Origin of the sequence: Actinomadura sp. K4S16 (genome assembly GCF_008327685.1) — a bacterium.
GTDB lineage: Bacteria > Actinomycetota > Actinomycetes > Streptosporangiales > Streptosporangiaceae > Spirillospora.
Genome location: NZ_BDDE01000010.1, coordinates 1,183,429 through 1,295,989, shown reverse-complemented (window position 1 = coordinate 1,295,989; position 112,561 = coordinate 1,183,429). Strand labels below are relative to the sequence as shown.

Annotated in this window: 113 protein-coding genes and 3 tRNA genes (2 of these 116 running past the window's edge); 74 read left to right on the top strand and 42 right to left on the bottom strand. The window is 72.6% G+C overall.

The features are described from left to right. The 6 genes from K4S16_RS06835 to K4S16_RS06810 form a co-directional block, all read left to right on the top strand. Positions 1–247, top strand: the end of a protein-coding gene (locus K4S16_RS06835; protein WP_149257861.1) for a complex I subunit 1 family protein. Its footprint begins 617 nt before the window's first position; the window shows 247 of its 864 coding nt (coding positions 618–864); the start codon falls outside the window, past its left edge; the stop codon is at positions 245–247. 62 nt (positions 248–309) lie between these two features. Further along, a complete protein-coding gene (locus tag K4S16_RS06830) occupies positions 310–834 on the top strand; it encodes an NADH-quinone oxidoreductase subunit J (RefSeq protein WP_149257860.1) in 525 nt (174 codons plus the stop codon). Next, complete coding sequence (nuoK, locus tag K4S16_RS06825) at positions 831–1,136, top strand: NADH-quinone oxidoreductase subunit NuoK (protein WP_149257859.1); 306 nt, start codon at positions 831–833, stop codon at positions 1,134–1,136. Before K4S16_RS06830 ends, nuoK begins: the two co-directional genes overlap by 4 nt. Continuing rightward, positions 1,133–2,866, top strand: a complete 1,734-nt coding sequence (locus K4S16_RS06820; RefSeq protein ID WP_149257858.1) for a proton-conducting transporter membrane subunit — start codon at positions 1,133–1,135, stop codon at positions 2,864–2,866. Before nuoK ends, K4S16_RS06820 begins: the two co-directional genes overlap by 4 nt. Positions 2,867–2,870: 4 nt before the next feature. After that, complete coding sequence (locus tag K4S16_RS06815; protein ID WP_149257857.1) at positions 2,871–4,358, top strand: NuoM family protein; 1,488 nt, start codon at positions 2,871–2,873, stop codon at positions 4,356–4,358. Then, positions 4,358–5,740, top strand: a complete 1,383-nt coding sequence (locus K4S16_RS06810; protein WP_149257856.1) for an NADH-quinone oxidoreductase subunit N — start codon at positions 4,358–4,360, stop codon at positions 5,738–5,740. Before K4S16_RS06815 ends, K4S16_RS06810 begins: the two co-directional genes overlap by 1 nt. A gap of 29 nt (positions 5,741–5,769) precedes the next feature. Here K4S16_RS06810 and K4S16_RS06805 read toward each other — a convergent pair whose 3' ends face one another. From K4S16_RS06805 to K4S16_RS06790, 4 genes are all read right to left on the bottom strand, one after another. After that, positions 5,770–6,489, bottom strand: coding sequence for an alternative oxidase (locus K4S16_RS06805; protein ID WP_160160859.1), 720 nt, complete (start codon positions 6,487–6,489; stop codon positions 5,770–5,772). 129 nt (positions 6,490–6,618) lie between these two features. After that, positions 6,619–7,761: a hypothetical protein gene (locus K4S16_RS06800; protein WP_200841701.1), complete on the bottom strand. Its 1,143-nt coding sequence runs from the start codon at positions 7,759–7,761 to the stop codon at positions 6,619–6,621. Between the two features lie 121 nt (positions 7,762–7,882). Beyond that, the gene (locus tag K4S16_RS06795; protein WP_149257854.1) at positions 7,883–8,281 is read right to left on the bottom strand and encodes an NUDIX domain-containing protein; all 399 of its coding nucleotides are present in this window, start codon (positions 8,279–8,281) and stop codon (positions 7,883–7,885) included. A gap of 5 nt (positions 8,282–8,286) precedes the next feature. Continuing rightward, the gene (locus tag K4S16_RS06790) at positions 8,287–9,123 is read right to left on the bottom strand and encodes an S-adenosyl-l-methionine hydroxide adenosyltransferase family protein (RefSeq protein ID WP_149257853.1); all 837 of its coding nucleotides are present in this window, start codon (positions 9,121–9,123) and stop codon (positions 8,287–8,289) included. A 187-nt stretch (positions 9,124–9,310) separates the two neighbouring features. Between K4S16_RS06790 and K4S16_RS06785 the strand changes: the two genes are divergently transcribed. Then, positions 9,311–10,249 carry a LysR family transcriptional regulator gene (locus K4S16_RS06785; protein ID WP_305790868.1) on the top strand — a complete coding sequence of 313 codons (939 nt, stop codon included), beginning with the start codon at positions 9,311–9,313 and terminating at the stop codon, positions 10,247–10,249. Here K4S16_RS06785 and K4S16_RS06780 read toward each other — a convergent pair. From K4S16_RS06780 to K4S16_RS06760, 5 genes are all read right to left on the bottom strand, one after another. Beyond that, positions 10,246–11,478 carry an NAD(P)-binding domain-containing protein gene (locus K4S16_RS06780; protein ID WP_149257851.1) on the bottom strand — a complete coding sequence of 411 codons (1,233 nt, stop codon included), beginning with the start codon at positions 11,476–11,478 and terminating at the stop codon, positions 10,246–10,248. The two genes, K4S16_RS06785 and K4S16_RS06780, sit on opposite strands and share 4 nt — an antisense overlap. 79 nt (positions 11,479–11,557) lie before the next feature. Beyond that, positions 11,558–11,857, bottom strand: coding sequence for a DUF202 domain-containing protein (locus K4S16_RS06775; RefSeq protein ID WP_149257850.1), 300 nt, complete (start codon positions 11,855–11,857; stop codon positions 11,558–11,560). After that, on the bottom strand, positions 11,854–12,240 hold the full coding sequence (locus tag K4S16_RS06770; protein ID WP_149257849.1) for a YidH family protein: 387 nt from the start codon (positions 12,238–12,240) through the stop codon (positions 11,854–11,856). The genes K4S16_RS06775 and K4S16_RS06770 overlap by 4 nt, the downstream gene beginning before the upstream one ends. A 109-nt stretch (positions 12,241–12,349) precedes the next feature. Beyond that, on the bottom strand, positions 12,350–12,988 hold the full coding sequence (locus K4S16_RS06765; protein ID WP_149257848.1) for a MerR family transcriptional regulator: 639 nt from the start codon (positions 12,986–12,988) through the stop codon (positions 12,350–12,352). A gap of 117 nt (positions 12,989–13,105) precedes the next feature. Further along, the gene (locus tag K4S16_RS06760) at positions 13,106–13,825 is read right to left on the bottom strand and encodes an IclR family transcriptional regulator (protein WP_141577631.1); all 720 of its coding nucleotides are present in this window, start codon (positions 13,823–13,825) and stop codon (positions 13,106–13,108) included. Positions 13,826–13,923: 98 nt separating this feature from the next. Here K4S16_RS06760 and leuC point away from each other — a divergent pair, with 98 nt between their 5' ends. The 4 genes from leuC to K4S16_RS06740 all read left to right on the top strand — a co-directional run bounded on the left by leuC (position 13,924) and on the right by K4S16_RS06740 (position 16,824). After that, on the top strand, positions 13,924–15,375 hold the full coding sequence (gene leuC, locus K4S16_RS06755) for a 3-isopropylmalate dehydratase large subunit (protein WP_149257847.1): 1,452 nt from the start codon (positions 13,924–13,926) through the stop codon (positions 15,373–15,375). A gap of 9 nt (positions 15,376–15,384) precedes the next feature. Then, a complete protein-coding gene (leuD, locus tag K4S16_RS06750) occupies positions 15,385–15,972 on the top strand; it encodes a 3-isopropylmalate dehydratase small subunit (protein WP_149257846.1) in 588 nt (195 codons plus the stop codon). A 226-nt stretch (positions 15,973–16,198) separates the two neighbouring features. After that, positions 16,199–16,387: a hypothetical protein gene (locus tag K4S16_RS06745; protein WP_235036613.1), complete on the top strand. Its 189-nt coding sequence runs from the start codon at positions 16,199–16,201 to the stop codon at positions 16,385–16,387. Between the two features lie 158 nt (positions 16,388–16,545). After that, positions 16,546–16,824, top strand: a complete 279-nt coding sequence (locus K4S16_RS06740; protein WP_026403810.1) for an HU family DNA-binding protein — start codon at positions 16,546–16,548, stop codon at positions 16,822–16,824. 88 nt (positions 16,825–16,912) lie between these two features. Here K4S16_RS06740 and K4S16_RS06735 read toward each other — a convergent pair whose 3' ends face one another. Then, positions 16,913–17,125 (bottom strand): cold-shock protein, encoded by a 213-nt coding sequence (locus tag K4S16_RS06735; protein ID WP_149257844.1) that lies wholly within the window; start codon positions 17,123–17,125, stop codon positions 16,913–16,915. 10 nt (positions 17,126–17,135) lie between these two features. Continuing rightward, the gene (cofC, locus tag K4S16_RS06730) at positions 17,136–17,813 is read right to left on the bottom strand and encodes a 2-phospho-L-lactate guanylyltransferase (RefSeq protein WP_149257843.1); all 678 of its coding nucleotides are present in this window, start codon (positions 17,811–17,813) and stop codon (positions 17,136–17,138) included. Between the two features lie 84 nt (positions 17,814–17,897). Between cofC and K4S16_RS06725 the strand changes: the two genes are divergently transcribed. The 3 genes from K4S16_RS06725 (at position 17,898) to K4S16_RS06715 (ending at position 21,063) form a co-directional block, all read left to right on the top strand. After that, positions 17,898–18,860, top strand: a complete 963-nt coding sequence (locus tag K4S16_RS06725) for a 1-acyl-sn-glycerol-3-phosphate acyltransferase (protein WP_149257842.1) — start codon at positions 17,898–17,900, stop codon at positions 18,858–18,860. A 17-nt stretch (positions 18,861–18,877) separates the two neighbouring features. Then, the gene (locus tag K4S16_RS06720) at positions 18,878–19,867 is read left to right on the top strand and encodes an NAD(P)H-dependent glycerol-3-phosphate dehydrogenase (RefSeq protein ID WP_149258085.1); all 990 of its coding nucleotides are present in this window, start codon (positions 18,878–18,880) and stop codon (positions 19,865–19,867) included. Positions 19,868–19,938: 71 nt separating this feature from the next. Next, a complete protein-coding gene (locus K4S16_RS06715; protein WP_149257841.1) occupies positions 19,939–21,063 on the top strand; it encodes a D-alanine--D-alanine ligase family protein in 1,125 nt (374 codons plus the stop codon). 70 nt (positions 21,064–21,133) lie between these two features. Here the strand turns inward: K4S16_RS06715 and K4S16_RS06710 are convergent, their stop codons facing one another. Further along, positions 21,134–22,996: a beta-propeller domain-containing protein gene (locus K4S16_RS06710; RefSeq protein ID WP_149257840.1), complete on the bottom strand. Its 1,863-nt coding sequence runs from the start codon at positions 22,994–22,996 to the stop codon at positions 21,134–21,136. 159 nt (positions 22,997–23,155) lie between these two features. Between K4S16_RS06710 and K4S16_RS06705 the strand changes: the two genes are divergently transcribed. After that, positions 23,156–23,728 carry an acetamidase/formamidase family protein gene (locus tag K4S16_RS06705; protein ID WP_149257839.1) on the top strand — a complete coding sequence of 191 codons (573 nt, stop codon included), beginning with the start codon at positions 23,156–23,158 and terminating at the stop codon, positions 23,726–23,728. Here the strand turns inward: K4S16_RS06705 and K4S16_RS06700 are convergent. From K4S16_RS06700 to K4S16_RS06685, 4 genes are all read right to left on the bottom strand, one after another. Further along, the gene (locus tag K4S16_RS06700) at positions 23,725–24,063 is read right to left on the bottom strand and encodes a carboxymuconolactone decarboxylase family protein (RefSeq protein ID WP_235036612.1); all 339 of its coding nucleotides are present in this window, start codon (positions 24,061–24,063) and stop codon (positions 23,725–23,727) included. The genes K4S16_RS06705 and K4S16_RS06700 overlap by 4 nt on opposite strands. A 151-nt stretch (positions 24,064–24,214) precedes the next feature. Next, a complete protein-coding gene (locus K4S16_RS06695; RefSeq protein WP_149257837.1) occupies positions 24,215–25,102 on the bottom strand; it encodes an NAD(P)-dependent oxidoreductase in 888 nt (295 codons plus the stop codon). Beyond that, the gene (locus K4S16_RS06690) at positions 25,099–25,833 is read right to left on the bottom strand and encodes an SDR family oxidoreductase (protein WP_149257836.1); all 735 of its coding nucleotides are present in this window, start codon (positions 25,831–25,833) and stop codon (positions 25,099–25,101) included. The genes K4S16_RS06695 and K4S16_RS06690 overlap by 4 nt, the downstream gene beginning before the upstream one ends. Then, positions 25,830–27,290 (bottom strand): aldehyde dehydrogenase, encoded by a 1,461-nt coding sequence (locus tag K4S16_RS06685; protein ID WP_149257835.1) that lies wholly within the window; start codon positions 27,288–27,290, stop codon positions 25,830–25,832. The genes K4S16_RS06690 and K4S16_RS06685 overlap by 4 nt, the downstream gene beginning before the upstream one ends. A 154-nt stretch (positions 27,291–27,444) precedes the next feature. Here K4S16_RS06685 and K4S16_RS06680 point away from each other — a divergent pair, with 154 nt between their 5' ends. Further along, positions 27,445–28,314 (top strand): hypothetical protein, encoded by an 870-nt coding sequence (locus K4S16_RS06680; RefSeq protein WP_149257834.1) that lies wholly within the window; start codon positions 27,445–27,447, stop codon positions 28,312–28,314. A 64-nt stretch (positions 28,315–28,378) separates the two neighbouring features. Here K4S16_RS06680 and K4S16_RS06675 read toward each other — a convergent pair whose 3' ends face one another. Then, positions 28,379–29,083: an enoyl-CoA hydratase-related protein gene (locus K4S16_RS06675; protein WP_149257833.1), complete on the bottom strand. Its 705-nt coding sequence runs from the start codon at positions 29,081–29,083 to the stop codon at positions 28,379–28,381. Positions 29,084–29,159: 76 nt separating this feature from the next. On the opposite strand from K4S16_RS06675, the gene K4S16_RS06670 reads away from it, so the two are divergent. The 8 genes from K4S16_RS06670 (at position 29,160) to K4S16_RS06635 (ending at position 34,484) form a co-directional block, all read left to right on the top strand. After that, a complete protein-coding gene (locus tag K4S16_RS06670) occupies positions 29,160–29,735 on the top strand; it encodes a TetR/AcrR family transcriptional regulator (RefSeq protein ID WP_149257832.1) in 576 nt (191 codons plus the stop codon). A gap of 93 nt (positions 29,736–29,828) precedes the next feature. After that, the gene (locus K4S16_RS06665) at positions 29,829–31,352 is read left to right on the top strand and encodes a protein kinase (protein WP_160160858.1); all 1,524 of its coding nucleotides are present in this window, start codon (positions 29,829–29,831) and stop codon (positions 31,350–31,352) included. A 224-nt stretch (positions 31,353–31,576) separates the two neighbouring features. Further along, positions 31,577–31,650, top strand: a tRNA-Leu gene (locus tag K4S16_RS06660). A 5-nt stretch (positions 31,651–31,655) separates the two neighbouring features. Further along, positions 31,656–31,728, top strand: a tRNA-Leu gene (locus tag K4S16_RS06655). Positions 31,729–31,755: 27 nt separating this feature from the next. After that, positions 31,756–31,839 (top strand) — tRNA-Tyr (locus tag K4S16_RS06650). Positions 31,840–31,931: 92 nt separating this feature from the next. Then, complete coding sequence (locus K4S16_RS06645; protein WP_200841699.1) at positions 31,932–32,498, top strand: TetR/AcrR family transcriptional regulator; 567 nt, start codon at positions 31,932–31,934, stop codon at positions 32,496–32,498. A 10-nt stretch (positions 32,499–32,508) separates the two neighbouring features. After that, the gene (locus tag K4S16_RS06640; RefSeq protein WP_200841698.1) at positions 32,509–33,705 is read left to right on the top strand and encodes a cytochrome P450; all 1,197 of its coding nucleotides are present in this window, start codon (positions 32,509–32,511) and stop codon (positions 33,703–33,705) included. Further along, positions 33,705–34,484, top strand: coding sequence for an SDR family oxidoreductase (locus K4S16_RS06635; RefSeq protein ID WP_149257828.1), 780 nt, complete (start codon positions 33,705–33,707; stop codon positions 34,482–34,484). Before K4S16_RS06640 ends, K4S16_RS06635 begins: the two co-directional genes overlap by 1 nt. Positions 34,485–34,506: 22 nt before the next feature. On the opposite strand, the gene K4S16_RS06630 is transcribed toward K4S16_RS06635, so the two are convergent. After that, positions 34,507–34,956, bottom strand: coding sequence for a DUF3515 domain-containing protein (locus K4S16_RS06630; protein WP_235036611.1), 450 nt, complete (start codon positions 34,954–34,956; stop codon positions 34,507–34,509). Between the two features lie 19 nt (positions 34,957–34,975). Next, positions 34,976–35,209, bottom strand: coding sequence for an Lrp/AsnC family transcriptional regulator (locus K4S16_RS06625; RefSeq protein WP_149257826.1), 234 nt, complete (start codon positions 35,207–35,209; stop codon positions 34,976–34,978). Between the two features lie 133 nt (positions 35,210–35,342). On the opposite strand from K4S16_RS06625, the gene K4S16_RS06620 reads away from it, so the two are divergent. From K4S16_RS06620 to thiD, 3 genes are all read left to right on the top strand, one after another. Then, positions 35,343–36,263: a thiamine-phosphate kinase gene (locus K4S16_RS06620; RefSeq protein ID WP_149257825.1), complete on the top strand. Its 921-nt coding sequence runs from the start codon at positions 35,343–35,345 to the stop codon at positions 36,261–36,263. 101 nt (positions 36,264–36,364) lie between these two features. Continuing rightward, the gene (locus K4S16_RS06615; RefSeq protein ID WP_149257824.1) at positions 36,365–37,255 is read left to right on the top strand and encodes a cellulose binding domain-containing protein; all 891 of its coding nucleotides are present in this window, start codon (positions 36,365–36,367) and stop codon (positions 37,253–37,255) included. Between the two features lie 38 nt (positions 37,256–37,293). Beyond that, positions 37,294–38,097 carry a bifunctional hydroxymethylpyrimidine kinase/phosphomethylpyrimidine kinase gene (thiD, locus tag K4S16_RS06610; RefSeq protein WP_149257823.1) on the top strand — a complete coding sequence of 268 codons (804 nt, stop codon included), beginning with the start codon at positions 37,294–37,296 and terminating at the stop codon, positions 38,095–38,097. A 123-nt stretch (positions 38,098–38,220) separates the two neighbouring features. Here thiD and rpmB read toward each other — a convergent pair whose 3' ends face one another. Then, entirely contained in the window at positions 38,221–38,415 is a 195-nt protein-coding gene (rpmB, locus tag K4S16_RS06605) for a 50S ribosomal protein L28 (protein ID WP_030164391.1), read from the bottom strand. Between the two features lie 185 nt (positions 38,416–38,600). Between rpmB and K4S16_RS06600 the strand changes: the two genes are divergently transcribed. The 3 genes from K4S16_RS06600 to K4S16_RS45570 all read left to right on the top strand — a co-directional run bounded on the left by K4S16_RS06600 (position 38,601) and on the right by K4S16_RS45570 (position 45,728). After that, positions 38,601–40,190: a DAK2 domain-containing protein gene (locus tag K4S16_RS06600; RefSeq protein ID WP_235036610.1), complete on the top strand. Its 1,590-nt coding sequence runs from the start codon at positions 38,601–38,603 to the stop codon at positions 40,188–40,190. 32 nt (positions 40,191–40,222) lie between these two features. Continuing rightward, on the top strand, positions 40,223–43,435 hold the full coding sequence (locus tag K4S16_RS46895; protein WP_149257822.1) for a helicase-related protein: 3,213 nt from the start codon (positions 40,223–40,225) through the stop codon (positions 43,433–43,435). A gap of 478 nt (positions 43,436–43,913) precedes the next feature. After that, positions 43,914–45,728 carry a serine/threonine-protein kinase gene (locus K4S16_RS45570; protein WP_375708318.1) on the top strand — a complete coding sequence of 605 codons (1,815 nt, stop codon included), beginning with the start codon at positions 43,914–43,916 and terminating at the stop codon, positions 45,726–45,728. A 63-nt stretch (positions 45,729–45,791) separates the two neighbouring features. Here K4S16_RS45570 and K4S16_RS06585 read toward each other — a convergent pair whose 3' ends face one another. Further along, positions 45,792–46,655, bottom strand: coding sequence for a hypothetical protein (locus K4S16_RS06585; protein WP_149257820.1), 864 nt, complete (start codon positions 46,653–46,655; stop codon positions 45,792–45,794). Positions 46,656–46,875: 220 nt separating this feature from the next. Between K4S16_RS06585 and rsmD the strand changes: the two genes are divergently transcribed. The 10 genes from rsmD (at position 46,876) to smc (ending at position 57,583) form a co-directional block, all read left to right on the top strand. Further along, positions 46,876–47,442, top strand: coding sequence for a 16S rRNA (guanine(966)-N(2))-methyltransferase RsmD (rsmD, locus tag K4S16_RS06580; RefSeq protein WP_149257819.1), 567 nt, complete (start codon positions 46,876–46,878; stop codon positions 47,440–47,442). A 39-nt stretch (positions 47,443–47,481) separates the two neighbouring features. Then, positions 47,482–48,933 (top strand): penicillin-binding protein 2, encoded by a 1,452-nt coding sequence (locus K4S16_RS06575; protein WP_149257818.1) that lies wholly within the window; start codon positions 47,482–47,484, stop codon positions 48,931–48,933. Positions 48,934–49,027: 94 nt separating this feature from the next. Next, the gene (coaD, locus tag K4S16_RS06570) at positions 49,028–49,510 is read left to right on the top strand and encodes a pantetheine-phosphate adenylyltransferase (RefSeq protein ID WP_149257817.1); all 483 of its coding nucleotides are present in this window, start codon (positions 49,028–49,030) and stop codon (positions 49,508–49,510) included. Positions 49,511–49,616: 106 nt separating this feature from the next. After that, positions 49,617–50,264: a DUF177 domain-containing protein gene (locus K4S16_RS06565; RefSeq protein WP_149257816.1), complete on the top strand. Its 648-nt coding sequence runs from the start codon at positions 49,617–49,619 to the stop codon at positions 50,262–50,264. 1 nt (position 50,265) lies between these two features. After that, positions 50,266–50,445 (top strand): 50S ribosomal protein L32, encoded by a 180-nt coding sequence (gene rpmF, locus K4S16_RS06560; RefSeq protein WP_149257815.1) that lies wholly within the window; start codon positions 50,266–50,268, stop codon positions 50,443–50,445. A gap of 274 nt (positions 50,446–50,719) precedes the next feature. Then, positions 50,720–51,547: a ribonuclease III gene (rnc, locus tag K4S16_RS06555; RefSeq protein WP_235036608.1), complete on the top strand. Its 828-nt coding sequence runs from the start codon at positions 50,720–50,722 to the stop codon at positions 51,545–51,547. Further along, entirely contained in the window at positions 51,540–52,433 is an 894-nt protein-coding gene (gene mutM / locus K4S16_RS06550; RefSeq protein WP_149257814.1) for a bifunctional DNA-formamidopyrimidine glycosylase/DNA-(apurinic or apyrimidinic site) lyase, read from the top strand. The genes rnc and mutM overlap by 8 nt, the downstream gene beginning before the upstream one ends. 19 nt (positions 52,434–52,452) lie before the next feature. After that, a complete protein-coding gene (locus K4S16_RS06545) occupies positions 52,453–52,767 on the top strand; it encodes an acylphosphatase (RefSeq protein WP_149257813.1) in 315 nt (104 codons plus the stop codon). A gap of 178 nt (positions 52,768–52,945) precedes the next feature. After that, a complete protein-coding gene (locus tag K4S16_RS06540) occupies positions 52,946–53,143 on the top strand; it encodes a hypothetical protein (protein WP_141577590.1) in 198 nt (65 codons plus the stop codon). A gap of 777 nt (positions 53,144–53,920) precedes the next feature. Next, positions 53,921–57,583: a chromosome segregation protein SMC gene (gene smc / locus K4S16_RS06535; protein WP_149257812.1), complete on the top strand. Its 3,663-nt coding sequence runs from the start codon at positions 53,921–53,923 to the stop codon at positions 57,581–57,583. A 16-nt stretch (positions 57,584–57,599) separates the two neighbouring features. Here smc and K4S16_RS06530 read toward each other — a convergent pair whose 3' ends face one another. Then, entirely contained in the window at positions 57,600–58,706 is a 1,107-nt protein-coding gene (locus K4S16_RS06530) for a helix-turn-helix domain-containing protein (RefSeq protein ID WP_149257811.1), read from the bottom strand. A 227-nt stretch (positions 58,707–58,933) separates the two neighbouring features. Here K4S16_RS06530 and K4S16_RS06525 point away from each other — a divergent pair, with 227 nt between their 5' ends. Then, positions 58,934–60,139 (top strand): sensor histidine kinase, encoded by a 1,206-nt coding sequence (locus K4S16_RS06525; protein ID WP_149257810.1) that lies wholly within the window; start codon positions 58,934–58,936, stop codon positions 60,137–60,139. Further along, positions 60,139–60,825, top strand: coding sequence for a response regulator transcription factor (locus K4S16_RS06520; RefSeq protein WP_149257809.1), 687 nt, complete (start codon positions 60,139–60,141; stop codon positions 60,823–60,825). The genes K4S16_RS06525 and K4S16_RS06520 overlap by 1 nt, the downstream gene beginning before the upstream one ends. 196 nt (positions 60,826–61,021) lie before the next feature. On the opposite strand, the gene K4S16_RS06515 is transcribed toward K4S16_RS06520, so the two are convergent. Then, entirely contained in the window at positions 61,022–61,561 is a 540-nt protein-coding gene (locus K4S16_RS06515) for a hypothetical protein (RefSeq protein WP_149257808.1), read from the bottom strand. A gap of 803 nt (positions 61,562–62,364) precedes the next feature. Here K4S16_RS06515 and K4S16_RS06510 point away from each other — a divergent pair. The 16 genes from K4S16_RS06510 (at position 62,365) to K4S16_RS06435 (ending at position 78,006) form a co-directional block, all read left to right on the top strand. Then, the gene (locus K4S16_RS06510) at positions 62,365–62,772 is read left to right on the top strand and encodes a globin domain-containing protein (RefSeq protein WP_160160857.1); all 408 of its coding nucleotides are present in this window, start codon (positions 62,365–62,367) and stop codon (positions 62,770–62,772) included. 3 nt (positions 62,773–62,775) lie between these two features. Further along, positions 62,776–63,927: a globin domain-containing protein gene (locus K4S16_RS06505; RefSeq protein ID WP_149257806.1), complete on the top strand. Its 1,152-nt coding sequence runs from the start codon at positions 62,776–62,778 to the stop codon at positions 63,925–63,927. A 5-nt stretch (positions 63,928–63,932) separates the two neighbouring features. Continuing rightward, positions 63,933–64,604: a DivIVA domain-containing protein gene (locus tag K4S16_RS06500; protein ID WP_160160856.1), complete on the top strand. Its 672-nt coding sequence runs from the start codon at positions 63,933–63,935 to the stop codon at positions 64,602–64,604. A gap of 136 nt (positions 64,605–64,740) precedes the next feature. After that, complete coding sequence (gene ftsY, locus K4S16_RS06495) at positions 64,741–65,895, top strand: signal recognition particle-docking protein FtsY (RefSeq protein WP_149257804.1); 1,155 nt, start codon at positions 64,741–64,743, stop codon at positions 65,893–65,895. A gap of 236 nt (positions 65,896–66,131) precedes the next feature. Next, positions 66,132–67,472 (top strand): ammonium transporter, encoded by a 1,341-nt coding sequence (locus tag K4S16_RS06490; RefSeq protein ID WP_149257803.1) that lies wholly within the window; start codon positions 66,132–66,134, stop codon positions 67,470–67,472. After that, entirely contained in the window at positions 67,472–67,810 is a 339-nt protein-coding gene (locus K4S16_RS06485) for a P-II family nitrogen regulator (RefSeq protein WP_149257802.1), read from the top strand. Before K4S16_RS06490 ends, K4S16_RS06485 begins: the two co-directional genes overlap by 1 nt. 11 nt (positions 67,811–67,821) lie before the next feature. Beyond that, complete coding sequence (locus K4S16_RS06480; protein WP_235036607.1) at positions 67,822–70,416, top strand: [protein-PII] uridylyltransferase; 2,595 nt, start codon at positions 67,822–67,824, stop codon at positions 70,414–70,416. 87 nt (positions 70,417–70,503) lie between these two features. Further along, a complete protein-coding gene (gene ffh, locus K4S16_RS06475) occupies positions 70,504–72,078 on the top strand; it encodes a signal recognition particle protein (RefSeq protein WP_149257801.1) in 1,575 nt (524 codons plus the stop codon). A 228-nt stretch (positions 72,079–72,306) separates the two neighbouring features. After that, complete coding sequence (rpsP, locus tag K4S16_RS06470; protein ID WP_141577564.1) at positions 72,307–72,756, top strand: 30S ribosomal protein S16; 450 nt, start codon at positions 72,307–72,309, stop codon at positions 72,754–72,756. Position 72,757: 1 nt separating this feature from the next. Continuing rightward, the gene (locus K4S16_RS06465) at positions 72,758–73,000 is read left to right on the top strand and encodes an RNA-binding protein (RefSeq protein WP_021598307.1); all 243 of its coding nucleotides are present in this window, start codon (positions 72,758–72,760) and stop codon (positions 72,998–73,000) included. A gap of 11 nt (positions 73,001–73,011) precedes the next feature. Beyond that, positions 73,012–73,524 carry a ribosome maturation factor RimM gene (gene rimM, locus K4S16_RS06460; RefSeq protein ID WP_149257800.1) on the top strand — a complete coding sequence of 171 codons (513 nt, stop codon included), beginning with the start codon at positions 73,012–73,014 and terminating at the stop codon, positions 73,522–73,524. Then, positions 73,521–74,390: a tRNA (guanosine(37)-N1)-methyltransferase TrmD gene (gene trmD, locus K4S16_RS06455; RefSeq protein WP_149257799.1), complete on the top strand. Its 870-nt coding sequence runs from the start codon at positions 73,521–73,523 to the stop codon at positions 74,388–74,390. The genes rimM and trmD overlap by 4 nt, the downstream gene beginning before the upstream one ends. 118 nt (positions 74,391–74,508) lie before the next feature. After that, positions 74,509–74,859, top strand: a complete 351-nt coding sequence (gene rplS / locus K4S16_RS06450) for a 50S ribosomal protein L19 (protein ID WP_149257798.1) — start codon at positions 74,509–74,511, stop codon at positions 74,857–74,859. A 141-nt stretch (positions 74,860–75,000) separates the two neighbouring features. Beyond that, positions 75,001–75,909, top strand: a complete 909-nt coding sequence (lepB, locus tag K4S16_RS06445; RefSeq protein WP_149257797.1) for a signal peptidase I — start codon at positions 75,001–75,003, stop codon at positions 75,907–75,909. Between the two features lie 1,060 nt (positions 75,910–76,969). Then, complete coding sequence (locus K4S16_RS06440) at positions 76,970–77,695, top strand: ribonuclease HII (protein WP_149257796.1); 726 nt, start codon at positions 76,970–76,972, stop codon at positions 77,693–77,695. After that, the gene (locus tag K4S16_RS06435; protein ID WP_149257795.1) at positions 77,692–78,006 is read left to right on the top strand and encodes a DUF2469 domain-containing protein; all 315 of its coding nucleotides are present in this window, start codon (positions 77,692–77,694) and stop codon (positions 78,004–78,006) included. Before K4S16_RS06440 ends, K4S16_RS06435 begins: the two co-directional genes overlap by 4 nt. A 440-nt stretch (positions 78,007–78,446) precedes the next feature. On the opposite strand, the gene dprA is transcribed toward K4S16_RS06435, so the two are convergent. The 3 genes from dprA to K4S16_RS06420 are packed head-to-tail and all read right to left on the bottom strand — an operon-like array spanning position 78,447 to position 81,556. Then, positions 78,447–79,649, bottom strand: coding sequence for a DNA-processing protein DprA (dprA, locus tag K4S16_RS06430; RefSeq protein ID WP_149257794.1), 1,203 nt, complete (start codon positions 79,647–79,649; stop codon positions 78,447–78,449). Beyond that, positions 79,646–81,202, bottom strand: coding sequence for a YifB family Mg chelatase-like AAA ATPase (locus K4S16_RS06425; RefSeq protein ID WP_149257793.1), 1,557 nt, complete (start codon positions 81,200–81,202; stop codon positions 79,646–79,648). Before K4S16_RS06425 ends, dprA begins: the two co-directional genes overlap by 4 nt. Then, positions 81,203–81,556, bottom strand: a complete 354-nt coding sequence (locus tag K4S16_RS06420; protein WP_149257792.1) for a YraN family protein — start codon at positions 81,554–81,556, stop codon at positions 81,203–81,205. It abuts the gene before it with no gap. Positions 81,557–81,713: 157 nt separating this feature from the next. Here K4S16_RS06420 and K4S16_RS06415 point away from each other — a divergent pair, with 157 nt between their 5' ends. Next, positions 81,714–82,625 (top strand): tyrosine recombinase XerC, encoded by a 912-nt coding sequence (locus tag K4S16_RS06415; RefSeq protein WP_235036605.1) that lies wholly within the window; start codon positions 81,714–81,716, stop codon positions 82,623–82,625. A gap of 100 nt (positions 82,626–82,725) precedes the next feature. Here K4S16_RS06415 and K4S16_RS06410 read toward each other — a convergent pair whose 3' ends face one another. Continuing rightward, positions 82,726–83,424: a murein hydrolase activator EnvC gene (locus tag K4S16_RS06410; protein ID WP_149257791.1), complete on the bottom strand. Its 699-nt coding sequence runs from the start codon at positions 83,422–83,424 to the stop codon at positions 82,726–82,728. 390 nt (positions 83,425–83,814) lie between these two features. On the opposite strand from K4S16_RS06410, the gene rpsB reads away from it, so the two are divergent. The 5 genes from rpsB to K4S16_RS06385 all read left to right on the top strand — a co-directional run bounded on the left by rpsB (position 83,815) and on the right by K4S16_RS06385 (position 88,178). Next, positions 83,815–84,792 (top strand): 30S ribosomal protein S2, encoded by a 978-nt coding sequence (rpsB, locus tag K4S16_RS06405; RefSeq protein WP_149257790.1) that lies wholly within the window; start codon positions 83,815–83,817, stop codon positions 84,790–84,792. 84 nt (positions 84,793–84,876) lie between these two features. Next, a complete protein-coding gene (gene tsf / locus K4S16_RS06400; protein ID WP_149257789.1) occupies positions 84,877–85,713 on the top strand; it encodes a translation elongation factor Ts in 837 nt (278 codons plus the stop codon). Between the two features lie 58 nt (positions 85,714–85,771). Further along, positions 85,772–86,551: a UMP kinase gene (gene pyrH, locus K4S16_RS06395; RefSeq protein WP_149257788.1), complete on the top strand. Its 780-nt coding sequence runs from the start codon at positions 85,772–85,774 to the stop codon at positions 86,549–86,551. A 74-nt stretch (positions 86,552–86,625) separates the two neighbouring features. Next, complete coding sequence (gene frr, locus K4S16_RS06390) at positions 86,626–87,183, top strand: ribosome recycling factor (protein WP_149257787.1); 558 nt, start codon at positions 86,626–86,628, stop codon at positions 87,181–87,183. Next, positions 87,183–88,178 carry a phosphatidate cytidylyltransferase gene (locus tag K4S16_RS06385; protein ID WP_235036604.1) on the top strand — a complete coding sequence of 332 codons (996 nt, stop codon included), beginning with the start codon at positions 87,183–87,185 and terminating at the stop codon, positions 88,176–88,178. The genes frr and K4S16_RS06385 overlap by 1 nt, the downstream gene beginning before the upstream one ends. A 73-nt stretch (positions 88,179–88,251) precedes the next feature. Here the strand turns inward: K4S16_RS06385 and K4S16_RS06380 are convergent, their stop codons facing one another. Beyond that, a complete protein-coding gene (locus tag K4S16_RS06380; RefSeq protein WP_149257786.1) occupies positions 88,252–89,397 on the bottom strand; it encodes a suppressor of fused domain protein in 1,146 nt (381 codons plus the stop codon). Positions 89,398–89,558: 161 nt separating this feature from the next. Here K4S16_RS06380 and rlmN point away from each other — a divergent pair, with 161 nt between their 5' ends. From rlmN to K4S16_RS06365, 3 genes are all read left to right on the top strand, one after another. Beyond that, the gene (gene rlmN, locus K4S16_RS06375; protein WP_149257785.1) at positions 89,559–90,704 is read left to right on the top strand and encodes a 23S rRNA (adenine(2503)-C(2))-methyltransferase RlmN; all 1,146 of its coding nucleotides are present in this window, start codon (positions 89,559–89,561) and stop codon (positions 90,702–90,704) included. 67 nt (positions 90,705–90,771) lie between these two features. After that, positions 90,772–91,275, top strand: a complete 504-nt coding sequence (locus K4S16_RS06370) for a DivIVA domain-containing protein (protein WP_149257784.1) — start codon at positions 90,772–90,774, stop codon at positions 91,273–91,275. A gap of 63 nt (positions 91,276–91,338) precedes the next feature. After that, the gene (locus K4S16_RS06365) at positions 91,339–92,163 is read left to right on the top strand and encodes a DUF1963 domain-containing protein (RefSeq protein ID WP_149257783.1); all 825 of its coding nucleotides are present in this window, start codon (positions 91,339–91,341) and stop codon (positions 92,161–92,163) included. Positions 92,164–92,369: 206 nt separating this feature from the next. On the opposite strand, the gene K4S16_RS06360 is transcribed toward K4S16_RS06365, so the two are convergent. From K4S16_RS06360 to K4S16_RS06335, 6 genes are all read right to left on the bottom strand, one after another. After that, positions 92,370–93,062, bottom strand: coding sequence for a hypothetical protein (locus K4S16_RS06360; protein WP_149257782.1), 693 nt, complete (start codon positions 93,060–93,062; stop codon positions 92,370–92,372). Further along, positions 93,059–93,775, bottom strand: a complete 717-nt coding sequence (locus K4S16_RS06355; RefSeq protein WP_149257781.1) for an ATP-binding cassette domain-containing protein — start codon at positions 93,773–93,775, stop codon at positions 93,059–93,061. The genes K4S16_RS06360 and K4S16_RS06355 overlap by 4 nt, the downstream gene beginning before the upstream one ends. A gap of 121 nt (positions 93,776–93,896) precedes the next feature. Further along, entirely contained in the window at positions 93,897–94,334 is a 438-nt protein-coding gene (locus K4S16_RS06350; RefSeq protein ID WP_149257780.1) for an HIT family protein, read from the bottom strand. After that, positions 94,327–94,818 (bottom strand): NUDIX hydrolase, encoded by a 492-nt coding sequence (locus K4S16_RS06345; RefSeq protein ID WP_305790867.1) that lies wholly within the window; start codon positions 94,816–94,818, stop codon positions 94,327–94,329. The genes K4S16_RS06350 and K4S16_RS06345 overlap by 8 nt, the downstream gene beginning before the upstream one ends. A gap of 27 nt (positions 94,819–94,845) precedes the next feature. Then, positions 94,846–95,103, bottom strand: coding sequence for a DUF1778 domain-containing protein (locus tag K4S16_RS06340; protein ID WP_149257779.1), 258 nt, complete (start codon positions 95,101–95,103; stop codon positions 94,846–94,848). 96 nt (positions 95,104–95,199) lie between these two features. After that, positions 95,200–95,661, bottom strand: a complete 462-nt coding sequence (locus K4S16_RS06335; RefSeq protein WP_149257778.1) for an Lrp/AsnC family transcriptional regulator — start codon at positions 95,659–95,661, stop codon at positions 95,200–95,202. A 164-nt stretch (positions 95,662–95,825) separates the two neighbouring features. On the opposite strand from K4S16_RS06335, the gene K4S16_RS06330 reads away from it, so the two are divergent. The 6 genes from K4S16_RS06330 to K4S16_RS06305 are packed head-to-tail and all read left to right on the top strand — an operon-like array spanning position 95,826 to position 102,854. After that, positions 95,826–97,259, top strand: a complete 1,434-nt coding sequence (locus tag K4S16_RS06330; RefSeq protein ID WP_149257777.1) for a gamma-aminobutyraldehyde dehydrogenase — start codon at positions 95,826–95,828, stop codon at positions 97,257–97,259. A gap of 37 nt (positions 97,260–97,296) precedes the next feature. Beyond that, positions 97,297–98,451, top strand: coding sequence for an ABC transporter ATP-binding protein (locus tag K4S16_RS06325; protein WP_149257776.1), 1,155 nt, complete (start codon positions 97,297–97,299; stop codon positions 98,449–98,451). Further along, positions 98,448–99,701 (top strand): spermidine/putrescine ABC transporter substrate-binding protein, encoded by a 1,254-nt coding sequence (locus K4S16_RS06320; protein WP_235036602.1) that lies wholly within the window; start codon positions 98,448–98,450, stop codon positions 99,699–99,701. The genes K4S16_RS06325 and K4S16_RS06320 overlap by 4 nt, the downstream gene beginning before the upstream one ends. Next, the gene (locus K4S16_RS06315) at positions 99,701–100,564 is read left to right on the top strand and encodes an ABC transporter permease (protein WP_149257775.1); all 864 of its coding nucleotides are present in this window, start codon (positions 99,701–99,703) and stop codon (positions 100,562–100,564) included. The genes K4S16_RS06320 and K4S16_RS06315 overlap by 1 nt, the downstream gene beginning before the upstream one ends. After that, entirely contained in the window at positions 100,561–101,406 is an 846-nt protein-coding gene (locus K4S16_RS06310; RefSeq protein WP_149257774.1) for an ABC transporter permease, read from the top strand. Before K4S16_RS06315 ends, K4S16_RS06310 begins: the two co-directional genes overlap by 4 nt. A gap of 2 nt (positions 101,407–101,408) precedes the next feature. Continuing rightward, positions 101,409–102,854, top strand: coding sequence for an FAD-binding oxidoreductase (locus K4S16_RS06305; protein ID WP_149258077.1), 1,446 nt, complete (start codon positions 101,409–101,411; stop codon positions 102,852–102,854). A 13-nt stretch (positions 102,855–102,867) separates the two neighbouring features. On the opposite strand, the gene K4S16_RS06300 is transcribed toward K4S16_RS06305, so the two are convergent. Then, on the bottom strand, positions 102,868–103,386 hold the full coding sequence (locus K4S16_RS06300; RefSeq protein WP_308800782.1) for a PH domain-containing protein: 519 nt from the start codon (positions 103,384–103,386) through the stop codon (positions 102,868–102,870). A gap of 136 nt (positions 103,387–103,522) precedes the next feature. On the opposite strand from K4S16_RS06300, the gene K4S16_RS06295 reads away from it, so the two are divergent. Beyond that, positions 103,523–104,143 carry a hypothetical protein gene (locus K4S16_RS06295; RefSeq protein ID WP_149257773.1) on the top strand — a complete coding sequence of 207 codons (621 nt, stop codon included), beginning with the start codon at positions 103,523–103,525 and terminating at the stop codon, positions 104,141–104,143. Here the strand turns inward: K4S16_RS06295 and K4S16_RS06290 are convergent. The 7 genes from K4S16_RS06290 to K4S16_RS06255 form a co-directional block, all read right to left on the bottom strand. Next, positions 104,104–105,303, bottom strand: a complete 1,200-nt coding sequence (locus K4S16_RS06290; protein ID WP_149257772.1) for a hypothetical protein — start codon at positions 105,301–105,303, stop codon at positions 104,104–104,106. The genes K4S16_RS06295 and K4S16_RS06290 overlap by 40 nt on opposite strands. 174 nt (positions 105,304–105,477) lie before the next feature. Then, positions 105,478–106,332 carry a glutamate ABC transporter substrate-binding protein gene (locus K4S16_RS06285; RefSeq protein WP_308800781.1) on the bottom strand — a complete coding sequence of 285 codons (855 nt, stop codon included), beginning with the start codon at positions 106,330–106,332 and terminating at the stop codon, positions 105,478–105,480. Continuing rightward, a complete protein-coding gene (locus K4S16_RS06280; RefSeq protein WP_235036601.1) occupies positions 106,320–107,828 on the bottom strand; it encodes a hypothetical protein in 1,509 nt (502 codons plus the stop codon). The genes K4S16_RS06285 and K4S16_RS06280 overlap by 13 nt, the downstream gene beginning before the upstream one ends. Next, on the bottom strand, positions 107,825–108,727 hold the full coding sequence (locus K4S16_RS06275) for an FHA domain-containing protein (RefSeq protein ID WP_149257771.1): 903 nt from the start codon (positions 108,725–108,727) through the stop codon (positions 107,825–107,827). Before K4S16_RS06275 ends, K4S16_RS06280 begins: the two co-directional genes overlap by 4 nt. A gap of 2 nt (positions 108,728–108,729) precedes the next feature. Then, positions 108,730–110,061, bottom strand: coding sequence for a VWA domain-containing protein (locus K4S16_RS06270; protein WP_149257770.1), 1,332 nt, complete (start codon positions 110,059–110,061; stop codon positions 108,730–108,732). Then, positions 110,058–111,416: a PP2C family serine/threonine-protein phosphatase gene (locus K4S16_RS06265; RefSeq protein ID WP_235036600.1), complete on the bottom strand. Its 1,359-nt coding sequence runs from the start codon at positions 111,414–111,416 to the stop codon at positions 110,058–110,060. Before K4S16_RS06265 ends, K4S16_RS06270 begins: the two co-directional genes overlap by 4 nt. Beyond that, positions 111,413–112,561, bottom strand: partial view of a serine/threonine-protein kinase gene (locus tag K4S16_RS06255; protein ID WP_149257769.1) — the 3' end only. 1,236 nt of this gene lie beyond the right edge of the window; only the last 1,149 of its 2,385 coding nucleotides appear in the window; its start codon lies off the right edge, out of view; its stop codon occupies positions 111,413–111,415. The genes K4S16_RS06265 and K4S16_RS06255 overlap by 4 nt, the downstream gene beginning before the upstream one ends.

The following is a 112,561-nucleotide window of genomic DNA, read 5'->3' as shown; positions in this document are numbered from 1 at the left end:
ACGCTACGGGCTGCTGGCGGTGGCCTCGGCCGTGGCGGTCCCGCTGTTCCTCGGCGGCGGTGCGGGGCCGCTCCTGCCGGCGTGGCTGTGGTCGCTGCTGAAGACGTGCGCCGTCCTGTCGCTGCTGGTCTGGACGCGGCAGCGCCTGCCGGTGCTGCGCATGGACCGCGCCATGACCGTGGCGTGGACGGTCCTGATCCCGGCCTCGGTGCTGCAAATGCTCGTCGTCGCGATCGTCGTCGTATGAGGAGGTGTGTGGGAGGAGCGCACGTGGGGAGTCGCGCATGGACCGCGTGAGGAGGAAGCGCTGTGGAGGCCGTCGCGTTCTGGGTGCTGGCCGTCGCCGCCGTCGGGGCGGGCGTCACCGTGTTCGTCGTCGACTCGATGGCGCGGGCGACGTTCGCGCTGCTGGCGTCGTTCCTGTGCGTCGGCGGCGAGCTGCTCCTGATCGACCTGCACTACCTCGGCGTGCTGGTCGTCCTCATGATGATCATGGAGATGCTGGTGATGGCGGTCTTCATGGTCATGTACATGATGAACCCCGGCGGGCTGATGCCGATGACGATGCTGCACAACAAGCGCGGCGCGCTCGGCATCTCCGGCGCCGCCTTCGCGGCCCTGGCCGCCGGAATCCTCACCGTCCCCTGGCCGGAGCGGGCGGGCCGCGCGCCGCGCGATCCCACGGTGGCGCTCGGTGAGGCGATCATGGGGCCGAAGATGCTGGTCATGATGGTGATCGGCGTCGCCATCCTGGCGACCATGATCGCGTCGGTGGTGCTGGCCGCGCACCGGGGCCGCTACGACCCGCGCGACGACGGGGACGGTGCGCGATGACGCTGGAGGCGTTCCTGCTGCTCGCGGCCGCGCTGTTCTGCGTCGGGCTGTTCGGGGCGCTGTCGCAGCAGTCGATCGTGATGCTGATGATGGGCCTCGAACTCATGATCAACGGGATCGTGGTCGCCGCGGCCGCGTTCTGGTTCTGGGTGTCGCCCGGCATGGCGGACGGGCAGGTGCTCGTCCTCGTCGCGATCACGGTGATGGCGCTGGAGATGGCGATGGGGTTCGCCGTCGTCACCGCCCTGTTCCGGGCCCGCGACGTGGACATGACCGACGACGCGGGGGACCTCAGGGGATGAGCGGACCGGGCCACGGCGCGTTCCTTCCCGGGTGGCCGGGCGGGCTCGCGGTCGACGGGCTGTCGGCCGTCCTCCTCGTGACGCTCGCCGCCGTCCTGACGGCGGTCGTCGCCTTCGCGGCGGGGGAAGGGTACGGCGCCCGCTTCCACGGCCTGATGCTGCTGTTCGCGGCGGCGATGGCCGTCACGGTGACGGCGACCGACCTGGTGCTGCTGCTGATGGGCTGGGAGGTCATGGGCGCGATGTCGTACGCGCTCATCGGCTACGAGTGGTCGGACGCGCGGCGGGTCCGGTCGGCCGGCGTCGCGTTCCTGACCACCCGCGCCGCCGACACGGGCCTCTACGCGGCGGCGGGCTTCGCGGTCGCCGGCGCCCACTCCCTGCGGCTGGACGACCTCGCCGCGGCCGGCACCCCCTGGCGGGACCTGATCGCCGCCGGACTCGTGGTGTCGGCACTCGGGAAGTCGGCGCAGCTCCCGTTCTCGTTCTGGCTGTCGCGCGCCATGGACGGCCCGAGCCCGGTGTCGGCGCTCCTGCATTCGGCCACGATGGTCGCTGCCGGCGCGTACCTGCTGATGCGCGTGCATCCGCTGCTGGCCGCGACCGGTTGGGCGGCAACGCTCGTGTGCTGGGCCGGGGCGGTGACCGCCCTGGTCCTGGGTGCCGTCGCGCTTGCGCAGCGCGACCTGAAACAGCTTCTCGCCGCGTCCACGTGCTCGCAGATCGGGTTCATGGTTCTCGGGGCGGGCGCCGGTGCGGTGGGCGGCGGGACGGCGCAGCTCGTCGCGCACGCCGCGGTGAAGAGCCTCCTGTTCCTCTGTGCAGGCGTGTGGCTGGGCGTGCTCGGGACGCGGCGATTGGACGCGTTGCAAGGCGCGGCGCGGCGCCACCGGACGGTCGGCGCGGCGTTCGGCGCCGGGGCGCTCGCGCTGGCCGGTGTCCCGCCGCTGTCGTTGTGGGTCACCAAGGACGAGGTCCTCGCCGGCGTCGGCGGCTCGCCCGCACTCCTCGCGGTGGGGCTCGCCGCCTCCGTCCTGTCGGCCGCCTATGCCGCGAAAGCGCTGCTCGCCGCGTTCCGTCCGGCCGGAGGCGGCGCCTTCCGGGTGCCGTTCCCGCAGCAGGCGCCGCTGGTCGTGCTGGCCTTCGCGGCGACCGTGCTCGGAGTGCTCGGCGTGCCCCCGGTCGCGGACGCCTGGCGGCGGATGCTCGGCGTGCCGGACGAGAGCGGGCCCGACCCGTGGCTGATCGCACTCTCCGGTGTCCTCGCCGTGGTCACCGTGGGCTCGGTCATGGCCGTCCGGCGGATCCCGGAACCCGGGTGGGCGGTGAACTGGCTCTGGCTGGAGAGCGCCGCGTCGGCCGGGGCGGTCCGTCCGGCGTTCGCCGCCGCGCGGGCGCTGGCCCGGTTCGACGAACGGGTGGTCGGCCGCGCCGCGGAGGCCGTGGTGGTCCGTCCGGCGTTCGCCGTCGCGCGGTTGCTGGCCCGCTTCGACGAACGGGTCGTTCACGGCGCGGTCCAGGGCGTCGCACGCGGCGGCCAAGCGGTCGCCGGGTTGGCCGGGCGCCGCGTCGAGTTCCGGGTGGACGGCCTCGTCGCCGCGGTCGGGCGCGCGGCCCGCGGGCTGGGCGCCCTCGCGCGACGCCCGCAGACCGGGCAGGTCCACATGTACTACGCCCAGGCCGCGGTGGTGCTCGCGGTGCTCGTCGTCGTCGCCGTCCTGGTCGGGTGAGCCCTTGCTGAATCTGGTGATCTTCCTTCCGCTGGCGGTCGCGCTCGTGCTGCCCGCCGTCCCGCGCCGCGCCGTCCCGTACACGTGGATCGGCGTCACCGTCCTGGACCTCGCCCTCGTCATCGGGATGTGGGTCGCGCACGGCACCGGCGGCGGGATCGCGTACGAGACGAACGTGCGGTGGATCCCGTCCGTCCGGGCCGGCTACCACGTCGGCGTGGACGGCCTGTCGCTGCCGCTGCTGGCACTGACCGCCGTCCTGTTCGCGGCGTGCGCCGTGTACTCGCTGCGGCACACGCACCGGGTGCGGGCCTTCGCGATCCTGTTCCTCTTCCTGGAGACAGTGTGCCTGGGGCTGTTCGCGGCCCTCGACCTGCTGCTGTTCTTCGTCTTCTTCGACCTGTCGATCGTCGGCATGTACTTCGTGATCCTGCTGTGGGGGCACGGGGACCGGTCGCGGTCGGCGCTGACGTTCTTCCTCTACACGTTCCTGGGGTCGCTCGTCCTGCTGCTCGGGTTCATCGGCCTGTACTTGGGCGCCGACCCCCACACGTTCGACATGGTCGAGCTGACCCGCACCCCGCCGCTGGCCGGACGGAGCGGGCTGGCGGCACTGACGCTCCTCGCCGTCGGGATCGGCCTCGGCATCAAGACGCCGGTCGTGCCGTTCCACTCCTGGCTGCCGCCCGCGCACGTCGACGCGCCCGCCGCCGGGTCGGCGATCCTCGCCGGGGTCATGCTGAAGATGGGCACCTACGGGCTCGTCCGGATCGCGATGCCGATGCTCCCGGACGCCTGGCGCCGCTATGCCCTGGTGTTCCTCATCGTGGGACTGGTCGGCGTCCTCTACGGGGCCCTGGTCGCGCTGGCGCAAGACGACGTCAAGCGTCTCGTCGCGTACACGTCCGTCAACCACATGGGCTACATCGTTCTCGCGCTGGGCGCGGCCGGGTACGCCGCCGGCGACGCCGACGCGCGGCGGCTCGCCGTCACCGGCGCGGTCACGCAGATGGTCAGCCACGGCCTCGTCACCGGCGCGCTGTTCCTGCTGTGCGGCGTCCTGTACGACCGGGCGGGCAGCTACGACCTCGGGCGGTTCGGCGGGATCGCGCGCGGCGCGCCCGTCTTCGCCGCGCTGACCTCGGTGGCCGCGTTCGCCTCGCTCGGGCTGCCGGGCCTGTCCGGGTTCGTCGCCGAGTTCCAGATCTTCGCCGGGACGATCGGCAGCGGCACCGTGGCGACGGCCGTCACCGGCGCGCTGGCCGTCCTCGGCATCCTGGTCACGGCCGCCCTCTTCCTGCGGGTCCTGCACCGCGCCGTGGTCGGGCCGCCCGGCGAGCTGACCCCGCTCGTCACCGACCTGCGGCGCCCCGAACTGGCCGCGCTCGTCCCGCTGCTGGCGCTGTCGCTGCTCATCGGCGTCGCGCCGCGCGTCCTGCTCGACACGATCGAGCCGCTGTCGGCGGCCGTCGTCGGGCTGGTGGGCCGCTGATGAACGAGAACCCCGCCGACCTCGCCCCCGAACTGTGCGTGCTGGCCGCGGCCGTCGCGGGGCTGGTCGCCGGGATGTTCCTGCCCCGGGTGCGGCAGTGGCCGGTCGCGGCGGTCTGCTCGGCAGGGCTCGTCGCGGGGCTGGCCTTCGCGGGCGTCGCTGCGACCCGTCCGGCCCTCATGGCCTTCGACTCCTTCTCCGTCGACCCGATCACGCACGTCACCCGGATCACCGTGCTCGGCTCGACGCTCGCCGTCGTCCTGCTGGCGGCCGGGCAGGTCCGCGACCATCCGCGCGAGAGCGAGCACTACGTGCTGCTGCTGCTGTCCGCGCTCGGGACGATCATGCTCGGCGCCTCGTCCGACCTGCTGGTCCTGGTCGCCGCCTACCTGCTGGCGAGCATCCCCGCCTACGCGCTCGCCGGGTTCGGCAAGGACGCGCCCGGGACCGAGGCCGCACTGAAGTACTACCTGATGGGCGCGCTGCTGGGCGTGGTCATGCTCGGCGGCGTGGCGCTGCTGTCCGGGGTGGGGCGCGGCACCGCGTACCCGGTGCTGCGGACCGGGCTCGCGGACGCGCCCGCGGCGGCGGTCGCGGCGGGCCTCGTCGCGCTCCTCGCCGGGCTGCTGTTCAAGGCGGGCGCCGTCCCGGGCCACTACTGGGTGCCGGACGTGACCGAGGGCGCCCCGCCTGCCGTCGCCGCGTTCGTCACCACCGTCCCCAAGATCGGCGCGTTCGCCGCCCTCTACCGGTTCGGCGCCGAGACCGCCCCGGCCGGCTGGCCCGCCCTCCTCGCCGTGATCGCGGCGGCGACGATGACGCTCGGCAACCTCGCAGCGTTCGGGCAGGACAACGTCCGGCGCCTGCTGGCGTACTCGACCGTGAGCCAGGCGGGCTACCTGCTCGTCCCGGTCGCGATGGCGGGACGCACCGACCTGGCCCGCCCCGCGCTCCTGTACTTCCTCGCCGCCTACGCGGTGACGAACCTGGGCGCCTTCGCGGTCGTGCTCGCCGCCGGCCGCGACGACCTGGCCGGGTACGCCGGGCTGCTGCGCGCCTCCCCGCCCCTCGGCCTTTCCCTCGTCGTCTGCCTGCTCGGCTTCGTCGGGACGCCGCCGACCGCCGTGTTCGTCGGGAAGGTCCTGATGTTCGGCGCCGCGCTGGACGGCGGTTACACGTGGCTCGCGGTGGTCGCCGCCGTGAACACGGTCGCCAGCGTCTTCTACTACCTGCGCTGGATCGTCCCGCTGTTCCGCCGCCCGTCCGGCGCGCCGCGCCGGGCGTCCGGCGCCGCCGCGGCGGCCACCGCGGTCGCCACCGCCGCCGCGCTGCTCTCCCTGGCCCTCGGCATCGCCAGCGGCGCCGCCCTCGCCGCCTCCTGACCCGGCCGCGGCCACGCGTTCCGGCACCGTCAGTCCTGGAACCGGGGAGCCCGCATGTTGACCAGGCTGTCGAGCTTGTGGACCCGCTCGTCGTGGCCGATCTGGCGGAGCAGATCGGCCAGCGACCCGTGGTGCCCGTACTGGGCGGCGTAGGTCGAGGGCGCGGGGACGCGCTCCAGTTCGGGGTGCTCGGCGACGTACGCCATGTACTCGTGCTCGGCATGGTCCTCGAAGTCCGCGTTGAGCCGGTAGCTCATCTCGGGCCGCAGCAGGAACAGCAGCCACGACACGTGGTAGTAGAAGAACGCCACGAGCCACGGCGCCAGCCGGTGCAGCACGAACGACTGCTTCAGGCCGTCCCGCTGGACGATGTCCTGCAGGATCAGCAGGTGCCACTGCTCGTTGTCCTGCTCCTCGCGGGTCTCGACGATCCGCTCGTACACCCGCGTGGCGAGCGCGGAGCGCCGGCGGTGCCGCGACAGCGACAGGTAGCCCATCCGCTCCCACGCCTGATAGGGGACGCGGGCGATGAACTCCAGCATCGTGAACTTCACGAGCGTGCGCTCGCGGCCGTAGACCAGGTCCATCTGCTTGAACAGCATCCGGGCCAGGAGGCCGTGCTTCAGGCGCGGGCCTTGCAGGGTCTCGGTCTGCGCGGCGCGCAGCTCCGCGGGCGAGAGCTTCGGCGGACCGCCGTGGGGATGGACGGGGGCGTCGGGGCGAATGATGGTCTGCGTCGTGTTCGTCATGTCCATGATGCTGCGGGTACGGCACGCGGCCGGGCATCGGCCGTACAGCGGCACCTGTGCTACGACTCGCCGATCACAGCCGCCCTGGCCGCGTACCGCCCCCGGCGTAGGGGAGCACCCTGAGAACGCCTAGGGGGCGTAGCGGCGGGCGAGGGTGCGGAACGCGAGCTTCGGCTCGAAGTGGCCGGTCTTCTCGTAGCCGAGGCCCGTCTCGGGAGCGAGCACCTTGACCAGGGAGAACCCGGCCATGTCGAGGTCCCTGGCGGGGTCGGGGGAGTAGGGGCCGTCGGGCTCGATGAAGTCGTAGACGAACGCGCCGTACACGCCCTCGGCCTCGTAGACGTCCAGCAGCTCGGAGATGTAGCGGGCCTGCGTCCGCTCGTCCCGGACGAACCCCGGCGGGATGGCGGGCGGGTCCTGCGACCAGTCGACGATGTCGAACCCGTCGCCGCCGCGCTTGTCCGCGCCCCGGTAGGTGCAGCACCCGAACTCGGTGATGACGACGGGCTTGCCGAACCGGTGCAGGGCCCGGACCTCCTGGGCGTAGGTCGCCTCGTTCGTCTCGTCCCGGTACAGGTCGACGCCCACGACGTCGAAGCCGCGCCAGGCGACCTCCTCCCAGACGCCGGAGGTGTAGGTGAGGCGGCCTCCGAACAGCGGCCGGACCGTCTTGAGCGCCCGTGCGAGGAACGCGTTCAACCGCTCGTTGCAACCCTCGCCCGCCGGGGTCCCGAGGTTGGCGGCCCGCTCCCGCCAGTCCTTGCCGGGCACCAGCCCGGCCATGAAGATCGTCAGCTCGCAGCCCACCGAGATGCCGACGCCGGGGTGGGTGCGGCGGAGCCCCTCGGCCGCCTTCGCGACGGCGGTGAGGAACTTCAGCGTCGTCCGCGCGTCCCGGTCGAACTGGCGGGCCTCGAACCACACGAACATGCCCTCCCGCGCCGCGCAGCGTGCCGCGAGCATGAGGCGCCGCAGGTCGGAGCCGAGCAGGATGATGGCGTTGCAGTGCAGGTCGCGGCGGATCGCCCGGATCTCGCGCCGCACGTACGCGGGCTTCCACACCTCGCGTTCGGTGTCGTAGTTGACGCCGTGCTGCGGCAGCCGCCGTCCGCGCGCGGGCGCCGCGTCCGCGGTGCCGGTCATCGCGTCCCAGGCGACGACGGCCGCCCCGGACACGGCCGCCGCGGCCGTCCCGGCGAGCACGGCCCTGCGGCTGATCCGCGCCGTGATCATCTGTGACCCGGTCTTCCGTGGCCCGGTCTTGTCTGACATGTCTGCCCCTCGCTGGTCGAGCCGCCCGCCCCCGAGCCTTCCGGGGACGGGCCGCCAGGGCAGCGGCCACCGGACCATGCCGCGGCGACCAAAGTCGCGGGACGCGGGATCCGAAGGTCGATCAGGCGAGCAGGCCGTGCTCCTCGGCGAGGTCGAGGGCCGCCTGCGCGGCCGGCGCGAGCAGGTGCCGCTCGCCGCGCCCCACGTAGACGTACTCGTCCACCTCGCCCGCCGCGGCCATCGCGCCCCGGTAGGCGGCGGTGAAGCACGCCATGCGGACGTGGGCGAAGTCGGGCTGGTCGTGGGCCGGCGCCCGGATGACGCCCAGCTCCCGGAAGGACGTCCGGTCCAGTTCGAGGTCCAGCTCCTCGCGGACCTCACGGGACAGGGCCGACCAGTCGTCCTCTCCCGGCTCCCGCTTCCCGCCGGGCAGGTACAGCAGGTCGCGGCCCCGGGAGCGGACGGCGAGCATCCGGCCGTCCGAGACCTGGATCCACGCGACGACGTCGAGATCTTCCACGCCGATCAGTCTCCCGCAACCCGGCCGGCGGCGGTGCGGAGGGTGAGGGACCGCACGTCCGCCAGGCCGAAGGTCTCCCGCGCGGAACCCTGGTTCACCGCGAGCCCCAGCCAGCCGGACGAGTCGATCCACAGCAGCGGGGTGCCGGGCGCGACGCCGCCGAAGGTCTCCTCGAACGTCACGCGCAGCGTGCCGGAGGCGGCCCCGGACCACGTGACCTCCAGCGGGGCGCCCGGAGCGAGCTCGCCGAACGCCGCCGCCAGGTCCGTGCGCTCGGCGCCGAGGACGAGGCTGCCGAAGCGGTCGGTGTAGAGCACGGGGGCCGTCAACTCCCCGCCGCTCACCGAGGGCGGCGGGACGTCCAGCGGCTGCGGGTCCACCGGCGCGCCGAGGTCGGCGACGGCGACCCCGGAGGCGATGTGGGCGGCGGCGGGGGAGAAGACGTCGCGGCCGTGGAACGAGGTCGACACCTCGGGCAGCCGGTAGGCGGGGTTCTCCAGCGCGTGCGTCCGGACGGCGCCGCCCAGCTTCGCCGCGGCCGGGACGAGCAGGCCGTTGTCGGGCCCGACCAGCACGTCCCCCCGCCCGGTCTCGATCGCGACGGGCAGCCGGGGTGTGCCGACCCCCGGGTCGACGATGCCGACGTGCACGCCGACCGGCAGGTACGGCAGCGCCTGGCGCAGCAGCATCGCGCCCTCGCGGACGCCGTACGGGGTGATCTCGTCGCTGAGCACGAGCACGTTCGCCGCCGGGGCGATCGAGTAGACGACCCCCGCGCAGATCGCGGTGTAGGCGGCACCGAAATCGGTCGCCAGACTGACGAACGGACGCCTCTCGACCATGCCGCGATGCTATCCACCCGCTCCATTGCGGTGGCTCCAGCGCCTGCGGCGTTCATTGTGCCTGCGGTGCCCGTCGTACGGTGCCCGTCGTACGGTGCCCGTCGTACGGTGTCCGTCGTGCCGGGGCGGGTGGGTGCCGTGCTCCAGGTGCGGTGCTCGTGGTGACGGTGGCCGTATGCTCCGGGGAGTGCGTGCCGAAGCCCTCGACCCCGTCCTGCTGCGGACCTTCGTGGCCGTCGCCGACCTGGGCTCCTTCACCGCCGCCGCGGCCGCGGAAGGCTATACCCAGTCCGCCGTCTCGCGGCAGATCGCGACCCTGGAGGACGTCTGCGGGGTGGAGCTGTTCGCGCGGGGCGCCCGGGGCGTGCGGCCGACGCCCGCCGGGGAGTACCTTCTCCCGCACGCGCGCGCACTCCTCGAGCGGCTCGCCGACACCGCCCGCGCGCTCGACGGGCTGCGCCGGCTCGACACCGGGACCCTGAGGCTCGGCGCGTTCGCCACCGCCAACGCCGCGCTGGTCCCCCGCGCGCTCGCCCGGTTCCGGGCCCGGCACCCGGGCGTCCAGCCGCTGCTCCGGGAGGGCACGACCGACCGCCTGCTGCCGATGCTGGAGGCGGGCGACCTCGACATCGCGCTGGTCAGCACGCACAAGGTCCCCTCGATCGCCGCCGACGGCCTGGTGGCGCTGCTGGACGACGCGCTGCTCGTCGCGCTGCCGAGCGGCCACCGGCTCGCCGGGCGCGAGCGCGTCCCGTTCGCCGAGCTGGCGGACGAGCCGTGGATCGTCGCCGACGACCCGGAGGCGATCGCGGCGCTGCGCGCCCGGTGCGAGGCCGCCGGGTTCGTGCCGCGGACGCCGCTGCGGGTCGCTGAGTGGATCTCCAAGCTGGGGCTGGTCGCCGAGGGCTTCGGCGTCACGCTCGTCCCGGCGCTGGCGGCGTCCGCCCTGGCGCGGGACGGTGTCGTGCTGCGCGGCGTGGCGTCCGACCAGCCGCGCCGCGCCGTCTACGCCGCGGTCGGACGCCACGCGCGCAGGTCCCCGGCCGTCACCGCGTTCCTTGCGGACCTGCGCGAAGTGGCCGGGGACCTGCGCCCCGGCGACGGGGCCGGGGAGCCGCGGCTCTAGGGCACCGCTGCGACGATCTCCACCTCCAGCAGGGCGTCGGGGTGGAACAGGCGGGACACCTCGACGGTCGTGCTGGTCGGCGGCGGGCCGGTGAAGTACCGCCTGCGGACGGCGCCGTACTCCCGCAGCCGGTCCATGTCGGTGATGAACGTCCGGATGTTGACCACGTCGCCGAAGCCCGCCCCGTGCGCGGCGAGGATCCGCTCCAGCAGCGAGAGGACCACCTCCGACTGGCGGGTCATGTCGCCGGGCTTGTCCACCTGGCCGTCCTCGCCCAGGGCGATCTGCCCCGACACGTACAGCATCGGACCCTGGGTCACGTACGCGGTGTGGGAGTAGGCGGGGTTCGGCGGAGCCGGAACGGTTTCGGGGTTGCCGAGCGTGAGGCGCATCGTTGGGGTCCTTCTGATGTGGTCGGTGAGTGCGACGAGGTCGTGGCCGCCCAGCCCGGCGGCGAGCGCTGCGTCCGTCCGCGCCCTGACGGCGGAGAGGACGCCCGCGGGCGGGGAGCCGTCCAGGGCCAGGCCGATGTCCTTGGCAGCCAGCGCGAGCGTGAAGCGCGGCGGCTCGCCGCCGGTGTGCTCCTTGAGACGGCGGGCCTGGGGGCTGATGCGCGCCAGCGCGTCGAGGGCGAGACCGGAGTCGACGCCGAGCCGGTCGGCCACGGCCAGCGCCTCGCCGAGGACGGCGAAGCTCCCGACGAGCGCGCCGTTCACCACCAGCTTGAGCGCCGCGCCCGAGCCGGGCGGGCCGACGTGCCGGACCTGTCCGAGGGCCGCCAGCGCGCCGGCGCAGCGGGCGAGATCGTCCTGTGCGGCGCCGGCGAGGATCACCAGCTCTCCCGCCTCCGCGTGCGGGACGCTCCCGGAGACGGGCGCGTCGACGTACCCGATCCCCTCGGGCAGCCGGCTCCGGACGCGGTGGACGGCGTCCGGCCCGATCGTCGACATGTCGGCGATCACGGCGCCGGGCGGCAGGGCGGGGGCGGCGCCGTCCGGGCCGAACAGCACGTCCTCGACGGCGGCCGCGTCGGTGAGCATCGTGACGACCAGCTCGCGGTCGCGGACCGCCTCGGCGGGCGTGCCGCGGACGGCGGCGCCGGACCCCGCGAGCGGCGCGGCCCGGGCGGGCGTGCGGTTCCAGACGGTCAGGTCGTGCCCGGCGGCGGCGAGCCGGCGGGCCATCGGGACGCCCATGCGTCCCAGTCCGAGAAAGGCGATTCGTGTCATGGCGCGATCGACGCTAGGCGCAAGACAGCCATGTCACCAGCGAAGACTTCGCACCCCAGTCATGCGGAGCACGCATGCCTCAGAACGCGAAGGCGGCGGCGACCGCCGCCAGCAGCACCGCCAGACCCGTCGTCATCAGGATCGAGGCCGGGTCGGCGGCGCCCGTCCGGGACGGGAGGCGCCGGTGGTGGAAGCTCATCCGGGTGCGGCGGAACATCAGCGCGGCCCCGCCGCACACGACCGCCGCCGCGAGCACCGTGCCCGTCGCCGACGGGGCGAGCCGCACGCACAGCAGCCCTGCGCCGATCAGCGACAGCGTGGTGCGCGACCACGCCAGCGCCGTCCGCTCCGGCTGCGCGCCCGGGTCCTGGAGCCTCACCGCGTCACCAGGACGACGACCAGCAGGACGACCGCGCAGACCGCCAGCCCGTAGGAGATGACAGGGGCCAGCGCGGGCGGCGGCAGCGTCTCGGCGCGGCGCAGGGCGCGCTCGATGCGCAGCCACCGGCGGAACGCGAGCACCGCGACCAGGGCGCCGCTCCCGGCGAAGGCGACCGCGAGGCCCTGCCGGAGCGGCGAGTCGATCAGCTCGCGGGCCAGCGCGAGGGCGATCCCGCCCGCGACCAGCGCCAGCGCCGTGCGGATCCAGGCCAGGAACGTGCGCTCGTTGGCCATGGTGAAGCGCGGATCGGGGTCGCTGCCCTCGGCGAGCAGGCGGTCGGTCCACCTGCCGGAGGACTTCGGAGATCGTGTCGCGGTCATCGCCTTTCATATTAGGCGAGGACGTGAATTCCCTAATTTCGGGGCTTCAGTCGGGACATGAATGGTAATTCCGACTGTCTATCCCGGAAATGCCTGGTGGGAGGGGCGGTCACGGATGGGACGGCGTGCCGAACCGGCGTGCCGAGGCGTCCTCCTGGGCCAGCCTGTGCAGGGCCGTGAGGACCTGCTCGTAGAGGATGGTGGAGACGAGCAGGGAATGGACGGTCCGGGCCCGCGGGGCGCCCTCGCCGACCCGCCCGATCTCGTGCTCGGCGACCTCGGCGGCGGCCTTCACGTAGGGGCGCAGGTCCTTCAGGGTGATCGGGAAGCCGAGCCGGCGCAGCGCCACGAACGCGTGCGCCAGCAGGTCGCGGGCGGGGGCGCGGTCGCCGACGTGCCAGCCGAGCTCGCGGACGAGGGCGTCGACGTCCTCGCGGGCGGCCCGCCAGTGCGGGTCGTGCGGGGCGGCGACGTGCGGGCCGACCGCGTGCTGGGTGGTGGCGAACAGCTCGTGCATGCCGACCCGGTCGTCGTCGACGGCGCCGATGATCTCCTGGATCGCCGAGATCGGCAGGTCGCCCACCTCGCGCAGCGCGCTGATCAGCCGGAGCCGCTCCAGGTGCCGCACGTCGTACTCCGACCGCGTCGCGCTCACCATCGAGCCCTTCGGCAGCAGGCCCTCCCGGATGTAGAACTTGATCGTCTGGACCGTGAGTCCGCTCCGGTCGCTGAGCTCGGAGATCTGCACGTTGCACCCCCTTTACCGGAGGCCAACGCTAGCGAGGTCGGACGGGCGGAGACGGGCACACGCCGATGTCCGTCCGGCTTGTGGTGATTCGCGACACGGCCGGATCAGGACGGGCGATCAGGACGCCGTGCGGCGCATGCCCTCGGAGATCTTCTCGGCGGCGGCGGCGACCGGCGCGGCGTGCAGCCGTCCGGGGGAGCGGGTGAGCCGCTCCAGGGGACCGGACACCGAGACGGCGGCGATCACCCGTCCGCCGGCGCCGCGGATCGGGGCCGAGACCGACCCGACGCCCTGCTCGCGCTCGCCGACGCTCTGCGCCCAGCCCCTGCGCCGGACGGACGCCAGCGTCGTGGCCTCGAACTTGGCGCCGCGCAGCCCGCGGTGCAGCCGGTCGGGCTCCTCCCAGGCGAGCAGGATCTGCGCGGCCGACCCCGCCGTCATCGGCAGCGCCGCGCCGACCGGGATGGTGTCGCGCAGGCCGCTGGTGCGCTCGGCGGCGGCCACGCAGACCCGGACGTCCCCCTGGCGGCGGAACAGCGACGCGCTCTCGCCGGTGTGGTCGCGGAGTTGCGCAAGGATGGGCTGTGCGATCGCCAGCAGGCGGTCCTCGCCCGCCGCGACCGCGAGCTCGGCCAGCCGCGGGCCGAGGATGAAGCGCCCCTGCGTGTCGCGGTGGACGAGGCGGTGGTGCTCCAGCGCGACGGCCAGCCGGTGGGCGGTGGGGCGGGCCAGCCCCGTCGTCTGGACGAGCTGCGCGAGCGAGGCCGGGCCGGCCTCCAGCGCGTTCAGTACGAGCACCGCTTTGTCAAGTACGCCGACTCCGCTAGAGTTGTCCATGTCTTGATATTGCCGTCTCGTAATTTGAGATGCAAGTCGAGGTGACCGGGACCACGGCGCGCCGACGCGCCGACGACCAGCACAGGTGAGGTGGAGTGATGGGCCGAACACTGGCCGAGAAGGTGTACGACGCGCACGTCGTACGGCGCGCCGAGGGCGAACCCGACCTCCTCTACATCGACCTGCACCTCGTCCACGAGGTCACGAGCCCGCAGGCGTTCGACGGGCTGCGGATGGCGGGCCGCCAGGTCCGCCGCCCCGACCTGACGATCGCCACCGAGGACCACAACGTCCCGACCACCGACCTGCTCAAGCCGATCGCCGACCCGGTGTCGCGCACCCAGGTCGAGACGCTGCGCAAGAACTGCTCCGACTTCGGCATCCGGCTGCACCCGATGGGCGACGACGGCCAGGGCATCGTGCACGTCATCGGCCCGCAGCTCGGCCTGACCCAGCCCGGCATGACCGTCGTGTGCGGCGACTCGCACACCTCCACGCACGGCGCGTTCGGCGCCCTCGCGTTCGGGATCGGCACCAGCGAGGTCGAGCACGTCCTCGCCACGCAGACGCTGCCGCAGATCAGGCCGAAGACGATGGCCGTCACGGTCGAGGGCGCGCTGCCCGAGGGCGTGACCGCCAAGGACCTGATCCTCGCGATCATCGCCCGGATCGGCACCGGCGGCGGCCAGGGCCACATCGTCGAGTACCGCGGCGAGGCCGTCCGGTCGCTGTCGATGGAGGGCCGCATGACGGTCTGCAACATGTCCATCGAGGCCGGCGCCCGCGCCGGGATGATCGCCCCGGACGAGACCACCTTCGCCTACCTCAAGGGCCGCCCGCACGCCCCGCAGGGCGAGGACTGGGACCGCGCCGTCGAGTACTGGACGTCCCTGCGCACCGACGACGACGCGGTCTTCGACCGGGAGGTCGTGATCGACGCGGCCGAGCTGACGCCGTTCGTCACCTGGGGGACGAACCCGGGCCAGGGCCTGCCGCTCGGCGAGTCCGTGCCCGACCCCGCGTCCTTCGACGACCCCGTCCAGCGCCAGTCCGCCGAGCGCGCGCTGGAGTACATGGGCCTGACCGCCGGGACGCCGCTGCGCGACATCGCGGTCGACACCGTCTTCGTCGGCTCCTGCACCAACGGCCGCATCGAGGACCTGCGCGCCGTCGCGGCCGTGCTGGAGGGCCGCAGGGTCGCCGACGGCGTCCGGATGCTGGTCGTCCCCGGCTCCATGGAGGTCAAGAAGCAGGCCGAGAAGGAGGGCCTGGACGCGGTCATCTCGGCCTCCGGCGCCGAGTGGCGCGAGGCGGGCTGCTCGATGTGCCTGGCGATGAACCCCGACAAGCTCACGCCGGGCGAGCGCAGCGCCTCCACGTCCAACCGCAACTTCGAGGGCCGGCAGGGACCGGGCGGACGCACGCACCTGGTGTCGCCCGCCGTCGCCGCCGCGACCGCCGTCACCGGGCACCTGGCCGCCCCCAGCGACCTCGGCGAAGCCGCCGGGGGGCCTGGGGGGTCGTCCCCCCAGAATGACACTGACCTCTAAGGAAGCACGATGGAAGCGTTCACCACCTACACCGGGCGCGCGGTGCCGCTGCGCCGCAGCAACGTCGACACCGACCAGATCATCCCGGCCGTGTGGCTCAAGCAGGTCAGCCGCACCGGCTTCGACAAGGGCCTGTTCTCGGCGTGGCGCGAGGACCCGGAGTTCGTCCTCAACCAGCCGCGGTACGAGGGCGCGGGCATCCTGGTGGCCGGGCCCGACTTCGGCACCGGCTCGTCCCGCGAGCACGCCGTCTGGGCGCTGCAGCAGTACGGCTTCCGCGTCGTGATCGCGCCGCGCTTCGGCGACATCTTCCGCAACAACTCCACGAAGATGGGGCTGCTGCCGGTCGTCCTGACCGGCGAGCAGGTCGAGGCGCTGCAGGACGCGGTTGACAAGGACCCCGCCCTGGAGCTCACCGTCGACCTGCGCGAGCGCGAGGTCCGCTGGGGCGCGGACACCGCGTCCTTCGATATCGACGACTACACCCGCTGGCGCCTCATGGAGGGCCTGGACGACATCGGCCTCACGCTGCGCCACGCCGACGCCATCGGCGACTTCGAGAACGCCCGCAACCCGCTGCTCCCCACCACGCTGTAGCGCGGAGCGGATCCGCGACACGCCCGTCCGCGGCGCCGGCCGTCCGGCGCCGCGGACGCGTCGCAACCTGCCCCGATCCTGCCCCGAACGCGCCGAATGCACCCCGGACGAGCCGGTCGGTGCGGGCACGAGGGAGAATTCTCCCAGTGTCCGAAGACCGCCGACCGTTTGGGGACTCCAGATGAGCACGGCCCCGTGGACCGGGCCACAGTGGGACGATCCGACGTTGACGCAGCTCGCATGCCAGTTGCGTGACGCTCATCGGGCCGTGGCCCCGCTCCCGCCGCAGGACCGGCAGCGGCTCATCCGGCACCTGCTGGCGATCACCGATCTGGCGAAACGGGACGCCGAACTGGCCGCTCGCAGGCTGGACGCGTTCCTCGCCGATTTCCAAGACGGCCCCGACGTCGGTTAGCGTGCGCAGTGGCCGGATCCGGTCCGGTCACCGGGCGAGACGGGGGCGAGACCGACAAAAACGCCAGCGACACGCCATCGTTTGCGTGCAGGTGATTGTGTCCATGGTGGAGGTCCCTTAGTTTCGTTCGGGCAAGGGGGGAACTAGAGGAGTAACCCATGAACAAGCGTGAGCTGGTCGACGCCATCTCTGACCGGCTGGGCAGCAAGAAGGCCGCAGCCGAGGCCGTCGACGCCATCCTGGAGGCGATCCAGACCGCCGTCGCCAAGGGCGACAAGGTCGCGATCACCGGGTTCGGTTCGTTCGAGAAGGCCGACCGGCCTGCCCGCACGGCCCGCAACCCCGCAACGGGCAAGACCATCGAGGTTCCCGCGACGTCCGTGCCGAAGTTCAAGGCGGGCGCCGACTTCAAGAACCTGGTGGCCGGCAAGAAGTAAGTGCTTCACCGTCTCAGCGCCCGGGTCCGCACGGCCCCGGGCGCTGATGCGTTTCCGGACCCGCCGATCGGCGCGAGGGGGCCGACGCTCAGGCGGGCGGGGCGGGCAGGGGGAAGGTCGACAGCGTCACCACCGAGATCCGGTCGCCGGCCAGCGCGAGGTTCACCCGCTGGCCGAAGCGCAGCAGCCGCAGGCCGCCCGCCGCGAACGCCTCGGCGTCGAAGGGCAGTTCCGTCCCGTCGTCGAGGAGCACGCTCCCCGAGCGGGTCTCCGCGTCGAACGCCTTCACCGTCCCCTGCATGCCCCAGACTCTAGGCCAACGAGGGCAGCCGGGACGCGACGGCCGTGGTGCGCGGACCGGCGCCGAGGGCGAGCGCCGCGCGGAGGTCGTCCGGGGTGTCGACGTCGCGGCGTACGCTGTCGGTACCCGGGAGGAGGATCTCCCGGGCGCCGCGGGCGCGGTGGGCGGCCCGCGAGTCGCCGCCGAACGCGGGGGAGAACGGGACGCCCGGGCGGGCCGTGTAGAGCGTCGTGCCGACTCCGGCGGCGTCCGGTACGAACGCCTCGGGCGCGGCGCCGGCGGCGTCCAGGACGCGAGCGAGTTCAAGTGGCCGCAAAGCGGGCAAGTCGGCTGAAATCGCTCCGACGCCGGCGTCGGCGGCCAGCTCGCGGCCCCGGCCGGCCCCGTAGACCAGGGCCGGGTTCAGACCGGCGTCCGGCACGTCCGGAACGATCCGGGCGCCGAGGGCGGCGAGCTCCGCCGCCGGAAGGGGATCGTCGGTGACTACGATCACGTCGCGGACCCGGTCGCAGCGCAGCGCGGCGGCGACCGTGTCGGCCGCGACGGCGAGCGCGAGGGCCTCGCGGTGCGGCCCGGCCGCGGCCGACATCCGGGTCTTGGCCTTGGCGAGGACCTTCACGGGGACGACGAGCGACCACCGGAGCAGGGGCGTTCCGGACGCTTCCGCGGGGGGTGCAGGTGTAGACATGGCAACTCGACACTATGCGCCCGCAACCGCGACACTTGAGGACACCCCAGGTTCACCTGGGGGACGGATCGAGGGAGGGGCGAGATGAGCGCAGCGAAGCAGGGGGTCGCCCCCTCGCAGGAGGGACGCCCGGGCCACCGCTACTCCCCGGGGTGGCGCATGCTCACGATCGTCATCCTGCGGCCGCTGCTGTTCGGGCTGCTCAAGCGCGACTGGCGCGGCCGGGGCAACGTCCCGCGCAAGGGCGGCGTCATCATCGCCGCCAACCACATCTCCGAGTCCGACCCCCTCGCGCTCGCCCACTTCGTCTACGAGTCGGGCCGCTACCCCGTCTACCTGGCCAAGTCCACGCTGTTCGACGTCAGGTTCATCGGGGCGGTGCTGCGCGGCACCGGCCAGATCCCGGTCTACCGCGACAGCGCCGACGCCGCCCTCGCCCTCAGGGACGCCGCGCAGGCCCTGCGGGACGGCGAGTGCCTGATGTTCTACCCGGAGGGCAGCTGCACCCGCGACCCCGAGCTGTGGCCGATGACGGGGCAGACCGGCGCCGCGCGGATGGCGCTGACGACCGGCGCCAAGGTCGTCCCGGTCGCGAGCTGGGGCGCGCACGAGCTGATGCCCTACAAGAAGGGCGAGCAAACGGGCCTCCGGGGCAGCCTGAAGAAGGGCTTCCACCCGCTGCCCCGCAAGACGATGCAGGTGGTCGCCGGGCCGCCCGTGGACCTGTCGAAGTACGAGGGGCTCCCGCTCGACCGCGACACCCTGCGCGCCGCCACCGACGACATCATGGCCGCGATCACCGCCCTGCTCGGCGAGCTGCGCGGCCAGGAGCCGCCCGCCGAGCCGTACGACCACCACAAGGTGCTGGAGGAGCGCCGCCGCGCAGCCGAAGCCGCCGAGGCGGGCAGAGCCGCCGGGCCCGCGGAGGCGGGCAGAGCCGGCGGGGCCGCGGGCGCGGCCAAGGGCGCGGTTCCCGAGCAGGCGAGGCCTGCCGGGCCGGAGGCCGCCGGGCAGCGCGCCGCCGAGCCGAAGGCGGCCGACTCGTGACCTTCCGTACCGCGGTGATGGGCTCCGGATCCTGGGGCACGACGTTCGCGATGATGCTGCACGACGCCGGGGGCGAGGTCACCCTGTGGGGGCGCCGCCCGGAGGTCGTCGAGGGCATCAACGAACGCCACGAGAACACCGACTACCTGCCGGGCATCCCGCTCCCGGAGGCGATCCGCGCGACCCTGGACCCGGCGGAGGCCCTCCGCGGCGCCGACTTCGTGGCGCTCGCCGTCCCGGCGCAGACGCTCCGGCAGAACCTCGGCGGCTGGGTGCCGCTGCTGCCGCGCGAGGCGGTCCTGGTCAGCCTGATGAAGGGCGTCGAGCTCGGCACCACCCGCCGCATGTCGGAGGTGATCCGCGAGGTCGCCGACGTCCCCGAGGAGCGGGTCGCGGTCTTCAGCGGCCCGAACGTGGCGCGCGAGATCGCCACCGGCGAGCCCAGCGCCGCCGTCGCCGCGTGCGTGGACGAGGACGCCGCGCGGGGCCTCCAGGCCGCCACCATGACGTCCTACTTCCGCGTCTACACCTCCACCGACGTGATCGGCGTCGAGCTGGGCGGCGCGGTGAAGAACGTCGTCGCCCTGTGCGTCGGGATGTCGGTGGGGCTCGGGTTCGGCTCCAACACCCAGGCGCTGCTGATGACCCGCGGGCTGGCCGAGATCGCCCGGCTGGGCGCCGCCCTCGGCGCCGACGAGCACACGTTCGCGGGGCTCGCCGGGATGGGCGACCTCGTCGCCTCCTGCGTCTCGCCGCTCGCGCGGAACCGGACGTTCGGCGAGAACCTCGGCCGCGGCATGACCCTGGACGAGGTCATCGCCGTGACCAAGCAGACCGCGGAGGGCGTGAAGTCGGCCGAGGCGGTGCTGGAGCTGGCGCGCAAGCACAACGTGGAGATGCCGATCACCGAGGCGGTCACCGCCGTCCTGCACCGCGGCATGCCGATCAAGGAGGCGGCGATCTCGCTGATATCGCGGTCTCCGAAGCCCGAGCGGTACGGGGTGTGACGGCGTGACCGCGCCCCGCACCCGGTTCGCTCGTGGCCGACCCGTGCTGATCACCGGTAGGGTCGGGCGTCATGTCCCAGGTTTCTAGGATCCGCGTGGCCGTGGTGTTCGGCGGGCGCAGCTCCGAGCACGCGATCTCCTGCGTCACCGCGGGCGCCGTGATGGCAGCCATCGACCGGGACCGGTACGACGTGGTGCCGATCGGCATCGCCCGCGACGGGCGCTGGGTGCTCCCGCCCGGGGACCTGAGCCTCGCCATCGAGGGCGGCCGGCTGCCCGAGGTGACCGGGGAGGGCGGCGTCCTCGCGCTGCCGTTCGACCCCGACAGCCGCGGCCTGATGGTGATCGAGCCGGGCGCGGTGCCCGCGACCCTCGGCGACGTCGACGTGGTGCTGCCGCTCCTGCACGGCCCCTACGGCGAGGACGGCACGATCCAGGGACTGCTCGACCTCGCCGGCATCCGCTACGTCGGCGCCGGCGTGCTGGCCAGCGCGGTCGGCATGGACAAGGGGTTCATGAAGCTCGTCTGGCAGGCGCGCGGCCTGCCCGTCGGCCCGTACGTGCTGGTCGGCGACCGGGAGTGGCGGCGCGAGCGCAAGCGCAAGCTCGACGAGATCATCAGGGAGCTCGGCCTCGCCGAGGGGACGGCGGTGTTCGTCAAGCCGGCCCGCGCCGGGTCGAGCATGGGCATCACCCGCGTCACCGACGAGTCCGACCTGGAGGCCGCGGTCGAGGCGGCCCGCGAGCACGACCCGAAGGTCATCGTTGAGGCCGCCGTCGAGGGCCGCGAGATCGAGTGCGGCGTGCTGCAGGGCGTGGACGACGGCCCCGCCGAGGCCAGCCTGCCCGCCGAGGTGCTGATGGCGGGCGACCACGACTTCTACGACTTCGAGACCAAGTACCTCGACGGCTCCACCACCATGGCGATCCCGCCGGACCTGCCGCCCGCGGCGATCGAGGAGGTCCGCCGCATCGCCGTGCAGGCGTTCGACGCGCTCGACTGCGAGGGCCTCGCCCGGGTCGACTTCTTCCACACCCCGGACGGCCGGTGGATCCTCAACGAGATCAACACGATGCCGGGCTTCACCCCCGCGTCGGCGTTCCCGCAGATGTGGGCGGCGACGGGGCTGGACTACCCCGCCCTGGTCGACCGGCTCATCCAGACGGCGCTCCAGCGCTCGACGGGCCTGCGCTGACCGCTCTGCGGTGCGGTCGGCGGCGCCGTGTCGTCCGGCTCGGCGGTCGGGGCGCCTTGAGCGCGGTGCGTCAGTCGTAGGGGAGCCAGTCGCCGCCCTTGAGGGTGGACGCGTCGACGGCGTGCGCGCCGTCGGCTGAGAACGTCCAGAGGGTGCCGCCGATGACGAGCGATCGGCTGACGCCGCCCTGGAGCTCGCCCGGGTGCCGGACGGACCCGGCCTCGGTGATGTCGGCACCGGTCACCTTGAGGGCGAGGGCCCGGGGCGCGCCGCCGTCCCGCAGCGCCACCGGGATGACCGTGAGACCGGTCTTCGGCCAGTACAGGAACGCGTGCGGGTCGAACTCCGTCTGCGAGTTCGACCCGGGGAGCCTGTAGGCGCCGATCCGGCGGGGCTTGCCGGAGACGTCGAAGAGGGAGACCTGGAGGCCGCTCGTCCGGCCGGAGGGGTCGGCGTCCTGCCCCACGCCGAGCAGCTTCCCGTCCGCCGTGGGATGCAGGTACGCCGAGTAGCCGTTGATCTTTAGTTCGCCGGTGGCGCGGGGGTGCCGGGGGTCCTTGAGGTCGACGACGTACAGGGGGTCGGTCTGCCGGAACGTCACCACGTAGGCGGTGGCGCCCATGAACCGGACGGAGTGGATGCGCTCGCCCTTGCCGAGGCCGTCGAGCCGCCCGACCTGGTCGAGGCGGGAGCCGTGCTGGGCCAGGACGTACACCGAGCTCTGCGACGCCCTGTCGCCGGGTTCGAAGGTGCCGGACGTCGTGGCGAGGCGGAGGTAGCCTTCATGCTCCGACATCGAGTACTGGTTGAGCAGGGAGCCTTTCACCGACCCGGAGGCCGCATACCGGGGGCGTCCGGCACCTCCGACGTCGAACTTGTGGACGTCCGTGCGCGGCTCGACCGCCTTCTTGCGCGGCGACGCGTAGAGCGCCGAGGGCGAGCCGGTGACGTAGAGGCTCTTCCCGTTGCCGTAGACGGTCGAGCCGTCGGCGGCCACCGCGACCGGCAGCGGGTCGGCGAGGCCCTTCGCCAGATCGAACGTCAGCACGGTCAGCATCGAGGAACCCGCGCCCGAGGCCGGGCGGCTGACCTGGTCGCACGGGGTCCGGTACGTCCGGCCGCCCTCGATCTCGAAGGACGGCAGCCAGGCGTCGAGCGGGGACTTCAGCACCGCCTCCCGGTTCGCCTCGGTGGACTTCTTCAGGCCGTTGCCGCCCGGGAAGTAGATGCGCGGCTCCGACCTCACCACCACCCGGACCGTTGAGCCGGTCTGCCGGGCGTCCAGGTAGTCGGCGCCGGCCGTCATCGTCCCGACGACCTTCGGCTTCCCGGACAGATCGACCAGGGTCAGGCGGCTGATCTGCATCGGCAGGGGCCCCGGGTCCGCGGCGCCCGGCACCGTCCCTCTGGGGGCGAAGGCCCTCGTCTGCCGTGTCAGCACGAGCACACGGTCACCGCTCAGCAGCAGCTCCCCGGTGTCGTACCGGGTGCCCTCCGGGATCTTCAGCGTGTGCGTCACCTTGCGCGACACCGGGTCGATGACCCTGAGCCTTCCCTGCGCGAACGCGACGATCCTGCGGCCGTCGGTCTTCACCTGGTCGGGCTCGTCCGCGCCCGGCTCGTGCGAGTTCGTGGCGGAGTGCTCGGGAGCGGGCGCGGAGGACCTGGACTCCCCGGGCGCCCCGCCGGCCATCGGAGCCTTGCCGAGCGCTGCGACGCCGTCGCGGGGCACGGCGCTGAGCCCGTACGGGCCGACCTTGTCCAGGGTGGCGCGGCGCAACTCGTCGTGGAGCGCTTCACAGTCGTCATAGGCGACGAGCCGCACCGGCGGCCTCTCGGGGATCCGGTCGGGGCCCCCTCCTGGCGAGGTGCACCCGGCGGTCGTGGCCAGCAGGAGCGTCGTCGCGGCCGGGAAGAAGATGCGCCCACGCATGGACGTTGGACGCTCGCGTCCGCCGCCCGGTTCCCATGTGCCGCGGGATTTCCGGTGATGGCCGTCTTACGCGAGCGTCAGCACACCGAAACCGTCCGGAAACAGCGGCCCGCCACGATCGGACCACCGCCTGATCCCTGCCGGAAGGAGCGCTGCCCGATGCCCTCACCAGCCGTGTTCGACCTCGACGACCCCGGGATGCGGGATGTTCTCGGACACTCCCACTGGCACCCCGACATCGCGGGCGTCGCGGAGGTCATCACGGGCGGCTCCGTCCGGATGGAGTGCCCCGGCCGCGAGCCCGGCGGCGGCGCTCTGCTCTGCGGTCCGCTCGTCGTCGTCGGCGCGGAGCCCGGTGACGTGATCGTGGTGGACGTGCTCGCCGTCGGACGCCCCGGAGGCGGCCGCGACGCCGGCGGCCACCCCGGGATCATCGGCTGCGCGCCGTCCGACCCGGTGGCCGTGCCCGGCGACGCGCGCGGCCGCGACGTCGGCGGATGCCTCATCGCACCGCTCGCCGCCGGGTCGCGCCTCCTGCTGCCGGTGCACGTGCGCGGCGCGAAGCTGTCCGTGGGCGACCTGCACTTCCCGCGGCGCGGCGCCCCGGACTGCGCCGAGGCCGGCCGGTCCGGCTGGATCGACCTGCGCGTCAGCCTCACCCGCCAGGGTGTCGAACGGTTCCGGGTGACCGGGCCGATGCTGATGCCCGCCCCGTCCCCGCGGCTCTGCTAACCGTCCCGCCGCGCGCGCTTCTCGTGCCTGGCGATCAGCGTGTCGATCTGGACGCACAGCTTCGAGCCGAGCGGCCAGCCGACGTAGTGGGTCAGGAAGACGCCGATCTCGCGCAGCTCGTCCGGCGACAGCTCCCCGTTGCCCAGCGCCGCCGGGATCTGGATGTCGAGGACGTCGTTCAGCCCCTGCCCGGCGAGCACCCCGATGAGGAGGAGCCGCCGGTCGCGCATGCTCAACCCGGGACGCGTCCAGATCTCCCCGAAGAGGTGCTCGACGGTGATACCGAAGAAGTCACCGGGCCCGTCCGAGACCTCCCAGCCATAGACCTGCCGCATCATCTCCAACCCACGCTCACGGCGCCCCACCGGTTCACCGCGCTCACTCGCGTCGTCTGTGGGGGGACGACCTCCCACACCCGCCGACTCGCTTCGCTCACTCGCGTCGTCTGTGGGGGGACGACCCCCCACACCCCCCGACTCGCTTCGCTCACTCATTGGCCTCTCCCACCAGCCCCAACCCCGCGCCGAAGCGTTCGAGTGCGATCCGGGCGAGCGGGGTGTCGACGCCCAGTTCGTCCGCCAGCTCCAGCGCGAGGGAGAGGTCCTTCTCGCCGAGGTCCCGCGTGTGCCGCAGGATGTCGTACAGGTCGTCGTCCGGCTCCAGCGGCGCGGTCGTCGGCCGCAGCATGATCGAACCGGCGCCGCCGGTGATCGCGTCGGTGTGCCGGACGACCCGCCCGAGCTTGCGCAGCGACACCCCGGCCGCCTCCGCGAGCCGCTGCGCCTCGGCGGCGGCGGTGAACGAGATGAAGTGCAGCATGTTGCGGGCCAGCTTCGTGCGGGTGCCCGCGCCGACCGGCCCCATGTGCAGGACGAGGTCCGCCCAGGCGCCGAACGGCTCGCGGCAGCGGTCGAACGCCTCCTGCGTCCCGCCGACCATCACCGCGAGGCTGCCCGCGCTCGCCCCCATGAACCCGCCGCTCACCGGCGCGTCCACCACCTCGATCCCGTACCGCCGCGCCCGTGAGGCCAGGTCCTCGGCGGTCCGCGCGCGGATCGTCGAGTGGATCGCGAGGACCGTGCCCGGGCGGGCGCTCGCCAGCACCTCCTCGCCGACCTCCATCACCTGGGCGTCGTCCCGGACCATGACCGACACCAGGTCGCAGCGCGCGGCGACCTCCGCGACGCTCCTGGCCGCCCGCGCGCCCGCCTTCACCAACGGCGCCACCGCCTCGGCCCGCGCGTCGTACACGACCAGGCCGTCGCCGGCCAGGTGGGCCGCCATCGGCGCACCCATCTGGCCGAGCCCGACGAAGCCGACCGCCATGCGCTCGCCCTCCGGGGGGAAGTGCGCCTCCCCGTCCGCATCGCTCATGCGCGGAACACCTCGCCGCCGTCCACGTTGATGATCTGGCCGGTGATCCACGCTGCGTCGTCCGACAGCAGGAACAGGCACGCGCCCACGAGGTCCTCGGGCGACCCCATCCGCTTGAGCGCCATCTTGTCCCGGACGATCTTCTGCGACATGTTGCCCGGCACGACCGTCCGGTTGGCCTCGGTGTCGATCGGGCCCGGCGCGATCGCGTTCACGCGGATGTTCATGCCGCCCAGCTCGTGCGCGAGCTGCTGCGTGAGCCCGTTGACGCCGACCTTCGCCAGCCCGTAGAAGCCCGAATACTGCCACGCCGCCGTGGACGACTGGTTGACGATGGAGCCGCCGCCCCGCGCCTGCATGTGGGGGTAGCAGGCGCGCGCGCACAGCAGCGCGCCGTCCATGTTCACCGACATGAACTTCTTGTAGTAGTCCCAGTCGACGGTGAAGAGGAAGTCCAGCTTCATCGTCCCGAAGATGGCGGCGTTGTTGACGAGATGGTCGATCCCGCCGAACCGCTCCACGGCCTTCTCCGCCATGGCCTCGACGGACGCGGGGTCGGACACGTCCGTCCGCACGAACAGGCCCTTGATCTCGTCCGCGACGTCCCGCCCGCGCTCATCGACGTCCGCGATCACCACCTGGGCGCCCTCGGAGGCCAGCGCCCGCGCGTACGCCTCGCCGATTCCCTGCGCGGCCCCGGTGACGACCGCGACCTTCCCCTCGAACCTCATACGCCCTCCGCGATCGCCTTGGTCTCCAGGTACTCCTCGAACCCGGCCACGCCCATCTCCCGGCCGATGCCCGACTGCTTGTAGCCGCCGAACGGGACGTCCGCGCCGTACCAGACGCCGCCGTTCACGCTGACCGTCCCGGTGCGCAGCCTCTTCGCGACCGCGCGCGCCCGCTCGGCGTCGCCGCCGTGCACCGCGCCCGACAGCCCGTACGGCGAGTCGTTCGCGATCCGCACCGCGTCGTCGTCGCCGTCATGCGGCAGGATCACCAGCACCGGCCCGAAGATCTCCTCCCGCGCCGAGCGGGAGTCGTTGGTCAGCCCTGTGATCAGCGTCGGCTCGATCCAGAAGCCCTTGTCCCGGCCCTCCGGACGGCCGCCGCCGCACGCGAACGCGCCACCGTCCTTGACGGCCAGCTCCAGGTAGCCCTCGATCCGCTCGCGCTGCCGCGCCGAGATGACCGGGCCGCAGATCGTCCGGTCGTCCTGCGGGTCCCCGGCGCCGAGCTTCGCCAGCGCCCCGGCGGTGATCTCGACGGCCTCGTCGTGGCGCTCGCGCGGGACGAGGATCCGGGTCGTGATCGCGCATCCCTGCCCGGCATGGGCGACCCCGGCGAACGCCGCGTACGAGCACGCCGCCCGCAGGTCGGCGTCGTCCAGCACGATGAACGCCGACTTGCCGCCGAGCTCCAGGAACACCCGCTTGAGCGTCGCGGCAGCGCTCGTCATCACGTTCCGGCCCGTCGCGGTGGACCCGGTGAAGGAGACCAGGTCGACGCGAGGGTCCTGGGCGAGATGGGCGCCCAGCGCGTGATCCGACGAGGTGACCACGTTGACCACGCCCGGCGGGATGTCGGTGTCGTTCGCGATGACCTCGCCGACCACCGCCGCGCACCAGGGCGTGTCGGGCGCCGGCTTCAGGACCACCGTGTTCCCCGCCGCCAGCGCCGGACCCAGTTTGGCGAGGTTGATCTGGTGCGGGAAGTTCCACGGGGTGATCGCGCCGACGACGCCCGCCGCCTCCCGGACGACCCGCCGGTGGCTGGGCATCCCCATCGGCTCCGCCCGCCCGAGGTCCTGCTCCCAGGCGTAGCCCTCGACCAGGTCGGCGAACCATCCGAGGTCGTCGACGGGCGCGTCCAACTGGGCCCCGTACGTCAGGAACCGCGGCGCGCCCACCTCCTTGATCGTGAGTTCGCGCAGCTCGTCGGCGCGCCGTCGCAGGCCCTCCCGGAGCTGCCGCAGGCACCGCGCGCGGAAGGCGTGGTCGGTCGCCCAGCCGGTCTCGTCGAACGCGCGGCGGGCCGCCGCGATCGCCCGGTCCATGTCGTCGGCGGAGGCATCGGCGGCGGTGCCGAGCACCTCCTCGGTCGCGGGATTGATCGTCTCGAAGGCGCCGCCCGCCCCGGGGACGAGCCGCCCGTCCAGCAGAAGCAAGCGATCGGTTGTTCTGGACACGTGTCCAGACTAGCGTTCAGCCCCGGACCGCACGCAAGACGCCCCCACGAATTCGCCAAGTACGCCCGGGTATGGAATGTGACCTGGGCCACAATCGTCGAACAATTCGGCGAATACTCATTGTGATCATTCGATCGCTCATAGTGTCGAACGCATGCCGACACAGGAGCACGACGTCTCGGCAGAGCTGTTCCGCTGGTCCCCCATGCTCGCCGCGGAACTGCTCACCGAGATGGGCGTCCCCCTCGCCGAAGTCCGGCAGGCCAGGGACGTCTCAGAGTCCTTCACCGACCTCAAGACGAAGGAGTACACCGCCGACGCGGCGATCGTCCTCGAAACAACCCGCGGCCGGACGGGCGTGGTGGTCGAGATCCAGCGCAAGAGAGCCGAGGACAAGCGCTGGACGTGGCCGCTCTACCTCGCGACCCTCCGCAACCGCCAGCGCTGCCCCACCGTCCTCCTCGTGATCGCCCCGGACCCCGCGGTCGCCCAGTGGTGCGGAATCCGGATCGACACCGGCCACCCCGGGCACACCCTCACCCCGCTGGTCCTGGGGCCTGAACACGTCCCGCTCATGAAGGACGGCTCCCAGATCGCCGCCGACCCCGCCATGGGCGTCCTATCCGCGTTATTCCACGGCACGGGCGAACACCAGGCCAACGTCCTGCGAAGCGCCTTCGACGGCGCGAACAAGCTGGCAGAGACCGACGAGGAACACGCCCATCGTTACTATGAGTACGTGCAGGCAGTCCTACCCGAGGCGGCACGCAAGACCCTGGAGATCATGATGCAAACCGAGTCGCCCTACTACGACTCCTTCCTGGCCCGCGCAGCAGTCAAGGGGGAGGCCAAGGGGCTGGCCCTTGCCGTGATCAGGAATCTAGAGAATCGGGGCATCGGGGTGAGTCAGGAGGAGCGGGAGCGGGTCCTCGGGTGCACCGACACGGCGCGGCTGGACGCGTGGCTGGAGCGGTCGCTCACCGTTCAGACCGCCGCGGAGATCTTTGGGCGGGACGACGAGTGATCTCGTTCGGCGCATAGCTCTGCTCTGGGCCCTCGTCCGCTTCGGCGGGTGGGGGCCTTGCGGTCTATGTGGGACTGGGCAGCGCCGCTAGGGCGAGGGTCATTTCGTTTCTCAGGGCCTTGGGCTCGGGGAGGGTTTCCTGGGTCAGTAGTGAGGCTCGGGCTGCTTGGAGGGCGGGGGCGGGGAGGGACGCTATCCGGTCGGCCATGGTCTGGGCTGTCTGCAAGGCCTCGCCGGGTGGGGTGAGGGTTGTCAGCAAGCCCCAGTCCGCGGCTTCCCTGGCGGTGATCCGGCGGGCGGTCAGGACGGCCTCCAGGGCGCGTGCCGGGCCTATCAGGCGGGGGAGGCGGACGGTCGCGCCATCCAGGGACGGGAGGCCGTGCTCGAAGTTGAGCAGGCCGAACTCGGCGGTCTCCGAGGCCACGCGCAGGTCGCACCACAGGGCCAGTTCGAAGCCGCCGCCGAAGCAGTAGCCCTCGATCGCCGCGATCACCGGCTTGGACGGGCGGGTGCGCGTGACCGCCATCGGGGGCGGGCCGTCGGGGGTCGGGGCGGGGAAGTCGCCCGCGGCCATCGCCTTCAGGTCGTTGCCCGCGCAGAACGCGCCGCCGGCTCCGGTCAGCACGGCGACCTTCGCGTCGCCCTCCTCGAAGTCGCGGACGGCCTCGGCCAGCCGCCGGGCGGTCGGGCCGTCGACCGCGTTGCGGCGGGACGGGCGGTCGAGGGTGATGACGTGGACGGGTCCCCGGCGTTCGGTCAGCACGGTCATGAGGCGACTCCCTATCTAGATCGATCGTCATACTAGATAGATCGATCTAGCGAGGGCAACGGCTAGGGTGTCGGGCATGACGCGCGATACACGGACCCGGCTGTTGGAGGCCAGTGCCCAGCTGTTCCGCGAGCAGGGGTACTCGGGGACGGGGCTCAAGCAGATCACCGCTGCCGGCGGCGCGCCGTGGGGGTCGCTCTACCACTTCTTCCCCGGCGGGAAGGAGCAGCTGGGGGCCGAGGCGGTGCGGCATTCGGGCGACCGGTACCTGCGCCTGTTCGACCTCGTCTTCGAGGGGGCCGACCGTGATCTGGGGCAGTCGGTCCTCGACATGTTCCGGTTGAGCGCGGAGGCGTTGCAGAAGTCGGACTGGGGCGACGGCTGCCCGATCGCGACCGTGGCGCTGGAGGTCGCCAGCACGAGCGAGCCGCTGCGGCACGCGTGCGCGGAGGTGTTCGCGTCATGGGAGCTCTCGCTCGCGCGGAGGCTGGCGGGCGCCGGGATCGCGGAGGAGCGCGCGAGGGATCTGGCCACCTACGTGCTGAGTGCCTTCGAGGGCGCGCTCGTGCTCAGCCGGACGGCGCACGACGTCCGGCCGCTGGAGGTGACGGCCGGGGTGGTGGCCGGGACGGTGCGGGCCGAACTCGGCTGAGGCCGCGCCTGGATGATCGCGGAGTGTGGCCGCGTGAGCCGTGGGGATGTGCCAGGCTTGTACGGCCGTTCGCCGTCTCAAGGAGATTGTCCCGTGCCGTACGCCGCCCTGCCGGAGCGCATCGGCCCCTACCGGGTCGTCGACCGTCTCGGCGAGGGTGGCATGGGGACGGTGTACGCGGGTCTGGACGCGTCCGGACGCAAGGTCGCCCTCAAGGTGATCCGGCGGGAGTACGCGGCCGACCGGCAGTACCGCGCGCGGTTCGAGGCGGAGGTCTCGGCGGCGAAGCGCGTCCGCCCGTTCTGCACGGCGCCGGTCCTGGACGCCGACCCCGCCGCGGACCCGCCCTACCTGGTGACCGAGTTCGTCAACGGCCCGAGCCTGGACGCCGCCGTGGCGAAGGAGGGGCCGCTGCGCGGCGCCGACCTGGAGGCCGTCGCGGTCGGCATCGCGACCGCGCTGACCGCCATCCACGACGCGGGCGTGGTGCACCGCGACCTGAAGCCCGCCAACGTGCTGCTGTCCACGTTCGGGCCGCGCGTCATCGACTTCGGCATCGCCCGCTCCCTGGACGGGACGCGCCTCACCGCGACCGGCGGCATCGTCGGCACGCCCGCGTTCATGGCCCCCGAGCAGCTGGACGGGCGCGGCGCGACCCCGGCGTCCGACGTGTTCGCCTGGGGCGCGACCGTGGCCTTCGCGGCGCGCGGCGGGCCGTGCTTCGGCGGCGACTCGCTGCCGGCCGTCATCCACCAGATCATCAGCGGCGAACCCGATCTGAGCGGGCTCGCCGGCACGCTCCTCAAGGCCGTCCAGGCGGCGCTGGCCAAGGACCCCGCGTTGCGGCCGTCCGCCCAGTCGCTGCTGGACGGCCTGATCTCCAGCGGCGTCCGGCAGTCCGCGCCGTCCTCACAGCACACCCAGGCGCCGGGCCGGCACCGTACGGAGGCGCCGTCGCAACCGCACACGCAGGCTGCGGGTCGGCACCGTACGGAGGCGCCCTCACAGCCGCACACGCAGGCGCCGGGCCGGCACCGCGCCGACGCGCCGTCCCAGGCGCCCGGGACGCAGGCGTCGGAGGTCGTCCCGCCGCTCGCCGCGGGGGAGGCGGCGGCGCTCGTCGAGGGGCAGTACCGGCAGGCCGCGCAGGCCGGCGACCCGGCCGCGATGCGCAACCTCGCCGTCCTGCTCAGCGGGCAGGGACGGACCGCCGAGGCGGAGAGCTGGAGCCGCTACGCCGACGCGATCGACGCCCGGCAGGCCGTCTACCAGCAGCCGTCCGGCTACCAGCGGCAGGCCGGGTACCAGCAGCGGACCGGGTACCAGGGCCAGCCGACGCAGGCGCCCCACCAGTACCCGGCCGCGCACCATCCGCACGGCAAGCCGCCCATGAACAGCCTCGCGATCTACGCGGTGTCCATGGGCGCGGTGGGGCTGATCACGTGCGGGCTGCCGTCCATCCCCGCGATCATCGCCGGGCACATGGCCTGGGTGCGGCTCCGGCGCTCCGGCGAGCGCGGGCTCGGACTCGCGGTGACGGGGATCGCGCTCGGCTGGATCATGGTCGCGTTCTGGGCGCTGGTCGCGTTCGGCGCGGCCCTGCCGGACGACGGCTGAGCCGAAAAACCCGTTGCCGCCGTCGCGCGGGCGATGGCACCGTGGACGACGTCAGCCCGTCGAAGACGGTGACGCGAGACGTTCGAGAGGAGGACCGGCCATGGCTCTGGAGCAGTATCGACTTCGACTGCCCTCGGCGTCGCACGCCCGCCCCGGCCGGTATCCCGTCTCCTAGAGGCCCCGGCCGAGCCGCCGCGAGCGACGCCCGCCCTTGCGAGTCACGCGCGGCTCTACTCCAACAGGCAGAGAGGCCACTCTCAGGAAGTGGACGTTCCGGGTTCGAATCCCGGGAGCCGCACGCATGCCTCCGTAGTCCAACGGCAGAGACGGCAGCATGAGGTGCTGTGCGCTGGGGGTTCGAATCCCTCCGGAGGTACGGGCGCGGGCCGGGCGGCCCGCGCGAGGGGCGGCGCCGACGTTCGGAGAGTCGGGCTTGGCTGTAACCCAAGTGTCGCTGACTGAGTGGGTTCGAATCCCACCCGCCTCACCCGGTGCCGCGCGCCGTCCGGGACGCCCGGACGTTGCGCGCCGCACTCTTCTGAACTAATGTCTGGACACGTGTCCGGAAAATCCGAGCCCATGACCGAGTCCACCCGGCGCCGCCTCACCGAGCGGCAGGCCGACACGGTGCGGCGGCTGACCGACGCCGCCGTGGTGGAGGTCGGTGAGACCGGCTACGAGGGCCTGACCGTCCGCAACGTGGCCCGCCGCGCGGGCGTGGCGCCCGCGACCGCCTACACCTACTTCGCCTCCAAGAACCACCTGATCACGGAGGTGTTCTGGCGGCGGCTCAGCGCCCTGGCCCCGGTGGAGGCGGACGGGACGCTGCGCGAGCGGGTCGTGGGGACGCTCCGCGAGATCGCGCTGCTGGTGTCGGACGAACCGGACCTCGCGGCGGCGTGCACCACCGCGCTGCTCGGCACCGACCCCGACGTCCGCGAACTGCGGATGCGGATCGGCTACGCGATCCGCGAACGGCTCCGCGCGGCGCTGCGCGAGCACGACGACCCCAAGATCCTCGGCGCGCTGGAGCTGGCCTACACCGGCGCGCTCGTGTACGCGGGCATGGGATACACGTCCTACGCCCGCATGGCCGACCGGCTCGCCGAGATGGCGGAGCTCATCCTCCCCGAGATCCCCGAGTGAGGTGACGGCCGTGGACCCTGCCGCGCAGGTCTCCTACAGCCCGTTCGACTACGCCGTCCACGAGGACCCCTACCCCCTCTACGCGCGCCTCCGCGAGGAGGCGCCCCTGTACCGCAACGACGAGATCGGCTTCTGGGCGCTGTCCCGGCACGCCGACGTGTCCGCGGCCTTCCGCGACCACGCGACGTTCTCCAACTCCCACGGCGTCTCGGTGGAGCCGAGCGCCTGGGGCCCGCACGCGCACCGGACGATGTCGTTCCTCGCGCTCGACCCGCCGCGCCACACCCGCATGCGCGCCCTCGTGTCGAAGGGCTTCACACCCCGGCGGGTGAAGGAGCTGGAGGACGGCATCCTCGACCTGACCAGGCGCCATATGGAACCGGCCCTGGAGAAGGGCGAGTTCGACTTCGTCGCCGACTTCGCGGGCCTGCTGCCCATGGACGTCATCTCGGAGATGATGGGCGTCCCCGAGGCCGACCGGGCCGAGGTGCGCCGGCTCGCGGACACGGTCGTCCACCGGGAGGAGGGCCTGAACGACGTCCCGCCCGCCGGGATGGACGCCGCGCTCACCCTCGTCGGCTACTACCAGGACATGGTCGCCGAACGGCGTCGCAAGCCGACCGGCGACCTGACCTCCGCGCTGCTGGACGCCGAGATCGACGGCGACCGGCTGACCGACGAAGAGGTCATCGCGTTCCTGTTCCTGATGGTGGTCGCCGGGAACGAGACGACCACCAAGCTGCTCGCCAACGCCCTGTACTGGGGGGCGCGCAACCCGGACCAGGCCGCCAAGCCGCTCCGCGACCCGGCCCGCGTGGACGACTGGATCGAGGAGACGCTCCGCTACGACACCTCCAGCCAGATGCTCGCCAGGAAGGCCATGCGGGACGTCGAGCTGCACGGACGGCGGGTCCGCGAGGGCGACCGCATGCTCCTGCTCATCGGGTCGGCCAACCGTGACCCGCGCGTGTTCGCCGACGCCGAGACCTACGACCTCGACCGCGACACCTCGCAGCTCGTCAGCTTCGGCGGCGGCCGGCACTTCTGCCTCGGCGCGAACCTGGCGCGGCTGGAGGCGCGCATCGCGCTGACCGAGTTCGTCCGCCGCGTCGGCTCCTACGAGGTCGACCACGCGAACGCCGAGCGGGTGCACTCGGTGAACGTCCGCGGTTTCGCGGCACTGCCCGTACGTGTGGAGGTGCGCTGATGCCCAGGTTCGAGCCCCATCCCGAACGGCGCGCGGCCGTGGTCGCCGGCGCCTCGTCGGGGATCGGCGCGGCGACCGCGACGGCGCTGGCGATGGCCGGGCACCCGGTCGCGCTCGGCGCCCGGCGCGTCGACAAGTGCGAGGAACTGGCCGCGACGGTCCGGGCCGGCGGGGGAGAGGCGTTCGCGCACCCGCTGGACGTCGCCGACTCCGACTCGGTCAAGGCGTTCGCCGCGGCGGCCGCCGACGCGCTCGGCCCCATCGAGATCGTCGTCTCCAGCGCGGGCGACCTGTCCGCTGGACGCCTCCACGAACTCGACACCGCCGAGTTCCTCGCGCAGGTGCAGGTCCACCTCGTCGGCGCGCACCGGCTCGTCTCGCATTTCGTCCCGCAGATGGTGGCTCGGAGACGCGGCGACATCGTGTTCGTCTCCTCCGACACCGTCCCCGCCCCGCGCTCCTGGACGGGCGCCTATGTCGCGGCCAAGAACGGCGTGGAGGGCATGGCCCGGACGATGCAGATGGAGCTTGAGGGGACGGGCGTCCGGGCGTCCATCGTCCGGCCCGGACCGACCGCGACCGGCATGGGCATGAGCTGGGACCCGGACACGACCGGCGCCGTCCTGGAGGACTGGGTGAAGTGGGGCCACGCCCGCCACCCGTACTTCCTGCGCCCGTCCGACGTCGCCGCCGCCGTCGCCGCGATCGTCGCGGCCCCGCGCGGCGCTCACCTCCGGCTCGTCGAGGTCCAGCCCGAAGCGCCGCTGGAGGAACCGTGAGCCCGTCAGCGGGGACGGTCGATCAGATCTGGCCCTCGGGCTTCGCGGGGATCGTCGCCTTGATCGCGGGGCCCAGCTCGATCAGCACGTCCCCGGCCGGGTTGTACTTCGGGGGCACGGTCACCTCGACGTAGGCCTGGCGCCCCACCGCGGTGAAGGTCACCGGGCGGCCGGCGGGCTGCCCGAACCAGTCGATCCCGTTGATGGTCACCAGCTCGGACGTCGGGCGCAGCGTGGGAGGCCGCGGGACCCCGCAGCGCAGCGCGATCGCGGGGGAGCCCCAGGCGGCGGTCAGCGGCGAGTCCGGGGAGGTGTCGCGGCGCTTCTGCCCGTGCACCTTCTCGGGCAGCCGCAGCCCCTGGCACAGCCGCTGGGTCGCCGCGTCCGGGCTCGGCACCGGAACCTGCACCGCCCCGTCCCCGCACGCCCCCGCGAGCAGCGCCAGCCCGCCGAGTACGACCGCGACCCGCACGGCTGCTGCCGTGGGGCGCTCAGATGTGGACGATCGGGCAGGTGAGGGTTCGCGTGATGCCCTCGACCGCCTGGATCTGCGCGACGACGAGCTTGCCCAGCTCGTCCACATTCCGCGCCTCCGCTCGGACGATCACGTCGTAGGGTCCGGTGACGTCCTCCGCCCGAGTGACACCCGTTATGCCGGAGATGTGGCTCGCCACCTCGGCTGCCTTACCGACTTCGGTCTGGATGAGGATGTAGGCCTGCACCATCACGTCCTCCCCAAGCGGAGAATCAACCGTCGGACGGTTCACCGTATCGTGTTACGCGCCGCCACGGGCGGTCGGGGTACGGCGTGCCCGGTGGGAACCGGGAGAAACGCGGGAAAACGGGGGAACGGCGCGGATGGGGACGATCGGCGAGCTGGGCGAGTTCGGCCTGATCGGCCGGTTGACCCGGCGGCTGCCGCAGGGGCCGGCGGTCCGGCTCGGCCCCGGCGACGACGCCGCGGTGATCGCCGCGCCGGACGGCCGCGTCGTCGCCACCACCGACCTCCTCGTGGAAGGACGGCACTTCCGCCGCGACTGGTCCCGCCCTTACGACATCGGGCGCAAGGCCGCCGCCCAGAACCTCGCCGACGTCGTCGCGATGGGCGCGCGTCCCACGGCGCTGCTCGTCGGTTTCGCGGCCCCGGCCGATACCGACGCCGACTGGGCCGAGCGGCTCTACGACGGGCTCGCCGACGAGTGCCGCGCCGCGGGGGCGTCCGTCGCGGGAGGCGACGTCGTCGCCGCGCCGCAGGTCACCCTCGCGGTCACCGCGCTCGGCGATCTCGGCGGCGCCGCGCCGCTCACCCGGTCCGGTGCGCGACCGGGCGACGTCGTGGCCGTCCGGGGCAGGCTCGGCTTCGCCGCCGCCGGCCTCGCGCTCCTGGACGCCGGCCTGGACGGGCCCGAGGAGTTGATCGCGGCGCACCGCCGCCCCGAGCCTCCCTACACCGCCGGGGAGGAGGCGCGGACGCACGGCGCCACCGCCCTGCTCGACGTGAGCGACGGGCTCGTCCAGGACCTCGGGCACATCGCCGAGGCGAGCGGCGTCCGGATCGACGTCGACTCCGCGTCCGTGCCCGTCTCGAAGATCCTCGGACCGAACGGGGTGAACTACGCGCTCACCGGCGGCGAGGACCACGCGTTCGCCGGAACCTACCCGGCGGGCGCCGTCCTGCCCCCATCCTGGACACGGATCGGGACCGTCGCCGAAGGGGCCGGCGTGCGGGTGGACGGAGGCGAACCGCCCGCCGGCGCGTGGGACCATTTCCCAGGCTGAACGCCCCGCGTACGCAGCGCGTACAGCCGTGTGCGTTGACGCATCCGGTAGGCATGCTTGGTGCGGGTTTGGTATACATCCTGTGATCGAAGAGGGATGGGATGGGACGACACTCCAGGCTTGAGCAACCGGACGACGACCCCGTACCGGGCGCCGAAGCGTCGCGAGGGCCGTACTACGGGGCCCCGGTCGACCCCTCTTACGACATCTTCTCCGGGCCGACCGACGACCGGGTGTACGTGTCGCCGCACGACCGGGTGAGGTCGGGTCCGCCGCCCGTCGCCGAACGCCAGCACGACCCGCCCTCGGACCCGTACCGGTTCGACCCGCTTCCCGGGGACTACCCCGGCGACTACCCGGGCGCTCCCACGGCGGCGTTCCCCGAACTGCCGCGCGAAACGCCGCCTCCCGAATTCGGGAACACGTCCGACCCGCTGGAACCCGAGGATCCGTCCGACTCCTCCGGCAAGCAGGGCTGGACGAAGCTCGTCTCGGTGCTCCCGCTCCCGCTGCTCCCCATCGTCGCGCTGGTCATCGCCGTCGGGATCGTCTCCTATGCGCTGAGCACCCAGCAGATCTCCCTCAACTTCGCGGGCGGCACCCCGAAGACCAGCCAGACCGACCCGCGCGACAACCAGGTCTCCCAGCGCGGCCCCGGCGAGCGCGCCAGCCGCGGCGCCGGCCGCCCCGACGGCCTCGTCATCGGGTTCCGCGTCGCCTCCCGGACGCCCGGAGGGTTCAAGGCCACCGCCACCATCGCCAACAAGAGCCAGGTCCCGGTCGGCAGGTGGGCGCTCGCCTTCAAGATTCCGAACGCGTCGGTCACCGCCGTCAGCGGCGCCACCGTCGTGCGGACCGGCACGGTCGGCTTCGTCCGCGGCCGCACCGGCATCGCGCCCGGCGGCACGGTGCGGATCGTGTTCACCGCCAAAGGGGCCCCGGCCAAGCCGACCAGCTGCATCCTCAACAAGCTCCCCTGCACGCTGGTCTGAGCTCGCCGCTCCCGGCAGATCGCCATAAAGTGGGCGGTATGACGCGCTCCGCCCTCGCCCCGCCCCTCGTGCTCACCATCGCGGGCTCGGACTCCGGCGGCGGCGCCGGCATCCAGGCCGACCTGAAGACCATGCTCGCGCTCGGCGTCCACGGCATGAGCGTCATCGCCGCCGTCACCGCGCAGAACTCCCTCGGCGTCCAGGGCTACTGGGAACTGCCGCCCGAGGCCGTGCGCGCCCAGCTCGACTCGGTGCTGTCCGACATCGGCGTCCACGCGATCAAGACCGGCATGCTCGCCTCCACCGGACTGGTGGAGATCGTCGCCGAGGCCCTCGCCGCGTCCGACGCCCCGGCCGTCGTCGACCCGGTCGGCGTCTCCAAGCACGGCGACTCGCTGCTCGCGCCGGACGCGGTGGACGCCGTCCGCTCGGTGCTGCTGCCGACGGCGACCGTCGTCACGCCGAACCTGTACGAGGTGGAGCAGCTCACCGGCGTCAAGGTCGTGGACGAGTCGGGGCTGCGCGAGGCGGCCGAGGCGGTCAAGGCGCTCGGCCCCGCATGGGTGCTGATCAAGGGCGGCCATCTGCCCGGCGAACCCGCCGACCTGCTGTTCGACGGGGAGCGGGAGCACCGCTTCACCGCCCCGAGGCACGACAACCGGCACACCCACGGAACCGGCTGCACGCTCGCGTCCGCCATCGCCTCGTACCTGGCGCTCGGCGAGGACGTCCCGGCGGCGGTGGCGAAGGCGAAGGAGTACGTGACGGGCGCGATCGCGGCGGGCTTCCCCCTGGGCGCGGGCATCGGGCCCGTCGACCACGCCTGGCGGAACCGCCACTGAGTGCTCTTCGGCAGCACGCGGGGTGGCACTGGAAGGGAACGCAAAAGTCGGCTCACCGGAAGATTCCGATGAGCCGACCGAAGCCGTGAAGCGGGACGAACCGATGGGCCGCCCCGGGAAGGCTCAGACCGTCGGCTTGACGACCTTGCCGGCCTTGATGCAGGACGTGCAGGCGTTGATCCGCTTGGTGCTGCCGTTCACGACGGCGCGCACGCGCTGGATGTTGGGGTTCCAGCGGCGCGGGGTGCGGCGGTGCGAGTGGGAGACGCGCATGCCGAAACCGGGTCCCTTGCCGCAGACGTCGCAGACGGAAGCCACGGGAAACTCCAAGTGGTGTCGATGCTCTGATCGGAGCGCCACCCCGGTGCCGCCGCGGGCGGGCCGGGCATCATGGGCGCTCACTGATGAGCGCCACGGAAGTGGCGCGTGGACCAGACTAGCCGACTGCCAGTCGGGTTAGCGAATCGGCGGCGCCGGGACACGGCGGCGCGGAAGGGAGCACGGTGGCCCTGGACGATGCGGCGGTCCTCGACGGCGCGGCGGTGCGGCGGTGGTGCAGGCTCGCGGCGGAGGCGCTCGGGCGGACGAGAGCCGAGATCGACGCGCTCAACGTCTTCCCCGTCCCGGACGGGGACACCGGCACCAACCTGCACCTGACCGTCATCGCGGCGGCCGACGCCCTCGACGAGCCGCCGGCCGGCGCGGACCCGTGGCGGACCCTGGCGCAGGGGGCGCTGCTCGGCGCGCGCGGCAACTCCGGCGTGATCCTGAGCCAGGTGTTCCGGGGGCTCGCCGACGTCCTCGGCCCGCTGGAGGCGCCGGACGGCGCGTCCTTCGCCGCCGCCCTCGACCACGCGTCCGTCCTGGCCCGGGGGGCCGTCGAGCATCCCGTCGAGGGCACGATCCTCAGCGTCCTCGCCGAGGCCGCCGCGGCCTCCGCGACGGTTTCCGGCGCCGGGCTCCCCGAGACCGCGAGGGCCGCGGCCACGGGCGCCCGGCAGGCGCTGGGCCGCACCACCGGCCAACTGGACGTGCTGGCCCGCAGCGGCGTCGTGGACGCCGGCGCGGCCGGGCTGTGCGTGGTGCTCGACGCCCTCGTCGCCGTGGTCACCGACGAGTACCCCGAGCGGTACGAGATCCCGGCCCGCACCGCCGGGACGCCCCCGCCCGCCGGAGAGCCCCCGGCGCCTCAGGGCTCCGGCTACGAGGTGATGTACCTGCTGGACGCGCCCGACGGCGCCGTCCACACCCTGCGCGAACGCCTCGACGGCCTCGGCGACTCCCTCGTCGTGGTCGGCGGCGACGGGCTGTGGAACGTCCACGTCCACGTGGACGACGCCGGAGCCGCCATCGAGGCGGGCATGGCCGCGGGACGCCCGCACCGGATCCGCGTCACCTACCTGCACGCCGCCGAGGGCCCGCACGCGCCGCACACCGGCCGCGCGGTGATCGCCGTCACCGCCGCCGACGGGCTGGCCGCGCTGTTCGAGGAGTGCGGGGCGCGGGTCGTGCGGCGCGAGCCCGGCGCCGTCCCGCCGCTCGCGGTGCTGGCCGAGGCCGTCCTCGCCGCCGGCGACGAGGTGGCCGTCCTGCCGAACGAACCCGAGGTCCTCGCCCTCGCCGAGGCCGCCGCGGAGCGCGCGCGGGACGGCGGGGCGCGCATCGCGGTGGTCCCGACCAAGGCGTCCGTCCAGGGGATGGCGGCGCTCGCCGTGCACGACCCGCTGCGCCGCTTCGACGAGGACGTGATCGAGATGACCCGCGCCGCCGGCGCGACCCGCTTCGGCCATCTGGAGGTCGCCGCGCAGGAGGCGGTGACGAGCGCGGGCCTCTGCCAGCCGGGCGACGTCCTCGGCCTGATCGAGGGCGACGTCGCGATGATCGGCGCGGAGCTCGCCGCGGTGGCCCGCGACGTCCTCGACCGGATGCTGTCGGGCGGCGGCGAACTGGTGACGCTGATCGCCGGCCGGCACGCCCCGCCCGGCCTCGCCGCGGAACTGGAGGACCTGCTGCGCGTGCGGCACCCCGACGTGGAGGTCGGCGTGTACGCCGGCGACCAGGAACGCTACCCCCTGCTCATCGGCGTCGAGTGAATCCCGTCGCCCCCATCGGCTAGAAAAGACCCGTGGCTAACCTCGACGAGCCGTTGCGCAAGGTCCTCGGCGACAAGACGGCCAACGCGCTGAAGAAGGGCCTCGACCTGCACACTGTCGGCGACCTCCTGCACCACTACCCGCGCCGCTACGCCCACCGCGGCGAGCTGACGCAGCTCAGCGGCCTGCAGGACGGCGAGCACGTCACGGTCATGGCGGAGGTCGTGAAGGTGCAGGGCCGCACCCTCACCCGCAGCCCCGGCTACGTCCTGGAGATCACCGTCACCGACGGCACCGGCCTGCTCAAGCTCAGCTTCTTCGGCCGCAAGGGCTCCTACCGGCCCGAGAAGGAGCTGTCGCCGGGCACCCGCGGCCTGTTCGCCGGGAAGATCAGCACCTACGTGCCCCGCAGCGGCAAGACCGTCCGGCAGCTGACCCATCCGCAGTACAAGGTCGTCCACGAGAAGGGCGCCGAGGAGGCCGCGCAGGAGTGGGCGGACGAGATCATCCCGATCTACCCGTCCACCAAGTCGCTGCCCATCGAGGCGATCAGCACCTCCGTCGAGACCGTCCTGGCCCAGCTCGACCTCCCCGACGACCCCGTGCCCGAGGCGCTCCTGCGCCGCCGCCACCTGATCGGCCTGCGCGAGGCGTACGAGGGCATCCACCGCCCCCGCACCTGGGACGAGCTGGGCCGCGCCAAGGCGCGCCTCAAGTGGGACGAGGCCTTCGTCGTCCAGATCGCCCTCGCCCAGCGCCGCGTCGCCGCCGCGGCCCTCCCCGCCAAGCCCCGCCCTCCGTCCTTCGGCGGCATCCAGGCGGAGTTCGACGCGCGCCTGCCCTTCGAACTCACCAAGGGCCAACGCCAGGTAGGCGACGAGATAGCCGCCGACCTGGCGAAGAGCCACCCCATGCACCGCCTCCTCCAAGGCGACGTTGGAGCGGGCAAGGCCCAGCCGCTGGACTCCGAGGTGCTGACGCCGAGCGGCTTCCGGCGGATGGGGGACCTGGCGCCGGGAGACGAGGTGATCACGCCCGGCGGCGAGGTCACCGTGGTGACCGGGGTGTTCCCGCAGGGAGAGCGTGACGTCTACCGGCTGGTCATGTCCGATGGCACGTCGGTGGAATGCGACGACGAGCACCTCTGGGCCGTGAAGACGGATACAGGATGGCACCGGGGAAGCCCGCTCAAGGTGCTGACGACGAAGGAACTGCGGGAGGACCTCCTGCGCAGGTCCGGGGGCAGCAAGTGGTACGTCCCCCTGGTCGAAGCGCCCGAGTTGGACACGCCCGCGGACCGTCCGGTCGACGCGTACCTCTTGGGGCTCCTGCTCGGCGACGGATTCATGAAGTACGGGCGGGTGGAGATCTCGACCCGCGACCAAGAGGTCATCGACGCGGTCGCCTTGCTCGTCCCGGACGGGTGCAGGCTGCGCCGCAAGCCGGACCGCCCGCTCGACTGGTCGATCCTCGGCGAGCGTCGCGGGGCCGGGAACCCGTTGATCGCTGCGCTCCGCGACCTCGGCGTCTATGGGAGGGGGGCTTGGGACAAGTTCGTCCCGGCCGCGTATCTGAACGCTCCGATCAAGCAGCGCCACGCCCTGCTGCAAGGCCTGCTCGACACCGATGGGACGCTGCGGGCCGAGGGCAGGGACGTCAGCCTGGTCTCCGCGTCGAAGCACTTGGCCGAAGCGACCGCATGGCTGACGCGCTCACTGGGCGGCTACGCACGGTGCCGGGAGGTCCGTAAGGCGGGCAAGCGGTACTGGATGACCAGCGTCGCGTTGCCGAACGACTACCCGCCTTTCAGGCTGTCCCGCAAGGCCGAAAGGCTCCGGCCCCGCACGAAGTACGAACGTCGGCGCAAAGGTATCCGCGCCATCGAGTACGTGGGCCGCAAGGAGGTCCAGTGCATCTCCGTCGCCCACCCCGGGCGCCTCTACGTCTCCGACGGCTGGACCCCCACCCATAACACGGTTGTCGCGTTGCGGGCGATGTTGCAGGTGGTGGACGGGGGAGGGCAGGCGGCGCTGCTCGCGCCGACCGAGGTGCTGGCTCAGCAGCACTACCGGTCGATCACCGGGATGCTCGGCGATCTGGCGCAGGCGGGGCAGATCGGCGGGGCCGAGCACGCCACCCGGGTCGCGCTGCTGACCGGATCGCAGGGGGCGAAGGCCCGCAAGGAGGCGCTGCTGGACGCGGCGTCCGGCGCGGCGGGGATCGTCGTCGGCACCCATGCGCTGCTGCAGGAGACCGTCCAGTTCGCCGACCTCGGGCTCGTCGTGGTCGACGAGCAGCACAGGTTCGGCGTCGAGCAGCGCGACGCCCTGCGCGAGAAGGTCGACGGCGGCCGCCCGCACGTCCTGGTCATGACGGCGACGCCGATCCCGCGCACGGTGGCGATGACCGTCTTCGGCGACCTGGAGACCTCGGTGCTCGGGCAGCTCCCGGCGGGGCGGTCGCAGATCCAGACGCACGTCGTCCCGCCCGAGAAGCCGGCGTTCCTCGCCCGCACCTGGGAGCGGATCAAGGAGGAGGCGGCGAACGGCAGGCAGGTCTACATCGTCTGCCCGCGGATCGGCGAGCAGGAGGGCGACGAGGGCGACGCCGTCGTCGCCGAGGAGGGCGACCGCCGGTCCCCGCTCGGGATCATGGAGGTGCTGCCGAAGCTGGAGGAGCTGCTCTCCGGGCTGCGCATCGGCGTCCTGCACGGCAAGCTGCACCCGGACGAGAAGGACGCGGTCATGCGCCGCTTCACCGCGCGGGAGCTGGACGTCCTGCTCGCCACCACGGTCATCGAGGTCGGCGTGGACGTGCCCAACGCCACCGTCATGGTGATCATGGACGCGGACCGGTTCGGCGTCTCCCAGCTCCACCAGCTGCGCGGGCGCGTCGGCCGCGGCTCGCTGCACGGCCTCTGCCTGCTCGTCACCGACGCCGCGCCGGGCGGCAAGGCTCGCGAACGGCTGGACGCCGTCGCCTCCACCACCGACGGGTTCAAGCTGTCCCGGCTCGACCTGGAGCAGCGCCGCGAGGGCGACGTGCTCGGCGCCGCGCAGGCGGGGCGCGCGTCCAGCCTGCGGCTGCTCACGCTCCAGCGGGACGAGGACGTGATCCGCGACGCCCGCGAGGAGGCGACCGCGCTCGTCGAGGCCGATCCGGACCTGTCGAGCCACTCCGGCCTGGCCACCGTCCTCGCGTCCCTGCTCGACGAGGAGCGCGCAGACTTCCTGGAGAAGGGGTGATTATTGCTTTTTTCTCCTCCTTCGGGCCTTGGCGGCCCTCCATCGTCGGAAAAAGCGGGCGATCGCTGGCATCGCTCCGGCTCGCCTTGCGGCTCGCTGCGCGATCAGATTCTTGCTTCGCTCGAATCTGCCTTCGGACGCGATCGCGGGCCCCAGGTTGTCGCGTGGTGCTGTGGTGGCTGAGGTCGTCGCAGTAGACGGTTCCTGCCGCGGTGGTGCTTGGGGGTGAGCTCACACCGCCGGTCCTCCGGGCCGCCGGTGAGGTCGTGGCGCGAGGCTCGCTGCCCGCCTACCATGCTTAGACATCCGTGTTCATCCGAATCCTCTCCGTGCAGGCCTCAGCCCCTGGTCCAACCTCCAACGACCTGAATGGTCGCGATCGCGTCCGAAGGCGGGTTCGAGCGAAGCGAGAACCTGATCGCGCAGCGAGCCGTCAGGCGAGACGGAGCGATGCCAGCGATCGCCGCAGTGTCCGACGATGGAGGGCCCCTCAGGCCCGAAGGAGGAGGGCACTGCGATAGGCACAGCAGGGCCGCCAGGCCCGAAGGAGGAGAGAAAGGCAATGGAACTGCTGCCTGGGGATCCTGCTTGGCTTGGGCGTTATGAGCTTGTTGGGCGGTTGGGGGAGGGCGGGCAGAGCGTCGTCTATCTCGGGCGGCGCGAGGACGGCGGGCAGGCGGCGGTGAAGCTGCTGCGCGACCAGCTCAGCCGCAGTCCCGAGTGGCGGGCGCGGTTCGAGCGCGAGATGCGGATGATCGGGCGGGTCGCGGGGTTCTGCACGGCGCAGGTGCTGGACGCCGACATCTCCGGCGACCTGCCTTACGTGGTCAGCGAGTACGTGCCGGGGCCGTCGCTCAGCGGGCTCGTGAACGAGCGGGGGCCGCGCACCGGTACCGACCTCGACCGGCTGGCGATCGGCACCGTGACGGCGCTCGCGGCGATCCACCGCGCGGGGATCCTGCACCGCGACTTCAAGCCGTCCAACGTGCTGATGGGGCCGGACGGGCCGCGCGTCATCGACTTCGGCATCGCGCGGGTCGTCGGCGCGGCGTCGGCTAAGGGGAGCGGCGTCGTCGGGACGCCGTCCTACATGGCGCCCGAGCAGGTCACCGACACCGAGCTCGGCACCGGCGTGGACATGTTCACCTGGGCGGCGACGATGCTGTTCGCGGCGACGGGGCGGCACCCGTTCGGCAACGACACGATCTCCGCGGTGTTCCACCGGATCCTGAACTACGAGCCCGACCTGTCGCCGCTGCCGGAGTCGCTGCGCGGCGTCGTCGCGGCGTGCCTGGCCAAGGACCCGGCGAGGCGTCCCGAGGCGGAGCAGGTGCTCCTGGACCTGCTCGGCGGGCAGTCCGTTCCGCAGGACGAGGGGGCGCTCAGCACCGGCGCCCATTTCGCCGGGGACGCGCGCGTGCCGGTGACCGTGGCGGGCCCCGAGCGGCCGATCGGCACCGGTTCGGGCGGGACGCGCCCGCCCGAGCCGGTCCGCCCCCGGCGGCGCCGCGGGCTCGGGATCGCCGCGGCCGTCGCGGCGCCGCTGATCGCGCTCGCCGCGGGCGGGACGGCGTGGGTGCTGCTGGCGGACGGCTCCGACACCGACCACGCGGAGGCGGGCACCGGCTCGGCGGCCCCGCCTCCCGCGGCGGCCGAGGCCGTGGGGCCGGCCGCCCAGGCGATCGAGGCGGTGCTCGGCTTCGACCACGCCCGGTTCGAACAGAACGTGGCCGCGGCGCACCGGGTCTCCACGCCCCGGTACGGCGCCGACTACGACCGGCAGCTCGCGACGCGCAAATACCGCGACGAGCTCACGGCCAAGAAGGGCTCGGTGACGGCGGACGTCGTCGACGCCGCCGTCGTGTCCGCCGCGTCCGGGAAGGTCACCGTGCTGTCGTACGTCAAGCGGACGGTCCGCGCCGAGAACGCCGATCCGTCCCGGCTCCAGGACCCGATGCGCGCGACCATGGTGAGGCAGGGGAGCGGGTGGCTGCTCGACAGCCTGTACTCGCTGAAGGCGGGCTCTCCGCGCGCCGACACGTCGGGCGCGTCCTGGCCCGGCAAGGAGGCGCGGGCCGCGTTCGACGCCGTCTCCCGCGACCCGTCGGTCGCGCGTGGGACGCCGCTGGAGGTCGGCCTGCGCGGGGGCGGGACACGGAACGAGATGACGGCGCTGGTTCTGGTCGGCGAGTGCAAGGGCGGGTGCACCGACGGTGATGCGGTCGCCGTTCGCCGACTCCTGCTGGAGCGGGCTGGGAGCGGCTGGAAGGTCGGGCGGTCCGAAGGACTCTGAACGGCGGGCCTCTGAACGGCGAAAGGGGCGCCTCCGGATGGAGGCGCCCCTTCGGTGAGCGGCTCAGGACTCGCGGGCGTGGCGTCTGCGGGTCGCCGCGACGGCGGCGCTTCCCGCGGCGATGGCGGTCAGGCCGAGCGCCACGAGCGGCAGCGCCTCGGTGCCGGTGAAGGGAAGCCCCTTGGGCGGCGTGAACCCGGCGGCGGCCGTCGGGTTGCCGGGGCCCATTCCCGGAGCGGACGGGATCTGCGGCAGCAGCGGCGAGGAAGGCAGCGACGGAGCCTCTGGGGAGGGGCTCGGAGGCGTCGGCTCGCCGGGCGGCGGGGGCGGGGGAGTCGGCGGGGTCGGAGGCGTCGGGGGAGTCGGCGGCGTGGGCGGTGTGGGAGCCTCGCAGCCTCCGCCCACGCAGACGCCCGCGGACACGTTGGCCGAGACGGGCGTTCCTCCCGCGGGGGTCACCGACGCGCCCAGTTCGGTGCGGGCGCTGAGGAGCCGGTTGCCTCCCGAGACCGCGGCTCCCGTCTTGAGCGAGAGGGCGGTGCCGCCCGCGGGCGACGCGGCGCGAGCGTCGAGCCGGGTGGCCGCCTTGACCGTGGCGTCGTCCAGCGACGCGGAGGCGCCGGTCCGGAGCCGGACGCCCGCGCCGGCCTTGGGGGTGCCGACGCCCGCGCCGACGTCGAGGCCCGCGCTGGCGGTCCTGGTGCGCTCGTCGTACTTCAGCGTGGCGCCGAGCCGGAGCTGGACGGCGGGCTCGGCCTTGCCGGCCCTCGGCGCCTTACGGGCCTTCTTGAGGGTCGTCGGGCTCTTCGGAGTCTTCGGCCCGGCGGTCTGCGGGTGGGGCGCGAGCCGGGCGAGGGGCTGGGAGGTCTCGGCGTGCGAGACGCCGCTCATCGCGGCGATGCCGAGCACCGTCGCACCGGCCGTCACCGCCAGTCTCCTACCGTGATGCACTGGTGCTCCTGGGTCACTGGGTTGCACAACCTGCGAGCACGTTTGCACGTGAAGTAGTCGCTGTGAACCGCGTTCGTGTCATTTGGGTAGAGGTTCACAAGCGGTCGGTAGTTGGATTGTGCAACATTCTTGGGAATCGTCCGGGGGTGAACCGGGCGAGGCGCGAGCAGCGGGGGCCGCCCCCGATACTGGGACGGTGAGCAGGGTCATCGCGGGCATCGCGGGAGGGCGGCGGCTGGCCGTCCCGGCGGGACGGGACACCAGGCCGACCAGCGACCGCGCCAGGGAGGGGCTCTTCTCCACGGTGCTGGCCCTGCTCGGCCCGCTCGACGGGCTGCGCGTCGCCGACCTGTACGCGGGCTCGGGCGCGGTCGGGCTCGAAGCACTGTCCCGGGGCGCCGCCCATGCGCTGCTGGTCGAGTCGCATCCGCGCGCGATGAAGGTGATCCGCCAGAACGCCGAGTCTCTCGGGCTGCCCGGCGCCGTCCCCTGCGCGGACAAGGTGGAGCGGGTCGTCCGGAAGAAGCCGGACGAGCCCTACGACCTGGTCTTCGCCGACCCGCCGTACGCGCTGGCGGACGCGTCCGTCACCGCCATGCTCGAGGATCTGCGTGACAACGGGTGGACGTCCCCGGACGCGCTCGTCGTCGTGGAGCGCGCCGCCCGCGGCCCGGCGCTGGAGTGGCCCGGCGGCTACGAGGCCGAGCGGGAGCGGCGCTACGGCGAGGCGGTGTTCTGGTACGGCCGCGCGGTCGCGCTTTGAGGCCGCATCGGGCAGCGGTATTCGGGTAGAGGGATCCGCATGAAGCCCGGGATCGACCGCGCGGTGGCGCGCACCTGGGTGCTCACCCTGCTCCTGATCCTCGCGCTCCTGGTGAACGTCACCTACGTCCAGGGCTTCCAGGCGCAGGAGCTGCGGGACGACTCGCTCAACGCCCGCCAGTTCGAGGACCGCTTCAAGATCGACCGGGGCCCCGTCGTCGCGCGCGGCGAACGGCTCGCCTGGTCCGAGCAGGTCGGCGGCGACCGCTTCCAGCGCCGCTACAAGGACGGCGCCGCGTTCGCGCCGATCACCGGGTACTTCTCCGTGTTCTCCCAGACCGGCCTGGAGGAGGCGGAGAACCACTTCCTGGACGGGACCGACGCCCGCCTCGCCACCTCCAACCTCGTCGACAAGCTGATCGGCAAGCACGTCCCCGGCGGCACGGTGGAGGCCACCGTCGACCCCGACGCGCAGCGCGCCGCCTACGAGGCGCTGAAGGGCAGCGGCGCCCGCCGAGGGGCCGCGGTCGTCCTGGACGCGCGCACCGGCGCGGTGCTGGTGATGGCGTCCACGCCGTCCTACGACCCGAACGAGGTGTCGACCCTCGACCGGGACAAGGCCGCGAAGGCGTTCGCCCGCCTCGGCGACCAGCCGCGCAAGCCGCTGCTCAACAAGGCCGCGTACGAGCTGTTCCCGCCCGGCTCCACGTTCAAGACCGTCGTCGCCGCGGCGGCGCTGAGGGCCGGGACGAGCGAGGACATGCGGGTCAAGGCCGGACGCAGCTACCGCCCGCCGGGCGCCGGGCAGGCGATCAACAACGACGCGGGTGACATCGGCGGATCCTGCGACCTCGCCCGGATCCCCCTGATCGAGGCGTACGCGCAGTCCTGCAACACGACGTTCGCCTACATGGGCGCACAGAAGCCCGGGAACGACGCCGTCAACGCGCAGGCGGGCAGGTTCGGGTTCGGGGAGCGGATCGAGTTCGCGGACGGCCTGAAGAGCGCCCCCAGTTCGTTCCCCAAGACCGACCAGCCCTCGCTCAGCGCGCTCGGCTCCATCGGGCAGGGCAGCACGGTCGCCTCGCCGCTGCAGATGGCCATGGTCGCCGCCGCGGTCCTCAACGACGGGGAGGTCATGCGTCCCCGCCTGGTGGACAGGCTCCGCGCCCCGGACGGCTCGACGGTCGACAAGATCTCGCCCCAGCGGATGTCCCGCGCGCTCACCGGCGACCAGGCCGAGCAGATGCGGGACATGATGGAGGCCGTCGTCGAGCGGGGCACCGGCAAGTCCCTGCGGGGGACCTCCGTCCTCGGCGGCAAGACCGGCACCGCCGACGTCGAGGGCGCCTCCTACAACGACCGCTGGTTCATCGGGTTCGGCCCGCGCAGAGACCCCAGGTACGCGGTCGCGGTGATGACGGAGGCGTCCGGGTACGGCATCGAGTCCGGCCCGATCGCCGCCAGGATCCTGGACGCCCTGGGCGGCTGAGGACGGCCCCGGCGAGCCCGGTGGAAACCCGGCCGAATGCGATTTGGTACGTTCACGCCGCAGGTCAGAAACCGGGACCGAAGGGGTTCGCGCCGTGCGCCGTGTCGTCTGTCCGGGATCGTTCGACCCCGTCACCAACGGGCATCTCGACATCATCAGCCGCGCCTCCCGCCTCTACGACGAGGTGGTCGTCGCCGTGCTGATCAACAAGAACAAGAAGAGCCTGTTCACCGTGGACGAGCGCGCCGACATGATCTCCGAGGTCACCCGGGAGTACGGCAACGTCACGGTCGACACCTTCTACGGGCTCACCGTCGACTACTGCAAGGAGCAGGACATCCCGGTCATCGTCCGGGGTCTGCGGGCCGTCAGCGACTACGAGTACGAGTTGCAGATGGCCCAGATGAACCACCGGATCGCCGGGGTGGAGACGCTGTTCATGGCGACGAACCCCGAGTACGCCTTCCTGTCGTCCAGCCTGATGAAGGAGGTCGTGCGGTTCGGCGGGGACGTGTCCGGCCTCGTCCCCGACAGCGTCCACGACCGGCTGGTGCAGCGGCTCCAGCACGAGGGCTGACCGTCCGGCGGCGGGCCCGGCCCTGGTGGCCGGGGCCGCGAGTTGGGTCAGCGGCCCGTGTTCGGTACCCTGGGACATCGGCCATCACAGGCGGCCGCCGTTCACCATGCCTCACGAAAGCAGGAATCCGCTGACACGCCACGACCCCAGCGCCCCTCTCAAGCTCGACACCCGAGCTCTGGGCAGGCAACCCGGGTCGTCGCGGGAGGAGCACCTGTCCGTGCCGGCACCGGAGAATTTCGGCGTCGAGATGGTGGGCGTCCCCGAGGGTGCCGCGATCGAGCTGGACCTCCGGCTCGAAGCGGTCCTGGAGGGGGTGCTCGTCACCGGCACGGCGACGGTCCCCCTGAAGGGGGAGTGCTCCCGCTGCCTCGATCCGATCGCCTCGACCTTCGAGGCGGACTTCCAGGAGCTCTTCGTCTACGACGACACCCGCTCCGGCGGGAACGCCGACGACGACGAGCTCCGCCTCGAGGGCGACATCATCGACCTCGAACCGGTCCTGCGGGACGCGGTGGTGCTCGCGCTGCCGCTGTCCCCGCTGTGCCGGGACGACTGCCCGGGCCTGTGCCCGGACTGCGGTGCACGGCTCGCGGACGTCGGGCCTGACCACCACCACGACGTCGCCGACCCCCGGTGGGCGGCGCTGCGGGACCTGGCCGGCGACATGGCGCCGGCCGCCCCCGACCGGGGGAACGGGAGCTCCGGCTCCCGTGCTTCATCGGACCGACGAGAAGGAAAGCAGGAGGGCTGACGTGGCCGTCCCGAAGCGGAAGAAGTCGCGCAGCAACACGCGGCACCGGCGCGCGCAGTGGAAGACCGCCGCGCCGAACCTGGTCGAGTGCCCGACGTGCCGCGACCACAAGCTGCCGCACACCGCGTGCGCGACATGCGGAACCTACGACCGGCGGCAGGTCATCGCCCCGTCGGCCTGAGTCTTCTCGCATCATGGGGGGCGGATCCGCGCGAGCGGCCCGCCCCCCACGGTGCGGCAGGACAAGCACCCCGACCACCCGGCGCGCGACGTCGGCGTGGTGACCGGCGCGGAGACATGCGCCCGGAGCCGTGGTGCACGCCGGGATCAAACCGACCGGCGCGCACCTCGTCTTCGCGGACCCTCCCGCCGAGCGTCCTCGCCGTCCCGGCCACCGGCCGCGCGCCGCAGAGGCGACCGCGCGCTGCGCGGTGCACGGCCTGCGAGGAGGGCCTGTGAGCGCTAAGAAGAACGAACCCGCGCCGGACCGCGCGGAACTGACCGGCGCCCTCGGCGTCGAGGTGGGCGACGAGCTGCTCGAACGCGCCCTCACCCACCGTTCCTACGCCTACGAGAACGGCGGCCTGCCCACCAACGAGCGCCTGGAGTTCCTCGGCGACTCGGTGCTGGGCCTCGTCGTCACCGACACGCTGTTCCGCGGCCACCCCGACCTGCCCGAGGGGCAGCTCGCCAAGCTGCGCGCCGCCGTGGTCAACATGCGCGCCCTGGCCGGCGTCGCCCGCGGCCTCGGCGTCGGCGCCCACATCCGGCTCGGCCGCGGCGAGGAGGGCACCGGGGGCCGCGACAAGGCCTCGATCCTCGCCGACACCCTGGAGGCGCTGATCGGCGCCGTCTACCTCGACCGGGGCCTGGAAGAGGCGTCCGCCCTGGTGCACCGGCTCTTCGACGGGCTGATCCAGCGGTCGGCCGGCCTCGGCGCCGGCCTGGACTGGAAGACCTCGCTGCAGGAGCTCACCGCCGTCGAGGAGCTCGGCGTCCCCGAGTACCACGTCGCCGAGAGCGGCCCCGACCACCAGAAGACCTTCCGCGCCTCCGTACGGGTCGGCGGCCAGGCCTACGGGTCCGGCGAGGGCCGAAGCAAGAAGGAGGCCGAGCAGCACGCCGCCGAGGCCGCCTGGAACGCCATCCGGGAGATCGTCGTCCAGCGCGAGGCGGAGGCTCAGGCCGAGGCGGTGAAACAGGCGGGGGCGCAGGCCGGGCCGCCGGCGCAGGGCGCGGACGCGGCCAGGGAGGCCGGGCAGGCGGCGCAGGCCGGTGCCTGAGCTCCCCGAGGTCGAGGTCGTCCGGCGCGGCCTCGAGAGCTGGACGACCGGCCGCACCGTCGCGTCCGCCGAGGTCCTGCACCCGCGGTCGGTGCGCCGGCACGCGGCGGGCCCCGCCGACTTCGCCGGGCGCCTGGCCGGACGCACCATGCTGGCCCCGCGGCGCCGCGGCAAGTACCTGTGGATCCCGCTCCAGGGCGAGGAGGGCGGCGACCCCGGCGAGGCGGTGCTCGCGCACCTCGGCATGAGCGGCCAGCTGCTCGTCGGCGAGCCCGACCGCGAGCGCGAGAAGCACCTGCGGATCCGCGTCGAGTTCGACGACAAGGGCCACGACCTCCGCTTCGTCGACCAGCGGACGTTCGGGCACCTCATGGTCGCCGACCTCGTCCCCGACGCCTTCGACGCGCGGACGCTCGTCCCCGAGCCGATCGTGCACATCGCGGCCGACCCGCTTGAGGACGCCTTCGACGCGGAGGCCTTCTACCGCGCCCTGCGCCGCCGCAAGACCGGGATCAAGCGGGCCCTGCTCGACCAGTCCCTCATCAGCGGGGTCGGCAACATCTACGCCGACGAGGCGCTGTGGCGCGCCAGGCTGCACTGGGCGCGGCCGACCGACACGATGACCCGGGCCGAGGCCGCGCGCGTCCTGGAGGCCGCACGAGAGGTCATGGGGGCCGCTCTGGCGGTCGGCGGGACGTCCTTCGACAGCCTCTACGTGAACGTCAACGGCGAGAGCGGCTACTTCGAGCGGTCCCTGGACGCCTACGGCCGGCGGGACGAGCCCTGCCGCCGCTGCGGCACCGCGATCCGCCGCGACGAGTTCATGAACCGCTCGTCCTACAGCTGCCCGGTGTGCCAACCGCGCCCGAGGCGGGCACGGTACTAGCGGCGCCGAGGGGGGAGCGATGAACGGCGACGAGAACGACGACGAGATCGTCCGGCTCACGGCCTGGGTGCGCGGGCGCGTCCAGGGCGTCGGGTTCCGCTGGTGGGTGCGGTCGCGGGCCCTCGAACTGGGCCTCGCCGGCAGCGCCACCAACCTCCGCGACGGCCGCGTCGAGGTCGTCGCCGAGGGCCCGCGCCGCGGCTGCCGCCGGCTCCTGGAGCTGCTGGACGGCGACGTGCCCGGCGGCGTTCCGGGACGTCCCGGCGCCGTCACCGGCGTCACCGACCGCTGGAGCGCGCCGCGCGGCGAGGCCGCCGGGTTCCACGAACGGTGACCGGGTAGGGAGTACCGGTTTGTACCTGCTAAACTAGTAGAGGAAGGTTGTTACTGGCCTGTGATGTGCGCCTTGACCGGCGCAGCGGCCGGTGCGACTCTAGACGGTACGCGCACCGACTTGAGCAGTTTCCCGTGCGCGATCCCTGCTGGTTACTCAGCGTGGAGGACCCTTAGTCATGGCGAAGGCTCTACTCGGCCACGTCGGCGGTCCCGACCCCCGGATGGTCGCGGAGATGCGGCGCCTTCAGCAGCGCGTACGTGACCTGGAGGCCGAGCTCGTACGGCTCCAGGCGGAGAACGACGCGCTTGCGACGGCGACGGACGACGAAGTGATGTCGCTGCCGGTGAAGGAACGCGAACCGGCTCTTACTTGATTGCTTTTTTCTCCTCCTTCGGGCCTGGCGGCCCTCCATCGTCGTAAAAAGCGGGCGATCGCTGGCATCGCTTCGTCTCGCCTTGCGGCTCGCTGCGCGATCAGGTTCTCGCTTCGCTTGAACCTGCCTTCGGACGCGATCGCGACCATTGAGGTCGTCGCGTGGTTGCGGCGGTGGTTGAGGTAGTCGCGGTGCCTGTTGTTTGCAGTGCTCTCCTCCTTCGGGCCTGGCGGCCCTCCATCGTCGGGCACTGCGGGCGATCGCTGGCATCGCTTCGTCTCGCCTTGCGGCTCGCTGCGCGATCAGGTTCTCGCTTCGCTTGAACCTGCCTTCGGACGCGATCGCGACCATTGAGGTCGTCGCGTGGTTGCGGTGCGGGCTGAGGTCGGTGCGGTCGGAGACTCGTCCTCGGCCCTTCGGCCCTCGGGGCGCCGTGGTCTACGGGCGGGCGCCTGCACCGCTCTGGTCGTGCGCGACCAGGTTTTCGCATTGCTTGAACTTGCCTCCGGACGCGAGCGCGGGGCCCGAGCAGTCGCGTGGGGTGGCGGTCGTTGTGGTGGCCGGGGCCCGTCAAGGTGTGCGGCTCGGTGGGTGATCGGGTGTCCGTCTCTCGGGCGGTGTTGTTCTGATCGCCCTGTTCTCCTTTCTCCGGTCTCCCGGTCACCGTTGTGGGGCGCCGCCTTGGGCTGGTGGGCGAGTGCCGTGCTCGTGGGTGGTGCTCCCGGTATTGTTCGACGGATGTTCTCGGTGTGGGCACTGGAGGGGGACGGCTAGCGCGTGTATCTCAAGACTCTGACGCTGCGCGGCTTCAAGTCCTTCGCGTCCTCCACCACGCTCAAGTTCGAGCCGGGGATCACCGCCGTCGTGGGGCCCAACGGGTCCGGCAAGTCCAATGTCGTGGACGCGCTGGCGTGGGTGATGGGGGAGCAGGGCGCCAAGTCGCTGCGCGGCGGCAAGATGGAGGACGTCATCTTCGCCGGGACGGCCAACCGGGCGCCGCTGGGGCGCGCCGAGGTCGTGCTGACGATCGACAACTCCGACGGCGCGCTGCCGATCGACTACACCGAGGTCACGATCAGCCGGCTGATGTTCCGGTCGGGGTCGAGCGAGTACGCGATCAACGGCGACTCGTGCCGGCTGCTGGACATCCAGGAGCTGCTGTCGGACTCCGGCATCGGCCGCGAAATGCACGTGATCATCGGGCAGGGGCAGCTCGACCGCGTCCTGCACTCGGGGCCGGAGGGGCGCCGCGCGGTGATCGAGGAGGCGGCGGGCGTCCTCAAGCACCGCAAGCGCAAGGAGAAGGCCCTCCGCAAGCTCGACGCGATGCAGGGCAACCTCACGCGCGTGCAAGACCTGACGGGTGAGCTGCGGCGGCAGCTGAAGCCGCTCGGCAAGCAGGCCGAGATCGCGCGCCGGGCCGCGGTGATCCAGGCCGACCTGCGGGACGCCCGGCTGCGGCTGCTCGCCGACGACCTGGTCACCCTGCGGACGAGGCTGGAGCAGGAGGCCGCCGACGAGGCCGCGATCCGGGAGCGGCGCACCGAGACCGAGCGGGCGCTGGCCGAGGCGCAGGAGCGCGAGGGCGTCCTGGAGGCCGAGGAGGCGGAGCAGGCGCCCAAGCTCGCGCAGGTCCAGGACACCTGGTTCCAGCTGTCGGCGCTGAAGGAGCGGCTGCGCGGCGTCGCCGACCTCGCCGCCGAGCGGCACCGCAACGCCGCCGAGGCGCGCGAGGAGGAGCGGCGCGGGCGCGACCCCGAGGACATGGAGCGCGAGGCCGCCGAGATCCGCGAGCAGGAGGAGATGCTCCGCGCCGCGCTGGACGAGGCGCGCGACGGGCTGTCCCATGCCGTGGACGAGCGGTCGGCGGCCGAGGAGGCCCTCGCCGCCGAGGAGCGCCGCCTGCAGTCCGCCGCCCGCGCCGCCGCCGACCGCCGCGAGGAGCTGGCCCGGCTGCGCGGCCGGGTGGAGGCGCTGCGCAGCAAGGCGCAGGCCGGGCGGTCGGAGATCGGGCGGCTCGCGCAGGCGCGGGAGGAGGCCGAGCAGCGCGCCGAGTCCGCGCAGGCCGAGTTCGAGGCGTTCGAGGCCGAGGTCGTCGAGGACCCGGCGCTCGCCGCCGAGCACGAGACCGCCCAGGAGGCGCTCGCCGCGGCCAAGGAGGCCGCCGAGTCCGCCCGCGCCGCCGTGGACGGCCCGCGCCGTGCGCTGAAGGAGGCCCGGACGGCCGCGGGTGCGGCCCGCACCGCCGACCAGGCGGCGCAGAAGAAGGTCGCGGCCCTCCAGGCGCGCATCGAGGCCCTGAACCTGACGCTCGCCAGCGCCGCCGACGGCGGGGAGGCGCTGCTGGCGGCGGGCTCCGACGGCTCGCTCGACGGTGTGCTCGGCACGGTCGCGTCGCTGCTGAACGTCCGGTCCGGATACGAGACCGCCATCGCCGCCGCGCTCGGCAACGCCGCCGAGGCCATCGCCGTCGGATCGCTGGACACCGCCGAGGCCGCCCTCGCACTGCTGCGCTCCCGCGACGCCGGACGCGCCGGGCTGGTCGTCGGCGGCGGGGCGCCGGCGCGGGCCGAGCGGGTCGCCGGCGTCGACTACGCGGTCGACGCGGTCACCGTCCCGGACGCCGTGCGGCCCGCGTTCGAGCACCTGCTGCGGGACGTGGTCGTGGTCGACGACGTCCCTGCCGCGGCCGCGCTCGTGCGCAGGGAGGCGTCGCTGCGGGCCGTCACCCGGGACGGGGAGCTCGTCGGGGCGCATTGGGCGCAGGGCGGCGCCGCGGGCGGCGGGCAGAGCCTCCTGCAGATGCGCGCGACGCTCGACCAGGCCACCGAGGATCTCGCCGCGGCCGAGACGGCCGCCGCCGTCGCCGCCGACGGCCTCGCCGCGGCGGTGGAGCACGAGCACGCCGCCCAGACCGCGGTCGAGGCGGCCGAAGCCGCCGCCGGGGAGGCCCGGTCGGGCGTCGACCACGCGCAGGCCGCGCTCGACCGCGTCCGCGCGCGGCTGCGGGAGTACGACGCGCAGGCCGCGCAGGAGGCCAAGCGCGCCGCGCGCCTGGAGGCCGACGTCCGGGCCGCGCGGGGTGAGGCCGAGCGGCTGACCAAGGCCCTCGACGCGGCCGGGGAGTCCCTCGAACGCGACACCGAGGCGGCCGAGGAGCTCGCGGTGCGGCTCGCCGAGGCGGAGGAGGCCGCCGAGGTCGCCGACGAGGCCGGGCACGACACCGAGGCCCGCGACGAGCTGAACGCCCGCTGCCAGGAGCTGCGCAGCGTGGAGATGGAGGCGCGGCTCTCGGTCCGAACCGCCGAGGAGCGCGTCCAGGCCATCGCCGGGCGCGCCGACGCGCTCGAACGCGGCGCGCGCCGCGAGCGCGAGGAGCGCGCCCGTGCTGCCCAGCGCCGCGCCCGCCGGGAGGAGCAGGCCAGGGTCGCCAAGGCCGTCCTGCGGGGCGCGCGGGCGGCGCTGGAGCGCATCGAGCACTCCCTCGCCGCCGCGGTGCGCCGCCGCGAGGCCGCGGAGCAGGCCAAGGCGGCGCGCGAGGCCGAGCTGAAGGTCGTCCGCGGGCAGGTGCGCGAGCTGTCCTCCACCCTCGAACGCCTCGTCAACGTCGTGCACGGCAACGAGGTCGCCCGCGCCGAGCAGCGGCTGCGGCTGGAGCAGTACGAGCAGCGGGCCCTGGAGGAGTTCGGCCTGGAGGTCGAGGCGCTGGTGTCGGAGTACGGGCCCGACCAGCTCGTCCCGGCCGACCCGGAGAAGGGCGAGGACGCGCCGCCCCTCCCGTACGAGCGCGCCGTCCAGGAGAAGCGCGCCAAGACCGCCGAGCGGCAGCTCAACCAGCTCGGCAAGGTCAATCCGCTCGCCCTGGAGGAGTTCGCCGCCCTGGAGGAGCGGCACGCGTTCCTCACCTCCCAGCTGGAGGACCTCAAGAAGACCCAGCGCGAGCTGCTCGGCCTCGTCAAGGAGGTCGACGACCGCGTCCAGCAGGTGTTCGCCGCCGCCTACGACGACACCGCCCGCGAGTTCGAGCGGATCTTCGCGCGGCTGTTCCCCGGCGGCGAGGGCAGCCTCTCACTGACCGAGCCGGGCGACATGCTCACCACCGGCGTCGAGGTCTCGGCCCGCCCGCCCGGCAAGAAGGTCAAGCGGCTGTCGCTGCTGTCGGGCGGCGAGCGGTCCCTGGTGGCCATCGCGTTCCTCGTCGCCGTGTTCAAGGCCCGCCCGTCCCCCTTCTACGTGCTGGACGAGGTCGAGGCCGCGCTCGACGACACCAACACCCAGCGGCTCATCACGGTGTTCGAGGAGCTGCGCGAGTCGTCCCAGCTGATCGTCATCACGCACCAGAAGCGCACCATGGAGGGCGCCGACGCGCTCTACGGCGTCAGCATGCGCGGCGACGGCGTCACGCAGGTCGTCAGCCAGCGCCTGCGCGACCTCGACTGACCGCGCGCCGGGCGGGCTACGGCGCCGCGGCGGGCGAGAAGAGGTAGCCGCGCACGCCGGACCGGGCGCACGCGGTGTGGATCGCTTCCAGCGCCCCGACCTCCCGGACGCCGATGCCCACGCACATGCCGTCGCCGCGTGTCGCCTGCGGGACGATGCGGAACAGCGGCCCGCCCTTCACCGGCCCATCCACCGGCGCCAGCCCGAACCGCTGCCGCGGATCGTCCCCGCACTTCTCCAAGGGCAGCGGGGAGCGCTCGGCGGGGGTGTCGAGCGTCGCGCACCGCAGTTGGCCTTCCGCCGTGTACGCCCTCAGCTGGAACGTCCCGGCGGAGGCGGGGACGGCGGCGAGCCGGATCCGCTGGAGCGGGTCCTCCGCCACGCACCTGTCCTGCGCCAGCCGCGGCTTCATCCGGTCGTCCGGCAGGATCGACAGGCAGTTGCCGGTCCGGTCGCCGTAGGCCAGCGGCATGACCGTGTACCAGCCGGGCGGGGGCGGCGCGGCCCTTCCGCCCGGGGGCGGCGCGGTCTCGCCGGACGTCCCCGGGGCGGTCCGCGGCCGGTGCGGCTCCGCCCCGCCGCCGAACACCCCTGGCAGCGTCGAGGCCACCACGGCGATCGTGATGATGGCGGGCGCCGCCACGAGCAGCGACACCCGGCGCCGGCCGCCGGACGCGCGTGGAGCCGACCTGCGGTTCCACGGACGCGGCGGCGGCGCCGCGCGGTGCTCGGAGCCGTTGCCGGGAGCCGGTGTGGGCGCGGCGGGCACCGCTGCGGCCGCCAGGTCCAAGTTCATCGGGGGCAGCTCGGCGAACCACTTCTCGTTCCCCACGACGGCGGAGGGGCCGCAGAGGCGGTCATAGGCCAGCAGCCAGCGCTCGCGCTCGTCCGGCGGAAGGCCGCATGCGGTCACGAAGGAGGCCGTCAGGTCCCGGCTCGGCGGCGTGCCGCCCTGGAGGAACCCCTCGATCCCGGACGGGATGACCGCGCCGTCCGCGCGCATGCGGTCCTCGAGCTCGGAAAGGGGCAGGCCGGACCATTGCCGCAGACGGCGCATCAGGTCGAGGAAATCGGCGGGGCCGCGGGCCTCCTCCGGCCGCGGAACCGCGCTCGGAGCCGGCACCGGTGTCCTCCCGCGAACGGGAACGCTTGTTCTCGGGGGCATCGTAGCGATCTTCTCCGCCGGAATGACTAATGTTCCCTATGTGGTCTTTGACCAGATCCATGGCGTCATGAGTTCAGCGCCGGTCATGAGCTCGGCGCTCGTCCAGAGTTCGGCGCTCGTCAACGGGAGGGGCCGCCGCGATGCCGCGCTCCGGTGTACCGGTTCCACCTGATTTGCGGCGTTCTGTGGAGAGCAGGATCGGTGCCACGTTCGTCCTTCTGACGCAGCTGCGCGTCCTCGTCATCGGCGTGACCGTGGTGGTGGACGGGCAGGTGCGCGGCGACCCCTGGGCGCTCGGCGTGCTCGTCCTCGCGGCCGTCGCCTCCGGCGCGGTGCTGGCGGGCTGGGAGAAGGTCGTGCCGCGGCTGCTCGCGCAGCCCGCCCTGCTGGCCTTCGACGTGCTCGCCGGCTACGCCGTGCTGCAGGTGGGCGGGATCTTCGGCCCCTACTTCCTCGTGACCGTGGTGACCGCGGGTCTCGCCGGCCTGCTGTACCGGTGGCCGGTCACCGCGCTGCTGTGCGCCCAGCAGGCCGTCCTGTACTACACGGCGCTCTACCGCAACGCGCCGTCCGAGGAGGACGGCGGCGCCACCATGCCGCTGCTGGTCATGCTGCCCGTCTTCTACGGGGTCGCCGCGCTCGCCGGGGCGGTGCTGCGCCGCCTGTTCGACGAGCACGCCGCCGCCGAGGAGGCGCGCTGGCGGGCGGAGGCGCAGGCGATGGCCGCCGAGGAGCGGACCCGGCTGGCCCGCGACATGCACGACTCGCTGGCCGGGACGCTCTCCGGCATCGCCATGTCGGCGAACAGCCTGCCCGCCTGGGTCCGCAGGTCCCCCGACCGCGCCGAGGCCGAGGCGCGGCGGATCGCCGACGCGGCCCGGGTCGCCATCCGCGAGGCGCGCTCGCTCATCGCCGGGCTGCGCGACGACCCGGCCGGCGTCTCGCTGGGCGACGCCCTGCGGAGGCTGGCGGGGGAGTGGGAGGACCGCACCGGCGTCCCGGTGCGAGTGGACGCCGAAGCGGGCGCGGACCTCCCGGCGCCGCGGCGGCGCGAGATGGTCACGATCGTGAGAGAGGCGCTGGAGAACGTGCGGCGGCACGCGCACGCGTCCAGCGTCGCCATCGTCGCCGCGGTCGTCGGCGGCGACCTGGAGGTGCGCGTGCGGGACGACGGCAAGGGCATGCCCGAACGGCCGGACGACCCCGGCCGGCTGGACGTACTCTCCGGCGGCGGCCATTACGGCCTCGTCGGCATGCACGAGCGGGCCGCGCGGGCGGGCGGCCGGCTGGCGGTGCGCTCGATCCCGGGCGGCGGCACCGAGATCACGGCGTCGATGCCGGCGGCGGACCCGGACCCCGAGCCCGCGCGGGCCGCGCTCGGGGGTGGCTGATGGACGAGCCCGTCGAGGGCGAGCCCGGCCGCTACCGCGTCATGGTCGTGGACGACAACCCCTTCATCCGCGCCGGACTCACCTCCGCGCTGGAGGCCGCCGGCGACATCGAGGTGGTGGGCGAGGCGGGCGACGGCCACGAGGCCGAGGAGCTGGCCCGGCGGCTGGTGCCCGACGTGGTCCTGCTCGACGTCCGGATGCCGCGCTCGGACGGGGTGAGCGCCGCCGCCGCGCTGAGCCGGATCAGCCGCGTGATCATGCTGACCCAGGTGGAGGAGCCCGAGGTCGTTCTGTCGGCCGTCCGCAACGGCGCCGTCGGCTACCTCGTGCACAACACCTTCACCGTGGACGAGCTCGCCGCGGCGATCCGGGACACCGTCCGGCACCGGGCCCACCCCCTCTCGCACGCGGCCGGCGCCGCGCTCATCGACGCCGTGCGGGCCGACACCCCCGCGGCGCGCGCGGCCGATCCGGCCGAGCAGCGTGCGCGTTTCGGCCTTTCCTCCCGCGAGGCCCAGGTCATGAATCTGATCGTGCGCGGGCACCCGAACCAGGAGATCGCGGCCACGCTATTCGTCACCGAGAAGACCGTCAAGAACTACATCAACCGCATTTATGCGAAGCTCGGCGCGCCGAACCGGGCGACGGCCATCGTGACCTGGCTCGGGCTCCCTCCCCCTGGCTGAGCTGCACGTTCGTGGTTGGGGTCCCCGGCCGCCTCCGGTTGGGCCCTAGGGCCCTAGGGGTGCCCGCTGAAGATCGAATAGCGTTTCCGGCGAACGGATTCCATGAATGACGGCGCATTTCCGGTGGCTCTTCCTCCGGTGCGCCGTCCGAAGGAGATCATGCTTTTGCCGGCCTTGACCAGTGCGGCGCCCGATGTCATTCGACGATCTGCCAGACCTCTCCGTTGCGGCGCAGGGTGAACTCGCCTTGAAGGGTCCTCTCCGTCATGGAGCCGCTCGTCCAGTGCAGGGCGGAGAAGGGGATGACCGCCCTGCCGCCCGACAGCCGCCCGCCCTTCACGATCACGGTGCGGAGCGCCTCCCGCTCCCGCGGCCGGAGCCAGTGCGGCGTGCTGCGCACGCCGGCCGGGCAGTCGCCGCGGAGCGCGGGACCGCGGAGGAAGTCGCCGCCCTGCGCCACGTAGCGGCACACCGCGTCGTCACCGGCGGCCTGGCCGCGCAGGAACGCCTGGAGCGCGGCCCGCGCGCCCTCGATCCCCTCCCGGGCGCTCGGGTCGGACTCCTGCGCGGTCTCCGAGGGCGACGGGGACGGCGGCCGGGACACCGCGCCGCCGTCCCCGCCGCCGCCGACCTCGCCGTCGCCGTTCTCGCCGCCGCAGCCCGCCGTGAAGAACGCCGCCGCGAGCGCCGCGGCGGTGAGCGCGCCGCCGGTGCGGGCGGTGAACCGGTGGGTCATCGGGTGCCTTCCTCGGGTGTGGGTGTCGGCTCATCGTCAGAGCGCCGCCGTTCCGACAGATCAGACGGCCAGCCGAAGATTAATGCCTTGACCGGAGATCGGCCAGTGGACACGGCGTCGTCCGGTCAGGGAATCTGGACACCCGTCCGGACTGCTTTCCAAGGCGCGACCGCCATTTTTTCGGTCGAATTCCTCGGGTCGTGCGGGCGGAAGAAAGCGGCCTTGCGACCCCGGATCGAGTCGAAGGAAAGCGGGGCGGTCCGGCGAATCAATTTCGCGCGAGAAAGCGTGAGATCGATGGCGGCCGAGCATCGTCCGCGACGCTGAACATCCGCCGCTTCAGGGGCGGCCGGCCGGTCCAGGCGACCTGCCGAACCCTCGCCGAAACCGCCGGAAACCGTCCGCCGGCGGCTGGAGGGGCGCGCCGGATGCCGCGGGAACAGGGGCACGCGGCACCCGGCGCCCCCGAGGTCCCGCTGCCCGGCGCGGGACCGAACGCCATTCACCGTGATGCGCGTCACATTCTCCCATGGAACGTGACATCGCCCAGCGCTCACATTTCGGGCGGAGTGCCGGATCCGATCCCGGGCTTCTTCCCCCGACCTATAGCCGATTGGCGACTTCGCATCCGCGCCGGTGACGCGTAATCGGCGGGATCGACGTGCACCGACCGTGATGATCCGGCGACGCTGGCGGACTTGTGTGCCCCCGGCCAATCCACTACCCATATGCACCTGCGGTTCTCCGGCTCCCACATCGGACTCCCCTCGTCCGTACCGAGAACCGCCGGAGAGGTGCTGCCCGTGGATCCGCGGAAACTCAAAGACAATTTCGCCCTGGTGGCCGCGAACGGCCTGGACGTCGCCGAATATTTCTACGCCGACCTTTTCGCGCGGGATCCCCAGCTCAGGCCGATGTTCCCCGCCGCGATGGCCAAGCAGCACGAGGTGCTGCTGGCGGCGCTGTCCCAGATCGTCTCGACGGTGGACGACCCCGACGCGCTCGTCCCCTTCCTCACCGACCTCGGACGCCGCCACCACGGCTTCGGCGTCCTCGCCGAGCACTACGCCCCCGTCGGCGCCAGCCTGCTCGCCACCCTCGCCTACTTCAGCGGCCCGCAGTGGAGCCCCGAGCTCGAGAGCGACTGGACGGCCGCCTACGGCGTCGTCGCCAAGGTCATGACGGAGGCCGCGGCGGAACCCGTCGCCTGATCCGTGGACGCCCAGCGACTCAAGGACAGCTTCGCGCACGTCGCCGAGCAGGGCGACGCGGTCGCGCTGTTCTTCTACTCCGACCTCTTCGTGCGCAACCCCCACCTGCGCGACATGTTCCCGATCGGGATGAGCGGCCAGCGCGACAAGCTGCTGCGCGCCCTCGGGCACATCGTCTCCCAGGTGGACGACCTGGCCGACCTCGTCCCGTTCCTCCAGCAGCTCGGCCGGGACCACCGCCGGTTCGGCATCGTGGCCGAGCACTACCCGCATGTCGGGGCCAGCCTCCTGACCACGCTGCGGCACTACTCCGGGCCGGCCTGGAACGACGACCTCGAAAGCGACTGGAACGCCGCCTACACCCTCGTCGCCAAGGTCATGCTTGAGGCCGCCGACGAGAACGCCCTCAGCACGCCCGCCTGGTGGAACGGCCAGGTCGTCGCCGTCGAGCGGCGCCGCTTCGACATCAGCGTCCTGCGCGTCCAGCCCGACCGGCCCCTGCCGTACGTGCCGGGCCAGTCCGTCGCGCTGGAGGTGCCGTCCCGGCTGCGGCACTGGCGGTACTACTCGATGGCGAACGCGCCTCGTCCCGACCACACCGTCGACTTCCACGTCCGGCTGGTGGACGGGGGACCGGTGAGCCCCGTGCTGGTGCGCGGCACCCAGACCGGCGACCGCGTCCGCATGGGCGCCCCCATCGGCACGCTCACGCTGGACGAGAGCTCCCCGCGGGACGTCCTGCTCGTCGCGGGCAGCACCGGCCTCGCGCCGCTCAAGGCGATCCTGGAGCAGATCTCCCGCCGGACCGTCCCGCCGCGCGTGCACCTGTTCTTCGGCGCCCGCAGCCGCGACGGCCTCTACGACCTCGAGGACCTGACCAAGCTGGCGGGCGGGTTCCCCTGGCTCACCGTCGTCCCGGCCGTCTCGGACGAGCCGGGCGGGCACGGGTTCTCCTCGCTGCTCCAGTCGGGGGACGACGGGGTCGAGCACGGCAACCTGTCCGACGTGGTCGCCAGGCGCGGCCCGTGGGACGGCCACGACGCCTACGTGTGCGGGCCGTCGGTCATGGTCGGGCACACCGTCGAGCAGCTGACGCGGCTCGGCGTCCCCCGTGACCGCATCCGCCTCGAAACCTTCGCCGACGCACAGAGGTGAGCGCCTTGAACTCCCCGAACCTTCCGGTCGTCTCCGAGGGCTCGCGGCTGACCCCGGGCGAGCTCCACTCGGTGGTGTTCGCCCGGGCCGCCCTCGGGCGCCGCGGGTACGACGAGGAGCAGGTCCGCAACTTCCTGCAGTACGTGGAGCGCGAACTCGTCCAGATCTTCAACGACAAGGCCGCGCTCGCCGAGGAGGTGAACCGGCTGCGCGCCCAGGCCTCTTCTGGCTCCCGCGGCGTGATGGCGCCCGAGGACGCCCACTTCCAGGCCGTCCGCATCCTGTCGCAGGCTCAGCAGACCGCCGACCTGTACGTGGCGGACGCCGAGCGCTACACCAGGGAACTGGCGCACGAGGCGAGGCTGCACCGGGAGGCGATCCTGTCCGACGCCAAGGGCCGCGCGGAGCAGATGCTGGAGGAGGCCCACCGCAAGGCCGCCGCCGTGGCCGACGCGGCCGTCCGCGCGGCCGAGTCGAAGGCCGCGCCCGCGCCCGCGTCGAGCCCGGCGCCCCTCCCGGACGACGAGCGCCTCGCCATGGAACGCGAGATCGCCTACCTGCGCACCTACAGCGACGTCTACCGCACCCACCTGCGCTCCTATCTGGAGGCCCTCCTCCGCAACGTGGACGAGTGGGAGTCGTCCGAACGGGCATCCCTTCCTGGGGGTAATGCCTGATCTACCGTCCCGGTGCGGGTACCGGGGCACCCCGGCGTCTCGCGCGGTTGCGCGCCCGGCCGGGCTCGCCGCATGATCGGCGGGCCCGGCGCAGCGTGTTCGCGCGGGAGTGCTCGTCTGGAAAACTGGGGGCGTTATGGAATTTGTGATCGTCATCGTCGCGCTGGCCGTGCTCGCGCTGATCATCGGCGGCGTCACGCTGCTGCGCCCGCGCCGGACCCGTCCGCGCCCGCCCGTCGAGCGCCCCTCCGAACGGACCGGCGGCGCCACCGCCGCCGACGTGGCGGAGGCCGGCGCCCCCACGATCGAGAAGGCCCCGCCGACGGAGGTCCCGCCGCCGCGGCCCACGGTGGAGATCGAGAAGCCGCCGCCCGGCGCGGGCCGGCTCGTGCGGCTGCGGGCGCGGCTCGCCCGCTCCCAGAACGCCTTCGGCAAGACCCTCCTCGTCCTGCTGTCGCGCGAGACGCTCGACGAGGACGCCTGGGAGGAGATCGAGGACACCCTGATCACCGCCGACATGGGCACGGCGGTGGCCCGGCAGGTCACCGACGACCTGCGGACGCGCGTCCAGGTCCTCGGCACGCGCAGCCCTGAGGAGGTCCGCGCGCTGCTCAAGGAGGAGCTGGTCAAGCAGATCGGCCCGGACATCGACCGCTCCCTGCACACCGAGGCGCACGGCGACCGCCCCGCCGTGCTGATGGTCGTCGGCGTGAACGGCACCGGCAAGACCACCACGTGCGGCAAGCTCGGCCGCGTCCTCGTCGGCGACGGCAACACGGTGCTGCTGGGGGCCGCCGACACGTTCCGCGCCGCCGCCGCCGACCAGTTGGAGACGTGGGCGACGCGGGTGGGCGCGCAGGTCGTCCGCAAGGACGAGGGCGCCGACCCCGCCAGCGTCGCGTTCGACGCCGTCAAGCAGGGCATCGAGACCAAGGTCAACGTGGTGATCGTCGACACGGCGGGCCGGCTGCACACCAAGACCGGGCTGATGGACGAGCTCGGCAAGGTCAAGCGGGTCGTGGAGAAGCAGGCCACGGTCGACGAGGTCCTGCTCGTCCTGGACGCGACGACCGGCCAGAACGGCATGCAGCAGGCCCGCGTCTTCGCCGAGGTCGTCAACATCACCGGGGTGGTGCTCACCAAGCTGGACGGCACCGCGAAGGGCGGCATCGTCGTCCAGGTGCAGCGCGAGCTCGGCGTCCCGGTGAAGCTGGTCGGGCTGGGGGAGGGGCCGGACGACCTCGCTCCGTTCGAGCCCGAGGCGTTCGTGGACGCGATCCTCGGCGACTGATCCGGTGCCGCGAGACCGGCCGGTCCGGCCTCGCGGACCGGTTGGTTCCGGCCTCGCGGGCCGGTGGAATCGGCTCCCGAACCGGCTGAAAAAGGCCTGTGAGGATTCGGAAACAGCGGTGAAACACGTCCGGGACGGTTTTCACACCGCGGAAACTTAGCGGCATACCGGGCGAAACGGCCGCGCCCGAGTCTCTGAGCATTCGAGGTTCCTGGCGAGGAGGGACACGCTCAGAGATGAAGATCGATAGCGGTAGTACCGCCTGGATGTTGACGAGCACCGCGCTCGTCCTGCTGATGACACCGGGCCTGGCCTTCTTCTACGGAGGGATGAGCCGGGCCAAGAGCGTGCTCAACATGATGATGATGAGCTTCGTCAGCATCGCCGTGGTGGGCATGGCGTGGGTCGTCTACGGCTACTCCCTGACGTTCGGCGACGGCGGGCCGCTCAGCTCGTTCATCGGCGGGTTCGGCGACTGGGGCCTGGTCGGCCTGGAGAACGCGGCGACGGCCGACGACGGGACGGGCATCCCGCAGCTGGTCTTCGTGGCCTTCCAGGCGACGTTCGCCATCATCACCGTCGCGCTGATCAGCGGCGCGGTCGCGGACCGTGCCAAGTTCGGGGCGTGGGTGGTGTTCAGCCTGGTGTGGGCGACCCTGGTGTACTTCCCGATCGCCCACTGGGTGTGGTGGTCCGACGGCCAGGACGGCGGCAAGTCCGGGTGGCTGTTCCACCTCGGCGCGCTCGACTTCGCGGGCGGGACGGTCGTGCACATCAACGCCGGCGTCGCGGCGCTCGCCCTGGTGCTGGTGCTCGGCAAGCGCAAGGGCTGGCCGAAGGAGCCGATGCGGCCGCACAACCTGCCGTTCGTCCTGCTCGGCGCCGGGCTGCTGTGGTTCGGCTGGTTCGGCTTCAACGCCGGGTCCGCCCTGTCGGCCGGCTCCACCGCGGCCGTCGCGTTCATCAACACGCTCGTCGCGACCTGCGCCGCCGCGTTCGCCTGGATCGTCGTCGAGAAGCTGCGCGACGGCGCGTCCACCACGCTCGGCATCGCCTCCGGCGTGGTGGCGGGACTGGTCGCGATCACCCCGGCCTGCGCGTTCGTCACCCCGCTCGGCGCCCTCGTCCTCGGCCTGGTCGCCGGTGCCGTGTGCGCGTTCGCGGTCAGCCTGAAGTACAAGCTCGGCTACGACGACTCGCTCGACGTCGTCGGGGTCCACATGGTCGGCGGCATCGTCGGCGCCCTGCTGATCGGGCTCCTGGCGACCACCGCCGTCAACGACGCCGGCGCCGACGGGCTGTTCGCCGGCGGCGGGCTCGCGCTGCTCGGCAAGCAGGCCGTCGCCGTCCTGGCGACGCTCGCCTACTCCTTCGTCGTCACCTACGTGATCGCGAAGGTGATCGACCTGGTGATGGGCTTCCGGATCAGCGAGGACGACGAGGCCGCCGGCATCGACAGCACGGCGCACGCGGAGACCGCCTACGACTTCGGCACCATCCGCGCGGGCATCGGTTCCGGGGCGACCGCGGCGGCGCCCGCCCCGCCCGCCCCGGCGAAGAAGGTGGAGGCGAAGTGATGAAGCTCGTCACGGCGGTCATCAAGCCGTTCAAGCTGGACGAGGTCAAGAAGGCCCTGGAGGCCTTCGGGGTCAAGGGGATGACCGTCAGCGAGGCCAGCGGCTACGGGCGGCAGAAGGGCCACACGGAGGTCTACCGGGGCGCCGAGTACCAGGTCGACCTGGTGCCCAAGCTGCGGGTCGAGGTCCTGGTCGAGGCCGAGGACGCCGACGACATCATCGACGTGATCGTCAAGGCGGCCCGCACCGACAAGATCGGCGACGGCAAGGTGTGGGCCGTGCCGGTCGACACCGTCGTCCGGGTCCGCACGGGCGAGACCGGACCGGAAGCCCTCTAGGGACCGCCACGGTGACCCTCGCCCACCCGCCGGCCGGAGGCCGGGCCCCCGTGCCCGCTCCGGCCGGCGGCGCCCCGAGCCGGGAGGCGGCCCGCGCCGCCCTGGCCGCCGCCCGCGCCTCCCGCGCCGCGGCCCTGGACCGCTGGCTGGCGTCCCTCCTGGCCACCGCCCCGCCCCACTCGGCTCCCGCCCCCTCGCCGCGAGCGGCCGCCCCGCGCGGTGGTGCCGCACCCGATGGCGCTGAGCAAGGTGACGCGGAGGCCGGCGCCTCGCACGACAAGACCTCACGCGACGACCTGCCCAGCGCCGGCCCTGCAGGCGGCTCCCCGAGTGGAAGCTCGCAGACGGGCGGTTCGCAGAGCGGCGCTTTCCTGACCGGCAACGGGGGGATGCCGGAGGGGGTGGCGCTCGTCGCGGTGGGCAGCCACGCGCGGCGGGAGCTGACGCCCGGCGGCGACCTCGACCTCGTCCTGCTGCATCGCGGCCTGGCCGGCGTCGCGGCGATCGCCGACCGCGTCTGGTACCCCGTGTGGGACTCCGGGCTGCGGCTCGACCACTCCGTCCGCACCGTCGCCGAGGCCCGGACCGTGGCGCGCGGCGACATGAAGGCCGCCCTCGGCCTGCTGTCGGCCCGCCGCGTCGCCGGGGACCACGCCCTGGTCGACGAGCTGCGCGCCGCCGTCCTCACCGACTGGCGCGCCGACGCCCCCGTCCGGCTCGCCGAACTGTCGGCGATGTGCCGCGAACGCTGGGAGGCCCAGGGCGAGCTGGCGTTCCTGCTCGAACCCGACCTGAAAGAGGCCCACGGCGGGCTGCGGGACGTCCACGTCATGCACGCGGTCGCCGCGTCCTGGGTGGCCTCCGCCCCGGACGCCCGTGTGCGCGCCGCCCACGACCTGCTCCTCGACATCCGCCACGCGCTCCACGAGGTCACCGGGCGCTCCACCGACCGGCTCGTCCTCCAGGAGCAGGCGGCCGTGGCGCGCGCCCTCGGGCTCCTGGACGCCGACGTCCTGCAGCGCTCGATCGCCGAGGCCGCCCGCACGATCACCTACGGGGCGTCCCACCTGTGGCGCCGCGTCGACAACTTCACCAGGGCCAAGCACCGGCAGCCGCCCGGCGATCCGCAGGGGACGGGACGGCGCGGCGTGGAGCGCAGGCCGGTCGGGGACGGCGCCGTCGAGCACGAGGGCGAGGTCGTCCTCGCGCGGAACGCCGATCTGAGCGACCCGGCCCTCGTCCTGCGCGTCGCCGCCGCCGCGGCCCAGACGGGCCTGCCGCTCGGCCTGGCCACGGTGGCCCGGCTCGCCGAGCACGCCGCCCTGCCGCGCGTCCCCTGGCCCGCCGCGGCCCGCGACGCGCTGGTCTCCCTGCTCGGCGCCGGGCCCGCCGCCATCGCGGTCTGGGAGGCCCTCGACCAGGCCGGGCTGGTCGTCCGGCTGCTGCCCGACTGGGAACGCGTCCGCAACCGCCCGCAGCGCAACCCCGTCCACCGCTTCACCGTCGACCGCCACCTCGTCGAGACCGCCGCGGGCGCCGCCGCCCTTACCCGCGAGGTGGCCCGTCCCGACCTGCTCCTGATCGGGGCCCTCCTGCACGACATCGGCAAGGGCTGGCCGGGCGACCACTCCAAGTCGGGCGCCGTCGTCGCTCGGGACATCGGCGCCCGCCTCGGCTTCCCGGAGGCGGACGTCCGGGTCCTGGAGACCGTCGTCCGGCACCACCTGCTGCTCCCCGAGACCGCTACCCGGCGCGACATCGACGACCCGGTGACCGTCCAGACGGTCATCGCCGCCGTGTCCGAGGCGCCCGGCCGCGAGCGCGAGGTCCTCGACCTCCTCGCCGCCCTCGCCGCCGCGGACGGCGGCGCCACCGGCCCCGCCGCCTGGGGCGCCTGGAAGGCCGGGCTCGTCGCCGAACTCGCCCGCCGCGCCGCCGCCGCGCTCTCCGGCGGCACGCCCCCGCCGGCCCCCGCGCTCGCCGCCGACCACGCCGCCCTGGCGCGCCACGACGGCGCCGCCGTCCGCGTGACGGGCTCCCGGATCACCATCGCCGCCCCGGACCGGCCGGGCCTGCTCTGGCGCGCCGCCGGCGTCCTCGCCCTGCACCGCCTGGCCGTCAAGACGGCGCGGGTGGTCTCCTCTCCGTCCGTCTCCGGAGCGTCGGCCCCGTCCGCCCAGACGGCGGTGCTGGACTTCACGGCCGTCCCCGAGTACGGGACGCCGCCGGATCCGGCCGGCCTGGAGGCGGACCTGCGGCGGATGCTCGCCGGCCGCCTCGACGTGGCCGAGCGGCTCGAACGGCGGGCGCGGTCGGTCCGGATCCGGCCCGGAGTCACGGTGCCGCCGCCGCGCGTCACGATCGTGGACGACGCGTCGCGGACCGCCACCGTCGTCGAGGTCCGGGCCCACGACCGCCCCGGCCTCCTGTGGCGGGTCGGGCAGGCGCTCGGGTCCTGCGGCCTCCAGGTCCGCGCCGCCCAGGTGGACACGCTCGGCGCCGAGGCGGTGGACGTCTTCTACGTGGTGGACGCCCAGGGCCGTCCGCTGGACGCCTCCGACGCGCTGGACGCCGTCCGGGACCGGGTCCTCGAAAGCCTTCACTGACCGGATCATCGGAGGGGGCGGGGCTCACCCGGTGACCCGATACGCTGATAGGCGATCCCAGAAGCTTTCCAAGGACGGTCCAGACACGTGTTCGAGACGCTCTCCGACCGGTTGACGACGGTCTTCTCGTCGCTGCGCAGCAAGGGCCGGCTCTCCGAGGCCGACATCGACGCGACCGCGCGCGAGATCCGGATCGCGCTGCTTGAGGCCGACGTCGCGCTCCCCGTGGTCAAGGCCTTCATCGCCCAGATCAAGGAGCGGGCGCGCGGCTCGGAGGTCTCGCAGGCGCTGAATCCGGCGCAGCAGGTCGTCAAGATCGTCAACGAGGAGCTCATCGCCATCCTCGGCGGCGAGACCCGGCGGCTCCGGCTGGCCAAGACCCCGCCGACCGTGATCATGCTCGCCGGCCTCCAGGGCGCCGGCAAGACGACCCTCGCCGGCAAGCTCGCCCGCTGGCTGAAGCAGGAGGGCCACACGCCGATGCTGGTGGCCGCAGACCTCCAGCGCCCGAACGCCGTCCAGCAGCTCCAGGTCGTCGGCGAGCGGGCCGGGGTCCCGGTGTTCGCGCCCGAGCCGGGCAGCGGCGTCGGCGACCCGGTCGACGTGGCGCGCCGCTCGATCGACCAGGCCAGGCACGCCCAGCACGACGTCGTCGTCATCGACACCGCAGGCCGCCTCGGCATCGACGCCGAGATGATGCAGCAGGCCATCGACATCCGCGACGCCGTCCGCCCCGACGACATCCTGTTCGTCGTCGACGCCATGGTCGGCCAGGACGCGGTCAACACCGCCCAGGCGTTCATGGACGGCGTCGGCTTCGACGGCGTCGTCCTCACCAAGCTCGACGGCGACGCGCGCGGCGGCGCGGCGCTGTCGGTCCGGCACATCACCGGACGCCCGATCATGTTCGCCTCGACGGGCGAGAAGCTCGAGGACTTCAGCGTCTTCCACCCGGACCGCATGGCGGGCCGGATCCTCGACATGGGCGACATCCTCACCCTGATCGAGCAGGCTGAGCAGGCGTTCGACGCCGAGCAGGCCGAGAAGATGTCCTCCAAGTTCGCCTCGGGCGAGGACTTCACCCTCGAGGACTTCCTCGAGCAGATGATGATGATCCGCAAGCTCGGCCCGATCGGGAACCTGCTCGGGATGATGCCGGGCATGGGCCAGGTCCGCGACCAGATCAGCCAGATCGACGACCGCGACCTCGACCGCATCGCCGCGATCATCCGCTCGATGACCCCGCAGGAGCGCGCCCAGCCGAAGATCATCAACGGCTCGCGGCGGGCCCGCATCGCCAAGGGCTCCGGCGTCGGCGTCGGCGAGGTCAGCAGCCTGGTCACCCGGTTCTTCGACGCGCAGAAGATGATGCGGCAGATGGCCGGCGGCATGGGCCTGCCCGGCATGCCCGGCGGCCGCCGCAAGGCGACCAAGGCCGCGAAGGCGGCCAAGAACAAGAAGGGCAAGCAGCGCAGCGGCGACCCCCGCAAGCGCGCCGCCGGCAAGGGGCCGCAGGAGCAGGCGCCCGCGGCCGACGGCATGCCGAAGGGCCTGCCGCCCGGCCTCGGCGGCGGCGCCCTCCCGCCGGGCCTCGGCGGCCAGCTCCCGCCCGGCTTCCAGATGCCCGACCTGAACAAACTCCAGGGCCGCAAGAAGAAGTGACCCGCACGCCCCGACCGCATGGCTTGAGCGCCGCTCGACGCGACACCCGGGCGGCGCGATTGCGCTTTCGCGGCGAACGTCTGGCAGAATGACAGGCTGGAAACCCGGAATCGCGAGGCGCCCTCTCTCGTCCTGCGCGACCGGAGTCCATCGGACGGCCGTGAGCCGGTGTTCCCCACCTGGCACGGGTCCGTCCATCCCGTGATGAAGTTGGAGTACACCACACCCGTGGCAGTCAAGATCAAGCTCAAGCGTCTGGGGAAGATCCGGAACCCGCAGTACCGGATCGTCGTCGCCGACGCCCGCACCAAGCGCGACGGGCGGGCCATCGAGGAGATCGGGCTCTACCAGCCCAAGCAGGAGCCCTCGCTCATCAAGATCGACTCTGAGCGCGCGCAGTACTGGCTCGGCGTGGGCGCGCAGCCGACCGAGCCGGTCCTCAACCTGCTGAAGATCACCGGCGACTGGCAGAAGTTCAAGGGCGAGCCGGGTGCCGAGGGCACCCTCAAGGTCGCCGAGCCGAAGGCCGACCGGAAGGCCGCGTTCGAGGCCGCCGTCAAGGAGTCGCTGGGCGACGACGAGGCCGCCGGCACCGCGACCCGTGGCAAGAAGAAGGCCGAGCCGAAGAAGTCGGAGGCGAAGGCCACCGAGACCGACGAAGCCAAGAGCGAGGGCTGACGTGCTCGAAGAAGCGCTCGAGCACCTGGTCCGCGGGATCGTCGAGAACCCGGACGACGTCCGGGTCCGCGCCCGCCGGATCAGGGGCGGCCGGGTCCTCGAGGTGCGCGTGCACCCCGAGGACCTCGGGAAGGTCATCGGCCGTAGCGGTCGCACCGCCAAGGCCCTGCGCACGGTGATCAGCGCCCTCTCCGGAGGCCGCTACGTGCGTGTCGACCTGCTCGACGTCAACGAGGTCCGCTGAGTGGCGTCCCGATGAGCGAACCGCTCGTGGTGGGACGGATCGGGCGGCCGCACGGGGTTCGCGGCGAGGTCGCCGTCGACGTCCGCACGGACGAGCCGGAGTCCCGGTTCGCCCCGGGCACGGAGATCGCCACCGACCCCGTCACCGCCGGTCCGCTCACCATCGAGCGGAAACGCTGGCATTCGGGACGCCTGCTCGTGCGCTTCGCCGGGATCGGCGACCGCGACGCCGCGGAGGAACTGCGCGGCACGTGGCTCGTCGTCGACCCCGGTGACATCTCCCCGTCCGCCGACCCGGACGACTTCCACGACCAGGAACTGCTCGGACTCGCCGTGGTCACCACGGACGGGACCGAGGTCGGCCAGGTCGCGGACGTCCTGCACCACGGCCAGGACCTCCTGGTCGTGCGCGGGGCCGGAGGCGAGACGCTGGTCCCCTTCGTGGCCGCGCTCGTCCCCGAGGTGGACGTTCCCGGGGGGCGGCTCGTCATCGATCCGCCCCCCGGTCTGCTCGACGAATCATGAAACTCGACATCGTCACGATCTTCCCCGAGTACTTCGCCCCCCTGGACATCTCCCTCCTGGGCAAGGCTCGGCGCGCCGGACTGCTGGACGTCCGCGTCCACGACCTGCGCGACTGGACCCACGACCGGCACCGCACCGTCGACGACACCCCCTACGGCGGCGGCCCCGGCATGGTCATGAAACCCGACCCCTGGGGCGAGGCCCTAGACACCCTCGTCCCCCCCACGACCCCAACCGCCGAGCCCCACCCCGAGCCCGCGCCCGGAACCGACGAGTCCGGGGCCCGTGAGTTCGGCGCCGGGGCGGCGCCCGCAACGGTCCCGCGGCTGATCATTCCGACGCCGAGCGGGCGGCCGTTCACGCAGGCGGACGCGGTGCGGTACGCGGCCGAGCCGTGGCTGGTCTTCGCCTGCGGACGCTACGAGGGGATCGACACCCGCGTCGCCGAGGAGGCCCGCACCCGGATGCCGGTGGACGAGGTCAGCCTGGGCGACTTCGTCCTCGCCGGCGGGGAGGTCGCCGTCCTCGTCATGGTGGAGGCGATCGGCCGCCTGCTGCCCGGCGTCCTCGGCAACGCCGACTCCGTCGCCGACGACTCCTTCGCCCCGGGCGCCATGGAGTCGCTGCTGGAAGGACCCGTCTACACCAAGCCGCCCGTCTGGCGCGAGCGGCCTGTTCCGGACATCCTCCTCTCCGGCCACCACGGCGCGATCGCCCGCTGGCGGCGCGACGAGGCGCTGCGCCGGACGGCCCGGCACCGGCCCGAACTTCTCTCCCGCCTGGCGCCGGAGGCCCTCGACAAGCATGACCGCGCCGTGCTGCGCGAGGCCGGTTTTCCGGTTGACGGCGAAGGTATGGCAGACTAAGGCGTCCGTGCGTCCAGACCGCACGGCACCCGAAGACCACTCTCCGCGGCGCGACGCCCCCACGAAGGACCCACCGGGGCCTCTCGACGCCCGCGTTCGACCATGAGGAACCGCTGCGATGCACACCCTGATCCAGGAGATCGAGAAGGCCGCGATGCGCGCCGACGTCCCGGACTTCCGTCCGGGCGACACGCTGAAGGTGCACGTGCGTGTCACCGAGGGCAACCGGAGCCGTATCCAGGTGTTCCAGGGCGTGGTGATCCGGCGGCAGGGCGGCGGCGCCCGCGAGACCTTCACCGTCCGGAAGGTCAGCTACAGCGTCGGCGTCGAGCGGACGTTCCCGCTGAACAGCCCCTCCATCGACAAGATCGAGGTCGTCACCCGCGGCGACGTCCGCCGCGCCAAGCTCTACTACCTGCGCAACCTGCGCGGCAAGGCCGCGCGCATCAAGGAGAAGCGCGAGCACTGAGCCGATGGACCACGACGCCCCGGGAACCCGCGACGGTGCCCGGGGCGTTGCCCGTTCTGGACCGAGATGATCAACTTGGTCGTCGGCGACACGCCCGCGCGCACCGTCCCACGGGCACACCGCCGCTAGGCTTTTGCTCTGATGACCGACGAGGACGATCGGAGAGACGTGCGATCCGAAGCCGAGGGCGCGGCGCCCGAAGAGAAGGAGCCCGTGGACTCGGCCGATGAGACGGCCGACGAACCCGAAGAAGACGGCAAGCGCAAGAAGAAGCAGGGCTCCTTCTGGAAAGAGCTTCCCGTCCTCATCGTGGTCGCCGTCGTGCTCGCCCTTGTCATCAAGGCGTTCGCGGTCCAGGCGTTCTACATCCCGTCGGGCTCCATGGAGAACACCCTCCAGGTCGGCGACCGCGTCCTCGTGAACAAGATCGTCTACCACACCCGGGACATCGCCCGCGGCGACGTCATCGTCTTCAACGGCCTCGACTCCTGGGACCCCGAGGTCCAGGTCAACGAGCCCAGCAACCCGGTCTCCAAGGCTCTGCGCGCCGTCGGCACCGCCTTCGGCGTCGCGCCCAACGAGAAGGACTACATCAAGCGCGTCATCGGCATCCCCGGCGACCACGTCAAGTGCTGCGACGCCAAGGGCCGCGTGACCGTCAACGGCGTCCCACTCGACGAGAAGTCCTACCTCTTCACCGATCCGATCACCCACGAGCAGAACAAGCCCTCCAACGACCCCTTCGACGTCACCGTGAAGCCGGGTCAGCTCTGGGTGATGGGCGACCACCGCGAACTGTCCTACGACTCCCGCTCCCACCGCGGCGACCCGGGCGGCGGCACCATCCCGGTCGACCGCGTCATCGGTCGCGCCTTCGTGATCGTCTGGCCCCTGGACCGCCTCGGCACCCTGCCGATCCCGGACACCTTCAAACAATCCGGCCTGACGAAGACCGGCGCCGCCGCCGCACTTCCCGCCGCTCCCTACGCCCTGGGCATCCTCTGCACCCTGCCCCTGGCCTACCTGAGACGCCGCCACCACCGCCACTGACGCCCGCCCAGCGCCGCCGACCCAACCGAAAGCCGCCCGACCGCTCCGGGAACGGAGCCGAGGTGGCCGCTCAGATCGGTGCGATGGACACTCACGGTAGGCGTGCCCATCCGGGCCTCCCGGTTCCTGGCCCCAGGCCGGCCGCGCCACATGAAGGTCAGCCGCTCGCCAAATCCTCGACAATTAACTCCTCTAGGTGACCTTCCAGCCGCGAGCGCGCGTTCCAGCGGCAAGAAGAAGATTCCTGGCCACCCCGACGTAGCCGCCCAGAGCCCAACCGACCGCAACAGGCGCCGCCGGACCGCAGCCGCCCACCCGGCGGAGAAGACCCCGCCCGGTGCAGGACGGGGCTCAAACCGCGCCCCCACTTCGCTGCGCCCAAACGAAGACCGTCTCGGTCAGCAGGCCTGGCAACTGCATGCCCAAGAGCTTTGGACGCGCACCTGGAGCAGCCAGGTGGGGGGCCTTGGCCCGTGACTGCTGGGCCGCGTCCTTGCGCGGTCGGCTCGACGGTAGGTCTGTCCGCTGCAAAAGCCGGGTTTCTGGAGGCGGTGCCTGGGGGTGGCCGGGTGGCGCGGGGGCCTTGGCCTGCGGCTGCTGGGCTGCGTCGTTGCGCCGGTCGGTTCGACGGTGGGTCTGGCCGCTGCATAGCCCGGGGTTCTGAGCGCGGCGCCTGGAGGCGGCGGGGTCGGGCGGGGCCTCGGGCCGTAGCTGCTGAGGTGCGTCCACGTGGCGCGGCTTGACGCAAGGTTTTGCCACCGCGTGATCGGGAGGTCTGGACGCGGCGTCTGGGGTTCGCTGGGTCGCTCGGCGGCTCCGGCCAGTGCCTGACTCGGGCCCTGGTGCCTGAGGTCGGCGGCCCGTTCCGCGTCCACAGGATCGCGTTGCTCCGGCGACGGTTTGCCGGGTGCGGGGTTATGGAGTGCTGCCCGCGTTTTGATCTTGACCCCTGGGGCGGGCTGCGTTCTGGGTTGGGTGGATTTCGGTGGGGTGGGGCATACGCGAGGAAGGGGTGCGTTCGGGGAGCGGTCGGGGCATGGTGGGACGTACGCTGCGGAGCATGAACGGTCGTCCACTCCGCTTCACGCCGCGCCGGGACGCAGGGCTGTTCGCGTACGAGCGGGCTCTCGGTCACGCCGGTTTCAGCCCCGTCGCCGGCGTCGACGAGGCGGGGCGGGGGGCTTGTGCCGGACCGATGGTCGTCGCCGCGGTGATCCTCCAGGGCGGACGGGGCAAGATCGAGGGCCTCACGGACTCCAAGCTGCTCACCCCCGCGCGCCGGGAGCGGCTGTACGCGGAGATCACCGAGCGTGCCTACGCGTGGAGCGCCATCGTGATCCCGTGCCACGACATCGACCGGATAGGCCTGCACCGGTGCAACGTCACCGGGATGCGGCGGGCGCTTGCCGCCCTCGACAAGCGTCCCGCGTATGTGATCAGCGACGGGTTCCCGGTGCCGGGGCTGGACGTCCCCGGGCTTCCGATGATCAAGGGCGACCAGGTCGCGGCCTGCGTCGCCGCGGCGTCCATCGTCGCGAAGGTCACCAGGGACCGGATCATGGTGGATCTCCATGAGCGGTATCCGGAGTACGGCTTCGACGTCCACAAGGGCTATGTGACCCGTGCGCACGGCAAGGCGCTCGCCGCGCACGGCCCGTGTCCTGAGCATCGGTTCTCCTACGTCAATGTCGGGCGTGCCTTGCGCAACAATGGAGATGTGGTCCTGGAGGAGGAGACCGAGGGGGAACTCCCCGACCAGGACCGCACGGAAGGGGCACGAGCGTGAGCGCGGAGGATCTCGAGAAGTACGAGACCGAGATGGAGCTGCAGCTCTATCGCGAGTACCGCGACGTCCTCGGGCTGTTCAGCTACGTCGTCGAGACCGAGCGCAGGTTCTACCTCACGAACTCGGTCGACCTCCAGGTGCGCAGCGTCGACAACGGCGAGGTCTTCTTCGAGGTCACCATGCAGGACGCGTGGGTCTGGGACATGTACCGTCCGGCCCGCTTCGTCAAGAACGTCCGCGTCGTCACGTTCAAGGACGTCAACGTCGAGGAACTGGCGAAGAGCGACTTCGAACTCCCCGCCGACCAGTAGCCCGCTTCGACGCCCGACGGCGTCCCGGGCGCATGCTGTGGCGGTCTGCGAACGCGATCGCGATGGGTTCCGCTGTCGTCCGGTCCGTACTCGACGGCGTCCCGGGCGGGTGCTGCGGTGGTCTTCCATCGCGATCGCAATGAGATCCTCTGCCGTCCGGTTTGTACCCGGCGGCGTCTCGAGCGTGTGCAGTGGCGGGCTCCTATCGCGATCGCGATGAGTTCCGCTGCCGTCCGGTTCGTACCCGAGGGCTTCCGGGCGCGTGCTGTGGCGGTCTCCCGACGCGATCGCGATGAGATCCTCTGCCGTCCGGTCCCGTGTGGGGGCGGCCATCACCTGCGGATTTTCGGGCCCATGCGTTTGGTGGGTGGGGCTTTGCGCTGCTTCCTCTGACGGCTTCGGTCCGCTCTTGGCGGGTGAGCATGGGGGATCGGGGTGGCTCATCGGGGCTCCTGGGAGGGGGCGTTGCCGGCGTCCGAGCGAGCGGGTGGGGGCGGTTCGGGTGGGCTGTTCGACTTGCCGGACTTTGTCAGGCGCCAGCCGGAGGGTGTGCGTTCTATGAAGCCGCCGGCGGCGAGGAGGCCGAGTTTGGCGTTGACGGTGCTCAGGTCCACGCCCGCCTTGACGGCGAGCTGGGCGGGGCCGGCGGTGCCGCGGGCCGGGAACGCCTCCAGGACGGAGCGGGTGACCGGTTCCAGGCGGTCGCGGGGCAGGACGGGGGTGGCCGGGGGAGGGGCCAGGTCGGCGCCGATGCGGCCGACGGCCTCGATGATCTCCTCGGGGCGGGTGACCAGGGTGGTGGCCTCCTCGCGCAGGAGGCGGTGGCAGCCGACCGAGGAGCGCGAGGTGATCGGGCCCGGGACGGCCATCACCACGCGGCCGAGCCTGGCGGCCCAGCTCGCGGTGTTGAGGGCGCCGCTGCGCGCCTCCGCCTCGACGATGACGGTGCCGCGGGAGAGGGCGGCGATCACCCGGTTGCGGACGAGGAAGCGGAGGCGGTGCGGGTGGGTGCCCGGCGGCGACTCGCTCACCAGCAGTGCTCGCCGCGCCATCTCGGCGAAGAGCCCCTCGTTGGACGCCGGATAGGGGACGTCCACCCCGTTCGCCAGGACCGCGACCGTCGGGCCGTCGGCGGCCAGGGAGCCGCGGTGGGCGGCCGCGTCGATGCCGAGGGCGCCGCCGGAGACCACCGTCCACCCCCGGTCGGCGAGCTCGGACGCGAAGTCGGCGGCGGCGCGCAGACCGTAGGGGGACGCGGCGCGGGAACCGACGATGGCGACCGAACGCAGGCAGCTGTAGCGCAGGTCGCCGGGGCCGCGCAGCCACAGGGCGTACGGGCGCCCGAGGCCGAGGTCGTCGAGGGTCGTCGGCCATTCGGGCTCTCCCGGGCAGATGAGGCGGCCGCGGAACCGGGCGCACACGGCCATGTCCTGGTCGGGTTCGGCGGCGATGAGGCGGATCCGCCAGGTGTCGAGACGCCGTGCCTCCAGGGGTGTGGCCGGCACGCCGGGCGGGACCCGCGTGGTTCGGATCGCCTCCAGCGACTCTTCGGGACCGCAGTGGTCGATCATGCGGTTGAGGAAGGCGTCGCCGGGCTCGGCGACCGCCGTCAGGGTGGCGCGGGCGGTTCGCTCGTCGCTCATTGGCGCCCCGCCGACCAGAGGGTGAGCGCGCCGCCGACGTCGTCGGGCCCGGGTTCGTCGTGGCCCGCGAGGTCGGCGATCGTCCACGCCACCCGCAGGACCCGGTCGAGGCCGCGTGCGCTGAGGGTGCCTCGTTGCAGGGCCTCGTCGACTCCCTGCATCGCCTCCTGGGCCGGGGTGAAGCGGCGGCGCAGCTCCGGCCCGGGGACCTCGGAGTTGGACCGCCACGGGGTGCCGGCCAGGCGCCTCATCGTTCGCTCGCGGGCCGACATGACCCGTTCGGCCACGACCTTGCTCGACTCGGCGAACTCCAGGTCGTAGCGGAGCTCGGCCCGGCTGGCCGGGGTGAGCTCCAGTTTGAGGTCGATGCGGTCGAGGAGGGGGCCGGACAACCGGCTGGCGTACTTGCGGCGGACGCCCGGGGCGCAGGAGCAGTCGATCTGCTTCGCCGCGGCGCACGGGCACGGATTCGCCGCGAGGACGAGCGTGAACCGTGCGGGGAAGTGCGCCATGCCCTCGATGCGGCTGATCCGCACTTCGCCCTCCTCCAGCGGCTGCCGGAGGGCGTCGAGCGTCCCGGCCATGAACTCCGGGGCCTCGTCCAGGAACAGGATCCCGCGGTGTGCGAGGGACACCGCGCCCGGCTGGAGCACGCGTCCCGAACCGCCGCCGACCATCGAGGCGCGGGAGGCGGTGTGGTGCGGCGCGTAGAACGGCGGCTGCGTGATCAGCGGCTGGCCCGGCCGGAGGGTGCCGGCGACGGAGTGGATCGCGGTGACCTCCAGGGCGACCTCCGGTTCGAGCGGCGGCATCAGCGTCGGGAGCCGTTCCGCGAGCATGGTCTTCCCGCACCCGGGAGGGCCCGCGAAGAACAGGTGGTGCCCTCCCGCGGCGCTGATCTCCAGGGCGCGGCGCGCCTCGGCCTGGCCTCGGACGTCGGCCAGGTCGAGGTGGGGCGCGATCTCCTGCTGCCGCAGGGCGAACCCGTTCGCGGGCTCGGAGGCGCCCTCCTCCTCCCCGTCCTCCTCGATGGGCGGCGGTTCGTCGCGCAGTAAGCACAGGAGTTCGCGCAGGGTGCCCGCCGGCACGACCTTCATGTCCGGGACGAGTTCGGCCTCCGCGGCGTTGGCGCGCGGGACCACGACCGTGCGGCACCCGCGGTTGGCGGCGGCCAGCACCGCGGGCAGCACGCCCTGGATGGGACGGATGCGCCCGTCCAGGCCCAGCTCGCCGACCAGCACCAGGTCAGCGCACCCGCGCGGGGGCACGACCTCCGCCGCTCCGAGCAGCGCGATCGCTATGGCCAGGTCGAAGGCCGAGCCCTTCTTCGGCATGCTCGCAGGGAACAGCGAGACCGTGACGTGGCGGTTGGGCCAGTCCTCGCCCGAGTTGAAGATCGCCGCCCGGACGCGGTCGCGGGCCTCGCTGAGGGCGGTGTCGGGGAGGCCGACGAGGTGCAGGCCGGGCACTCCGCTGGTGATGGCCGCCTCGACGTCCACGACGAATCCGTCCACACCGACCAGGGAGACCGAGCGCGTCTTCGCCAGCGTCATTCAGCACACCTCCCGGAGGTGGTCGATCGAGAAGTCGTCGCCGTCGCCGATCAGGCCGAGCACGTCGACCCGCATCTGTGCGCCGCGGACGCCGTGCGCGGCCGCCCACCGCCATGCCAGCCGCCGCAACCGGGCGGCCTTGTCGGTGGTGATCGCTTCGAATGGATCACCGAATCGGGCCGACCTGCGGGTCTTCACCTCGCATGCGACGTGTCTTCGCCCGTCGTGGGCGATGATGTCCAGCTCGCCTTCGCTGCACCGCCAGTTGCGGTCGAGGATCGTCCAGCCGAGCCCGGCCAGGTACGCGGCCGCGGCGTCCTCGCCGCGGCGGCCGAGATCGATGTGGGTGTTCATGGGCCTCACCTCCGGCCTTCGACGGTGCCGGAGCGTGGCGGAGAGTAGTCATAGAACAGCGTTCTGTGGATAACGTCCTGCGGGCATTCCGGGTGATTCGCTTGAAACCGGGGGTCGGTGCTTGCTTCGGCCGTGGCCTTGGCGCAGCGTGGCGCCTGTGACCAACGCGCTGGAGGACGCCGTCGCCGAGTTCGGGCGCCATCTGCGTGCCGAGCGGGACGTCTCGCCCCACACCCTGCGGGCCTATCTCGGTGACCTGGCCGACCTCTGCGCCTATGCCGCCCTTGCCGGTCTGACGGAGCCGGCGGAACTGGATGTCACGGTCCTGCGGGCGTGGCTCGCCCGTCAACACGCTCTCGGCCGTTCCCGGGCGACCTTGGCTCGCCGGACGGCCGCGGTCCGCGCCTTCACCCGCCATCTCCACCGGCGGCGGCTCCTCGAGGACGACCCTGGCCTGCTCCTAGGCACACCTAAACGGCGGCGTGACCTGCCCACGGTCCTCACACAGGACGATGCGGCACACCTCCTCGACACCGTGGACCCCGAAGGCCCCTTGGGGCTCCGCGATCTGGCCGTCCTGGAGGTCCTCTACGGGACGGGTGTCCGCGTGAGCGAACTGTGCGGGCTCGACATAGACGACCTGGACACCGGTCGCAGGACCGTGCGAGTGCTGGGGAAGGGCGGGCGTGAGCGCACGGTCCCTCTAGGAGAGCCCGCTGCCCGCGCCGTCCAGGACTGGCTGCGCGCAGGGCGCCCCGCGCTCGCGACGGACAAGAGCGGCCCGGCCCTCTTCCTCGGCGCACGCGGAGGCCGCCTGCACCCGACGAGCGCCCGGCGGATCGTCCACTCGAGGATCTCGGAGGTCGGACGGATCCCGGACCTCGGCCCGCACGGTCTGCGCCACTCCGCCGCCACCCACCTTCTCGAGGGCGGTGCCGATCTCCGGAGCGTCCAAGAGATCCTCGGCCACGCGTCCCTGCAGACGACCCAGATCTACACGCACGTATCGGCCGAACGCCTGAAGCAGGTCCACCGTCAAGCCCACCCCCGGGGAACCCGCTCCGACTAGGCGCGGTACTCCTTCCGTCGATTCGGCCGTAAGCGCCTAGTGGGCTGGAGCAGGGGTGCCGCCCGGCTGGCGGAGCCGGGCGGCAGGACCGAGAGGCGGGTCAGGGAGTGCGCCGCAGGCGGCGTTCCTGGGAGAGGTTGATGACGCCCGGTGGCTGACGGCGGCGGCGGTGCAGGCGGAAGCGGATGCGGGTCCGGTGCCAGGCGAAGACCAGGGCGAAGGACAGGGCCATGCCCGTGAGCGCGCCGCCCGTGGCCGTGGCAGCGCTGCGCAAGGCCATCCTTGACTGCGGAGACGGCGGATCGACCGCGCGGGGAGCCGCCGCCCGGGAGGGCCGCTGCCAGAGAGGCAGGAGGCGGACCTGATGCTGGACGAGGTTCAGCGGGTTCAGGTACAGGGCGCCGCGGCGCAGGCCCCAGTGCAGGCACGCCATGGGGCAGTGGAAGGTGCCGCGCTGCAGGACGCCGATCCGCGTGCCGGACGTGACGCGGCGGCCGACGTGGACGCTGGGCCGGACGGGCAGGTAGGTGGTCCGCAGGGCGCCATGGTCGATCGCCACGACGCCCCGTCCGGCCAGATCGTCGGCGTACGCGACGCGTCCCGGCCCGGCGGCGTAGACGGTCTGGCCCGGACGCGCCGCAAGGTCGACGCCGCGGTGGCCCGCGCCCCACGGGACGGCCGGCGGCGAGAAGCCCCGGACCACCCGGGGAGCGGGCGGCCCTAACGGCCAGCGCCAGGCGTCCAGGCCGGGCGAGCCGATGGCGATCATGCAGGTGAGGAGCAGCGAGAACACGGTCATGGACCGAACCCTGCCCGGCGGCGGACCACCGCGTCGACATGGTCCGCCAACTGTGGATAACCGCGGGGATCGATGAGGCCCGGACACCTTCGCGCCCTGATAATCTGTAGGGGTGTCCGAAAGGACATCGGTCAGGGCCAGGCCGTCGTCGTCCCGCTCCTTGGCGGGCAGGCGAGAAGCCGCTCCCAGAGCGGGCGGGGCCCAGACCCGGAGACGGGTCACAGCCGCCTGGAGGTATCCCGGCGGCTGATTTCACGCGTCCGCATGCCACCGCAAACCTGGTGGGGCGCAGTCCCTCGGTCCGTCGCCTCGGCGACGGTGGGGCAGCACCCGGGCGCAGGCAGACAACCAAATGCGGCCCGGCAGGGCCAGAGAAGGAGAACACGGGCAATGGCACCCGTCGTCACCATGCGGCAGCTCCTTGAGAGCGGCGTCCACTTCGGCCACCAGACCCGCCGGTGGAACCCGAAGATGAAGCGCTTCATCCTCACCGAGCGCAACGGCATCTACATCATCGACCTGCAGCAGTCGCTGTCCTACATCGACCGCGCCTTCGAGTTCGTCAAGGCCACCGTGGCCCACGGCGGGACGATCCTGTTCGTCGGCACCAAGAAGCAGGCCCAGGAGTCCATCGCCGAGCAGGCCACCCGGGTCGGCATGCCCTACGTCAACCAGCGCTGGCTGGGCGGCATGCTCACGAACTTCTCCACCGTCCACAAGCGGCTCACCCGGCTCAAGGAGCTGGAGGAGATCAACTACGACGACGTGGCCGGCTCCGGCATGACCAAGAAGGAGCTCCTCGGCCTGCGCCGCGAGAAGGACAAGCTGGAGCGCACCCTCGGCGGTATCCGCGACATGGCGAAGGTTCCGAGCGCCATCTGGATCGTGGACACCAAGAAGGAGCACATCGCGGTCAACGAGGCCAAGAAGCTCGGCATCCCGGTCGTCGCCATCCTCGACACCAACTGCGACCCCGACGAGGTCGACTACCCGGTCCCGGGCAACGACGACGCCATCCGCAGCGTCAGCCTGCTGACCCGCGTCGTGGCCGACTCCGTCGCGGACGGCCTCATCGCCCGCGCGGGCGCCGCATCCGGTGGCGACGAGAAGCCCGCCGCGGCCGCCGGCGGCGAGGAGCCCCTGGCCGAGTGGGAGCGCGACCTGCTGAAGCCCGCCGAGGCCGAGGACGCCGCGCAGGCGCCCGCCGAGGCTCCGGCTGAGGCCCCCGCTGAGGCCCCGGCCGAGGCCCCTGCTGAGGCCGCCGCCGAGGCTCCGGCCGAGGCCCAGGCCGACGCCGCCGAGGCCGCCCCGGCAGAGGAGGCCCCGGCCGAGGAGGCCCCGAAGGCCGCCGAGGCCGAGCAGGCTTGATCCCGCGGTCCCGGCGGCTCCCGTGCGGAGCCGCCGGGACCGTCGCGGGTCCCACGACCAACGACGAGAGAAGCGAAGAGAGCGATGGCCAACTTCACCGCCGCTGACGTCAAGCGGCTGCGCGACCTGACCGGCTCCGGCATGATGGCCGTGAAGAACGCCCTCACCGAGGCCGACGGCGACTTCGAGAAGGCGACCGAGCTGCTGCGCCTCAAGGGCGCCAAGGACGTCGGCAAGCGCGCCGAGCGCACCGCCGCGAACGGACTGGTCGCCGAGCACTTTGCGAACTCCGGTGACGGGGCGCTGCTGGAGCTCAACTGCGAGACCGACTTCGTCGCCAAGAACGCGCAGTTCATCGAGCTCGCCCAGCGCCTGGTCGAGTTCGCCGCCGGCAGCGGCGCCGCCGACGCCGACGCCGTGCTGGCCGCCGAGATCGAGCCCGGCAAGACCGTGCAGGCCCTGATCGAGGAGAACAGCGCCAAGATCGGCGAGAAGCTGGAGCTGCGCCGGTTCGCCCACTTCCAGGGCGCCTACGTGGCCAGCTACCTGCACAAGTCCGACCCGTCCCTGCCGCCGACCACCGGCGTGCTGGTCGAGCTGGACACCGAGAACGCCGAGGTCGCCAAGGACGTCGCCCAGCAGATCGCGGCGATGGCCCCCAAGTACCTCACCCGCGAGGAGATCCCCGCCGAGGCGATCGAGAAGGAGCGGGCGCTCGCCGAGCAGCTCACCCGCGACGAGGGCAAGCCCGAGAAGGCCATCCCGAAGATCGTCGAGGGCCGGGTGAACGCCTACTTCCGCGACTTCGTGCTCGTGGAGCAGGCGTTCGTGAAGGACAACAAGAAGACGATCGCCAAGGTCCTCGACGAGGCCGGCGTCAAGGTCGTCCGCTTCGCCCGGTTCAAGGTCGGGCAGGCGTAAGGGCACTCTGGAGACGAGTACCCGTCAGAAGCAGCGACGCAACGAGGAGGCCGCCGACGTGCCGGACAAGACGACCAGTAGCGCGACGGCGGCCTCGTCGTCCCGCCAGCACGCACCCCGCTCGGGCTGGAAGAGGGTGCTGCTGAAGCTCTCGGGCGAGGCCTTCGCCGGACGCGACCCGCTCGGCATCGACCCGGAGGTCGTCCAGCACGTCGCCGAGGCGATCGCCGAAGCCGTCCGGGACGGCGTGCAGGTGGCGGTCGTGTGCGGCGGCGGCAACATGTTCCGCGGCGCCGTCATGGCCGAGCGCGGCATGGACCGCGGCCGCGCCGACTACATGGGGATGATCGGCACCGTCATCAACTGCCTGGCCCTGCAGGACTTCCTGGAGAAGCTGGGGCTCGACACCCGCGTGCAGACCGCCATCACCATGAGCCAGGTGGCCGAGCCGTACATCCCGCGCCGCGCCATCCGGCACCTGGAGAAGGGCCGCGTGGTCATCTTCGGCGCCGGGCTCGGCCAGCCCTTCTTCTCCACCGACACCACCGCCGCGCAGCGCGCGCTGGAGATCGGTGCGGAGGCGGTGCTGAAGGCCACGCAAGTGGACGGTGTCTACGATGCCGATCCCCGAAAGAATCCAGACGCGGTCAAGTTCGACCGTTTGGAATACGGTGAAGTTCTACAGCGGGGCCTGAAGGTCATGGACGCCACGGCCATCAGCCTCTGCATGGACAACGCGCTCCCCATCGTGGTCTTCGACCTCATGGGGCAGGGCAACATCGTCCGGGCCGTCCGGGGTGAGAAGATCGGCACGCTGGTCAGCCCGGCGGAGGGCTGACCGCAGCCCCGGACCGCGCCGGACGCGGCGCGGAACCGCAGGACCAGGGCCGACCAGATGACACGGGAGTCACAGTGATCGACGAGACCCTCCTCGAAGCCGAGGAGAAGATGGAGAAGGCGGTCGCGGTCGCCAAGGAGGACTTCCAGGCCATCCGCACCGGCCGGGTCACCCCCGCGATGTTCAACAAGATCACCGCCGAGTACTACGGGACGCCGACGCCGGTCAACCAGCTCGCGTCGTTCACGCTGCCCGAGCCGCGGATGGTCATCGTCCAGGTCTTCGACAAGTCGTCCATGCAGGCCGTGGAGAGGGCCATCCGCGACAGCGACCTCGGCGTGAACCCCACCAACGACGGCAACGTCATCCGGGTGGTCTTCCCCGAGCTGTCGGAGGAGCGCCGCAGGGAGTTCATCAAGGTCGCCGGAACCAAGGCGGAGGAGAGCCGCGTCTCCATCCGCAACATCCGGCGCCGCGCCAAGGACGCCCTCGACAAGCTCGCCAAGGACGGCGAGGTCGGCGAGGACGAGGTCAGGCGTGCCGAGAAGGAACTCGACGACACGACGCACCGCTACGTGGCGCAGATCGACGAGCTGCTCGAGCACAAGAAGGCCGAACTGCTCGAAGTCTGATGGAACTCGACGACGCCGGGGAGCCCTCGGGCTCCCCGGACGAGCCGGAGGTCGACATGGCCGGCCCACCCCCCGGAGAAGCACTGGACTCGCCCCCCGGGCAGGGGCCGGACGGCTCCGGCGACTCCTCTACTCCTAGCGGCGCGACTCCTTCCGGTGGCGCGACGTCCGCCGGAAAGCCTCCGAGCAGGACAGGGCGAAACCTCCCGATCGCCATAGGCGTGGGCGTCGCGCTCGGCGCCCTCGTGCTGGTCTCGCTGTACACGATCAAGGAGATCTTCCTTGGCGTGATGGTCGTGTTCCTGTTCCTCGGCATGCGGGAACTGACCGAGGCGCTCAAGAGCCGCGACATCCGCGTCCCGTTCATCCCCGTCGCGACGGGCATGGTCGGCACGCCCGTCGTCGCCTACGTGTGGGGCGCGACGGCGACCGTCGCGGCGGTCTCGCTGACGGTCCTGGCGCTGCTGATGACGCGCATGGCCGAGGGCGCCTCCGGATACGTGCGGGACGTCACCGCCGGGTCGCTCGTGGCCGGCTACCTGGTGCTGATGGGCGGGATCGTCGCGCTGCTCATGCGCCCGGCGGACGGTGACCACCGCATCGTCATCTTCATCGCCACCACCGTCGCCAGCGACATCGGCGGCTACTTCGCCGGGTCCTTCCTGGGCAGGCACAAGCTGGCGCCCACCATCAGCCCGAAGAAGACCTGGGAGGGCGTCACCGGGTCCGCCCTCACCTGCATGGCCGTCGGCGGATGGCTGGTGTGGTGGCTCCTGGACGGCGGCCACGTCTGGCAGGGCGTGATCATCGGGCTCGCGGCCGTGGTCACCGCGACCGCCGGCGACCTCGTCGAATCGATGATCAAGCGGGATCTCGGCATCAAGGACATGGGAACGCTCCTGCCCGGACACGGCGGGGTGATGGACCGCCTCGACTCCCTCGTCGCGACGGCTCCCGTCGTCTGGCTGCTGCTGGAACTGTTCGTCCCTAGCTAAAGCGACCCCGGAGGACGAGCGTCCCTGGCCCGGCTGCGGGCCGTTTTCTGGGGCGTTCCCAGAGACGAGTCGCCTAGGAGACGATCCAGGAGCGGCCCTGCTGGGCCAGGCGCCGTATGAGCGCGTCCGACCCCTCGCTCTTGGCGAAGCGGTGCTCCTCGCCCGTGATGGGGACGAGCCACAGCCATCGGACGGCGTCCCCGTTGAGCGTCAGCCCGGTCATGGCAGGCGCCCCGGGACCTGCGAGACGGTTCGGGTCGTCCAGGAGGAGCACACCTTCCCAGGACGTCTCACCGGTGCTGAGCGGGAACGTGCGCGCCTCGTGGTACCACTTCACGACGTCCCCTGGGGCGAACCAGGTCACCGACCGCCACGGGTACTGCGCCAGCCACGGGAAGATGCTCCCCGCGCGCTGGCTGGGCAGGGTGCTGGCGACGGCCAGCTCGATGCGTCCGTATGGGGCGACGTCGTCCTCGTACAGCTCGACCGTGGGCATCCGCTGGCGGCTCATCCCGACCGTGCTCAGAACCGTGAACTCCCGGCCGCCCCTTGCGGGCCGCTCCGACACACCTACGGTCGGGGCCACGCTCGGCCTGCCCCTCGCCAACTGCCGTCCGACGTCGTGCCAGTAGTGGCCGCTGGGGCCGAGACGTTGCAGCAGGTGGCCGAGCACCGACTGCTGGAACTCCGCCCAAGAGCCGTCTGCGCGGCACCTCTTCCAGTGCTCGCGCGCTAGCTCGATGCGCGGCCCGAAGTCCTCGATCTCCTCGTCCAAAGGGAAGGCGAAGGGGCTCTGCAGCGTGGCGTCGCGCGCGTAGCCCGGGATGCCGCGGCCCATGTCCGACCAGCCGGGGATCACCAGCAGCGGGTCGCCCGCCTCCAGGACGGCGACCCCGTCGCCCTCCTCGAACCACACGACCTCCAGCGCCTCGGCGTCCAGCGGGGGGCGTCCGGCGGGGTGGCGCACATGGGTCTCCGGGAGGAGCGGTGTGAGGCCCGCGTCGAGCCGAGCCACGTCCAGCTCCTGCGGGGCCTCGCGGTGGTTCGCGACCCAGACCGCCCCGACCACCGAGTCCCGCGCGTCCTTCAGGTAGGCCGCGGTGACCTCGCCGTCGGTCTCGACGGTGAGCCGCCGGCTGCCGTACGGGCTGGCCGCCGCGTGGACGACCGTGGCCGCTGACCCCCGGGGCGAGGCCGCGCCCCTGCGCAATACCGACATGATCGAGACCTTAGCCGCAGACAAGGCCGTGTGCAGGGATGTCGCCGTTCGGGAATGGCGGTGCTGGAAGCGTCCCCTGCCGCGGGAGCGGCGCGGTCCGGGGATGGCGGGAGTCCCGGACGGACGATGCACGCGCGGGTGTTTGCGACACTGGAAGGACCATGTCTACCACCCAGCCCGCCGCGACCGGCGCCGCGTCCGAGAAGACCCCGGCGAAGCTCGTCTTCGCCGCCCCCAGGCGCGGCAAGCCGCCGAAGCACCTCGCCGACCTCACCACGGCCGAGCGCCGCGAGGCGGTCGCCGCGCTGGGGGAGAAGCCGTTCCGCGCCGACCAGCTGTCGCGCCACTACTTCGCGCGCCTCGTCGACGATCCCGCCGAGATGACGGACCTGCCGGCCGCTGTCCGGGAACGCCTCGTCTCCGAACTGCTGCCGTCGCTGCTGACCCCCGTACGCGAGATGGACTGCGACGGGGGGACGACCCTCAAGACCGTCTGGAAGGCCTTCGACGGCGTCCTGTTCGAGTCGGTCCTGATGCGGTACCCCGACCGGGCCACGATGTGCGTCTCGTCCCAGGCGGGCTGCGGGATGAACTGCCCCTTCTGCGCGACCGGTCAGGCAGGGCTCACCCGCAACCTGTCCACGGCCGAGATAGTCGAGCAGGTCGCCGCCGGCGCGCGCGCACTCGCCCGTGGACGCATCCCAGGCGGGCCCGGACGCGTCTCCAACATCGTCTTCATGGGTATGGGCGAGCCCCTGGCCAACTACAAGGCCGTGATGGGCGCGGTCAGGCGCATCACCGATCCGGCGCCCGCCGGCTTGGGCATCTCCCAGCGGTCGGTGACGGTCTCCACGGTCGGGCTCGTTCCGGCCATCGAGAAGCTCGCCGCGGAGGACATGTCGGTCAGGCTGGCGGTGTCCCTGCACGCGCCCGACGACGAGCTCCGCGACGACCTCGTGCCCGTCAACAACCGGTGGAAGGTCGCCGAGGTGCTGGACGCGGCCTGGGCCTACGCCGACCGGAGCGGCCGCCGCGTCTCGATCGAGTACGCCCTCATCAAGGACGTGAACGACCAGGCGTGGCGGGCCGATCTTCTCGGAAGGCTCTTGCGCGGGCACCTCGTGCACGTCAATCTGATTCCGTTGAACCCAACGCCGGGTTCCAAGTGGACCGCCTCACGGCCCGAGGACGAGCGCGAGTTCGTCCGCCGCCTGGAGGCCCACGGGGTCCCGGTCACGGTGCGCGACACTCGGGGCAGGGAGATCGACGGGGCCTGCGGGCAGCTGGCCGCGGCGACCAAGGACTGAGCGCGCCGCCGGTGCGTTCCTGGCGCCGCGCGGGGCGCAGGGGACACGGCTGAGGAGCGCGGTGCCGGTGAAGACGGGTACACGGCTGCCGGTGGTCTTGCGGGGCTACGACCGGGACGAGGTCGACGCCCTGCTGAAGCGGGTCTCGCAGGCGCTGAGCGGCGGACCGCCGATGTCCGCGGACGAGGTGCGCCAGGCGCGCTTCACCACCGTCCTTCGCGGCTACGAGCATCGCGCGGTGGACGAGCTGCTCCGCGAGTGCATCAGGGAGCTCCAGGCCATGGCGCCGTTCGGGGAGCGCCCCGGCCGCACGCGCGCCCAGCCGGCCTGGCTGATCAACTGGATCCAGAACGCGCGGTTCTCGGGCGCCGGGCTGCGCCCCGGCTACGACGTGCGGGACGTGGACGCGTTCCTCGACCGCGTGATCGCCGGGCTGCGCGGCGTCGCCCCGCCCGTGACCGCTCGCGACGTGCGGGAGAGCGCGTTCCGCACCGTCCGGCTCGGGCCCGGCTACGACGAGCAGGAGGTCGACCGCTTCCTGCTGCAGCTGTCGGCCGCGCTCGAACGCTGACGCGGTTATCCACAATTTCACGGGATGCTGCGCGCCGGGTGAGGGCCGCGCCACGCTACGTGCATGGACCCCTTCGCCGCACAGTACCGACGGCTCCGCGCCCTGTTCGACTCCTTCCTCGCCCCCGAGATCACGGCCCTCCTGCTGCCCCTGGTCAAGCCGGCGCTGCGCCTGTCCGGCCATGGCGAGGTGCCCGTCCGCCTCGGCGGCGCGCCGCTGCTGCCGCCGGGCGAGCCATGGCCGACGTGGAAGGGCCGCCCGCTCGACTTCTTAGGTGCGATCGACATCGCGGGCCTCGCCCGCCTCGCCGAGATCCCCGGCCTGCCCGCCTGCCGCGCCGCGTTCTACTACGCGAGCGAGATCCCCCGCCCCTGGGGCGACGAGCCCGGTCACCGCGGCGGCTGGCGCGTCCTCACCGGCGACCTCCGCCCTACGGCCCCGCCTCCGGGCAGCATCTCCTACCCGGAGACCACCTTGGGCGCCGCTCCGTTCCTCTCCCTGCCCTCTCCCCAGGAGGCAGCCGTCCAGCGCCTGGAGAGCGTCTACGACGGCATCGTGGCCGTGTACGAACAACTGCACGCCGCCTGGACCCGCCACACCTGCCCGGACGACGCACCCGCCCACCAGTTGGGCGGCTGGCCGACGCTCGTCCAGCGTCCGCTCGGCCCCGACTGCCTGTACGCCTCGACCGGCCGCACCCTGAACTCCCTCCACCCCCCAGCCCTTACCCCGGATGAGCGGCGCGCGGTCGAGGAGTGGCACCTGCTCCTCCAACTCGACTCCGACGATCGCCTCGGCTGGTACTGGGGCGACCCGGGCCGCGTCTATTTCTGCAACCGCCGCGACACCCCCTTGGAGCAGGCATGGCTGACCGTCCAAGCCGCCTGACACACGCCACACCGCCCCTGCAGGGGCGAGTTCCCCCCCGGCCCCCGCCTATGAGCCGTCGTGGCGTCGTGGCGAGGTGGTGAGGGGGCGGGGGGACGGCGTGGCGGGGCGACGTGGCAGCGGCGTGGGCGGAAGAGGCCGGTATCACCACTCCTGGGCCCGTACTCCTGGGCCCGTCCTGCGGACGACCACCCCGCACGGGGCTCTCAGAGGGTGCGGCGGGGGACGGTGAGGAGGTAGGCGGCGCCGACCACCGCGGACCAGACGAGCACGTGGAGGGCGGTCGCGGGGAAGTGCGAGACGAAGGCGCTCGGGCCGTCGTGGGCCGCGTGCATCCAGCCGATCATCGGGATGGAGAGCCAGGAGAGCCGTCCCATGCCGAGGAGAAGGAGCGCGGTCGCGCCGCCGAGGAGCGCCAGCAGCGAGACGCCGGGATCGGGGATGAGGGCGCGGCTGGTCCATGCCCCCAGCAGCGTGCCCGGGACGGCGACGAGGAGGTTCAACGCGCACCCCGCCAAGACGGCTCGCCCTGGCGAACCGACCAGGAAGGCCTGAATGAGAGGAACGGCCAGTGCCAGCGCGCCCAGTGAGACGTTCACGCAGTAAGCGGCGAGCAGACCGGCCCATGTGGGTGCTGACGGGTGGCGGGCCGCAGTGGCGGTCAAGGCGCGCTGCTCGTCGGGCTGGGTGTCGAGGAGGGCGCGGGCCGCCCACGCCCACACGGGGAACAGGATCGCCGCGACGTCCGCGAGCGTCCGCACGGCGAGGGCGGCGGCGTCCGGGCCGCTCGGCCCCTGTGAAAGGACCAGCGCGACGACCAGCGCCACGACGATCAGCGGCTGCAGGACGCGCAGCGAGCGGAGGTATCCCGCCACCTGGAACCGGACGAGCGCGATCACTCTGCGGGCCTCCGGACCCGGTAGCCGTCGGCGCGCAGCTTCGTCTCCACGGTGTCGGCCTCGTCGGCGGGCACCTCGACCTCCAGGACGGTCCAGGCGCTTCCGCCCCCGGCCGACAGCGGGGTCACGGAGCCGTCGGCGACGTGCAGGCGGTCGACGCCGGGCATCGCCTCGATGCAGCGCTGGTGGTCGCTGACGACGACGGTGGAGCCGCGCGCCGCGAACTCGGAGATCAGCCCGGGGAGCGCGTCGCGTGTGGCGGCGTCCAGGCCGGCGAAGGGCTCGTCGAGGACCAGCAGTTCGGGGTCCGCCATGAGCGCCTGCGCGATCCCGATCTTCTGGGCGCTGCCCTTCGACAACTCGGCAAGCCGGACATCGAGGAGGTGGTCAAAGCTCAACCGCTCCGCCCAGGCGTCGCAGGCGGCGGCGGGGACGCGCCGAATGGCCGCCATGTGGCCCAGGTACGCGCGGACGCTGAACGGCTGGTCCACCGGGAACCGCTCAGGCGCGTAGCCGACCCTCGCGGGACGGCCCTTGACGGCGCCCGCACGGGGCCTGCGCAGGCCGGCCATCACGCGGAGAAGAGTGGACTTCCCTGCGCCGTTATGCCCGGTCACCTCGGTCACACTTCCTTCCGGCAGCGACAACGAGACGTCCCGGAACACCCACGGATCCCGCCGACGGTAACGAAAGGCGACACGCTCCAGCCGCATGACAACCAGACGCTAGAGCCCACCGCATAAGGAGGCCGTTAGACCCGCCACCAAGAGGCGCCCCCGAACCGCAGCGTCCCCTCACCCACCGAGCCGTGCTGTCGTATCGCCCGCAGGGTTGTTAGGTGGGGGTGGTGAGGGCTTTTGAGAGGCGGGTTGCGTAGGTGGCGGCTTCGGTTTCGGAGGCGTATTTCTGGCGGGGCCAGAAGAAGCCGCGGAGGCCGTCCTTCGGGTTGCGGGGGACTACGTGGACGTGCAGGTGCGGGACGCTTTGGCTGATCCGGTTGTTCATGGCGACGAACGAGCCGGCTGCTTCGAGCGTGTCCTCCATCGCCTTCGCCAGGCGTTGGGCCTGGGCGAAGAACGGTCCGAGGAGGTCTTCGGGCAGGTCCGTGAGCGTCTCGTAGTGCGTCCGGGGGACCAGGAGGGCGTGCCCCTTGAACAGTGGCCGAGTGTCGAGGAACGCCATCGCGTCCGGTGCGTCGAGCACGATGTGCGCGGGACGCTCACCCTTGATGATCTCGCAGAACAGACAAGCCTTGCTCGCAGCTTCAGCCATCCCCCCATTCTCCAGCCCCGCGCACCAGCCGGCCGGGTGGGGTCATCAGGGCCAGGGTCGTGTCGAGGACTTGCGCGCGGTGGGGACGGGGGGTGGTCGGGTCCCACAAGCGGATCGCGGCTATTTCGTCGGTGGGGGTGAAGTTGCTGGGGCGGGTGGGGGATTCGCCCGTGTAGAGGGCGGCGTACTCCTCTCGGGGCGGCGAGACCAGGCGGAAACGGGCGTAGCCGGCGAGGGTGAGGGCGGGAAGGTGGAGGCCGGTCTCCTCGTGGAGTTCGCGGACCGCCGCTTCCAGGGGCGACTCGCCCGCCTCGATCACTCCGCCCGGGAGTTCCCATTGGCGGCGGTGGCGGTCGTAGACCAGCAGGAGGTGATGGTCGTGCCAGACCGCCGCCAATGCCGCGGGCATCGGGGCGTCACCGGGGACGGGATGGGCGGCCGGGAGGAAGTCCGTGAGCGCGTTGCCTTCGCGGTCCTCCGCCAACGGGTTCCCTCGGCCGGGCATGGCGGGTCAGGTCAGGGCCAGCAGAAGGGCCGTGTAGGGAGGGATCGGGTCGGGGGCGGGTGCCGCCGCCTCCTGTGCGGCGGCGTGTTCGTAGAGGTCGCGTTCGGCGCGGTCCAGGGCGGCTGACAGGACGTAGTCGGTGACCGTCCAGCCGATCAGCTCGGCCGCCGTGCGGATCATGAGGAACTGCTCCGCGGAGGTCCGGAAGGCGATGTGATCGTCGGCGGGATCGACCGGAAGGTCCTGGCGAACCGACTCGGGCATGGCCGGTCTCCCTTCCTTGCGGCCTTTAAAAGTACGCCGCGAGGTGTTGCCAGAACATCCCCTCAGAGAACGAGAATCGTCGGGTGTCTGATGGAGTCAGCGGGTTCCCCAGGAGTAGGTCTGTTTGCGAAGTTTGAGGTAGACGAAGCTCTCGGTGGAGACAACGCCGGGTATGGCGCGGATTCGGCCGAGAAGTTCCAAAAGGCGTTCGTCGTCCTCGCAGACGAGTTCCAGGAGGATGTCGAACGAGCCGGCGGTGATCACGACGTAGTCGATCTCGTCGAGCGCCGCGAGCTCGTCGGCGATCTTCTCCAGGTCGCCCTCGCACCTGACGCCGATCATCATCTGCCGGTGGAAGCCGAGCATGAGCGGGTCGGTGACGCCGACGATCTGCATGACCCCCGTGTCGAGGAGCTTCTGCACGCGCTGGCGCACGGCGGCCTCGGAAAGGCCCACGGCCTTGCCGATGGCGGCGTAGGAGCGGCGGCCGTCCTGCTGGAGCTGCTCGATGATCTGCTTGGCGGTCTCGTCGAGCTGGACGCGGGGGGCCCGTTCCATCAGGATCTCCTAGCTGCGGCATCGAGGGTGTGAGGCCTCTGGGTCAAGTGAATCAGTCGTGAAACTGGATCGTAACAACGGAATCACTTGTGTTGGGCTGAATCCTCTGTCAGGGTCGGGCCAACAGGACACAACGGGCGAAGATGCCCAGGAGGGACCTGAGGATGAGCGGCGAGCGGCTGCGCAACTTTATCGGCGGAGAGTACGTCGACGCCAAGGACGGGCGGACGCTGGAGGTGGTCGACCCCAGCACCGGCGAGACGTACGCGGAGGCGCCAGTGTCCGGCGCCGAGGACGTCGACGCCGCGTTCCGCGCGGCGGCCGACGCGTTCCCCGCCTGGCGCGACGCCACGCCGGGCGAGCGGAGCCTCGCGATGCTCCGCTTCGCGGACGCGGTCGAGAAGCGGGCGGAGGAGCTCGTCAGGGCGGAGAGCCGGGACACCGGCAAGCCGCTCCAGATGACCCTCGAGGAGGAGGTGCCGCCGATGGTGGACAACCTCCGGTTCTTCGCCGGCGCGTCCCGGGTGCTGGAGGGCAAGGCGTCCGCAGAGTACATGGCGGACCACACCTCCTCGATCCGTCGGGAGCCGATCGGGGTGTGCGCCCAGGTGACGCCCTGGAACTACCCGATGATGATGGCGGTCTGGAAGATCGGGCCCGCGCTGGCGACGGGCAACACCGTCTTGCTCAAGCCGTCCGAGACCACCCCCGCGAGCACGCTGATGCTGGCGGAGATCGCGGCCGAGTTCCTGCCCCCGGGCGTCTTCAACGTCGTCTGCGGCGACCGCGAGACCGGGCGTTCGCTGGTGGAGCACCCGACGCCGCAGATGGTGTCCATCACCGGGAGCGTGCGGGCCGGCATGGAGGTCGCCGCGTCGGCGGCCAAGGACCTCAAGCGGGTGCACCTGGAGCTCGGCGGCAAGGCACCGGTGATCGTCTTCGACGACGCCGACGTCGAGGCGGCGGCGACGGGCATCGCCGAGGCGGGGTACTTCAACGCCGGCCAGGACTGCACGGCCGCCACCCGCGTGCTGGTCGCCGACCGGCTGCACGGGGAGTTCACCGAGGCGCTCACCGAGGCCGCCAAGGGGACGGCCGTCGGACCTCCCAGCGACGCCGACGCCTTCTACGGGCCGGTGAACAACGCGAACCAGCTGGAGCGCGTCCAGGGCTTCATCGAGCGGGCGCCCAGCCACGCGAAGGTCCTCACCGGCGGTGAGCGCGTGGGGGACCGCGGCTACTTCTTCGCGCCGACCGTCGTCGGCGGCCTCCGCCAGGACGACGAGATGGTGCAGAACGAGGTGTTCGGTCCGGTCATCACCGTCCAGAGCTTCTCTGACGAGGCGCAGGCCGTCGAGTGGGCCAACGGCGTCCAGTACGGGCTGGCGGCCAGCGTGTGGACGCAGAACCACGGCCGCGCCATGCGGATGACCAAGGCACTGGACTTCGGGGCCGTGTGGGTCAACACCCACATCCCGCTGGTCTCGGAGATGCCGCACGGCGGCTTCAAGCATTCCGGCTACGGCAAGGACATGTCGATGTACGGAATCGAGGACTACACCCGCGTCAAGCACGTCATGCACTACATCGGCGGCTGAGCGCCGCCGACCGGAGCCCGTGAAGGAAGTCCCGCCCATGACCGAGACCCGACCCGTCGCGGCGCCGCGCGACGATCCGGCCAGCGCCGTCCCCGCCATCGAGCTCGAGGGCGTCCAGAAGTCGTACCACGCCTACGGCGAGACCGTGGCGGCCGTCCGCGGCGTCGACCTGACGATCGCGGAGGGGGAGTTCTTCTCCCTGCTCGGCCCGTCCGGATGCGGCAAGACGACGACCATGCGCATGATCGCCGGCTTCGAGGAGCCGTCGGCGGGCCGGGTCCGGTTGCACGGGCAGGACGTCACGGACGTGCCGGCCAACCGGCGCGACGTGAACATGGTGTTCCAGTCGTACGCGCTCTTCCCGCACATGAGCGTCTTCGAGAACGTCGCGTTCGGCCTGCGCCGGCGCGGCGTTCCGAAGGCGGAGATCACGCGGCGGGTGGGCGGGATGCTGGAGATCGTCGACCTGACGGGCCGGGAGAAGCGCCGTCCCGCCGAGTTGTCCGGCGGCCAGCAGCAGCGGGTCGCGCTGGCCCGGGCGCTGGTGAACGAGCCCCGGGCCCTCCTGCTGGACGAGCCGCTCGGCGCCCTCGACCTGAAGCTGCGCCAGGCCATGCAGGTCGAGCTGAAGCGGATCCAGCGGGGGGTCGGCGTGACGTTCGTGTACGTGACGCACGACCAGGGCGAGGCGCTGACGATGTCGGACCGCGTCGCCGTCATGAACGACGGGGTGATCGAGCAGCTCGGCACGCCGCGGGAGATCTACGAGCATCCCGCGACGCGCTTCGTGGCCGGCTTCATCGGGACGTCCAACCTGCTGGAGGGGGAGGTCACCGGCACCGAACCGGGCAGCGCGGTGCTCTCCCACGGCCCGGACGGGCGGATCGAGGTCCCGATGCGGCACGGCCGCGAGGCCGCCGAGGGGGACCGGGTGGAGCTGACGGTGCGCCCCGAGAAGATCTGCATCGGGCTGGACAAGCCCGGTGACGGGCTGTGCGCGGTCCGGGGGACCGTGACCGAGGTCGTGTACCTCGGGACGTCGACGAACTACAACATCACCACCTCGGCCGGCGCCGACGTCGTGGTGTTCCTCCAGAACGCCACGTCCGCCGAAGACGTCGCCGTGCGCGGCGACAGCGTCTGGCTGTCGTGGGACCCGTGCCACTCGTACGCCATAGGAGCCCCACAGTGAGCCAGTTCGACCCCGCCTTCCTGCGCGGACTCACCAGGCCGCGTCTGGCGCGTTCCAGCGCGGGCGGCCCCGCCCGCCGCGACGTCCTCAGGCTGATGGGCGCGGCCGGCGCCGGGCTCGCCCTGTCGGCGTGCGGGGTGAAGGGCCAGGGCGGCAAGGAGAAGGTCAGCCAGAGCGACGTCGAGAAGTACTGGGCGGGCAAGACCAAGAACGGCACGCTCAACTGGGCGAACTGGCCGGGCTACATGCAGGACGACCGGGAGACCATCAAGGCGTTCGAGAAGGAGACGGGCGTCAAGGTGACCTACAAGGAGGTCATCCAGGAGATGGGCCCCTGGTTCGGCAAGATCCAGGCGCCGCTGGCCGCCGGCCAGTCCATCGGCTTCGACCTGATGGTGATGACGAACGGGATCCAGCTGGAGCAGTGCCGCCAGCTCGGCTACCTGGCGCCGCTCGACCTGTCGAAGCTGCCGAACTTCCAGGCGAACGCCGGGCCGTCGTTCAAGAACCCCTCCTACGACCCCGGCAACGCCTTCACGATCCCGTACGAGTCGGGCGTCACCGGGATCGCGTACAACACCAAGTACGTGAAGGAGGAGATCACCAGCATCGCCCAGCTGTTCGACCCGAAGTACAAGGGCAAGGTCGGCATGATGGGCGACTCGCAGGAGCTCGGGAACTTCGGGATGTTCCTGCTCGGCATCGACCCCGAGAAGTCGACGAAGGCGGACTGGGAGAAGGCCGCCGCCAAGCTGCGGGAGCAGCGCGACAAGGGCATCGTCCGCAAGTACTACAGCCAGGACTACGTCGACGCCGTCAGCAAGGGCGACGTGTGGATGACCATGGCGTGGTCCGGCGACGTGTACAGCCTGACCAGCCCCGACGTGAAGTTCGTGGTGCCCAAGGAGGGCGGCACGATCTGGACCGACAACCTGTGCATCCCGAAGACCGCCGAGAACCCGGTGGACGCGCTGATGCTGATGAACTGGCTGTACGTCCCGGAGAACAACGCGCCGCTGACCGAGTTCATCAACTACATGCCGCCGATCCCGGCCACCCAGAAGCTCATCGCGCAGAAGGCGGAGCAGGCCGGCGGCTCTGACAAGAAGGACCTGATCCGGCTCAGCACCAGCCCCCTGATCTTCCCCTCGCAGGCCGACCTGGCCCGGCTGCGGCACTACCGGCGGCTCACGCAGGCCGAGGAGGCCGAGTACCAGAAGATCTTCGAGCCGATCTCCAAGGGCTCGTGATGGGCGGGGTGCGGGGGCGGCTCGCGCCGTACCTCATGATCCTCCCGGGCGGGCTGTGGCTGGCGGCGTTCTTCCTTGTCCCGCTCGTGCTGATGGTCTCCCTGTCGCTGCAGACCGGGAACCTCATCGACGGCTTCCAGCAGACGCTGCACTGGCAGAACTACACCGACGGGCTGAGCACCTACGGCGACAAGTTCGTCCGGTCGCTCTGGTACGGGCTGCTCGCGACGATCGCGTGCATTGTGCTCGCCTACCCGGCCGCGTACTGGATCGCGTTCCGGGGCGGGCGCGCCAAGTCGACGTACCTGTTCATGCTGCTGCTCCCGTACTTCGTCTCGTTCATCCTGCGAACGGTCTCGTGGAAGCTCGTCCTCACCGACAACGGGCCGATCCTCGGGCCGCTGCGCGACCACGGCGTCCTGCCGCAGGGCTTCCACATCCTCGACACCGGCGCCGCGGTGGTGTCCGGGCTCGCGTACAACTTCCTGCCGTTCATGGCCCTGCCGATCTACGTGGCGCTCGAACGCGTCGACCCGCGCGTGGTGGAGGCGGCCTACGACCTGTACGCGAGCCGCACGCAGGCGTTCCTGCGGGTCATCCTGCCGCTGTCGCTGCCCGGCGTGTTCGCCGGCGTGATCATGACGTTCGTGCCGGTGTCGTCGGACTACGTCAACGCCGAGGTGCTCGGCGGCCCGCAGAACACCATGATCGGCAACGTCATCCAGACCGAGTACTTCAACAACAGCGCCTACCCGATGGCGTCCGCACTGTCGTTCGCGCTGATGGCGATCCTGCTCGTCGGCATCTTCGCCTACGCGCGCACGCTCGGCACGCAGGACGTCCTGGAGGCGGCCGGCCGATGACGACGCATACCGAGGCCCCGGTGACCCTCACCAAGCAGCCCCCGCGGCCGCGCCGCGCACCCCTCAGGCGCCGGATCTCCGTCCTGCACCTCTACACCCTCGCGCTGATCGCGTGGCTGATCCTGCCCATCGCGATCATGATCCTGTTCGGGTTCAACGACACCCGCAGCAAGCAGAACTTCCAGTGGCAGGGCTTCACGCTCAAGTGGTACGCCCACCTGTTCGACAAGAGCGACCTCACCGCGGCGGTCGTCAACTCGCTGACGATCGCGGTGTTCAGCACGCTGATCACGACGGTCATCGGGACGTTCGCGGGCCTCGCGCTCGGACGGTACCGGTTCCGCGGCAAGGGCTCGACGAACCTGGTGCTGTTCATGGCGATCTCCTGCCCGGAGATCGTGATGGGCGCGTCGCTGCTGTCGATGTTCGTCACGTTCAACCTGCCGCGCGGCTACCTGACGATCCTCCTCGCGCACGTGATGTTCTCGATCGCCTTCGTGGCCGTGACGGTCCGCGCCCGCGTCGTCGGGCTCGACCCCTCGGTGGAGGAGGCCGCGCAGGACCTCGGGGCCGGCCCGTGGACGCGGTTCCGCCTGGTCACCCTGCCGATGATCATGCCGGGCGTGCTGGCGGGCGCGCTGCTGGCGTTCGTGCTGTCCATCGACGACTTCGTCATCACGAACTTCACCAGCGGCGCCACCGTGACGTTCCCGCTGTGGATCTACGGCTCCACCAGGACCGGCACCCCGCCGCAGGTCAACGTGATGGGGACGATCATCTTCGCGGTCGGCGTGGTGATCGCGGTGGTGTCGGCGCGGCGCAGCTACCGCGCGCGGACGTGAACGTGAACGTGGCCCAGTCGCTCGCCGACGCCGCGCCGGAGCCCTTCTGGCTCCAGGACCCGGCCCGTCCCGCCGCGGGCCCGGCCCTGACCGGTGCGCTGACATGCGACCTCGCCGTCGTCGGCGGCGGGTACAGCGGCCTGTGGACGGCGCTGCTCGCCAAGGAGCGCGACCCGTCCCTGGACGTGGTCGTGCTGGAGGCCGGCCGCATCGGCACCGCCGCGTCCGGACGCAACGGCGGGTTCTGCGCCGCGAGCCTCACCCACGGTCTGGAGAACGGCCTCGGACGCTGGCCGGACGACGTCCACACCCTCGAACGCCTCGGTTGGGACAACCTGCGCGCCATCGGTGAGACCCTCACCCGCTACGGCATCGACGCCGAATGGGAGCCCACCGGGGAGATGAGCGTCGCGACCGAGGAGTGGCAGGTCCCGCTGCTCCAGGAGGCGGCGGAGAAGGCCTACGAGCACGGCTGGGAACCGATCCTGCTCGGCCCGGAGGCGGTCCGCGCCGAGGTCGACTCGCCCACCTACCTCGCGGGCCTGTGGGACCGCGACAGCGTCGCCATGGTGCACCCGGCCAAGCTCGCCTGGGGCCTGGCGGACGCCTGCCGCTCCCTCGGCGTCCGCGTCTTCGAGAACACCCGCGTCACGGCCATGCGTTCCGACGCCCGCGGGCTCCGGCTCACGGCCGCCGCGCCCCCGCGGCGGAACGGCGGCGAGCCCGGTCCGCTCGGGACGGTCACCGCCCGGAAGGTCGCCCTGGGAACCGGCGCCTTCCCGCCGGTCCTGCGGCGCCTGCGCCACTACGTCGTCCCCGTGTACGACTACGCGCTCGTCACCGAGCCGCTCTCCGCCGCCCAGCGCGAGGCCATCGGCTGGCGGCACCGGCAAGGGCTCGGCGACAGCGCCAACCAGTTCCACTACTACCGGCTCACCGCCGACGACCGGATCCTGTGGGGCGGCTACGACGCCGTCTACCACTTCGGCAACGGCTTCCACCCCGGCCTGGAACGGCGCCCCTCCACGTACACGACGCTGGCCCGGCACTTCTTCGCCACGTTCCCGCAGCTGGAGGGCATCCGCTTCAGCAACGCCTGGGGCGGCGTCATCGACACGTGCAGCCGCTTCTGCGCCTTCTTCGGGACGGCCTACGACGGCAGGCTCGCGTACGCGGCGGGCTACACCGGCCTCGGTGTCGGCGCCACCCGCTTCGGCGCCGACACCATGCTCGACCTGCTGAGCGTCGGCCTCGCACCCGGCGAGGAGACCGAGCGGACGCGGCTGGAGATGGTGCGCACCAAGCCCGTCCCGTTCCCGCCCGAACCGCTGCGCTACGGCGTCATCGAACTGACCCGGCGCGAGATCGCCCGCGCCGACCGCAACGCCGGACGCCGCGGCCTCTGGCTCCGCACCCTCGACCGCATGGGCCTCGGCTTCGACTCCTGACCCCGAAGGGGGATCAGTCCGGCGACTCGTCGACGGAGCCGAAGATGACGGACGAGACCTCCAGGTACAGCTGCTCCGGGTACGGCATGAAGCCGACGTTGCGGAGCGCCTGCTTCTGGCCCGCGGACTCCATCACGAACTCGCCGTAGCCGAGGATCCGCCCTGTCACCGAGCGGTTCAGCGCGATGTCGGTGACCTTGGCGAGCGGCATCATCGCGACGTTGCGGTTGAGCACGCCGTTGACGACCATCACCCGGTGCTCGGTGACGAGGAAGAAGTCCACCGACCAGGCGATCACCTTCCAGGTCAGGTAGCCGACGGCGATCAGCCACAGCCACCAGAGCCAGACCTGCCCGGTGACCGCGCTCGCCGCGCCGCACGCGATGAGCCCGAGCACGACGACCGACACCGGCAGCAGCAGGACGGCGGGGTGCCGCCGCACCGCGATGACACGGCCCTCGTAGGACATCAGATACTTGTCGACGGTGCGCGACGAGGTGTCGCGGTGCACCATCATGTCCTGCAGATTCACGGCGGCGTCCTCGTCATGATCCGGGTGGGTCAACCGTAGCCGACGCGGAACCGGCGGTGCAGGGGCCGCGCGGTAAGGGCTCCGCCCCCGTGCGGGGCCTTGTCGGAGGCGGATCCGTTCGCCGATCATGGTTCTCATGGACGGTGACGCCGCGAAGCCGCAGGGGGCCGGCGGCCCGCGCGGCGAGTTCGCTCCCGACGTGACCGGACGTCCCATCTGGCGGCTGCTGCTGCGGGGCCTCGGGGTGTACCTGCCCGGCTGGGAGATGCCCGCGGGCGCGCTGCGCGTCCGCGAGGGGGCGCCGGCGCCCGGGTTCGGCCCGCCCGCCTACCTGAACGGCGACGCCGGCTTCGGCGTGCACGTCCCGGACCGCCGCCGCGGCCTCGAACCGGACCGCGAGATCTACGTGCGCGGCCGGGAGGACCCGAGCTTCGGCATCGTCGTGGCGGGTCCGTCGGCGGCGATCGGCAGCCGCGTCGTGGACGCCGCCGTGCTGATGCGGTTCGCGCGGCGGCTGACGTTCGAGGAGCTCTTCGACACCGGTGACGCCGACTCCGTGCCGTACGCGGTGCGCGGTGCGCGGGCGGTGGAGAACGCGGTGTTCCTCGACCGCGCCGCCGGGATCGGCCTGTGCGTCGAGGCCGACCCGTGGACCGGCGCCCTGACGTGCCCTCTCTACGTGCGCATCGGCGGCCCTTCGGAGCGTTCCGTGCGGGCCTACGGCGCGGTGGCCCAGCCGGTGAGGTCCCACAGCTGATGGGACGGCAGCCGCCGCAGCCGGACGCTCGCGGCGGCCGGGTCCCAGAACACCTCGTCGCTCTCCAGCTCCAGTGACTGCGCGGCCGTCAGCACCGCGCACAGCAGCTCGTCCCGCGTCCGGACGGCCATGAGCGGGCCGATCTGCGCGACGGCGCCCGAGCACTCCGCCAGCGTCCGCAGGAGCGCCTTGAGCGCCGCCTCGTCCTCGGGGGCGCGGACCGGCTCCACGCCCGGCGGGACGCCCGGCTCGACCCTGGCGAGCCCGCGCTTGGCCTCGCCGCCCGACAGCCCGCCGTTGGAGCGCGCCCCGGCGCCCGCCGAGATCAGCAGCGCGCTGAACACGCCCGCGAGGTCCTCGCTGGCGTGGCCGCCGAGGAAGTAGCGGCGGCGCTCCGGGGAGCCGGGCGCCGAGCCGTTCGCGTCCTCGGCGGTGCGGAACCGGACGTCCAGCCGGCTGGCGCGCACGCAACGCTCGTAGATGTCGCAGAGGATGTCCTCCAGCTGCTCGTCGCGCGTCCACAGCCGCCCCGTGGCGGTGACGGCGCCGCCGTGGGCGCGGGGGCGCCCGGTGAGCGCCGCAGTGACGGTGTCGTCGAGCTCGCCCTCGGTGAACTGCAGCAGCTCGGCGACGACGTCCTCGACGTCCTCCAGGGTGCGGGTGAGGGCGCGCTGCAGCTCCAGGATCTCCTCGCCGCCGCGTTCGAGCTCCGCGAGCCGGCCGAGCGCCGCGTCGACCCTGCCGTCGGCGGTCTCGCCGCCCGCGCGGGTGACGGACCGCACCGACGTCTCGACCTCGCCGAGCTTGCGGCGCAGCGCGGCGAGGGTGATGCGCTGCTGCTCCAGCTCGTGCAGCCTGCCCGCCTGGGTCCGCAGGTAGTCGTCCGCCTGGTGGACGAGCCCGGCCAGCTCCTCCACCTGCCCGGTGTTCTGCCGGAGCCGGTTGTCGAGCGCGGGCAGCACGTCCTGCTTGACCCGCGACAGCTCCGCGGTGAGCTGCTCGCCGACGGTGACCAGGACGTTGTTCTGCTTGGTGACCTGGTCGTTCAGCTCGTCGATCCGGCGGGTGAAGGCGTTGGCCTGGTCCCGGCTCTGCTTGCCCGCGTACAGTTCGAGCGCCCCCACCACGACGCACATCACCACCAGGATGACCGTCGTCATTGCACTCCTCGGGCGTGACGCTGATTACCGGAACGGGTTTTGATCGCGACCATAACTTACGATCACGTGGGCCGACCAAAACTTACGTAACCGACTGATCTCAGTGACCGGCCGGCCTCACCGGTCCGTCCCGTGCCATTCCGTGACACTTCCCATGCGCTCGGTGACGAATTCTCAGACGCAGCCCTCGAATTGCGGGACGGTGGTGGTGACTTTCAGCCCGGCGGGGCGGAACCATTTGTCCAGCAGGCGTGGGGCGGTGCCGTCTTGGTACAGCCCCGTGATCGCCTTGTTGACCGCCTCGCAGCCGTTGACGTCGCCCTTCCTGATGCCGACGCCGTACGGCTCGTCGGTGAACGGGGCGTTGACGATCGTGAGCCCGCCGCCGCTCCCGGACGCCTTCGCCGCGAGGCCCGCGAGGATCAGGTCGTCGGTCGAGACGGCGTCGAGCCGCCCCCCGGTGAGCTCGGTGAGGCACCCCGCGTACCCGCCCGCCTCGACCGGCAGCGCCGCGACGCCCTGCTCGTCGTGGACGCGCGGGAACGACACCGACCCGGGGACGCGGCACAGCCGCCGCCCTTTCAGGTCGTCGATGTTCCGGATGCGGCCGGCGTCGGAACGGCGGACGAGAATGTCCTGGTGGGCCACATAGTAGGGACCCGCGAACGACACCTGAACCTTGCGTTCGGGCGTGACGGAATAGCTGGCCACCACGAGGTCGACGTCGCCGTCCTGAAGCATTTTCTCGCGGGTCGCCGACGTGACCCGCTTGAACGTCACGTCGCCGGCGCGCACTTTCAGGCGCCGGGCGATCTCCTTGGCGATGTCGACGTCGAATCCGGTGAACGAGCCGTCGCCCTGGCGCTCGCCGAGCCCCGGCTGGTCGCCGTTCACGCCGATGACGAGCGCCTTCTTGCCGGCGACGGAGTCCTCCCGGGCGTCCGCGATCGCGCAGGCCGTCCCCGCGCCGAGGACGGCCGCGGCCGCGAGCACCGCCGCCGCGAGGCGCCGCGCCCTCACTTCGACCACCGGTACTCGGCCAGGCGGGGGCGCACGCCGATGAGCACGAGCGCCGCGATGACGACGCCGGCGGCGGGCAGGACGGCGTACCAGCCGCTCGTCCCGCCGTCCCCGTCCTTCACGGCCTCGTCGAACGCCCTCTGGTGGATGGCGACCAGCGCCTGGAGGGAGCGGTCGTACCGGGTGAAGTCGGCGGCGGCCGCACCGCGGGCGGCGACCGCCTGGTCGCGCTGCCCCCCGTCCGCGAGGTCGCGCATCCGGCGGTCGTTCGCCTGGACCTTCTGGTAGTCGGCGAGCACCTTGTTCATGCCGTCCGCGAGCCGCGCCTTCTGCGCGGCCGACCGCGCCGGCCGCCCGGCCTCGGCGCCCAGGAAGCCGAGGAACGGCACGCGTCCGGGCTCGAAGGACAGATCCTTCTGGACGGCCGCGTTGTACTGGGTCAGGTTCCCGGCCTTCAGGTACAGGACGGTCTGCGACTTGCTCAGGTACACCTGCTCGTAGGCGTCGGCCCGTCCGGGGTCGAGCAGGAACCGGGTCTCGTCGGCGTTCGCGCTGTTGCTGATGGCGCGGGTCCGCGAGAGCCCCAGGATCGAGTCGAAGCCCTCCTCCTTGGCCTGGCGCAGATGGTCCGCCTGGCCGGTGAGCATCAGGGAGCCCGCCGCGACAAGGACGAGCGTTCCGAGCGTCGCCAGCGCGAGCGGAACGTTCAGCAGCCGGCGGAAGCGCCGGGCCAGGTAGAGCTGGAATCCGGCGAGGACGGCCACGAGCGCCAGGCCCGTGGCGAGGATGCCGGTGCGGCCGGCGAGGACCGCCGACCGCTTGTCCTCGTAGGTGTGCCGGACGAGGGTGCCGTTGTCGAGCGTCAGGTTGTACGCCTTCGGCAGCAGGTCCAGCTTCATCAGGTCGGTCGCCTGCCGGTAGAGGTCGACGACCTTCTGCGCCGGAGGCCCGGACGCGTGGGGGCTCTGCCGGTCCAGCAGCAGGGCCTGCCCGGCGAGGCGCTCGTAGCGGGCCAGCGCGTCCAGCAGGTCGCGGGCCGTGTTGTTCTCGGTCGTCTCGTCGGCGAGCTTGGCGGCCTTCAGCAGCGCGTCGCCGGCCCTGCGCCGGTTCTGGTCGTAGCGGGCGAGCGCCTGCTCGCGCCCGCCGCCCGCCGCGTCGCCGATCAGCAGCGCGTTCGCGAGCTGCGCGTCCATGTCGCTGAGCTGGAAGTACAGGTCACCGGTGGCGACGACCTGCGGGCCCGCGTCGTGCCCGATGACCCGCACCCCCTCGCGGGCGTCGCCGATCGCCGCCCAGGCGACGCCGAGCAGCGCCACCAGCAGCACCAGCGACAGCACGGTCAGCGCCCGGACGCGGGCCGCGACGGTGCGGGGCAGCAGCCGCGCGACACCGGTCGGCGCGGCGGCCGGGCGGAGGTCCCCGCCGCCTCCGCCCCGGGCCGGGGGCGGCGCGTGCGCGGCGGGGCTCGGCGGGCCCGCCGGCGGGGACTGCTGGACGGCCGTCATGTCGCCTCGCCTCGGGTGAGCGTGATCGTGGTCCAGGCGCCCACGTGGATCCGGTCGCCGTCGGTGAGCGGGACCTCCACGTTGTAGGGGATGGGGGCGGTGGAGCCGTTCACGCAGGTGCGGTTGGTGGAGCCGGGGTCGACCAGCGTCCAGGTGCCGTCGGGCTTCGCCAACAGCACCGCGTGCACGTGGGAGACGCCGGGGTCCTCGGGGGGCTCGCGCAGGTCGATCTCGGGCGGAGAGGGTTGCGAGGAGCTGCGCCGCCCGATGCGGACCTGGCCTCCGGTGAGCGGGATGCGCCGCTCGGGCGCGTACGGCGGGAACGACAGCGACGCCGAGTCGGGCCCCTCTTCGGCGATGACCGTGTTGTAGTACTCGCGGTCGGCGCGGACGACCGCCGTCCACACCGCCCCGGGGGCGGACGGCTCCGGGACGGGATGCGTCGGAACCGGCGGCGCGGGGACCGGCGGAGCCGGGACCGGGGGAGCGGGCACGGGCGGCGCCGGCACGGGCGGCGCCGGAATGGGAGGCGCGGGCGGGCGCCGCGGGTCGGACGGCCCGCGCTGCGCCGCGTGGGGTCCGGACGGGACGGACGCAGGGGACCCGGACGGGACGGACTCAGGGGACATGGCCTCATACGGCGCGGTCTGCGCCGGTGAGGGGGCGGGCTCCGACGCCGGGGTGGGCTTGCCGCCCCCGATGGCGAAGTCATAGCCGCACGCCTCGCAGAAGCGGTCGGTGCTCGGGGTCCCGCAGTCGGGGCACGGAGTCCCGCCCGGCGACGGCTGCGGGGCGGACGCGCCCGCGGCGGCGCCGGAGGGGGCGCCGCCGATGCGCTCGCCGCAGACGTCGCAGTAGTCCTGCGACTGCGAGGTGTGTCCGCTGGGGCAGCTCGCCATGCTCAGCCCTCGCTCCTCCTGGTGGTCACCGTCTCGTCCTTGCGTGTCCGGACCGTCTTGCTGGAGCGCGTGTCGAGCTCCATCTCGTCGGCCTTGGCGACGTCGCGCTTCAACCGGACGGTACCGGTCGCCTCGTCGACGACGTCCACCACCTTGCGCAGCATCGCGGTGATCTCGTCGTTGCCGGCCTCGCCCGCGAGCACCACGGCCCGGCCGAGCCGCGCCGTCGCGGTGTCGACGTCGCCGTCCTTGCGCGCCTGGAGGCCCTCCTGGATCGCCGCGGCCAGCTCCGCCTGCCCGGTGTAGCCCGCGACCCGCGGGTTGATCCGGGTGGACTCCGCCTCGTCGTCGGTCCACTGGGCCAGGACGTTCGCGCTCGCGGCGACCCGCGCCTCCTCGCCGGGCGCACCCGGCACGACGAGCTTCACCCACGCCGCGCGCAGCTCCTTGCCGACCTCCCCGGGCGGCAGCTCAACGCAGATGTGGTAGTCGCGGCTCTCGGCGCCCCACGCGCCGAGCGGGTAGTCGCCGGCCTGCGGGCCCGACTCGGCGCGCTTGGCGGTGAGGTCCTCCACCGAGGGGGAGACCTGCTTGACGAACCGCAGCCGCGCCGTCTGGGGCGTCCACACGCGCAGAGCGACGTCGGCGACGGACTTGCCCATCGCCGCCTCCGTCATGGCGCGGAAGTCGGCCACCAGGCCCGCCGGGTCGGCCACGATGTCCACGCTGCCGAGCAGGGCGGACGCCACCTTGCGCAGCTCGGCGACCTCCCAGTCGGTGCCGACGCCGCGGCAGTCGCAGACGAACCGCCCGCCGCAGCGGGCCAGGGCCGCGTCGAGCTGCTCCGGCGTCTCGTGCTGGTTCTTGCCGTCGGTCAGCAGGATCGCGTGCCTGATGCCGTCGCGGCCGGCGAAGAGGTCGTCGGCCAGCCGCAGCCACGAGCCGATCGCGGTGCCGCCGGACGCCTTCAGCCGGCTCAGCACGTGCTTGGCCTCGGCGCGGGTCTCCGGCGACGCCGGGACCAGCCCCTGGTGCCGGGGGAAGACCATCGAGGCCGTGTTGGAGCCGGACACGACCGCGAACTCCACGCCGTCGCGCAGCGTGTCGATCGCGACCTGCGCGGCCGCGATCGCCGCGCGCAGCTTGGTCTCCGGGTAGGACATCGAACCCGAGGTGTCGATGATGACGACCTCGGCCGCCCGGGTCGCGGACGGGGCGGGGGCGCCGCCCGGGGCGGCGACCGCCTCGACCGACACGATGGCGTGCATCTCGCGTCCGCCCACGGGCAGGTACTTGTTCTGGTCGATGGAGAGGGTGAACTGCGGCTCGCTCATCGGGGCTGCTCCGTGGTCTGGGAGATGCTCTCGTGGACGCGGCTGCCGGAGCCGCCGGGGGAGGGGACCGGGATCACGGCGACGGTGATGTTGTCGCGGCCGCCTGCTTCGAGGGCGCGGCGCACCAGCGTCCGCGCGGCGCCGAGCGGATCGGCCGCCGGGCCGGAGGAGCCTGCGCCCCCGGGTTCGCCGCCCTCAGGCTCACCGCCCTCGGGATCGCCGGCCAGCAGTGCCGCCAGGTCGGCGGCGTCGGGGAAGTAGTTCCACAGCCCGTCGCTGCACACCAGGAGCGTGCCGGGGCCGCTGGGCCGGAACGTCGCCACGTGCGGTTCGACCTGCCCGGCGTCGGCGCCCAGCCACGCGGTGATGACGTGCGCGTTCGGGTGCGCCTCCGCCTCCGCCTCCGTCAGCGAGCCCGTGGAGACCATGAACGCGGCCCACGAGTCGTCCTCGGTGAGCCGGCGGGACGGGCCGAGCTCGGCCATGTCGCCGGTGCTGACCTCGGCCTCGTCCACCTCATCGGGTGCCGGGCCCGTCGCGGCCTCCCCGCCCGCGCCGGATGAGCCGTCAGCGGCCAGCCAGTAGGCGCGGCTGTCGCCGACCCAGCCGACCGTGACCGCGGGGCCGCGCGTCACCGCGGACACGTAGGTGCACGACGGCGCGTCCGACGGCGACGTGGCGAGCGCGGCGACGGCGGCGGCCGCCCGCAGCGCCGCGTGGCGGGTGGCGTCCTCGGCGCCCTCCCCGGCGTCCAGCCTCGCCACCAGCTCGGCGAGGCCGGTGTCGGCGGCGGCGCGGGACGCCTCGTCGGGGCGCTGCGAGGACCCGACGCCGTCCGACACGACGGCCGCGACGCCGGAGAGGTGCGCGGAGAGGGCCAGCGCGTCCTCGTTCCGGCTGTAGCGGCGGCCGCGGTCGCTCGCGCCCGCCGCGACGACCGGGCGGGTGCCGTTGCCGCCGGCCGCGGCCGGCAGCTCGATCTCGACGTGGTCGCGTTCGGCGGGCTGGCGCAGGCCGCACGTCTCGCAGTAGCCGTCCGCGCCGATCGCCGTCCCGCCGCACCCCGGGCACGGGCCCGCGGTGCCGCGGCGGGCGGACGGCGCGGACTCCTGCCGGACCGTCGCGCCGTCGCGCCCGGCGGCCTCGGCGGGCGGTCCGTCGGCGAGCCGGTGCCCGCACTCCTCGCAGAAGATCTCCTCGGCGAACACCACGGCGCCGCAGGCGGGGCAGGACAGCTCGGCGGGCTTCCCCTGGTCGGTCAGGGCCGCGTCGGTTCCCGGGGTGTCGGGTCCGGGGGTGTCGGGTCCGGCGTCGGGCCCGGTGGGGCGGTCGGCTCCGGTGGGGTCGTCGGTCACAGCAGAGTCCTCGGGCGTACGGCGTTGGCGGAGTCGACGAGCCGGCGGCACTCGTCCCGGTCGCGGGTGCGGCGCGCCAGCTCCCGGTACGTCCCCTCGAGCAGGCGGCGCAGCGGGGTCTCGGCGAGCGGTGCGCCGAACAGGGAGCCGCCCCGGGGCCCGGCCGCCGTGCCGGGACCCGCCAGGAGCCAGCCGAGCGCGGCCTCCAGCACCTCGGCGGCGAGCCGGTCGCGGCGCTCGGCGTCCAGGTCGAGGGCGGCGAGCCGGTCGCCCGCGGCGACCAGCTCGGCCGCCGCCAGCTCGGCGGGGGGACGGCCGCGCACCGCCGTCACGACGGCCGCGACCTGGGCGGGCACGTACCGGATGGAGATCTTCGGTACCGAGTCGAGCGCGGCGACCGCGGCGCGGCGGTCGCCCGCCGCCAGATGCACCCGGGCGAGGCCGAAGGCGGCGTTGATGTAGCTCTGGTCGGTGCGCCACACCGTCTCGTACAGGCGGACGGCGTCGTGGGGCGCCGACCGCTCGCGGCAGTAGGCGAGGCCCAGCTTGGGGGCCGCCTCCCCGGGCAGCAGCCCGTACAGCCGGTCGAACAGCGGGGCGGCCTCGTCCACGCGGCCCCCCGCGAGCAGCCCGACCGCGCGGTACCAGCCGATCCGCCAGTCGGAGGGGCGCTCCGCGGCCAGCGCGTCGAGCAACTCGTCGGCCTCCTCGGCCGCGCCCAGCTCGATCTTGGCGCGGGCGAGCGCCAGCCTGACCTCGGGCGTGCGCTCCGGCGCGTTCGCCGCCGCCTCGGCGGCCTGCGCCGGCTCCAGCGCGCCGAGCCCGGACACGAACGCGGCCGCGGGGTCGGCGCCGTCCACGAGCGGCGCCGGCAGCGCGGCGGCGGCGACCGGCGGCGGGACGGGCGGAAGCGCGGCCTCCTCCCGCGTTCCCCCCGCCATCCGCGTCGTGAACCGCTCCGGGCCGAAGAGCCCGGACGGCGCGGGACGCGGCGCGCCGTCCTCGGCCGCCAGCACCTCCCGCAGCACGCCGGTCAGCTGCTCGGCCATCTCCGCCGCGTCCTGGAAGCGGGCGCTCGGCTCCTTGTGCGTGGCGCGGCGCAGCAGCCGGTCGTAGGACTCGAAGCGCCGCAGGACGGGGATCTC

Coding starts and splice junctions, on each gene's coding strand:
- K4S16_RS06485 (WP_149257802.1), top strand. CDS start 67,472: ATGAAGCTCGTCACGGCGGTCATCAAGCCGTTCAAGCTGGACGAGGTC.
- K4S16_RS06770 (WP_149257849.1), bottom strand. CDS start 12,240: ATGACCGCGACACGATCTCCGAAGTCCTCCGGCAGGTGGACCGACCGC.
- K4S16_RS06565 (WP_149257816.1), top strand. CDS start 49,617: ATGCCTCACGAAAGCAGGAATCCGCTGACACGCCACGACCCCAGCGCC.
- K4S16_RS06695 (WP_149257837.1), bottom strand. CDS start 25,102: ATGAGCGATGCGGACGGGGAGGCGCACTTCCCCCCGGAGGGCGAGCGC.
- K4S16_RS06315 (WP_149257775.1), top strand. CDS start 99,701: ATGGGCGGGGTGCGGGGGCGGCTCGCGCCGTACCTCATGATCCTCCCG.
- K4S16_RS06635 (WP_149257828.1), top strand. CDS start 33,705: ATGCCCAGGTTCGAGCCCCATCCCGAACGGCGCGCGGCCGTGGTCGCC.
- K4S16_RS06700 (WP_235036612.1), bottom strand. CDS start 24,063: ATGCGGCAGGTCTATGGCTGGGAGGTCTCGGACGGGCCCGGTGACTTC.
- rplS (WP_149257798.1), top strand. CDS start 74,509: ATGCACACCCTGATCCAGGAGATCGAGAAGGCCGCGATGCGCGCCGAC.
- K4S16_RS06330 (WP_149257777.1), top strand. CDS start 95,826: ATGAGCGGCGAGCGGCTGCGCAACTTTATCGGCGGAGAGTACGTCGAC.
- K4S16_RS06275 (WP_149257771.1), bottom strand. CDS start 108,727: ATGGCGAGCTGCCCCAGCGGACACACCTCGCAGTCGCAGGACTACTGC.
- K4S16_RS06425 (WP_149257793.1), bottom strand. CDS start 81,202: ATGACGCTGGCGAAGACGCGCTCGGTCTCCCTGGTCGGTGTGGACGGA.
- K4S16_RS06545 (WP_149257813.1), top strand. CDS start 52,453: ATGAACGGCGACGAGAACGACGACGAGATCGTCCGGCTCACGGCCTGG.
- K4S16_RS06365 (WP_149257783.1), top strand. CDS start 91,339: ATGGACCCCTTCGCCGCACAGTACCGACGGCTCCGCGCCCTGTTCGAC.
- K4S16_RS06810 (WP_149257856.1), top strand. CDS start 4,358: ATGAACGAGAACCCCGCCGACCTCGCCCCCGAACTGTGCGTGCTGGCC.
- K4S16_RS06710 (WP_149257840.1), bottom strand. CDS start 22,996: ATGCGTGGGCGCATCTTCTTCCCGGCCGCGACGACGCTCCTGCTGGCC.
- K4S16_RS06410 (WP_149257791.1), bottom strand. CDS start 83,424: ATGACCGTGTTCTCGCTGCTCCTCACCTGCATGATCGCCATCGGCTCG.
- ftsY (WP_149257804.1), top strand. CDS start 64,741: ATGGAATTTGTGATCGTCATCGTCGCGCTGGCCGTGCTCGCGCTGATC.
- K4S16_RS06680 (WP_149257834.1), top strand. CDS start 27,445: ATGCCGACACAGGAGCACGACGTCTCGGCAGAGCTGTTCCGCTGGTCC.
- thiD (WP_149257823.1), top strand. CDS start 37,294: ATGACGCGCTCCGCCCTCGCCCCGCCCCTCGTGCTCACCATCGCGGGC.
- K4S16_RS06520 (WP_149257809.1), top strand. CDS start 60,139: ATGGACGAGCCCGTCGAGGGCGAGCCCGGCCGCTACCGCGTCATGGTC.
- K4S16_RS06440 (WP_149257796.1), top strand. CDS start 76,970: ATGAACGGTCGTCCACTCCGCTTCACGCCGCGCCGGGACGCAGGGCTG.
- K4S16_RS06270 (WP_149257770.1), bottom strand. CDS start 110,061: ATGAGCGAGCCGCAGTTCACCCTCTCCATCGACCAGAACAAGTACCTG.
- K4S16_RS06625 (WP_149257826.1), bottom strand. CDS start 35,209: ATGGTGCAGGCCTACATCCTCATCCAGACCGAAGTCGGTAAGGCAGCC.
- rpsB (WP_149257790.1), top strand. CDS start 83,815: ATGGCACCCGTCGTCACCATGCGGCAGCTCCTTGAGAGCGGCGTCCAC.
- K4S16_RS06715 (WP_149257841.1), top strand. CDS start 19,939: ATGTCCCAGGTTTCTAGGATCCGCGTGGCCGTGGTGTTCGGCGGGCGC.
- K4S16_RS06820 (WP_149257858.1), top strand. CDS start 1,133: ATGAGCGGACCGGGCCACGGCGCGTTCCTTCCCGGGTGGCCGGGCGGG.
- K4S16_RS06670 (WP_149257832.1), top strand. CDS start 29,160: ATGACGCGCGATACACGGACCCGGCTGTTGGAGGCCAGTGCCCAGCTG.
- tsf (WP_149257789.1), top strand. CDS start 84,877: ATGGCCAACTTCACCGCCGCTGACGTCAAGCGGCTGCGCGACCTGACC.
- K4S16_RS06420 (WP_149257792.1), bottom strand. CDS start 81,556: ATGAACACCCACATCGATCTCGGCCGCCGCGGCGAGGACGCCGCGGCC.
- K4S16_RS06805 (WP_160160859.1), bottom strand. CDS start 6,489: ATGACGAACACGACGCAGACCATCATTCGCCCCGACGCCCCCGTCCAT.
- cofC (WP_149257843.1), bottom strand. CDS start 17,813: ATGTCTACACCTGCACCCCCCGCGGAAGCGTCCGGAACGCCCCTGCTC.
- K4S16_RS06290 (WP_149257772.1), bottom strand. CDS start 105,303: ATGACGACGGTCATCCTGGTGGTGATGTGCGTCGTGGTGGGGGCGCTC.
- K4S16_RS06385 (WP_235036604.1), top strand. CDS start 87,183: ATGGAACTCGACGACGCCGGGGAGCCCTCGGGCTCCCCGGACGAGCCG.
- lepB (WP_149257797.1), top strand. CDS start 75,001: ATGACCGACGAGGACGATCGGAGAGACGTGCGATCCGAAGCCGAGGGC.
- leuC (WP_149257847.1), top strand. CDS start 13,924: ATGGGCCGAACACTGGCCGAGAAGGTGTACGACGCGCACGTCGTACGG.
- dprA (WP_149257794.1), bottom strand. CDS start 79,649: ATGAGCGACGAGCGAACCGCCCGCGCCACCCTGACGGCGGTCGCCGAG.
- K4S16_RS06675 (WP_149257833.1), bottom strand. CDS start 29,083: ATGACCGTGCTGACCGAACGCCGGGGACCCGTCCACGTCATCACCCTC.
- leuD (WP_149257846.1), top strand. CDS start 15,385: ATGGAAGCGTTCACCACCTACACCGGGCGCGCGGTGCCGCTGCGCCGC.
- K4S16_RS45570 (WP_375708318.1), top strand. CDS start 43,914: ATGGAGGGCCCCTCAGGCCCGAAGGAGGAGGGCACTGCGATAGGCACA.
- K4S16_RS06295 (WP_149257773.1), top strand. CDS start 103,523: ATGGACGGTGACGCCGCGAAGCCGCAGGGGGCCGGCGGCCCGCGCGGC.
- K4S16_RS06575 (WP_149257818.1), top strand. CDS start 47,482: ATGAAGCCCGGGATCGACCGCGCGGTGGCGCGCACCTGGGTGCTCACC.
- K4S16_RS06720 (WP_149258085.1), top strand. CDS start 18,878: ATGGGCTCCGGATCCTGGGGCACGACGTTCGCGATGATGCTGCACGAC.
- K4S16_RS06735 (WP_149257844.1), bottom strand. CDS start 17,125: ATGCAGGGGACGGTGAAGGCGTTCGACGCGGAGACCCGCTCGGGGAGC.
- K4S16_RS06790 (WP_149257853.1), bottom strand. CDS start 9,123: ATGGTCGAGAGGCGTCCGTTCGTCAGTCTGGCGACCGATTTCGGTGCC.
- K4S16_RS06515 (WP_149257808.1), bottom strand. CDS start 61,561: ATGACCCACCGGTTCACCGCCCGCACCGGCGGCGCGCTCACCGCCGCG.
- K4S16_RS06335 (WP_149257778.1), bottom strand. CDS start 95,661: ATGGAACGGGCCCCCCGCGTCCAGCTCGACGAGACCGCCAAGCAGATC.
- K4S16_RS06350 (WP_149257780.1), bottom strand. CDS start 94,334: ATGGCTGAAGCTGCGAGCAAGGCTTGTCTGTTCTGCGAGATCATCAAG.
- K4S16_RS06740 (WP_026403810.1), top strand. CDS start 16,546: ATGAACAAGCGTGAGCTGGTCGACGCCATCTCTGACCGGCTGGGCAGC.
- K4S16_RS06280 (WP_235036601.1), bottom strand. CDS start 107,828: ATGACGGCCGTCCAGCAGTCCCCGCCGGCGGGCCCGCCGAGCCCCGCC.
- K4S16_RS06325 (WP_149257776.1), top strand. CDS start 97,297: ATGACCGAGACCCGACCCGTCGCGGCGCCGCGCGACGATCCGGCCAGC.
- K4S16_RS06690 (WP_149257836.1), bottom strand. CDS start 25,833: ATGAGGTTCGAGGGGAAGGTCGCGGTCGTCACCGGGGCCGCGCAGGGA.
- K4S16_RS06380 (WP_149257786.1), bottom strand. CDS start 89,397: ATGTCGGTATTGCGCAGGGGCGCGGCCTCGCCCCGGGGGTCAGCGGCC.
- rimM (WP_149257800.1), top strand. CDS start 73,012: ATGAGCGAACCGCTCGTGGTGGGACGGATCGGGCGGCCGCACGGGGTT.
- K4S16_RS06355 (WP_149257781.1), bottom strand. CDS start 93,775: ATGCGGCTGGAGCGTGTCGCCTTTCGTTACCGTCGGCGGGATCCGTGG.
- K4S16_RS06645 (WP_200841699.1), top strand. CDS start 31,932: ATGACCGAGTCCACCCGGCGCCGCCTCACCGAGCGGCAGGCCGACACG.
- K4S16_RS06780 (WP_149257851.1), bottom strand. CDS start 11,478: ATGACACGAATCGCCTTTCTCGGACTGGGACGCATGGGCGTCCCGATG.
- K4S16_RS06800 (WP_200841701.1), bottom strand. CDS start 7,761: ATGTCAGACAAGACCGGGCCACGGAAGACCGGGTCACAGATGATCACG.
- rlmN (WP_149257785.1), top strand. CDS start 89,559: ATGTCTACCACCCAGCCCGCCGCGACCGGCGCCGCGTCCGAGAAGACC.
- K4S16_RS06705 (WP_149257839.1), top strand. CDS start 23,156: ATGCCCTCACCAGCCGTGTTCGACCTCGACGACCCCGGGATGCGGGAT.
- K4S16_RS06540 (WP_141577590.1), top strand. CDS start 52,946: ATGGCGAAGGCTCTACTCGGCCACGTCGGCGGTCCCGACCCCCGGATG.
- nuoK (WP_149257859.1), top strand. CDS start 831: ATGACGCTGGAGGCGTTCCTGCTGCTCGCGGCCGCGCTGTTCTGCGTC.
- K4S16_RS06725 (WP_149257842.1), top strand. CDS start 17,898: ATGAGCGCAGCGAAGCAGGGGGTCGCCCCCTCGCAGGAGGGACGCCCG.
- K4S16_RS06490 (WP_149257803.1), top strand. CDS start 66,132: ATGAAGATCGATAGCGGTAGTACCGCCTGGATGTTGACGAGCACCGCG.
- trmD (WP_149257799.1), top strand. CDS start 73,521: ATGAAACTCGACATCGTCACGATCTTCCCCGAGTACTTCGCCCCCCTG.
- K4S16_RS06340 (WP_149257779.1), bottom strand. CDS start 95,103: ATGCCCGAGTCGGTTCGCCAGGACCTTCCGGTCGATCCCGCCGACGAT.
- K4S16_RS06760 (WP_141577631.1), bottom strand. CDS start 13,825: ATGGACAACTCTAGCGGAGTCGGCGTACTTGACAAAGCGGTGCTCGTA.
- K4S16_RS06310 (WP_149257774.1), top strand. CDS start 100,561: ATGACGACGCATACCGAGGCCCCGGTGACCCTCACCAAGCAGCCCCCG.
- K4S16_RS06615 (WP_149257824.1), top strand. CDS start 36,365: ATGGGACGACACTCCAGGCTTGAGCAACCGGACGACGACCCCGTACCG.
- K4S16_RS06620 (WP_149257825.1), top strand. CDS start 35,343: ATGGGGACGATCGGCGAGCTGGGCGAGTTCGGCCTGATCGGCCGGTTG.